This window comes from Sphingomonas sp. ERG5, assembly GCF_000803065.1.
In the GTDB taxonomy this organism is placed as follows: Bacteria; Pseudomonadota; Alphaproteobacteria; order Sphingomonadales; family Sphingomonadaceae; genus Sphingomonas.
This window is the reverse complement of sequence record NZ_JSXI01000074.1, coordinates 1-112,360: the sequence shown is the minus strand read 5'-3', so window position 1 is coordinate 112,360 and position 112,360 is coordinate 1. Positions and strand designations below refer to the sequence as shown.

Annotated in this window: 115 protein-coding genes and 2 pseudogenes (1 of these 117 cut by a window edge); 57 read left to right on the top strand and 60 right to left on the bottom strand. The window is 63.0% G+C overall.

Annotated features, from left to right (window positions below):
• From nuoN to OO12_RS23785, 6 genes and pseudogenes are all read left to right on the top strand, one after another.
• On the top strand, positions 1-1,136 hold the 3' portion of the coding sequence (nuoN, locus tag OO12_RS23810) for an NADH-quinone oxidoreductase subunit NuoN (protein WP_034161245.1). 310 nt of this gene lie to the left of the window's left edge; only the last 1,136 of its 1,446 coding nucleotides appear in the window; the start codon falls outside the window, past its left edge; it ends in the stop codon at positions 1,134-1,136.
• Positions 1,137-1,141: 5 nt separating this feature from the next.
• Positions 1,142-1,567: a DUF4844 domain-containing protein gene (locus OO12_RS23805; RefSeq protein WP_034161244.1), complete on the top strand. Its 426-nt coding sequence runs from the start codon at positions 1,142-1,144 to the stop codon at positions 1,565-1,567.
• Positions 1,568-1,608: 41 nt separating this feature from the next.
• Positions 1,609-2,364: a biotin--[acetyl-CoA-carboxylase] ligase gene (locus OO12_RS23800; RefSeq protein WP_052216242.1), complete on the top strand. Its 756-nt coding sequence runs from the start codon at positions 1,609-1,611 to the stop codon at positions 2,362-2,364.
• Between the two features lie 11 nt (positions 2,365-2,375).
• Positions 2,376-3,172 (top strand): annotated as a pseudogene (locus OO12_RS23795) (type III pantothenate kinase).
• A 188-nt stretch (positions 3,173-3,360) separates the two neighbouring features.
• Positions 3,361-4,941, top strand: coding sequence for a ribonuclease J (locus OO12_RS23790; RefSeq protein WP_052216241.1), 1,581 nt, complete (start codon positions 3,361-3,363; stop codon positions 4,939-4,941).
• 7 nt (positions 4,942-4,948) lie between these two features.
• Positions 4,949-5,230 (top strand): DUF1467 family protein, encoded by a 282-nt coding sequence (locus OO12_RS23785; RefSeq protein ID WP_034161242.1) that lies wholly within the window; start codon positions 4,949-4,951, stop codon positions 5,228-5,230.
• 143 nt (positions 5,231-5,373) lie between these two features.
• Here OO12_RS23785 and OO12_RS23780 read toward each other — a convergent pair whose 3' ends face one another.
• The 3 genes from OO12_RS23780 to OO12_RS23770 all read right to left on the bottom strand — a co-directional run bounded on the left by OO12_RS23780 (position 5,374) and on the right by OO12_RS23770 (position 6,435).
• The gene (locus OO12_RS23780) at positions 5,374-5,823 is read right to left on the bottom strand and encodes a hypothetical protein (RefSeq protein WP_152616631.1); all 450 of its coding nucleotides are present in this window, start codon (positions 5,821-5,823) and stop codon (positions 5,374-5,376) included.
• 17 nt (positions 5,824-5,840) lie between these two features.
• A complete protein-coding gene (locus OO12_RS28785) occupies positions 5,841-6,062 on the bottom strand; it encodes a hypothetical protein (protein WP_034161240.1) in 222 nt (73 codons plus the stop codon).
• Between the two features lie 139 nt (positions 6,063-6,201).
• On the bottom strand, positions 6,202-6,435 hold the full coding sequence (locus tag OO12_RS23770) for a hypothetical protein (protein ID WP_034161239.1): 234 nt from the start codon (positions 6,433-6,435) through the stop codon (positions 6,202-6,204).
• A 463-nt stretch (positions 6,436-6,898) separates the two neighbouring features.
• Between OO12_RS23770 and OO12_RS23765 the strand changes: the two genes are divergently transcribed.
• Both OO12_RS23765 and OO12_RS28315 read left to right on the top strand, forming a co-directional pair.
• The gene (locus tag OO12_RS23765; protein ID WP_034161238.1) at positions 6,899-7,531 is read left to right on the top strand and encodes a glyoxalase superfamily protein; all 633 of its coding nucleotides are present in this window, start codon (positions 6,899-6,901) and stop codon (positions 7,529-7,531) included.
• A gap of 96 nt (positions 7,532-7,627) precedes the next feature.
• On the top strand, positions 7,628-7,936 hold the full coding sequence (locus OO12_RS28315) for a hypothetical protein (RefSeq protein ID WP_152616630.1): 309 nt from the start codon (positions 7,628-7,630) through the stop codon (positions 7,934-7,936).
• On the opposite strand, the gene OO12_RS23760 is transcribed toward OO12_RS28315, so the two are convergent.
• On the bottom strand, positions 7,874-10,189 hold the full coding sequence (locus OO12_RS23760; protein ID WP_034161237.1) for a hypothetical protein: 2,316 nt from the start codon (positions 10,187-10,189) through the stop codon (positions 7,874-7,876). The two genes, OO12_RS28315 and OO12_RS23760, sit on opposite strands and share 63 nt — an antisense overlap.
• An 81-nt stretch (positions 10,190-10,270) precedes the next feature.
• On the opposite strand from OO12_RS23760, the gene OO12_RS23755 reads away from it, so the two are divergent.
• The 5 genes from OO12_RS23755 (at position 10,271) to OO12_RS23735 (ending at position 15,157) form a co-directional block, all read left to right on the top strand.
• On the top strand, positions 10,271-10,564 hold the full coding sequence (locus OO12_RS23755) for an Hpt domain-containing protein (protein ID WP_034161236.1): 294 nt from the start codon (positions 10,271-10,273) through the stop codon (positions 10,562-10,564).
• A gap of 127 nt (positions 10,565-10,691) precedes the next feature.
• Complete coding sequence (locus OO12_RS23750; RefSeq protein ID WP_034161323.1) at positions 10,692-11,873, top strand: hypothetical protein; 1,182 nt, start codon at positions 10,692-10,694, stop codon at positions 11,871-11,873.
• 35 nt (positions 11,874-11,908) lie between these two features.
• Positions 11,909-13,021, top strand: a complete 1,113-nt coding sequence (locus OO12_RS23745; RefSeq protein ID WP_034161235.1) for a DUF2336 domain-containing protein — start codon at positions 11,909-11,911, stop codon at positions 13,019-13,021.
• A complete protein-coding gene (locus OO12_RS23740) occupies positions 13,018-14,391 on the top strand; it encodes a PAS domain-containing sensor histidine kinase (RefSeq protein ID WP_034161234.1) in 1,374 nt (457 codons plus the stop codon). Before OO12_RS23745 ends, OO12_RS23740 begins: the two co-directional genes overlap by 4 nt.
• A gap of 79 nt (positions 14,392-14,470) precedes the next feature.
• Positions 14,471-15,157: a dioxygenase family protein gene (locus OO12_RS23735; protein WP_082006766.1), complete on the top strand. Its 687-nt coding sequence runs from the start codon at positions 14,471-14,473 to the stop codon at positions 15,155-15,157.
• A gap of 36 nt (positions 15,158-15,193) precedes the next feature.
• On the opposite strand, the gene OO12_RS28310 is transcribed toward OO12_RS23735, so the two are convergent.
• The 3 genes from OO12_RS28310 to gltX are packed head-to-tail and all read right to left on the bottom strand — an operon-like array spanning position 15,194 to position 18,150.
• Complete coding sequence (locus tag OO12_RS28310) at positions 15,194-15,385, bottom strand: hypothetical protein (protein ID WP_152616629.1); 192 nt, start codon at positions 15,383-15,385, stop codon at positions 15,194-15,196.
• Complete coding sequence (locus OO12_RS23725) at positions 15,382-16,665, bottom strand: citrate synthase (RefSeq protein WP_034161232.1); 1,284 nt, start codon at positions 16,663-16,665, stop codon at positions 15,382-15,384. Before OO12_RS23725 ends, OO12_RS28310 begins: the two co-directional genes overlap by 4 nt.
• A gap of 42 nt (positions 16,666-16,707) precedes the next feature.
• Positions 16,708-18,150 carry a glutamate--tRNA ligase gene (gltX, locus tag OO12_RS23720; RefSeq protein WP_235364997.1) on the bottom strand — a complete coding sequence of 481 codons (1,443 nt, stop codon included), beginning with the start codon at positions 18,148-18,150 and terminating at the stop codon, positions 16,708-16,710.
• A 36-nt stretch (positions 18,151-18,186) separates the two neighbouring features.
• On the opposite strand from gltX, the pseudogene OO12_RS23715 reads away from it, so the two are divergent.
• Positions 18,187-20,334: pseudogene (locus tag OO12_RS23715) on the top strand (ComEC/Rec2 family competence protein); the annotation flags it as partial.
• A 19-nt stretch (positions 20,335-20,353) separates the two neighbouring features.
• Here OO12_RS23715 and lexA read toward each other — a convergent pair.
• The 7 genes from lexA to OO12_RS23680 form a co-directional block, all read right to left on the bottom strand.
• Positions 20,354-21,019, bottom strand: a complete 666-nt coding sequence (lexA, locus tag OO12_RS23710) for a transcriptional repressor LexA (protein ID WP_034161231.1) — start codon at positions 21,017-21,019, stop codon at positions 20,354-20,356.
• Between the two features lie 57 nt (positions 21,020-21,076).
• A complete protein-coding gene (locus tag OO12_RS23705; RefSeq protein ID WP_034161319.1) occupies positions 21,077-22,273 on the bottom strand; it encodes a molybdopterin molybdotransferase MoeA in 1,197 nt (398 codons plus the stop codon).
• Between the two features lie 44 nt (positions 22,274-22,317).
• Positions 22,318-22,788 carry a cyclic pyranopterin monophosphate synthase MoaC gene (gene moaC / locus OO12_RS23700; protein WP_034161230.1) on the bottom strand — a complete coding sequence of 157 codons (471 nt, stop codon included), beginning with the start codon at positions 22,786-22,788 and terminating at the stop codon, positions 22,318-22,320.
• 112 nt (positions 22,789-22,900) lie between these two features.
• Positions 22,901-23,686 (bottom strand): indole-3-glycerol phosphate synthase TrpC, encoded by a 786-nt coding sequence (gene trpC / locus OO12_RS23695; protein WP_034161229.1) that lies wholly within the window; start codon positions 23,684-23,686, stop codon positions 22,901-22,903.
• Complete coding sequence (gene trpD, locus OO12_RS23690; protein ID WP_034161228.1) at positions 23,683-24,678, bottom strand: anthranilate phosphoribosyltransferase; 996 nt, start codon at positions 24,676-24,678, stop codon at positions 23,683-23,685. The genes trpC and trpD overlap by 4 nt, the downstream gene beginning before the upstream one ends.
• Positions 24,675-25,259, bottom strand: a complete 585-nt coding sequence (locus tag OO12_RS23685; RefSeq protein ID WP_034161227.1) for an anthranilate synthase component II — start codon at positions 25,257-25,259, stop codon at positions 24,675-24,677. Before OO12_RS23685 ends, trpD begins: the two co-directional genes overlap by 4 nt.
• A 10-nt stretch (positions 25,260-25,269) precedes the next feature.
• Positions 25,270-25,911 (bottom strand): phosphodiester glycosidase family protein, encoded by a 642-nt coding sequence (locus tag OO12_RS23680; protein WP_235364992.1) that lies wholly within the window; start codon positions 25,909-25,911, stop codon positions 25,270-25,272.
• A 292-nt stretch (positions 25,912-26,203) separates the two neighbouring features.
• On the opposite strand from OO12_RS23680, the gene OO12_RS23675 reads away from it, so the two are divergent.
• On the top strand, positions 26,204-26,614 hold the full coding sequence (locus OO12_RS23675; protein ID WP_034161225.1) for a hypothetical protein: 411 nt from the start codon (positions 26,204-26,206) through the stop codon (positions 26,612-26,614).
• Positions 26,615-26,650: 36 nt separating this feature from the next.
• Here OO12_RS23675 and trpE read toward each other — a convergent pair whose 3' ends face one another.
• Together trpE and OO12_RS23665 are read right to left on the bottom strand one after the other, a co-directional pair.
• Complete coding sequence (gene trpE / locus OO12_RS23670) at positions 26,651-28,168, bottom strand: anthranilate synthase component I (protein ID WP_034161224.1); 1,518 nt, start codon at positions 28,166-28,168, stop codon at positions 26,651-26,653.
• Positions 28,164-30,110: a peptidylprolyl isomerase gene (locus OO12_RS23665; protein WP_034161223.1), complete on the bottom strand. Its 1,947-nt coding sequence runs from the start codon at positions 30,108-30,110 to the stop codon at positions 28,164-28,166. The genes trpE and OO12_RS23665 overlap by 5 nt, the downstream gene beginning before the upstream one ends.
• A gap of 136 nt (positions 30,111-30,246) precedes the next feature.
• Here OO12_RS23665 and tpiA point away from each other — a divergent pair, with 136 nt between their 5' ends.
• Both tpiA and OO12_RS23655 read left to right on the top strand, forming a co-directional pair.
• Positions 30,247-30,990, top strand: coding sequence for a triose-phosphate isomerase (gene tpiA / locus OO12_RS23660; protein WP_034161222.1), 744 nt, complete (start codon positions 30,247-30,249; stop codon positions 30,988-30,990).
• A gap of 51 nt (positions 30,991-31,041) precedes the next feature.
• Positions 31,042-31,434 (top strand): cupredoxin domain-containing protein, encoded by a 393-nt coding sequence (locus OO12_RS23655; protein WP_235364990.1) that lies wholly within the window; start codon positions 31,042-31,044, stop codon positions 31,432-31,434.
• On the opposite strand, the gene OO12_RS23650 is transcribed toward OO12_RS23655, so the two are convergent.
• Both OO12_RS23650 and OO12_RS23645 read right to left on the bottom strand, forming a co-directional pair.
• Entirely contained in the window at positions 31,435-32,829 is a 1,395-nt protein-coding gene (locus OO12_RS23650; protein ID WP_034161221.1) for a leucyl aminopeptidase family protein, read from the bottom strand. It lies immediately after the preceding gene.
• Complete coding sequence (locus OO12_RS23645; RefSeq protein WP_235364989.1) at positions 32,826-34,274, bottom strand: serine hydrolase domain-containing protein; 1,449 nt, start codon at positions 34,272-34,274, stop codon at positions 32,826-32,828. The genes OO12_RS23650 and OO12_RS23645 overlap by 4 nt, the downstream gene beginning before the upstream one ends.
• A 549-nt stretch (positions 34,275-34,823) precedes the next feature.
• Between OO12_RS23645 and OO12_RS23640 the strand changes: the two genes are divergently transcribed.
• The 3 genes from OO12_RS23640 to OO12_RS23630 all read left to right on the top strand — a co-directional run bounded on the left by OO12_RS23640 (position 34,824) and on the right by OO12_RS23630 (position 38,583).
• Positions 34,824-35,624: a ceramidase domain-containing protein gene (locus OO12_RS23640; protein ID WP_152616628.1), complete on the top strand. Its 801-nt coding sequence runs from the start codon at positions 34,824-34,826 to the stop codon at positions 35,622-35,624.
• A 144-nt stretch (positions 35,625-35,768) separates the two neighbouring features.
• Positions 35,769-36,032 carry a hypothetical protein gene (locus OO12_RS23635; protein ID WP_034161219.1) on the top strand — a complete coding sequence of 88 codons (264 nt, stop codon included), beginning with the start codon at positions 35,769-35,771 and terminating at the stop codon, positions 36,030-36,032.
• Between the two features lie 169 nt (positions 36,033-36,201).
• On the top strand, positions 36,202-38,583 hold the full coding sequence (locus tag OO12_RS23630; protein WP_034161218.1) for a membrane-bound PQQ-dependent dehydrogenase, glucose/quinate/shikimate family: 2,382 nt from the start codon (positions 36,202-36,204) through the stop codon (positions 38,581-38,583).
• Between the two features lie 150 nt (positions 38,584-38,733).
• Here the strand turns inward: OO12_RS23630 and rimO are convergent, their stop codons facing one another.
• On the bottom strand, positions 38,734-40,059 hold the full coding sequence (rimO, locus tag OO12_RS23625; RefSeq protein ID WP_034161217.1) for a 30S ribosomal protein S12 methylthiotransferase RimO: 1,326 nt from the start codon (positions 40,057-40,059) through the stop codon (positions 38,734-38,736).
• A gap of 158 nt (positions 40,060-40,217) precedes the next feature.
• Here rimO and OO12_RS23620 point away from each other — a divergent pair, with 158 nt between their 5' ends.
• The 4 genes from OO12_RS23620 (at position 40,218) to OO12_RS28780 (ending at position 42,562) form a co-directional block, all read left to right on the top strand.
• Positions 40,218-40,514: a GIY-YIG nuclease family protein gene (locus OO12_RS23620; protein WP_034161216.1), complete on the top strand. Its 297-nt coding sequence runs from the start codon at positions 40,218-40,220 to the stop codon at positions 40,512-40,514.
• 50 nt (positions 40,515-40,564) lie between these two features.
• A complete protein-coding gene (locus OO12_RS23615) occupies positions 40,565-41,107 on the top strand; it encodes a DOMON-like domain-containing protein (RefSeq protein ID WP_152616627.1) in 543 nt (180 codons plus the stop codon).
• Positions 41,104-42,300 carry an exo-beta-N-acetylmuramidase NamZ family protein gene (locus OO12_RS23610; protein WP_034161215.1) on the top strand — a complete coding sequence of 399 codons (1,197 nt, stop codon included), beginning with the start codon at positions 41,104-41,106 and terminating at the stop codon, positions 42,298-42,300. Before OO12_RS23615 ends, OO12_RS23610 begins: the two co-directional genes overlap by 4 nt.
• A 118-nt stretch (positions 42,301-42,418) precedes the next feature.
• Positions 42,419-42,562 carry a hypothetical protein gene (locus OO12_RS28780; protein WP_160296898.1) on the top strand — a complete coding sequence of 48 codons (144 nt, stop codon included), beginning with the start codon at positions 42,419-42,421 and terminating at the stop codon, positions 42,560-42,562.
• A gap of 40 nt (positions 42,563-42,602) precedes the next feature.
• On the opposite strand, the gene OO12_RS23605 is transcribed toward OO12_RS28780, so the two are convergent.
• From OO12_RS23605 to OO12_RS23550, 12 genes are all read right to left on the bottom strand, one after another.
• On the bottom strand, positions 42,603-42,902 hold the full coding sequence (locus OO12_RS23605) for a hypothetical protein (RefSeq protein ID WP_082006764.1): 300 nt from the start codon (positions 42,900-42,902) through the stop codon (positions 42,603-42,605).
• Between the two features lie 12 nt (positions 42,903-42,914).
• On the bottom strand, positions 42,915-44,093 hold the full coding sequence (locus OO12_RS23600; protein WP_034161214.1) for a vWA domain-containing protein: 1,179 nt from the start codon (positions 44,091-44,093) through the stop codon (positions 42,915-42,917).
• A gap of 78 nt (positions 44,094-44,171) precedes the next feature.
• Positions 44,172-44,747: a CHAP domain-containing protein gene (locus tag OO12_RS23595; protein WP_034161213.1), complete on the bottom strand. Its 576-nt coding sequence runs from the start codon at positions 44,745-44,747 to the stop codon at positions 44,172-44,174.
• A 148-nt stretch (positions 44,748-44,895) separates the two neighbouring features.
• Positions 44,896-45,186, bottom strand: a complete 291-nt coding sequence (locus OO12_RS23590; protein ID WP_034161212.1) for a hypothetical protein — start codon at positions 45,184-45,186, stop codon at positions 44,896-44,898.
• 183 nt (positions 45,187-45,369) lie between these two features.
• Positions 45,370-46,227, bottom strand: a complete 858-nt coding sequence (locus OO12_RS23585) for a DUF817 domain-containing protein (RefSeq protein WP_034161211.1) — start codon at positions 46,225-46,227, stop codon at positions 45,370-45,372.
• Between the two features lie 38 nt (positions 46,228-46,265).
• Entirely contained in the window at positions 46,266-47,120 is an 855-nt protein-coding gene (locus OO12_RS23580; protein WP_034161210.1) for an AAA family ATPase, read from the bottom strand.
• 80 nt (positions 47,121-47,200) lie between these two features.
• Positions 47,201-47,866 carry a DUF6975 family protein gene (locus OO12_RS23575; RefSeq protein ID WP_034161209.1) on the bottom strand — a complete coding sequence of 222 codons (666 nt, stop codon included), beginning with the start codon at positions 47,864-47,866 and terminating at the stop codon, positions 47,201-47,203.
• Positions 47,867-47,981: 115 nt separating this feature from the next.
• A complete protein-coding gene (locus tag OO12_RS23570) occupies positions 47,982-48,890 on the bottom strand; it encodes a PAS domain-containing protein (RefSeq protein ID WP_034161208.1) in 909 nt (302 codons plus the stop codon).
• A 603-nt stretch (positions 48,891-49,493) separates the two neighbouring features.
• A complete protein-coding gene (gene rpoD / locus OO12_RS23565) occupies positions 49,494-51,503 on the bottom strand; it encodes an RNA polymerase sigma factor RpoD (protein WP_034161207.1) in 2,010 nt (669 codons plus the stop codon).
• Positions 51,500-53,398 carry a DNA primase gene (gene dnaG / locus OO12_RS23560; RefSeq protein WP_034161206.1) on the bottom strand — a complete coding sequence of 633 codons (1,899 nt, stop codon included), beginning with the start codon at positions 53,396-53,398 and terminating at the stop codon, positions 51,500-51,502. The genes rpoD and dnaG overlap by 4 nt, the downstream gene beginning before the upstream one ends.
• Positions 53,395-53,820 carry an endonuclease domain-containing protein gene (locus OO12_RS23555; protein ID WP_052216230.1) on the bottom strand — a complete coding sequence of 142 codons (426 nt, stop codon included), beginning with the start codon at positions 53,818-53,820 and terminating at the stop codon, positions 53,395-53,397. The genes dnaG and OO12_RS23555 overlap by 4 nt, the downstream gene beginning before the upstream one ends.
• A gap of 124 nt (positions 53,821-53,944) precedes the next feature.
• A complete protein-coding gene (locus OO12_RS23550; protein WP_034161205.1) occupies positions 53,945-54,397 on the bottom strand; it encodes a GatB/YqeY domain-containing protein in 453 nt (150 codons plus the stop codon).
• A 130-nt stretch (positions 54,398-54,527) separates the two neighbouring features.
• Between OO12_RS23550 and carA the strand changes: the two genes are divergently transcribed.
• The 6 genes from carA (at position 54,528) to OO12_RS23520 (ending at position 61,287) form a co-directional block, all read left to right on the top strand.
• Positions 54,528-55,691: a glutamine-hydrolyzing carbamoyl-phosphate synthase small subunit gene (gene carA, locus OO12_RS23545; RefSeq protein ID WP_034161204.1), complete on the top strand. Its 1,164-nt coding sequence runs from the start codon at positions 54,528-54,530 to the stop codon at positions 55,689-55,691.
• A complete protein-coding gene (locus tag OO12_RS23540; protein WP_034161203.1) occupies positions 55,688-55,996 on the top strand; it encodes a hypothetical protein in 309 nt (102 codons plus the stop codon). The genes carA and OO12_RS23540 overlap by 4 nt, the downstream gene beginning before the upstream one ends.
• Positions 55,996-56,496: a hypothetical protein gene (locus OO12_RS23535; protein ID WP_034161202.1), complete on the top strand. Its 501-nt coding sequence runs from the start codon at positions 55,996-55,998 to the stop codon at positions 56,494-56,496. The genes OO12_RS23540 and OO12_RS23535 overlap by 1 nt, the downstream gene beginning before the upstream one ends.
• A 262-nt stretch (positions 56,497-56,758) precedes the next feature.
• On the top strand, positions 56,759-60,094 hold the full coding sequence (gene carB, locus OO12_RS23530) for a carbamoyl-phosphate synthase large subunit (RefSeq protein WP_034161201.1): 3,336 nt from the start codon (positions 56,759-56,761) through the stop codon (positions 60,092-60,094).
• Positions 60,095-60,175: 81 nt separating this feature from the next.
• Positions 60,176-60,652 carry a transcription elongation factor GreA gene (gene greA, locus OO12_RS23525; RefSeq protein WP_034161200.1) on the top strand — a complete coding sequence of 159 codons (477 nt, stop codon included), beginning with the start codon at positions 60,176-60,178 and terminating at the stop codon, positions 60,650-60,652.
• A gap of 53 nt (positions 60,653-60,705) precedes the next feature.
• Positions 60,706-61,287 carry a rhomboid family intramembrane serine protease gene (locus OO12_RS23520; protein ID WP_034161199.1) on the top strand — a complete coding sequence of 194 codons (582 nt, stop codon included), beginning with the start codon at positions 60,706-60,708 and terminating at the stop codon, positions 61,285-61,287.
• Positions 61,288-61,448: 161 nt separating this feature from the next.
• Here the strand turns inward: OO12_RS23520 and OO12_RS23515 are convergent, their stop codons facing one another.
• From OO12_RS23515 to OO12_RS23495, 5 genes are all read right to left on the bottom strand, one after another.
• On the bottom strand, positions 61,449-61,679 hold the full coding sequence (locus tag OO12_RS23515) for a DUF4170 domain-containing protein (protein ID WP_034161198.1): 231 nt from the start codon (positions 61,677-61,679) through the stop codon (positions 61,449-61,451).
• Positions 61,680-61,744: 65 nt separating this feature from the next.
• Positions 61,745-62,185: a hypothetical protein gene (locus OO12_RS23510; RefSeq protein WP_034161197.1), complete on the bottom strand. Its 441-nt coding sequence runs from the start codon at positions 62,183-62,185 to the stop codon at positions 61,745-61,747.
• Entirely contained in the window at positions 62,182-62,565 is a 384-nt protein-coding gene (locus OO12_RS27230; protein ID WP_052216229.1) for a DUF3618 domain-containing protein, read from the bottom strand. Before OO12_RS27230 ends, OO12_RS23510 begins: the two co-directional genes overlap by 4 nt.
• Positions 62,562-62,915 (bottom strand): phage holin family protein, encoded by a 354-nt coding sequence (locus OO12_RS23500; RefSeq protein ID WP_034161196.1) that lies wholly within the window; start codon positions 62,913-62,915, stop codon positions 62,562-62,564. The genes OO12_RS27230 and OO12_RS23500 overlap by 4 nt, the downstream gene beginning before the upstream one ends.
• A gap of 54 nt (positions 62,916-62,969) precedes the next feature.
• A complete protein-coding gene (locus tag OO12_RS23495; RefSeq protein WP_235364988.1) occupies positions 62,970-63,602 on the bottom strand; it encodes a hypothetical protein in 633 nt (210 codons plus the stop codon).
• Between the two features lie 158 nt (positions 63,603-63,760).
• Between OO12_RS23495 and eno the strand changes: the two genes are divergently transcribed.
• A complete protein-coding gene (gene eno, locus OO12_RS23490; RefSeq protein ID WP_034161195.1) occupies positions 63,761-65,038 on the top strand; it encodes a phosphopyruvate hydratase in 1,278 nt (425 codons plus the stop codon).
• A gap of 120 nt (positions 65,039-65,158) precedes the next feature.
• Positions 65,159-65,404 (top strand): FtsB family cell division protein, encoded by a 246-nt coding sequence (locus OO12_RS23485; protein ID WP_235364987.1) that lies wholly within the window; start codon positions 65,159-65,161, stop codon positions 65,402-65,404.
• 318 nt (positions 65,405-65,722) lie between these two features.
• On the opposite strand, the gene OO12_RS23480 is transcribed toward OO12_RS23485, so the two are convergent.
• Positions 65,723-66,712, bottom strand: coding sequence for a hypothetical protein (locus OO12_RS23480; protein ID WP_200887553.1), 990 nt, complete (start codon positions 66,710-66,712; stop codon positions 65,723-65,725).
• Here OO12_RS23480 and OO12_RS23475 point away from each other — a divergent pair.
• The 4 genes from OO12_RS23475 to OO12_RS23460 all read left to right on the top strand — a co-directional run bounded on the left by OO12_RS23475 (position 66,603) and on the right by OO12_RS23460 (position 70,841).
• Positions 66,603-68,336 carry a DUF885 domain-containing protein gene (locus OO12_RS23475; protein ID WP_034161192.1) on the top strand — a complete coding sequence of 578 codons (1,734 nt, stop codon included), beginning with the start codon at positions 66,603-66,605 and terminating at the stop codon, positions 68,334-68,336. The genes OO12_RS23480 and OO12_RS23475 overlap by 110 nt on opposite strands.
• 178 nt (positions 68,337-68,514) lie before the next feature.
• Positions 68,515-69,303 (top strand): DeoR/GlpR family DNA-binding transcription regulator, encoded by a 789-nt coding sequence (locus OO12_RS23470; protein ID WP_034161191.1) that lies wholly within the window; start codon positions 68,515-68,517, stop codon positions 69,301-69,303.
• Complete coding sequence (locus OO12_RS23465; protein ID WP_052216228.1) at positions 69,296-70,456, top strand: MFS transporter; 1,161 nt, start codon at positions 69,296-69,298, stop codon at positions 70,454-70,456. Before OO12_RS23470 ends, OO12_RS23465 begins: the two co-directional genes overlap by 8 nt.
• 4 nt (positions 70,457-70,460) lie before the next feature.
• On the top strand, positions 70,461-70,841 hold the full coding sequence (locus OO12_RS23460) for a VOC family protein (RefSeq protein ID WP_034161190.1): 381 nt from the start codon (positions 70,461-70,463) through the stop codon (positions 70,839-70,841).
• Between the two features lie 5 nt (positions 70,842-70,846).
• On the opposite strand, the gene OO12_RS23455 is transcribed toward OO12_RS23460, so the two are convergent.
• Complete coding sequence (locus tag OO12_RS23455) at positions 70,847-72,238, bottom strand: MFS transporter (protein WP_034161189.1); 1,392 nt, start codon at positions 72,236-72,238, stop codon at positions 70,847-70,849.
• Positions 72,239-72,333: 95 nt separating this feature from the next.
• Here OO12_RS23455 and OO12_RS23450 point away from each other — a divergent pair, with 95 nt between their 5' ends.
• Positions 72,334-72,675 (top strand): hypothetical protein, encoded by a 342-nt coding sequence (locus OO12_RS23450; protein WP_034161188.1) that lies wholly within the window; start codon positions 72,334-72,336, stop codon positions 72,673-72,675.
• Positions 72,676-72,705: 30 nt separating this feature from the next.
• On the opposite strand, the gene OO12_RS23445 is transcribed toward OO12_RS23450, so the two are convergent.
• The 4 genes from OO12_RS23445 to OO12_RS29340 all read right to left on the bottom strand — a co-directional run bounded on the left by OO12_RS23445 (position 72,706) and on the right by OO12_RS29340 (position 78,699).
• Positions 72,706-74,103 (bottom strand): efflux transporter outer membrane subunit, encoded by a 1,398-nt coding sequence (locus tag OO12_RS23445; protein WP_034161187.1) that lies wholly within the window; start codon positions 74,101-74,103, stop codon positions 72,706-72,708.
• A 30-nt stretch (positions 74,104-74,133) separates the two neighbouring features.
• Positions 74,134-77,310 carry an efflux RND transporter permease subunit gene (locus OO12_RS23440; RefSeq protein WP_034161186.1) on the bottom strand — a complete coding sequence of 1,059 codons (3,177 nt, stop codon included), beginning with the start codon at positions 77,308-77,310 and terminating at the stop codon, positions 74,134-74,136.
• 6 nt (positions 77,311-77,316) lie between these two features.
• Positions 77,317-78,459 (bottom strand): efflux RND transporter periplasmic adaptor subunit, encoded by a 1,143-nt coding sequence (locus OO12_RS23435; protein WP_034161310.1) that lies wholly within the window; start codon positions 78,457-78,459, stop codon positions 77,317-77,319.
• Between the two features lie 108 nt (positions 78,460-78,567).
• Positions 78,568-78,699 carry a hypothetical protein gene (locus tag OO12_RS29340; protein WP_268747936.1) on the bottom strand — a complete coding sequence of 44 codons (132 nt, stop codon included), beginning with the start codon at positions 78,697-78,699 and terminating at the stop codon, positions 78,568-78,570.
• A 9-nt stretch (positions 78,700-78,708) separates the two neighbouring features.
• Between OO12_RS29340 and OO12_RS23430 the strand changes: the two genes are divergently transcribed.
• Positions 78,709-79,227, top strand: coding sequence for a TetR/AcrR family transcriptional regulator (locus OO12_RS23430; RefSeq protein ID WP_235364986.1), 519 nt, complete (start codon positions 78,709-78,711; stop codon positions 79,225-79,227).
• A 37-nt stretch (positions 79,228-79,264) separates the two neighbouring features.
• Here the strand turns inward: OO12_RS23430 and OO12_RS23425 are convergent, their stop codons facing one another.
• The 3 genes from OO12_RS23425 to OO12_RS29375 are packed head-to-tail and all read right to left on the bottom strand — an operon-like array spanning position 79,265 to position 80,789.
• Positions 79,265-79,666 (bottom strand): cupin domain-containing protein, encoded by a 402-nt coding sequence (locus tag OO12_RS23425; RefSeq protein ID WP_034161185.1) that lies wholly within the window; start codon positions 79,664-79,666, stop codon positions 79,265-79,267.
• Positions 79,663-80,586 (bottom strand): alpha/beta fold hydrolase, encoded by a 924-nt coding sequence (locus OO12_RS23420; RefSeq protein WP_034161184.1) that lies wholly within the window; start codon positions 80,584-80,586, stop codon positions 79,663-79,665. Before OO12_RS23420 ends, OO12_RS23425 begins: the two co-directional genes overlap by 4 nt.
• An 8-nt stretch (positions 80,587-80,594) precedes the next feature.
• Positions 80,595-80,789, bottom strand: a complete 195-nt coding sequence (locus OO12_RS29375; protein WP_034161183.1) for a hypothetical protein — start codon at positions 80,787-80,789, stop codon at positions 80,595-80,597.
• A gap of 179 nt (positions 80,790-80,968) precedes the next feature.
• Here OO12_RS29375 and OO12_RS28775 point away from each other — a divergent pair, with 179 nt between their 5' ends.
• Positions 80,969-81,253 carry a hypothetical protein gene (locus OO12_RS28775; RefSeq protein WP_160296893.1) on the top strand — a complete coding sequence of 95 codons (285 nt, stop codon included), beginning with the start codon at positions 80,969-80,971 and terminating at the stop codon, positions 81,251-81,253.
• Positions 81,254-81,294: 41 nt separating this feature from the next.
• On the opposite strand, the gene OO12_RS23410 is transcribed toward OO12_RS28775, so the two are convergent.
• From OO12_RS23410 to OO12_RS23375, 9 genes are all read right to left on the bottom strand, one after another.
• Positions 81,295-81,603: a hypothetical protein gene (locus OO12_RS23410; protein WP_082006769.1), complete on the bottom strand. Its 309-nt coding sequence runs from the start codon at positions 81,601-81,603 to the stop codon at positions 81,295-81,297.
• Between the two features lie 150 nt (positions 81,604-81,753).
• A complete protein-coding gene (gene speD, locus OO12_RS23405; RefSeq protein WP_034161181.1) occupies positions 81,754-82,116 on the bottom strand; it encodes an adenosylmethionine decarboxylase in 363 nt (120 codons plus the stop codon).
• 9 nt (positions 82,117-82,125) lie between these two features.
• The gene (locus tag OO12_RS23400; protein ID WP_034161180.1) at positions 82,126-83,769 is read right to left on the bottom strand and encodes a flavin monoamine oxidase family protein; all 1,644 of its coding nucleotides are present in this window, start codon (positions 83,767-83,769) and stop codon (positions 82,126-82,128) included.
• Positions 83,748-85,253, bottom strand: a complete 1,506-nt coding sequence (locus tag OO12_RS23395) for a polyamine aminopropyltransferase (protein WP_152616625.1) — start codon at positions 85,251-85,253, stop codon at positions 83,748-83,750. The genes OO12_RS23400 and OO12_RS23395 overlap by 22 nt, the downstream gene beginning before the upstream one ends.
• A 199-nt stretch (positions 85,254-85,452) precedes the next feature.
• Positions 85,453-85,662 carry a DUF350 domain-containing protein gene (locus OO12_RS23390; RefSeq protein WP_034161178.1) on the bottom strand — a complete coding sequence of 70 codons (210 nt, stop codon included), beginning with the start codon at positions 85,660-85,662 and terminating at the stop codon, positions 85,453-85,455.
• A gap of 56 nt (positions 85,663-85,718) precedes the next feature.
• Positions 85,719-85,880, bottom strand: coding sequence for a hypothetical protein (locus OO12_RS28960; protein WP_200887547.1), 162 nt, complete (start codon positions 85,878-85,880; stop codon positions 85,719-85,721).
• On the bottom strand, positions 85,877-87,205 hold the full coding sequence (locus OO12_RS23385; RefSeq protein WP_052216226.1) for a DUF4178 domain-containing protein: 1,329 nt from the start codon (positions 87,203-87,205) through the stop codon (positions 85,877-85,879). Before OO12_RS23385 ends, OO12_RS28960 begins: the two co-directional genes overlap by 4 nt.
• Complete coding sequence (locus OO12_RS23380) at positions 87,202-87,873, bottom strand: DUF4178 domain-containing protein (protein WP_034161177.1); 672 nt, start codon at positions 87,871-87,873, stop codon at positions 87,202-87,204. Before OO12_RS23380 ends, OO12_RS23385 begins: the two co-directional genes overlap by 4 nt.
• Before the next feature lie 3 nt (positions 87,874-87,876).
• Positions 87,877-88,866: an SPFH domain-containing protein gene (locus OO12_RS23375; RefSeq protein WP_034161176.1), complete on the bottom strand. Its 990-nt coding sequence runs from the start codon at positions 88,864-88,866 to the stop codon at positions 87,877-87,879.
• Positions 88,867-89,114: 248 nt separating this feature from the next.
• Between OO12_RS23375 and OO12_RS23370 the strand changes: the two genes are divergently transcribed.
• The 5 genes from OO12_RS23370 (at position 89,115) to OO12_RS23350 (ending at position 91,489) form a co-directional block, all read left to right on the top strand.
• The gene (locus OO12_RS23370; RefSeq protein ID WP_034161175.1) at positions 89,115-89,312 is read left to right on the top strand and encodes a hypothetical protein; all 198 of its coding nucleotides are present in this window, start codon (positions 89,115-89,117) and stop codon (positions 89,310-89,312) included.
• A 183-nt stretch (positions 89,313-89,495) separates the two neighbouring features.
• Positions 89,496-89,978 (top strand): helix-turn-helix domain-containing protein, encoded by a 483-nt coding sequence (locus tag OO12_RS23365; protein WP_034161174.1) that lies wholly within the window; start codon positions 89,496-89,498, stop codon positions 89,976-89,978.
• A gap of 66 nt (positions 89,979-90,044) precedes the next feature.
• On the top strand, positions 90,045-90,407 hold the full coding sequence (locus tag OO12_RS23360) for a hypothetical protein (RefSeq protein WP_152616624.1): 363 nt from the start codon (positions 90,045-90,047) through the stop codon (positions 90,405-90,407).
• Between the two features lie 61 nt (positions 90,408-90,468).
• On the top strand, positions 90,469-91,041 hold the full coding sequence (locus OO12_RS23355; RefSeq protein WP_152616623.1) for a hypothetical protein: 573 nt from the start codon (positions 90,469-90,471) through the stop codon (positions 91,039-91,041).
• Between the two features lie 85 nt (positions 91,042-91,126).
• The gene (locus tag OO12_RS23350) at positions 91,127-91,489 is read left to right on the top strand and encodes a MarR family winged helix-turn-helix transcriptional regulator (RefSeq protein WP_052216225.1); all 363 of its coding nucleotides are present in this window, start codon (positions 91,127-91,129) and stop codon (positions 91,487-91,489) included.
• 12 nt (positions 91,490-91,501) lie between these two features.
• On the opposite strand, the gene OO12_RS23345 is transcribed toward OO12_RS23350, so the two are convergent.
• Positions 91,502-92,377, bottom strand: a complete 876-nt coding sequence (locus OO12_RS23345; protein ID WP_082006760.1) for an alpha/beta hydrolase — start codon at positions 92,375-92,377, stop codon at positions 91,502-91,504.
• Positions 92,378-92,532: 155 nt separating this feature from the next.
• Here OO12_RS23345 and OO12_RS23340 point away from each other — a divergent pair, with 155 nt between their 5' ends.
• Together OO12_RS23340 and OO12_RS23335 are read left to right on the top strand one after the other, a co-directional pair.
• Positions 92,533-93,102, top strand: coding sequence for a septal ring lytic transglycosylase RlpA family protein (locus OO12_RS23340; RefSeq protein ID WP_052216223.1), 570 nt, complete (start codon positions 92,533-92,535; stop codon positions 93,100-93,102).
• Positions 93,103-93,139: 37 nt separating this feature from the next.
• On the top strand, positions 93,140-93,562 hold the full coding sequence (locus OO12_RS23335) for a VOC family protein (RefSeq protein WP_235364985.1): 423 nt from the start codon (positions 93,140-93,142) through the stop codon (positions 93,560-93,562).
• Between the two features lie 246 nt (positions 93,563-93,808).
• Here the strand turns inward: OO12_RS23335 and OO12_RS23330 are convergent, their stop codons facing one another.
• Positions 93,809-94,525: a L,D-transpeptidase family protein gene (locus tag OO12_RS23330; protein ID WP_052216222.1), complete on the bottom strand. Its 717-nt coding sequence runs from the start codon at positions 94,523-94,525 to the stop codon at positions 93,809-93,811.
• 151 nt (positions 94,526-94,676) lie between these two features.
• Here OO12_RS23330 and OO12_RS23325 point away from each other — a divergent pair, with 151 nt between their 5' ends.
• The gene (locus OO12_RS23325; protein WP_034161302.1) at positions 94,677-94,985 is read left to right on the top strand and encodes a hypothetical protein; all 309 of its coding nucleotides are present in this window, start codon (positions 94,677-94,679) and stop codon (positions 94,983-94,985) included.
• Positions 94,986-95,000: 15 nt separating this feature from the next.
• Here the strand turns inward: OO12_RS23325 and OO12_RS23320 are convergent, their stop codons facing one another.
• Positions 95,001-96,263, bottom strand: coding sequence for an acetyl-CoA C-acyltransferase (locus OO12_RS23320; protein ID WP_034161171.1), 1,263 nt, complete (start codon positions 96,261-96,263; stop codon positions 95,001-95,003).
• Between the two features lie 284 nt (positions 96,264-96,547).
• On the opposite strand from OO12_RS23320, the gene OO12_RS23315 reads away from it, so the two are divergent.
• The 3 genes from OO12_RS23315 (at position 96,548) to OO12_RS23305 (ending at position 99,121) form a co-directional block, all read left to right on the top strand.
• A complete protein-coding gene (locus tag OO12_RS23315) occupies positions 96,548-97,240 on the top strand; it encodes a hypothetical protein (RefSeq protein ID WP_200887551.1) in 693 nt (230 codons plus the stop codon).
• Between the two features lie 604 nt (positions 97,241-97,844).
• Positions 97,845-98,648: a phytanoyl-CoA dioxygenase family protein gene (locus OO12_RS23310; protein WP_034161169.1), complete on the top strand. Its 804-nt coding sequence runs from the start codon at positions 97,845-97,847 to the stop codon at positions 98,646-98,648.
• A gap of 188 nt (positions 98,649-98,836) precedes the next feature.
• Positions 98,837-99,121 carry a hypothetical protein gene (locus OO12_RS23305; RefSeq protein WP_052216220.1) on the top strand — a complete coding sequence of 95 codons (285 nt, stop codon included), beginning with the start codon at positions 98,837-98,839 and terminating at the stop codon, positions 99,119-99,121.
• A 68-nt stretch (positions 99,122-99,189) separates the two neighbouring features.
• Here OO12_RS23305 and OO12_RS23300 read toward each other — a convergent pair whose 3' ends face one another.
• Positions 99,190-99,675, bottom strand: a complete 486-nt coding sequence (locus OO12_RS23300; protein ID WP_034161168.1) for a cysteine hydrolase family protein — start codon at positions 99,673-99,675, stop codon at positions 99,190-99,192.
• Between the two features lie 254 nt (positions 99,676-99,929).
• Between OO12_RS23300 and OO12_RS23295 the strand changes: the two genes are divergently transcribed.
• The 5 genes from OO12_RS23295 (at position 99,930) to OO12_RS23275 (ending at position 103,663) form a co-directional block, all read left to right on the top strand.
• Positions 99,930-100,343 (top strand): hypothetical protein, encoded by a 414-nt coding sequence (locus tag OO12_RS23295; RefSeq protein WP_152616622.1) that lies wholly within the window; start codon positions 99,930-99,932, stop codon positions 100,341-100,343.
• 66 nt (positions 100,344-100,409) lie between these two features.
• Positions 100,410-100,943, top strand: coding sequence for a putative immunity protein (locus OO12_RS23290; protein ID WP_034161166.1), 534 nt, complete (start codon positions 100,410-100,412; stop codon positions 100,941-100,943).
• A gap of 89 nt (positions 100,944-101,032) precedes the next feature.
• Entirely contained in the window at positions 101,033-102,640 is a 1,608-nt protein-coding gene (locus OO12_RS23285) for a hypothetical protein (RefSeq protein ID WP_034161165.1), read from the top strand.
• A gap of 140 nt (positions 102,641-102,780) precedes the next feature.
• Positions 102,781-103,080 (top strand): hypothetical protein, encoded by a 300-nt coding sequence (locus OO12_RS28300; protein WP_235364984.1) that lies wholly within the window; start codon positions 102,781-102,783, stop codon positions 103,078-103,080.
• A 136-nt stretch (positions 103,081-103,216) separates the two neighbouring features.
• Complete coding sequence (locus tag OO12_RS23275; RefSeq protein WP_152616620.1) at positions 103,217-103,663, top strand: hypothetical protein; 447 nt, start codon at positions 103,217-103,219, stop codon at positions 103,661-103,663.
• Between the two features lie 71 nt (positions 103,664-103,734).
• On the opposite strand, the gene OO12_RS28295 is transcribed toward OO12_RS23275, so the two are convergent.
• Positions 103,735-105,504, bottom strand: coding sequence for an RNA-directed DNA polymerase (locus OO12_RS28295; protein WP_152616619.1), 1,770 nt, complete (start codon positions 105,502-105,504; stop codon positions 103,735-103,737).
• An 81-nt stretch (positions 105,505-105,585) separates the two neighbouring features.
• Entirely contained in the window at positions 105,586-107,886 is a 2,301-nt protein-coding gene (locus OO12_RS23270) for an ATP-dependent helicase (RefSeq protein ID WP_034161162.1), read from the bottom strand.
• 101 nt (positions 107,887-107,987) lie between these two features.
• Here OO12_RS23270 and OO12_RS23265 point away from each other — a divergent pair, with 101 nt between their 5' ends.
• Together OO12_RS23265 and OO12_RS23260 are read left to right on the top strand one after the other, a co-directional pair.
• Complete coding sequence (locus OO12_RS23265) at positions 107,988-108,386, top strand: GFA family protein (protein WP_034161300.1); 399 nt, start codon at positions 107,988-107,990, stop codon at positions 108,384-108,386.
• Between the two features lie 228 nt (positions 108,387-108,614).
• The gene (locus OO12_RS23260) at positions 108,615-111,488 is read left to right on the top strand and encodes a TonB-dependent receptor domain-containing protein (RefSeq protein WP_034161161.1); all 2,874 of its coding nucleotides are present in this window, start codon (positions 108,615-108,617) and stop codon (positions 111,486-111,488) included.
• Positions 111,489-112,360: the final 872 nt, after the last annotated feature.

The window sequence follows — 112,360 nt, the reverse complement described above, 5'->3', positions numbered from 1 at the left end:
TCCGCCCCGAATATCCGGTCCTGATCCTGCTCTCGGCAGTGGGCATGGGCATGATGGTCTCGGCGGGCGATTTGCTGACGCTATATGTCGGTCTAGAACTGCAGAGCCTCGCCGCTTATGTGCTGGCCAGCTTCATGCGCCGTGATACGCGCTCGGCCGAGGCGGGGCTCAAATATTTCGTGCTCGGCGCGCTCGCCAGCGGCATCCTGCTCTACGGTATTTCGCTGATCTACGGCTTTTCCGGCACGACCATGTTCGATCAGATCGCCACCGCTTATGGCGCTGGCCATTCGCTTGGTCTGACCTTCGGGCTGGTGTTCGTGTTCGCCGGGCTCGCCTTCAAGATCAGCGCGGTGCCGTTCCATATGTGGACGCCCGACGTTTATGAAGGCGCACCGACCCCGGTCACCGCCTTCTTCGCCAGCGCGCCCAAGGTTGCGGCCATGGCGATGGCAGTGCGCGTTGCGGTCGAGGCAATGGGTCCGGCAACCGATCAATGGCGCCAGATCGTGATCTTCGCTGCGCTTATGTCGATCATCCTCGGCGCGGTCGCGGCGATCGGGCAGAGCAATATCAAGCGGCTGCTCGCTTATTCGTCGATCAACAATGTCGGCTTCGCATTGGTGGGTCTCGCCGCCGGTACCGAAGCGGGCGTCGCATCGGTGCTGTTCTACCTGACGGTCTATATCGCCATGACATTGGGCACCTTCCTGATCGTGCTGCAGATGCGCGATCAGGATGGCCAGCCGGTCGAAACGATTTCCAGCCTGTCAGGCCTGTCGCAGACCCGGCCAGGTCTGGCGCTTGCAATGGCGACCTTCATGTTCTCGCTTGCCGGTATCCCGCCGCTGCTTGGTTTCAATGCCAAGCTGGCGGTGTTCAATGCGGCGATAGGTGCGGGACTTTACCCGCTGGCCGTGGTTGGTTTCGTCGCCTCGGTGATCGGCGCCTATTATTATCTGCGCGTCGTGAAGGTGATGTACATCGACGACCCCGCACCGGCATTCGAACGCAACGACAGCATGGTAGAGGGCGGGCTGATCGCGATTGCGGCAGTGTTCGTCTCGCCGGTTGGCTGGATCCTGCTCCCGACGCTCGGTGCGCTGACGCTGACCGCAGCACGGTCGCTGTTCTGAGGTTCTTGCTGAATTTTATCGGAGCATTTGCCGGAATTTTGCTGCTCGCGGCTTGTGGAAATGCCAGCGAAGTGCCCATGGTCCTGACCGAGATTCAGCGTGCGCAACTGGCGGCTTTTATCGCTCAATCGAAGTTCATGCCCGAGGGAGACTATGTCGGCTACGGCTCGGAGGATGTTCTGGCCTTGCCGAATGATCCGTTGAACGATGTGGCGCGCGAGGTCCTCGGGCGGGGATCGTTCACCAAGGACAAGTTCCTCGATCGGGCAATCGAGAAGCTCCATCTTTTCGACCTGGCGGATACCGAGGATCGTGAGCGCGCCTATGCCGCCGTCGAGCGGTTGATGGATATTCTTGGCATCGCATCGTCCGATGGCCGCCTCAACGAGGCGCTTTATGGTCGGAAGATTGAACCGGGTGGCGCGCCGTGATCATCCGCACCGTCGCCGAGACGGGATCGACCAACGCCGATATGCTCGCGCTCGCCAGGAGCGGCGTGGAAGAAGGCGTCTGGTTGCGGGCGGAGCGCCAATATGGCGGTCGCGGGCGGCAGGGCAGGGCCTGGGCCTCACCAGCGGGCAACCTCTACACTTCCACCCTGGTGCGGTTGCGCGCCAGCGACCCACAGGCGGCGACGCTGGCACTGGTCACTGCGGTGGCGCTTGAAGAGGTGGTTCGCGCCTATCTCCCTCCACGTCATTCCCGCGAACGCGGGAATCCCGCTTCTTCTTTTTCCGTGAGCGCCGAAAGGCAGCGGGACCCCCGCGTTCGCGGGGAGGACGGGACAGGAGATCAACTTCAGCTCAAATGGCCCAACGACCTGCTGCTCGACGGGGCGAAACTCTCCGGCATTCTGCTTGAAGGAGCAGGTGATGCCGTCGTGATCGGCATCGGCGTCAACCTGGCGCATCATCCGACCGATCTGGATCGCCTTGCCACCAGCCTCGCCGCGCACGGCATCACGCCCGACCCGGCCGATTTCCTCGACACTCTTGTCGCGGCCTTTGCGCTCTGGCTCGCGCGCTGGCGCGGCGAAGGTCTTGCGCCGATCCGCGCGCGTTGGCTGGATCGTGCGCATGCTCCCGGCACGGCGCTGACCGCACGGTTGCCCGATGGCAGCGCGACTGACGGCCTGTTCGTCGGCCTCGACAATGACGGCGCACTCATCCTGCGCTTGGCGGATGGTATGACCCGTGTCATTCACGCCGCCGATGTATTCCTGATCTGAAAGGCCGCCGCATGCTGCTTGCGATCGATGCCGGCAATACCAATGTCGTGTTCGCGCTGGTCGATACCGCGGACGAGGGCAAGGCGATCAGGGCGCGCTGGCGCATCGCCACTGACCCGCGCCGCACCGCCGACGAATATGTCGTCTGGCTCAGCCAGTTGCTCAGCCTCGAAGGTTATGACCGCAAGGACGTGACGGGCGTGATCATTGCCACCGTCGTGCCGCGCGCGCTGCACAATCTCCAAACCCTGGCGCGTAAATATTTCGGCGGCGAACCGCTGATCGCCGGCCAGCCGCCGGTCGAATGGGGCATGCACCTCGATGTCGAGGAACCGCGCACGGTCGGCGCCGATCGCGCCGTCAACATGATCGCGGCGCATGCGCTGTACCCAGGCGACCTGATCACGATCGATTTCGGCACCGCGACGACGTTCGATTTTTCCGATTATTCGGGCGCGTACAAGGGCGGGATCATTGCACCGGGTATCAACCTGTCGCTTGATGCACTGGTCACCGCCGCCGCCAAGTTGCCGCGCATCGCGATCGAGGCGCCGACCGGCAACCTGTCGGTGATCGGCCGCGACACGGTCAGCCAGATGCATATCGGCATCTATTGGGCTATATTTCGATGATCGAGGGGCTGGTCGCGCGAATGAAGGCGGAGGTCGGTCGCCCGATCAAGGTCATCGCCACGGGCGGTCTAGCGACGCTATTTGAGCAACACACCGATGTTTTCGACCATATCGAAGACGATCTGACCATTCAGGGGCTGGCGATGCTGTGGGATCGCGCCCATATAAAGGATTAGAGCTTTGCGAGAGCGCGCCCGGGAATGGCGCCCCGCTCCATCCTCAACCGAATTCATCGCGCTGAACGCGCACTCCTATGGCCGTCCGCGATCGCGGCACAGGCCGAACCAGAAAGACAATATTTTTAGTGACTAACCCAAAGAAAGAACTCCTGTTCGTGGCGCTTGGCGGCTCGGGCGAGATCGGCATGAACGTCAATCTCTATGGCTGTCAGGGCAAATGGCTGATGGTCGATTGCGGCATCACCTTTGCCGACCCGCAATATCCCGGCATCGATGTGATTCTGCCCGATCTGCAGTTCATCGAGGAACGCCTCGACGATCTGATCGGCATCGTGCTGACTCATGGCCATGAAGACCATATCGGTGCGCTGCCCTATCTCGCCGAAGACCTTGGCGTGCCGCTCTACGCGACACCATTCACCGCCGGCCTGATCCGCGGCAAGCTGGAAGAGGAAGGCAATGCCGACCGGGTGAAACTGCATGTGAAGCAGCCCGGCGAACCCTTTGATCTCGGCCCTTTCGGCGTACAGTTCGTGCCTATGTCGCACTCGATTCCCGAGGCGAGCGCACTGCTGATCGACACGCCCTATGGCCGTATCTTCCACACCGGCGACTGGAAGCTCGACGCGGCGCCGGTGATCGGCAAGCCCGCCACGACCGAACAGCTCGCCGCGATCGGCGATGCCGGTATCCTCGCGCTGGTTTGCGATTCGACCAACGTGTTCAATCCCGAAGCCTCTGGCTCGGAAAGCGACGTGCTGCTCGGCCTGATGGATACCATCGGCAAGGCGAAGGGCAGGGTGCTGGTCACCTCGTTCGCGTCCAATGCCGCCCGTCTCCACACGCTTGGTGAAGTCGCGCGCGAAACGGGTCGCGCATTATGCGTTCAGGGCCGCTCGCTCGACCGCATCCTGAAGGTCGCCCGCGCGACCGGCTATCTGAAGAACTTCCCCGAGACGATCGATGCCGAAGCCGCGATGCGCCTGCCGCGCAACAAGGTGCTGGTCGTCGCGACGGGTGGACAGGGCGAGGAACGCGCCGCATTGGCGCGCGTCGCCAATGGCCAGCATCCGATCAGCCTGGACGCCGGCGATACCGTCGTCTTCTCGTCGAAGCAGATCCCGGGCAATGAAGTCGCGATCGGCCGTATCCAGAACCAGCTCGCGGCCAAGGGCGTGGTGATGATCACTGATCGCCAGGCGCATGTCCATGTGTCGGGCCATCCCGGCCGCCCCGAACTGGCGCAAATGTATCGCTGGATGAAGCCGGATATATTGATGCCGGTGCATGGTGAGATGCGTCATTTGATGGAGCAGGCGCGTTTCGGCCTGGCCGAAGGCGTGCCGCAGGCGCTGGTGCAGACCAATGGCGATATCGTGCGGCTTGCGCCGGGCGATCCGCAGAAGATTGGCCACGCCGCGGTCGGCCGCCTCGTGCTCGACGGTGACGTGATCCTGCCCGGTGATGGTGCGACGATCAACGAACGGCGCAAGCTGTCACTGTTCGGCCAGATTTCGGTCGCGGTCGCGGTCGGCAAAAATGGTGCGCTGCTCGGCAAGCCGCAGGTTCAGCTTCAGGGTATTCCGGTTGAGGAAGATCGTGACCCGTTCGTCGCCGAGGCGATCGACGCGGCGGCCGAGGCGGTTCGTTCGGGCGGCCGTGATCGGTCGAAACTGCGCGAAGGTATCAGGCTCTCGGTTCGCCGCGTCGCGACGCGCTGGACCGGCAAGAAGCCGATCGTCGACGTGCTGCTGATCGAGGCCTGATCCAGCGATGCGGTGGACCTCGGCTCTCGCCATCTATTTCCTGTTCTGGGCCTTTTCGGTGTTCTTCGTGCTACCCTTCGGGGTGCGCACGTCGGACGAGGCCGGGGTGGCGCGTGTGCCGGGCCAGGCCGAGAGTGCGCCGCACACTTTTCAGGCGGGCAAGGTCGCGATCCGCGTGACGATCGTCGCGACGATCCTGTTCGGCCTGTTCATGCTCAACTATCATTTCGGCTGGGTGACGCCCGAGACCGTCGATCTGTTCGACAGGCTGGGCAACGAGGCGAGCTAGAGCAACGCGAGATTGAGTGGAATTCCCTCTCCCTGTCCGGGCTGGCCGCAAAAGAGAACAACGGCTCCTCGACAGTTCAGGGCGAACGGAAGTCGTGGATCAATTCAGGTCGAAATCGCTTCAGCCTGTTCCCGGCTGAGGCGCTATAACTGGTACCAGTAGACAAACAGGCGAACCTCGCCCTGACCCGCTGGCGCAATACCCAAATTCAACGATTCCGTCCCGTCGCGCCAGGACAGTTGGACCGTTTCCAGCCCCTTGGCCGTACCGGGTGTCCATTGGCCGTGATCCGCACCAAGATGAAAGTTCGCCTCCGCCTCGAATGGCGATTGGTCGGTTTCGGGCATGGGTAACCGCTTCAACAACGCCTTCCAGTCGCCGATGGGCATCACCGCCACCAGCCGGGCCGAATCATCCTGCCCGCTCTTCTCTTCGGCGAACTCGATCCTCGCGGCGGGCGGCAGTTCTAGCCCAATACGGTGCAGGATCGCGGTGGTGTTGCCCTGCGTTTTCTCGTTCGTCATCCGGGGTTTCTCCTGCGCGGGCGAAGCGCTGCATGCGGTAAAGGCGAAGGCCGTCACTATCGTCAGCATTGACAGCGCCCGCATCGCTATCGCCCTTGTCGTGTGAGAATGGATCGCTCGGACGGGAATGTCGCATCGCCCTCCCAGGTGATTGCCCGCTGCACAGATCCCACACAGTCGAACTCGCGGGCAAGTCCTTGGCGGTGGAATTCGCCCATGAATTCATCGGTGATGTGCAGGGGCCCGAAGTCCACCGCCTTGCCGCCATCCCAATTATACCGGTCGCGGAAGCAATAGGTGAAATCCACCTCATAACGTCTGCCGCGTTGGGTGGTGGTAATAACTGCCTCGCCCTTACCCCAATAGGCGTAGCCGCCGATCGCGAAGTACCACTCCGGGCACTCAAATTCTTCGTTATACCCGCCTTCGGCGCTCGTTGACGTGAACTCATGCCGGCCTGCCCTGGAGGAAATTCTGCGCCTGGCGAAATTCAGCCACCATCGCGCGCTTCGCGCTGGGCACACAGCGTATCATATCCTCCAGATCGATCGTATAGGTCTCGCCCGTATTGTTGAGATAATGCCGCAGGTGACGGGTCGCGTTGAGACCGGGATAGACCATGGTTGGTACCCCGACCGCTGTGTTGAGGGCGGCGTATTTCGCGGCCGTTTCGACCGTCACTGGCTTGGATCTCCAGGGCCCCGCACCTCGATCGGCGGGGGTCGGTGGATCGAAATTACCGGTGCGGTAGTGCCGGCCTATGCTGGAAAAGTTGGAGATGGGAATAGACGCGGAAGGGTAGCGGTTTGACCGTGACATGACTGCGGACCTCAGCGGCGTGTCGGTGTGCGACAGGGGCGGCCCGCCAAACGAAGAAACGACATTCGGTCTCCTGTGCCTGATCGTCGGTTCGGAGGATACCATCGATGAGCATGAGTTTATAGCCAATCCTGCGTCAATACAGCGCGTTGCCGCGCCATCCTGCCATGGTCGCGTGATGTTTTGCCGGTGTGCCTGGCAATCGGCCGGCGGCTTGACAGCCAAAGGCAGCCACTCATAGTCCGACTTGCCTGACGGGACGCATCAGCGCCGGCGCTGAAAGGGCCAGGCCCGCCCGCTGAACAGATCAGCAGGAGTCCGTTCGATGGCGACCATTGAAACCTATCGCAAGCAGGCCAGGCAATTGCAGGGCTGGCACCGCGCGGGCAATTATTCCGTCGGTGGGAAGCTTCGCCTGATTGAACGGTATCGCCATCTCACTGATCGCGAGGTGCTCGACCTGCCAATGCCCCTCGCGCTTGCACAGGAGATTGTTGCGGTCGAGGCGGGCTTTGCGAACTGGGCGGCATTGAAGGCTGTGGCGGCCGGCGCGCCCAAGACGCCACGCCCGGACCCCGGCGCACCATTGTTGAAAAGCGTCGTGCCTATCCTGTTCGTCCGTGATGTCGCAGCGGCGGTCGCTTTCTACCGGGAGAAGCTCGGCTTCGCAGTGGATTTCCTGCATGGGCAACCGGCCTTTTACGGCGCGGTTTCACGCGACGGAGCATGCCTGCATTTGCGGTTCGTGCACCGGACCAACTTCGCCGAACTGGCCGCGGCGGAAGGATCGCTGATCCTCGCCTCGTTCGAGGTCACCAACGTCAAGGCGCTCTTCGAGGAGTTCTTCGCGCGTGACGTTGAATTTGCGCAGCGCCTGACCAGGCAGGCCTGGGGTGGCACCGACTTCCATATCCGTGACCCCGACCAGAATGTGATTTCCTTTGTCCAGTTCGGGTGATGGCGATTCAAATCCGATATCGATCATGACAGCGTAGCACCGGACGGGGCTCTGCAGAGCCTCCGCCATGCTCTTTCTCATTGTCGTTAAAACAGAATGTTCGCGCGTGCTGATTCCGTCGAAAACAGCATGCTGTTCCATGCTGTTTTCATGCTGTTATTCAATAACAGCATATTTGATCGTAAAGATTTGGAAACGGGCGAGAAATTTAGCCGCAAAATCCAACTTAACAGCACGGAAAAAATTGGCGCCGAAATAACAGCAGAAACAGCATCATTCGGGCTTCGAATCGCTCCTGATCGGACGGTGCAGGCGAGTGGAGAGCAGAGCCGCCTGACGCGATCAGGCGCGCAGCCGCTCGATTGCCTGGGCGAGCGCGACGTACAGCTTGCCCATGTCGGATGACAACAACGTCACGCCCAACGGTGATCCGTCGCGCTGCGCCAGGATCGCCCGCAGCATCGCCTCGAAATCATGGATGTAGCGATTGACCTGTTCGCGGAAGGTCGGGTCCTCGTCATAATGCCGGAGGATCTCACGCGCCTCGCCGGCATCGAGCAGGCGCACCGCGCGGCGCGTGAAGACGCCGCGATCGCCCTTCAGATAAGCGGCCCAGGCACTGTCTGATACTTCGGCCGAGACGGATTTGGTGATGTCGATCGAGACCGAATTGAGCGATTCGATCAGCAGCGACACACGTCGGGCGAAGGTATCGCGATCGGCATTCTCGCCTTCCTCGCGCGCTTCCTCGATCCGGCTTTCGACCACCGCGGTCGAATCGGCGATCGATAGCATCTGGCGCGTCAGCCGTTCGGAGGCGCGCTGCGCGGCTTCCGCCGCCATCTCCGCAGCTTCGCCGATTGCGGCGATATGCTGCTGCACGGCATTGCCCGCCGCGCGCTGGATTGCGATCGTGCTGGCGGTTTCGAGCGCTTGTGCCGCCTCGGGGATGACCGTTGCCAGCGTCTCGCGCGCACGGTCTGCGGCGGCGCTGGCGGTGTCGCGAACGCGCAGCAACGCTTCGACCAGTCGCGGTGCCGCCTCTTCGGCGAAGCGATGCGTGCGGCCGATCGTGTCGTCGACCATCTGGCCGAGCGCATCGGCCTTGGTCTGGCCGTTGGTCAGTGTTTCGAGCAACGTGCCCGACAATTTGTCGACCGTATCGCGTTGATGCGAGATGACATGAGCGATCGCTTCAATCGCGTCATGCGTGCTCTCGGCCGCGGTGACCAGGGCAAGCAATTCGGGTTTCGCGTCGCCGATGACCTTGCGGCTGTCGAGGATTCGCGTGTCGAGCCGGGTAAGGGCGTCAGGCAGCGTCTCGTCGATCTCGCGCGCGGCGGCGTCGAGCGCGAGAAGCAGACGCTCGGTCGTGGTGATCGCGCTGGCCGCCATCTGGTCGCCGGTCTTGAGCGCCTCAGTCATCGCATCGGCTGATCCGCCAAGCGCGCTGATCGATGCGGCGAGCATCTGGGTGCGATCGACGCCCTGGACATGAAGCGTGTCGAGACGCCCGGAGACATGCGTGATGCCGTCATCGAGCTCAGTGATGATCGCATCGCTCGTCCCGCGCTGCTCGTCGAGGCGCGCGGCGATCCGGTCGATAAACGCCTCGATCGTGCTCATCCGCGCTGCCAGAGCTTCAGCCCCGTCCTGGCCGGCACGCTCGAGCGCCGCCTGGTTGGTGCCGATCATCGCCAGCATCGCCTCGCCCTGCGCGGTAATGCCCTTGCGCGCTTCGTCGACGGCGTCGGCGGTACGGCCAAGCAAGCCATCGACCGCTTCGGACATGGTGCCGGTGATCTGTTCGAGGCGCGTGCCGGCCGTCTCGCCGGTCACTTCCATCCGCGTGATGTGTGCGGCGAGCCGCTGCGCCGCACCACCGGCGACCGCATCCGCTTCGCGACCGCGTTCGGCGAGCGCGGTCAACTGGGCATCGAGCGCCATGGCATGCTCGGTCGCGCTCATTCCGGTGCGCTCCAGCGTCTTGGCCATATCGGCCGTTTCGCTATGGGCGCGCGGCAGCATCGCCATCAATATGTCAAGTTTGCCATGCGCTACGGCTGCGGCTTCGGCCAGCGTACGGGCATGCGTATCCGCTTCGGCCACTTGCTCGGTAAGACTGGTGCCGATCGTTGCCAGCTTGGTCGCCGCTCCGTCGCCCATCGCCATCAGCGCCGTCGTCTGTTCGGCCAGTTTGGCGCGATTGGCGTCGATTGTGCGCGACAGTACGGCAATGGTCCGCTCCAGGCTGGCGGCTTCGGCGCGCATTGCCTGAGCGGTCTCGCCGAAACGCTTGGCTTCGGTTCGGCTGGTGCGCAGCGCGAGGATCAGCAGGATGCCGATCAACGCCGGCGGCACGCACAGTGCGGCGATGAAGCCGGTCAGGGCCATCGGCTCGGCCCGGGCCAGGCTTGGCCAGGACAGCCACAGCATCGTGCCGACCCAGCCCGCCGACACCAGAACGCCGAGTGTCGGCAAGAGCCAGCCGAATCGCGCCCGCGGTGCGTCATCGGCATCGTCGAACTCTGGGTCGTCGAACCCGGGTGTCAGGCCGGGCGTTTCGATGGGCAATGGATCGGACAAGATGAGATCGTCCTTCGAGGCGGCTGTTCCCCGCCCCGGGCGGATATCGAAAATGCGCGAACCCCCATTCATATGCTTTGTTTACCACGATTTGCGTCGCCGGAAAGCGAATAGCGAAACCTCGTTTTAAGAGTTGCCTTGTACGAACGCGGCATGGCGTATGATCCTGGTGCAATCGATGCGACGCTGGCGGCCGCGGTGGGTGACGAACCCGCGCTGATCGCCGAGCTGCGCGAAGCGTTTCTCGACAGCGTTCAGCGCGGGCTGACCGGCCTCGAACGCGCGCGCGATGCCGAGGGCTGGCAAGCCGCGGCATGGCGGCTGAAAGGCCTGGCGGCAAGCTTCGGTGCAATCCGGCTGATGGCGATCGCGACCGAGGCGGCGACCGTTCCGCCACAGGATGTGGTCATGCTGCGCAAATTGCGTCGCGCGGTCGAGCGGCTCTGAAGAGCCCGCAGAACCGCTTCCTTCTGGCGCGCTGATGGGTGCATCCATCTCCTATCCCGTGTCTCGGGCCGATCCAACCGGGAGCTGGTCTTTGCCATTCGCGCCTTGACGTCCTAACAGCCGGATGATGCTGGCTGGATTGATTTTTGCGACTGAAGATGCCGACGACCGGCGCGGCACGCTGGCGGCGACCTTGCCGTTCGGCGGTCTGACGCTGATCGAGTTCCAGGCGCGGCTGGTGGTCGCGGCGGGCGCATCGCAGCTTATCGTCGTCGTTGCACGACTCACGCCCGAATTGCTTGGGGCGATCAGCCGGATCGGACGGCGCGGCGTTTCCGTCGATGTCGTGCGCAATGCGGTCGAAGCAAAACAGAAGATCCATCCGCTCGCTCGCGTCCTGGTCGTCGCCGATGGTCTGGTTACGACCGGCGATGTGGTGGGGATGATCAGCGCGGAGGCTGAGGATGCGATCCTGACCATGGCCGATCGCGACGCCATGCCGGGTTTCGAACGAGTCGGATCTGACGCCGCCTGGGCCGGGCTTGCGCTGCTTGATCCCAAGCGAATCGCCGAAGTCGCGGCGATGCCCCGGGATTATGACTTCCAATCGACATTGCTCCGCGTCGCGGCGCAGGCGCAGACCGCGCATCTCGCCATGCCGCCCGGCGCGGCTGGTGGCGCACATGGTATCGAGCGCGATTCGCGTACCCTGGCCGATCGCGGCAATGTCATCCTCGCTGCTTTGGTGTCCAAGCCGGTGGCCTGGGCGGACCGCTTCCTGCTCGCACCGCTTGCACGGCTGGTGCTGCCACGCCTGATGGCGCGGGGCATGCCGACCTGGGCGCTGATCGCCACGGGGTGTGTGATCGGGCTTGGCGCACTCGCGGCGATCTGGTTCGACTGGCCGGGCAGCGGAATCGTGCTGACCATGTTCAGTGCCCTGGCCTTTACCATTGGCGGCGCGCTCGCCTGGCTGCGGGACGAGGAAGCGCTGGCGCGCGCACAACGGGCGGCGATTCCCGGGTTCACGGCATTGGCCGTGCTCGAACTGGGGCACGTGACGAGCATGCTCACCGGCACCGCGACCGGATGGACCTTGTCGATCACGCTCATTGCCGTCGCTGCACTGGTTGAACGTGCGGCAGGCGACCAGACAAGGCGGATCTGGTGGAGCAGCCCGGTCGCTTATCTCATCACCATGCTGGTTCCGGTGGCCGCCGGATACCCGTTGATCGGGCTTGCGCTGGCGGCGATCTATGCGGGCGTGACGCTTTCCGCCGCGATTGAGGCGTTTCGCGAAAAGCCTTAGTGTCGTTTTAACGACATTTCCCTAAGCCTAGGCCCATGTCGATCAACGTTCGCGACATGGATGACGGCGCCCAGAGGGGGGCCAGCCCGCTGCTCATGCGCGCAGCTGGCGCAGACGCGCGTGCCGATCATCGGCTCGCGGTGGCGATCGACGACTTTTTTCTGCCTGACGATGCCCGGCTCGACGATCGATCGCGATCGGCGATGGCGACGGCGCTGGCCGCAATGGTGGTGTCGATCGACGGCGCACTGCGGCAGCACGCCGCGCGCCTGTTGACGGCGCGCGATGAAACCATTTTGGCTGAGATGTTGACGGCGCCGGGCACATCGGTGCTTGACCGGCTGGTGGTCGCGGGCTTGCTGCGCGATATGGATCTGATGCGCGAACTGGTGGCGCGGGTGCAGCAGGATACGCTGGGCGATGCTTTGCCGGCGGCTGCGCCCGATGAACCCGAACGGCCGAGCTTGCTCGCGCGCCTCGTCAATCAACCCGATTCGGTCGTGGCGGGCGGGGCGATGGCGCTACTGACAGCGGAAGGCCGACGGCGCGGTGCAGGCGATGGGGGTGTGGGGTCGCATACCGACTTGCCGGCTGATCTTCATCATCGGCTGGTCTGGTGGGTCGCGGCCGCGTTGCGTGAACGCTTTGCGACTGGTGCGGACGAAACGATGGCGGCACTGGATCGCGCACTGGCCGAAGCGGCGGTGCGCAGCCTTGCCGCGCATGATGAGGGCGACCGGCTGGAAGCGGCGGCGATGCGGTTGGCGGGGGCGATCGAGGCGACGCCGCGCGAACTGCCCGACTTGCTGGTTGAGACGCTTGGTAATCGGCGCATCGCGCTGTTCATCGCGCTGATCGCGCACGCAATGGGGCTGGACTTCAGCCAGGCGCGCGAGGTCGTGCTCGACCCGGATTCAGCCCGGCTGTGGCTGGTCCTGCGCGCGCTCGAGCTGGACCGCGAACCGATCGCCCGGATCGGCCTTGCGCTGTGCGACGCCGATCCGCGTCGCGATATCGAAGCCTTTGCCGATTCGATCGACACGATCGCCGGAACGCCGGCTGATATGGCACGCGCCGCGCTCGCGCCGCTCAGGCTTCACCCGGATTACCGCGCCGCGTTGCTTGCGCTGGCACGGAGGCGGGCGTGAACGTGCTCGATTCCAGCCTGCCGCCCGTGCGCGGTCTGCTTGATCCCGCGGGCCGCCTGGTCGAGGCCGATCAGCGGCTGCACGAACTCAACACCCGCGCTGGCGGCAGTCTGGGTCAACCGATCGCGATCCCGCAAGTCGCGACGCTGGCGCGGCTGGCGCAGCGTCTCGGCATTCTGATCTCGCGCGGTGTCGTCGCGGGCGATGGCGATGGCGATGTCGATCTCTGGGTTCGCGCCAGCCCCGATGCCAAGGGCGTCCGCCTGGAGATTACTGGCTGGCGGATGCGCTCGGCCTGGCGGCCCGGTGCCCCCGATGGCGAGCGCGAAGGCGATTTCCTGCGCAGCGGCGCGGATTGGTTGTGGGAAACCGACTCGGCGCTCAGGTTGAGCTTCCTGTCGATCACCGTGGGCACGAAATATGGCTTCGACGCAGGCGAGATGCTTGGCCAGCCGCTGACGCGCCTGTTCCTGCTCGGCGAGGACCGCGAAGGGGCATTTCCGATCCTGGGCGGACTGGCGATGCGGCAGCGCTTTGACGATCAGCGCGCGATCGTCCGTCCAACGGGCCAGGCGGTGCGGCTGGCGGCGACGCCGCGCACTGACAGCCAGGGCGTCTTCGCGGGCTTTATCGGCGCCGCGCATATGCTCGATCCCGAACCCGCCGCCGTTGCGCCATTTCCGGAGAATGAAGGCGTGTCGGGCGCCTTTGCCGCGCGGCTCGATGCCGCGCTGCGTACACCGCTCGGCCGGATTATCGCCAATGCCGACAGTATCAATGCGCAGTCCGAAGGTCCGCTGCGCCAGGACTATGCCGATTACGCCGCCGACATTGCCAGCGCGGGTCGGCACTTGATGGGGCTGGTCGACGATCTGGTCGATCTGCAGGCAATCGAACGTCCCGACTTCAAGGTCGCCGCCGAGGCGATCGACCTGGCCGATGTATCGCGCCGCGCGGCGGGGCTTCTCGGCGTCCGCGCGAGCGAAGCCAAGGTCCGTATCGACAAGCCCGCGCTCGAGGATGTGCTGCCCGCGACCGGCGAGTTCCGCCGCACGTTGCAGATATTGGTCAACCTGATCGGCAATGCGGTGCGCTATTCGCCCACCGATGGCATGGTATGGATCCGCGCCGAGCGGGAAGGTGACATCGCCGCGGTGATCGTCGCCGACCAGGGCAAGGGCATTGCGATCGAAGACCAGAAGCGCATCTTCGAGAAGTTCGAGCGTGTCGATCCACGTGAAGCGGGCGGCAGCGGATTGGGGCTGTACATCGCACGCCGCTTGGCGCGGGCGATGGGCGGCGACATCACGGTCGACAGCGCGCCGGGGCAGGGAGCACGGTTCGTCTTTACCTTGCCGTATCGCGGCTAGGCTGCGCGCAACATCATCCACGATCGGATCAATCGATCGCGCAGCAGCTGAGCATTTTCAAGCAAGCGGGAAATGCGCTATGTCCGCCCCATCACGCGTCCATCGCGAGGGCTTTATGCCGGGACTTGATCGCCGATCCGCAATCGTGGGACTTGGCCTTGCAGCGGGCGGGCTGGCCGTTTCGTCACGTGCCGGCTTGCTGCAGGGTGTTACGCAACCGCGCGTGCGCCCCAATCTGTACAATTGCGAGGGGTGCGAAGCAGTCGGGGAGCGTTCGCCGGAAAAGCTTCACGCGTCGCTAGTGCTGGCGAACAAGGCCGAACCGGGCGAACGCATGATCCTGAGCGGGCGCGTGCTCACCGCTGACGGCGCCAGGCCGGCGGCGAATGTCGTCATCTACGCGCATCACACCAATGCCGCTGGGCGCTACGCCAATGGCTCGAGCGAGTCCGAATGGAGCCGCCGGCATGGACGGTTGCGCGGCTGGGTCAGGACCGGCAGCGATGGGCGCTATGCATTCGATACGATCAAGCCGGCGCCCTATCCGAACGAAACCATGCCGGCGCATGTTCATCTGTTCATCGCTGAAGCGGGCCATCCGGCCTATTATATCGATGACGTGGTGTTCGATGGAGAGTTCGGCGTGACGCCCCGGTATCGCCGGGCACAGGAGTTGCGCGGCGGGTCGGGTATCATCCGGCTCGAACGGAGCGCGGCGGGGGTTTGGCTGGCCATGCGCGATATCCGGTTGGAGCGGCATGCCTGAACCCGAGCGCTATTTGATCGAAGAAGCCGGCTAAGGCTAGAGCCGCCGCGACCAGACGATCAAGCCAATCCCGAACACCGCGATGATCCCGCCGTAGATCACCCATTGCCCCTGCGCGAGCATGAAGCTCGACGCCGGCCACATGATGAGGCCGAGGCCCTGACCGCAGAAAAACAGGCCGAACAGCGTCACCAGGACGCCGGCGGCCTGCATTACGGTCTTGATCAACGCTTCTCGACCGAGATGTAATCGCGCTGCGTCGGGCCGGTGTAGAGCTGACGCGGGCGACCGATCTTCTGCTCCGGATCGGCGATCATCTCGTTCCACTGCGCGACCCAACCGACGGTGCGGGCAAGGGCGAACAAAGCGGTGAACATCGTCGTCGGGAAACCGATCGCCGACAGGATTACGCCGGAATAGAAATCGACGTTCGGGAACAGCTTCTTCTCGATGAAGTACGGATCGTTGAGCGCCATTTCCTCGAGCTTCAGCGCGACGTCGAACACGGGATCGGTGACGCCGAGTTCGCCAAGCACTTCACGCACGGTTTCCTGCATCACCGTCGCGCGCGGATCGTAATTCTTGTACACGCGGTGACCGAAGCCCATCAGGCGGAACGGATCGTTCTTGTCCTTGGCACGGGCGATATACTCCGGAATGCGATCGACCGTGCCGATCTCGCGCAGCATGTTGAGTGCGGCTTCGTTGGCGCCGCCATGCGCGGGCCCCCACAGACAAGCGATGCCGGCTGCGATGCAGGCGAACGGGTTGGCGCCCGAAGAGCCGGCGAGCCGCACGGTCGAGGTCGACGCGTTCTGCTCATGGTCGGCATGGAGAATGAAGATGCGATCGAGCGCGCGCTCGACCACCGGATTGACGACATATTCCTCGGCCGGAACGCCGAAGGTCATACGCAGGAAATTGCCGGTGTAGGACAAGGAATTGTCGGGGTAGAGGAAGGGCTGCCCGACGGTATATTTATACGCCATGGCGGCGATCGTCGGCATCTTCGCGATCAGCCGGTGGCTGGCGATCATGCGCTGGCGCGGATCGGTGATGTCGGCCGAATCGTGATAAAAGGCCGAAAGTGCGCCGACCACGCCGCACATCACCGCCATCGGATGCGCGTCACGACGGAAGCCGCGATAAAAGGTCGCCAACTGCTCGTGCACCATGGTGTGACGGCTGATCGTGTAGCTGAAATTGTCGAGCTCGTCCTTCGTAGGAAGCTCGCCATTGAGCAGCAGGTAGGAGACTTCCATGAAGCTCGACTGCTTTGACAGGTCGCCGATCGTATAGCCGCGATGCAGCAGCACGCCTTCGTCGCCATCGATATAGGTGATCGCGGAATCGCAGCTGGCGGTTGAGGTGAAGCCGGGATCGTAGGTGAACTTGCCGGTCTGGGCATAGAGCTTGCGGATATCGATCACGTCGGGACCGACGCTGCCCGGCATCACGGCAAAATCCAGATCCTTGCCGCCAACGCTCAGCTTTGCGGTGTCGCTCATCGAATTAGGTCCTTTACGTTCCCGCCCAACCTTTTTGACGGGTCAGGCGGCCATCTGGTCGGCGATCCGGCCGAGGCTCTCGTCGCGCCCGAGCAGGTCGAGCACTTCGAATATCCCGGGCGAGGTCTTCTTGCCCGTCAATGCCGCGCGCAATGGTTGCGCGACCTGACCCAGCTTCGTCCCCGCTTCGTCGGCAACCTGCCGAACCGCGTCTTCGAGTTTCTCCGTATCCCAGCCGTCGAGCGCGTCAAGCTTGCTATGTGCAAGTGCGAGAATTCTGCGTCCATCAGCAGTCAGGAGATCGGCGGCGGCATGGTCGATTTCAAGGGGACGAGCGCGGAACAGGAAGGCAGTGCCGCTGGTCAGCTCGATCAGATTGGCGGCGCGCGGTTTCAATGCTGCCATGCTGCGACGCAAAAGATCGCGCTGCCGGTCATCGACGTCGAAGTCGAGCCGGTCGGCGACCATATCGGCCAGTCGCGCATCGTCGGCGAGGCGGATATAATGACCGTTCAGGTTTTCCAGTTTCTTCAAATCGAACCGGCTTGGTGATTTTCCCACCCCATCAAGCGTGAACCATTCGATCGCCTGTTCGCGGCTGATGATTTCGTCATCGCCATGCCCCCAGCCGAGGCGGAGCAGATAATTGTTCAGCGCCTCAGGCAGAATACCCGCCTCGTCGCGATAGAATTCGACCCCGACCGCGCCGTGGCGCTTGGACAATTTGCCGCCGTCATGTCCGTGGATCATCGGCACATGAGCATAGATCGGCTCAGGCCAGCCCATACCGCGAATCACCGCAAGCTGGCGGAACGCGTTGTTGAGATGGTCGTCGCCGCGAATGACGTGCGTGACGCCCATATCATGGTCGTCGACCACCACGGCGAGCATATAGGTCGGCGTGCCGTCCGACCGGAGTAGGACGAAATCGTCAAGCTCGGCATTCTGGACGGTGATCGAACCCTGAACCTGATCATCGATCGTCGTGGCGCCGTCCTTCGGCGCCTTGATCCGCACCACGAAAGGCGCGCCCTCCGGCGCCTCGCTCTCGTCGCGGTCGCGCCAGCGGCCATCATAGCGCATCGGCAGCTTAGCTGTCTTCTGGCTTTCGCGGAGCGCGGTCAGCTCTTCGGCCGTTGCATAGCATTTATAGGCGTGGCCCGAAGCGAGCAACTGATGCGCGACTTCGGCATGGCGCGGGGCGCGCTCGAATTGAAAGATCGCATCGCCGTCCCAATTCAGGTCAAGCCAGGTCATCGAATCGAGAATCGCGTCAATCGCCGGCTGAGTCGAGCGCGCGCGATCTGTATCCTCAATGCGCAGCAGGAACTTGCCGCCATTCGCCTTGGCGAACAGCCAATTGAACAGCGCGGTGCGCGCGCCGCCGATATGCAGGAAGCCGGTTGGCGACGGTGCGAAACGAGTGACGACTTGCCCAGGTATCGGGGTAGCCGCCGAAACGCCCGGAGCGGCGGCATCAGTAATTGCGCTCAAGCGCGCATCCTTTCAGACTTGTATCAGATGGCCAGTTCAGCCGACCACGCCCCTAGCACGCGACCTTGGCCGCTTCAAATCGGCCTGGGCACTCGTGCATCGGCCGTGCGTGATGCGCTGGAGCACTGGTTGGAGGAGGAACGCGATCAGTTGATACTGTGGCTGCCGGTGGCGATCGGGGCCGGCATCACTGCCTGGCTGGTCCTGCCCGACCCGTTGGCATGGACCACGGCGTTGCTGGCGATGGCGGCCATGGCCTTGCTGGCGCTGGCGATCGGGCGCGGCGGCAGGGCTGAGCGCGCACTTGGCATTGGCGCGCTGGCCATGGCGATCGGCCTATCGCTGATCTGGTGGCGGGCGAGCGATGCAGCGGGGGGTGTGCTGACGCGACCGGTCATTACGACGTTCGAGGCACGGGTCGAATCGGTCGAGCCGTTGGCGGCGCGCGGTCTGGTGCGGTTGCGGCTCGCGACGATCCGTGTTGCCGATCAGTCGGCGGACCGGTTCGGTCGCACGACCGTGCTGCCCGGCCATGTACGGGTCAATCTGGCCGAAGCTGATGTTCCGGCGGCGTTGACGCGTGGCGCGACGATCAGATTGCAGGCCCGGCTGATGCCGCCGCCGCAACCCGCCGTACCGGGGGCGTATGATTATGCGCGCGTGGCCTGGTTTGATGAGATCGGCGGCACCGGGCGCGGATTTGCGCCGGTTACGATCATCGCATCTGGGGATGCGCAGGGAGGCGGCCTGCGCGACCGGCTGTCACGTCACATCCAGACGCGGGTCGCAGGGAGTGCCGGCGGTATCGCCAGCGCGCTTGCGACCGGTGATCAAGGCGCCATTGCGGAAGAAGATGCCGAGGCGATGCGGCGTTCGGGTCTGGCGCATCTCCTGTCGGTAAGCGGGCTGCACATCACCGCGGTGGTCGCGGCGATGATGCTGGTGGTGTTGCGTCTGCTGGCACTCAGCCCATGGCTGGCGCTGCGCTTTCGATTGCCGCTGATCGCGGCGGCGGCAGGTGCCGCGGCGGCGATCGGGTACACGCTGTTGACAGGATCGCAGGTGCCGACGATCCGATCCTGTGTCGCGGCGCTGCTCGTGCTGGTCGCGCTGGCGATGGGACGCGAGGCGATGACTTTGCGGCTGGTCGCGGCGGGCGCAGTGGTCGTGCTGCTGCTCTGGCCTGAATCGCTGGCGGGACCCAGTTTCCAACTCTCCTTCGCCGCGATCACAGCGATCATCGCGCTGCACGAACATCCTCGCATCAAGGCATGGTTCGCGCCGCGCGACGAGCGCTGGATCGCCAAGCTAGGCCGCAACCTTGGATCTTTGGTGCTGACCGGGCTGTTGGTCGAATTCTCGCTCATGCCGATCGCCTTGTTCCATTTCCACAAGGCGGGTTTCTACGGCGCGGCGGCGAACATCATCGCGATTCCCTGGACGACGTTCATTGTCATGCCGCTTGAGGCGCTGGCGCTGCTGCTCGATCTGGTTGGCCTTGGTGCGCCCCTGTGGTGGCTGACGGCAGGGGCGCTTAACCTGCTGCTATGGCTGGCTCGAACCACAGCGGGTTTGCCGGGATCGGTGGCCGCGCTGCCCGCGATGCCTGCCATCGCTTACGCGCTGATCGTGATTGGCGGCTTGTGGATCGCGTTATGGCGAACGCGGTGGCGGCGATTGGGGCTCGTGCCGCTGATCATCGGCAGCATCTGGTCGCTGATGACGCCCGCGCCCGACCTGTTGGTGACCGGAGACGGACGGCATGTGGCGATACGTACGGCGCGAGGTGGGTTGGCGCTGCTCCGCGACCGCGTCGGCGACTATACGTCGGACATGCTGGCGGAGAATGGCGGTGTGGACGGCACGCCCCTATTGCTGGCCGATCAACCCGAAGCGCGATGCAATCGCGACCTATGCCTGGCCGAGCGACGCGCAGGGGGACGAACCTGGCGCATCCTCGTCACGCGGAGCGTCTATCTTGTTCCGGCGGACGAATTGATCGCGGCATGCCGGGGTGCCGACATCGTGATCTCCGAGCGGCGGCTGCCGCCGGCATGTACGCCACGCTGGCTGAAGCTTGATCGCCCGACCCTGACGCGGACCGGCGGCGTGGCGATCACACTTTCCACTGGCAACGTCACCACAGTCTATCGTCCGGGCGATCACCACCCCTGGCGGACACCCGGTGTCGATATCAATCGTAGCGGCGGAGCAGGCCGGCAAGCTTACCCTGAACACGAACCTGGGCGGGGGAATAACGCTGCGCGTCATAAGCGCGGTTCGCCGGATCGAGCCGAACCATCGCGCCCTCGCGGCGGAAATATTTGAGCGTCGCTTCGCTGTCCTCGATCAACGCGACGACGATCTCCCCGTCGCGTGCCGTGTCGGCGCGACGGATGAGCGCATAATCGCCATCGAGAATGCCTGCCTCGACCATCGAATCGCCCGACACTTCAAGTGCATAATGTTCGCCATTGCCGAGCAAGGCGGCGGGCACCGCGAGCATCGAATGCCCTTCGAACGCTTCGATCGGCACACCAGCGGCGATACGGCCGTGCAGCGGAATCTCGATCACGTCATTGGCGGGTTCGGGCAAATTGCGGATATTGGGCGCAGTGGCGGGCGTCTTCCGCGCCGTGTCGCCGCGTTCCGGCATCTTCAGCACCTCAAGCGCGCGGGCGCGGTTGGGCAGGCGGCGGATGAACTGGCGTTCCTCAAGCGCACTGATCAGGCGGTGGACACCGGACTTCGACTTGAGGTCGAGAGCCTCTTTCATTTCCTCGAACGACGGCGACACGCCGCTTTCGGCGAGACGATCGTTGATGAAGCAGATCAGCTCATGCTGTTTGCGCGTTAGCATCCGTATATCCTTCGTCGGAACAGACTGGGAACGTTGTCGCAATGTTCCCTATGCTTGTCAAGTGACCCGCAACACCTCAACCAGATCCCCGGCTGCAACCGCAGCTGCATGAGGCGGACGGGCGATCAGGCAATCGGCGCGCGCGAGCGTGAGCAGCATCGACGAGTCCTGGATGGTCGAGGCGAAGACACGCCCGTCGCGCGTTTCGGCGCGCAAATAATCCTGCCGATGATCATTGGCAGGAAGGGCTTCGCCCAGAATTGCCGGCATGATGTGGGGCAGGGGATCGGCGGCACCGCCCATCGCAGCGATGAGCGGGCGGAGGAACAGAGTCGCGGTGACAAAGGCCGAAACCGGGTTGCCGGGCAGGCCAAGCATGACGGTGCCGCCGATCCTGCCCGCCATCATCGGTTTGCCCGGGCGCAGGGCGATACGCCAGAAATCGATGCTGCCGCCGGCCGCCTCCAGCGCCGGGCGAACGAGATCGTGATCGCCGACCGACGCACCGCCGGTGGTGACCAGAATATCAGCATCGACCTGACCGAACGCCGCGGTCATCACATCGAGCCGGTCGGGCAGGATGCCGAGATCGATCAATTCAACGGGCAAGTCGGCAAGCATTGCGGCGAGCATCGCGCCATTGCTTTCAGGCAGCTGCGCCCCGATGATCTCACTGCCGGAAGCGACGAGTTCGTCGCCGGTCGCGACGATCGCGACGCGGATCATCCGGTTGACCGGCAGCATGGCGTGTCCGCTGGTCGCGGCAAGCGCGATCCGGGCGGGGGTGAGGCGCTGTCCCGGTCGCAGCAGCAAATCGTCGGTCGTGAAATCCAGGCCTTTACGGCGCGTATTACCGCCCGATTTGCGCGGGCCTTCCCCGTTCAAGCTGACGATGGCCCCGTCGCGCACGGCTTCTTCCTGGATCATCACCGTGTCGGCGCCTTCGGGCATCGCAGCGCCAGTAAAGATGCGGACCGTTTCCGTCGGGCCGACCTTGCCGGCAAAGGGGCGACCAGCGGCGCTTTCCCCGATCAGCGTGAAGGGACCGGGCAGATCGGCGAAGCGAATCGCATAGCCGTCCATCGCCGAAAGGTCGGCGGCTGGCTGGGTACGACGTGCCAGAATATCGCCGGCGGCCCAGCGCCCGGCCGCGAGGCGCAGCGGCAGCGTTTCGCTCGCGACCCGGGGGGCAAGGTCGAAGAGCCGGGCCTGGGCTTCGGCAACGGGAATGAGCGGGCTGGGCGACTGAACCATGGCACCCATCGCTGTCATATTCGAGGCGCGGGGAACAGCGGGATTCAACCGGCGCTCCAGCCGCCCGATTTGCCGCCGGTCTTGCTCAACAGCCTGACGCCGTCGATCACCATGGCCTTATCCAACGCCTTTGCCATGTCATAGATGGTCAGCAATGCGACCGAGACCGCAGTCAGCGCTTCCATCTCCACGCCGGTCTTGCCGTCGGTGGTGGCGGTGGCGGTGGCGTCGATGCCGCTATCATCGATCCGCAGCTCGATCGCGACGCGCGACAGCGGCAAGGGATGGCAAAGTGGAATGAGGTCGCTGGTGCGCTTGGCCGCCATGATTCCAGCCACGCGCGCGACGGCAAGCACATCGCCCTTGGTCACGGCGCCGTCGCGGATCGCGCCGGCGGCGGCGTGCGACATGGTGATGCGACCTGTGGCGATCGCTTTGCGTGCGGTGACTTGCTTGCCTGAAACATCGACCATCTGCGCGGCACCGGCATCGTCGAGATGGGTGAGTTTCGTCATTTGATTGCCATTCTAACTGTTCGTTTCGGGCAAAGTCGAAAAACGGGACTTGGCGTTGCTCGGCGGTCTCTCGGCTTCGCTCGAAACGAACGGAGAGATTCACCGCTGCCCGTCATCCGATCAGCGCCCTGGTTGCCGCCTCGATATCGCGCTGGCGCATCAATGCTTCGCCGATCAGGAAGCATTTGACGCCCCGTTCGGCCATCGCGTCGAGATCGGCGCGCGTCGTCAGCCCGCTTTCGGCAACGAACGTGCAATCGGCGGGCGCCTTCGACACCAGTTCATAGGTGCGCGCGAAATCGACCGTGAAGTCGCGCAGGTTTCGGTTGTTGACGCCGATCAGCCGCGATTTGAGCTTCATCGCGCGGTCGAGTTCCTTCGCGTCATGCACTTCCACCAGTACATCCATGCCACACTCGATTGCCGCCGCCTCGATTTCAGCAAGCAATGTATCGTCGAGCGCGGCCATGATGAGCAGAATCGCATCGGCACCGATGGCACGCGCTTCAGGTACCTGCCAGGCATCGACCATGAAGTCCTTGCGCAACACCGGCAAGGAGCAGACCGCGCGCGCTGCGGTCAGGTAGGAATCGGCACCCTGAAACCAGCTCTCGTCGGTCAGCACCGACAGGCACGTCGCGCCGCCGGCCTGATAGGCGCGGGCATGGGCGGGCGGATCGAAATCTTCGCGGATCAGCCCCTTGGACGGGCTGGCCTTTTTGATCTCGGCGATCAGCGCATGGCCGGTCGCGGCTTTCGCATCGAGCGCGGCACGGAACCCGCGCGGCGGAGTCTGCCCGGCGATCCGCGCATCGAGATCGGCGAGCGGCGTGGTCGCTTTGCGTGCGGTCACTTCGGCGCGCTTGGTTTCGAGGATACGGTCGAGAATATCAGTCATGAATAGGCGATCCAGCGATCGAGCAATGCATTGGCCTGGCCGGAATCGATCGCCTCGCGGGCGGCGTCCACGCCATCGGTCAATGTCTCGCTATGGCCCGCGACCATCAGGGCCGCGGCGGAGTTGAGCAATACGGCGTCGCGATAACCACCGGTTTCGCCAGCGAGCAGGCGACGCAGCGCGGCGGCATTATAGGCTGGGTCGCCGCCATGGATCGCGGCGATCGGATGGCGCGGCAGGCCGGCATCCTCGGGGGCGATGCGCGCGGGCATCTTCAGGCTGCCGACGCTGACCGCGATGCTCGGCCCGGCGCCGGACAGCTCGTCGAGCCCTTCCTCACCCGAAATCACGAGCGCGGCCTCGGTGCCGAGTTGCTCAAGCGCTTCGGCATAGACGGCGGTATAATCGGGCCGTGCGATCCCAATCAGCTGGCGTCCGACACGTGCGGGGTTGGCGAGCGGGCCCATCAGGTTGAAGATGGTGCGGCGGCCGATCTTCTTGCGGATCGGGGTGATGCGCTTCATCGCCGGATGGTGGTTGCCGGCGAAGAGGAAGGCGATGCCGATGTCGCGCAAGCTCGCCTCGGCCAGGCGCCCGGCGCGTTCCATGTCGAGACCAAGCATTTCGAGTGTGTCGGCGGCGCCGGCCTTGCTTGAGGCGGCCCGGTTGCCATGCTTGGCGACCGGGATACCGCGCGCCGCGACCACCAGTGAGACAGCGGTCGAGACGTTGAGCGTATGATGCCCGTCGCCACCGGTGCCGCAGACATCCACCGAGCCGGCTGGTGCCGCGATGGGGATCAGGCGGGCGCGGAGCGCGCGGGCGGCTTCGGCGATCTCGATGCTGGTCTCGCCGCGCTCGGTGAGCGCGATGAGGAAGTCGGCCACTGCCTCCTCCGACGTTCGCGCATCGAGAATATCGGCAAACGCCTGCGCTGCGGATTCATGCGACAGCGGCGTGCTCGGATCAGGCAGCAAGCTGGTGACGGTCACGCCAGCGCCTTTACCGTGATGCCGGCGAGGCGCAGAAAATTGGCCAGCATCGCATGGCCATGTTCGGTGGCGATGCTTTCGGGGTGGAACTGCACGCCATGGATTGGCAGCGTCGCATGGCGGAAGCCCATCACCGATCCATCGCCAGCGGTCGCGTTGACGACCAGATCCCCGGGAATGTCCTCGACGATCAGCGAATGGTAGCGCGTCGCAGTGAACGGGCTGGGCAGACCTTCGAACAGGCCGGTGCCGTCATGGCTGACCGGGGAGGTCTTGCCGTGCATCAGGCCGCCGCGCACCACGTGCCCGCCGAAATGCTGGCCGATCGCCTGATGGCCCAGGCACACGCCAAGCAGCGGTTTGTGCGCCTCGGCACAGGCCGCGACCAGATCGAGACTGATTCCCGCCTCATTGGGTGTACAGGGGCCGGGGGAAATCAGGAATGCCTGCGCATTGCTGGCGATCGCATCACGCGCGGTCAGCGCGTCGTTGCGCACGACCTTCACCTCGGCGCCCAGCTCCATCAGATAATGGACCAGGTTCCAGGTGAAGCTGTCATAATTGTCGATGACCAGGATCATGCACGCGCCGCTAGCGCTTTTGCATCACCACCACAATCGGTCCGATAGGTGCCCCTGCATCGCGACGCCCCGCTTTGGTCTCCCATAGCGACGATACCGTGCCGTCGAGATACAGTGCATTCGGGCAGTTCAGGCGGTCGCGAAAGAGCCGGGCAAATTTCCCGAATGACACGGGCGCGTTGCTGATCGCGAAAAAGGCCCGTCCTTCGCCGTCGACGCAAACGCCGTTGCGGATGTAGCGCGATGGCCCATTTTCGTCGAACGCGGCATTGTAACGGCCATCCTTCACCAGCATCGGGCCCGATTGAGTCGCGAAATGGATTCCGCCAGTTCGCCGTGCTGCGAAGGCTGAGGCCGTCGCGATGTGCCAGCCGCTGTCGTCGCCATAGAAAACGCCATTGGGCTTCATGTAGAAATTGCCCGTGCCGCCGCGCTGGTTGAGCGACTGCAATTCCCGGCCCTGTTCGACGTACAGGCCGATCGGCAAGCCGCGATCGTCGAACATGCCGGCGTTCATCGCGAACACCAGCCGGTCCCGCCGACTTCCCAATGCCGGCTCGAGCCGGGCGAAGCCACGCAGCGGCTTTCCCTCGCGGTCCAACTCGGCGAGTTCGATGACGTGTTGGGTCGGGTCGGCCGTGCAAACGGTCATCGGTACATCGTCGAAGATGATCGGTTCGCAGCTATCGCGCTTCCCGGTCGGATACGGTCGAGAAGCTTCGGCCGCGTTGCCCGGGCCGTTGCTCGCGTCGCACCCGCCAGCGAACAACGATATAGCGCAGAAAATGGCCCTGATGCTCGCGACTCGGTTCATTGGGTTAAGGTATCAGCACCAAATTCGTTACGCCGCCCGTTTTTCGCCCCAATCGGGGTAGAGGGAGCATCGTTCAGGGTGGAGCAATTGGCGTTGGCGGACGTTGATACCGCCACAGGAGTCGTAATCGATGATCCGTTTTCCCATTGCAGTGATGTTGCTGGCCCTTCCTGCGGCGCTCATCGCCCAGGACAAGCCGGCAACCGACGGCAGCACGCCGTTGAAGCGCATTCGCAACGTCCAGATCCAGAAGGGCGAGAAATGCCCGCCGGCCGCAGGCGATGAGATCGTCGTGTGCGGGACGCTGGAGGAGCCTTATCGCATCCCGAAACAGTTCCGCGAATCGAAGCCTGACGCGGCGAATCAGAGCTGGGTCAACCGCGCCGCGACGATCGACGAAGTCGGCCGTGTCGCCGGCGGATTGCCCAACACCTGCTCGCCGGTCGGGACCGGCGGCCAGACCGGCTGCGTTACCAAGATGCTGCGCGAATACACAGCGGAGAAGGTCGAGAAGAAAAGGCTGGAATCGAGCGTTCCCTGAGGCAGGTCCGGCGGCAGTTCCCAGGAACTGCCGCAGTTACTGACCGAAACCAGCCTCGCCTGCGCGTGCGATCGCTTCGCGGGCGGCGGCGAGCAGGGCACCGGCCTTGGCCTCGCATTCCCGCTGCTCATAGGCTGGGTCGCTGTCGGCAACGATGCCCGCACCGGCCTGTACATGCATCATGCCGTCCTTCACGACTGCCGTTCTGAGCACGATGCAGCTGTCCATTGATCCGTCGGGCGAGAAATACCCCACGCCGCCGGCATAGGCGCCGCGCTTCTCCGATTCGAGTTCGGCAATGATTTCGCAGGCGCGAACTTTCGGCGCGCCACTGACCGTGCCGGCCGGGAAGCCCGCGAGGATCGCGTCGATCGCGTCATGATCCTTGCCCAGTCGGCCGACGACGTTCGACACGATGTGCATGACATGGCTGTAGAATTCGACGGTATAGCTGTCAGTGACGGTGACCGTCCCGGCATCCGCCACGCGCCCGACATCGTTGCGGCCGAGGTCGAGCAGCATGAGATGCTCGGCGCGTTCCTTGGGATCGGCGAGCAGGTCGGCGCGGTTGGTCTGGTCCTCCGTCGCGGTTTTTCCGCGTGGGCGCGTACCCGCGATCGGGCGAATGGTGACTTCGCCGTCGCGGACCCGAACGAGGATCTCGGGGCTTGATCCAGTCAGCGCGAAGCCGGGCAAGTCGAGATGATACAGGAAGGGTGACGGGTTGATGCGACGGAGCGCGCGGTAAAGCTCGATCGGCGGGAGTGCGAAGGGCAGGGTGAAACGCTGTGCCAGGACGACCTGAAAGATGTCGCCCGCGACGATATAATCCTTCGCCCGCGCGACCATCTCGCCATAGCGGCCGGGCGGCAGGACCGGATCGAGGGTGACATCGGCGAGGTCGGCGCGCACCGGTGGCGGTAGCCCGGCACTGGCCAGGCGCGCGGCCACCATGTCGATTCGTTCCTCGGCTTCGGCGACGATCGCTGCGGGCGTTCGGGTAGCGTCGGGCCAGACCGGCGCGACGAGGAACAGCGCGTCAGCCAGCCGGTCGAAGATCACGATGACGGTCGGGCGCACGAACATCATGTCGGGCAGGCCGAGCGGGTCGGCGTCGGGGCGGGGCAGCTTCTCTACCAGGCCGACGGTTTCATAGCCGAAATAACCGACCAGGCAGGCCAGCGCGCGCGGCAGTTCGGCGGGCACGTCCATGCGGCAATCGGCGACCAGCGTGCGCAAGGCATTCAGCGTTGGCGCTTCGCACGGCGCGAAGGCGTCGCGATCGGAAAGCCAGTGGCGGTTGATCTCCGCCCGGTTGCCCTCGGCGCGGAACACCAGGTCGGGTGCGAGGCCGATCAGGCTGTGCCGGCCGCGGATCGCGCCGCCTTCGACCGATTCGAGCAGGAAGTCGCCGCGCCCGGGTTCGATCAGTTTCAGCGCCGCGGCGACTGGCGTTTCGGTGTCGGCGATCTGCCGGCGCCACACCAGTGCCGGCCGGCCCGCTGCAAGCGCGCCAGCAGGATCGAAGCCGTTCCCGGCACTACCAGGATTAATTGCCGCCGCCCTGGCCGGTCAGCGCCGCCCGGACCGTGGCGATCGCCTTGTCGTTCTTCTTCACGCCAACCTGGCGGCGTACCGCCTCGATGAACTGCGCGGTATATTCATTGCCGATGACCTTGCCGAGATCGGTGCGGGTTGCCTGGACGATATTCGGCTGGTTGGCGGCATTACCGCGCTCGATATGGTTCAGATAGACGATAGCCCAGCCTTCGTTATTGCCCAGTTCGAGCCGCTTGCTGGTCTTTTCCGACATGCTGAACATCAGCGCGATCGGCGGCGGGATATTGCGGCCGGCACTGGCAAGCTGCGCGCGCGACGAATTGATCGGCTGGAGCGGCGGCGTCTTCACCCCGCTAGCCGCAAAGGCCTGCGCGATCGGGGTGCCCTTGTTGATCTTGGCGACAATATCGTCCGCAACCTTGCGCGCTGCGACGCGCGCGCGGTCGAGCGCAAAATCGCGTGCGACAACGGGACGGATCTGGGTCAGCGCCGATGCGGCGGCGGGGACGACCCGGTCCAGGCCGACCACGGCAAAGCCGCCTTCCTGGTCCATTGGCACCAGTTGCGGGCTGTCGCCCTGCTCCATGGCGAAAGCGGCGGCGACGACCGGGAGGAAGTCGGGAGCCGCCTTGACGGTCGCATCGTCGGGGTTGCGCCCATCGGAGAGCAAGGCCGGGGTGACCTGAGCGCTCAGCTTCTGATCGGCAATGACTTCCGCGAACGTGGCGTTTTTGGACGTCGCATCGTCGATTGCATCATGCATCGCGCCGAGCGCCTGGGTGGTCTTTTCCTTGGTCAGCGCGGCGATCAATTCCGGTTTGGCCTGTTCGAGCGTCTTGCCTGCGACTTGTTCGATCGCATCGACGCGAATGACCGTGAAGCCGAGCGCGGAGCGCAGCGGCCCGACCACCGCACCCTTGGCGGCGCCAAAGGCCGCGTCGGCGAGCGCGGAGGAGCTTTGACCGGCATAAGCGGCTTTCTCGACCCCGGTCAGCGTCGCCGGTTCAAGCCCGGCGGCACGCGCGGCGGTTTCGATCGGCGTGCCCGCCTTCACCTTGGTGGCGAGCGCATCGGCCGATGCCTTGTCGGCCAGGATGACCTGGACAAGCGTGCGTTTTTCGGTCGGCGCGTATTTGGCGCGCTGCGACTGATAAGCGTCGGCGATTTCCTTATCGGTCGGCGCGGTCGATCCCTTGAGCTGGTCATGGGTCACAACGGCGTAGCGGATCACGCGGCGCTCGGGGACCGTGTAGCGCGCGATGTTGCGCTTGTAGAAAGTGGCGACTTCGGCATCGGTCGGCGGCGCCCCCGCGCCCATCGCCTGGGTCGGAATGAAGCCGACCTGGCCCTCGCGCTTTTCGAGCAGCAGCGAGGCATAGGGCAGGGCGAGCTGCTGCGGCACCTGATTGGCGCCGCCGGTCGGCGCAACGAGCTGCTGTCCGATCATCGAGCGCGCGATGTCGGTGCGCACTTGCTGGTCGGTCAGTCGCTGTTGGGCGAGCAATTGCTGATAGAGTGTCTGGCTGAACTTGCCGTCCACGCCGTGCAACGACGGGATGCTCGCAATCTGGCCGTCAATGGCGCGCTTGCTGACGACCATGCCCTGATCCTTGCCGAACTGCTCAAGCGCCAGGCCGTCGATCGTCCGGTTCAGACTGCCTTCCAGGCCGCCATTGTTGACATAAGTGATCATGTCGAGCCCAGGCTGCTGCTGGCGGAAATTCTCCATCTCGCTCTGCACGCGGGTTCGGAGTTCGATCTCAGTCAGCTTTTGCTTGCCGACCGTCGCCACCGCATCGCCGGTCAGCTTTGCCCCCGATGAACCAAGTCCGTTGATATCGCCTGCCGCGAACGCCAGCCCGATGATCGCGAGAAAGGCGAAGGTGACGAGCAGGCCGACCTTCGAATTGATCAGGCGGCGGATAAGGCTGAGCATGGGGGACCAATCTGTTGAACGCGCGGAATCACCACCGCTTTACGGGCAGCGTCCCGCCGCTTCAAGCGTGCGGAGTCGGGCTTGTGCTGTCGGGGCGGGCGGCTCTATCGGGCAGCAGGAATTTTGGAGGGTGCAGATGATACGACGCAAGCTGATCGCGGGCAATTGGAAGATGAACGGCGATCTCGCCGCATTGGCCGAACTCGACGCGATCGCCGGAGCGGCGCTGGCTCATCCGGGTGTCGATGTCGCGATTGCCGTGCCGGCGACCCTGATCGCCGCGGCGGGACGTGGGCCCGATCTCGCGATCGGCGCGCAGGATGTTCATGCCGCCGACAAGGGCGCGCATACCGGCTGTGTCTCCGCGGCGATGATCCGCGAGGCGGGCGCAGGCTTCTCGATCGTCGGCCATAGCGAGCGCCGCGCCGACCAGCACGAAACCGACGCGGAGGTGAAGGCCAAGGCGGAGGCGCTGCACCGTCAGGGCCTGAATGCGATCCTGTGCATCGGCGAGACATTGGATGAGCGCGACGCGGGGCGGGCCGAGGCGGTAGTGACGGGGCAACTCGCCGGCTCCTTGCCGGACGGCGCCGGGGCGGCGTGGCTGTCGATCGCGTACGAACCGGTCTGGGCGATCGGCACCGGGCGGACGCCGACCGTTGCGGATGTGACGGCGATGCACGGCGCGATCCGGGCGAAGCTGCGCGCGCTGATCGGCGACGAAGCGGATGCGGTGCGGTTGCTCTATGGCGGGTCGGTGACGGGCGACAACGCCAGTCAGTTGCTTGGCGCCGGGGATGTCGATGGCGCACTGGTCGGCGGCGCAAGCCTGACCGCCGCGAAGTTCGTGCCGATCATCACGGCGGGAGCGGCACTGTAATTGCCGTTAGGATAGGCTATCTTCACGCGGGGGCTGATTTCGCGGAGTCGCATGATGAAGACGATCCTGACCCTTGCCGCATTTGCATTGATCGGCGCGGCGCCCGTGGCGGCGGCCGATCAACCCGCGACGCAAATCGATATCGCCCTGTCGAATTTCAAATTCACCCCGGCGACGGTGACGCTGGAGCATGGCCGCGCCTATACGCTGCACATCACCGATACCGCGAGCGGCAGCCATGACCTGGTCGCCAAGGCGTTCTTCGCCGGCGCAGCGATCGCACCGGCGGATCGCCGACAGATCTCGAAGGGAGCGATCTCGTTCGAGGGCGGGGAGACGATCGACATTCATCTGGTCGCGCCCGGCCCCGGCACTTATGAAATGCATTGCTCCCATTTCATGCACTCGGCCTTTGGCATGACCGGCAAGATCGTCGTGCGGTGATCAGCTATAACGTGTCTTGAGCACCGACCAGGTTGCCCTGAGCCCCAGCGCGTCACCGCCCTTGGGGCGTCCCGCTTTGGCCGAGGGCCGCCAGGCGAACGTGTCGAGATGCGCCCAGGCCGTTCCCGCCGGGATGAAGCGGCGCAGGAACAGGGCCGCCGTCGTCGCGCCGGCGAAACTGCTGTCGGCTGCATTGACCATGTCGGCGATGTCCGACTTGAGCAGCTCGTCATAACCGTCCCATAGCGGCATGCGCCAAAGCGGGTCGCCGACCTCGGCGGCCGCGGCGAACAGCGCCTCGGCCAGTGGCTCGTCATTGACGAACGTCGCGGGCAGATCAGGGCCAAGCGCGACCCGCGCCGCGCCGGTCAGCGTGGCGAAGTCGATGATCAGTTCGGGCCCGACCCCAGCCGCTCCTTCGGCCGCCTTGGTGATCGCATCGCCCAGCACCAGCCGGCCCTCGGCGTCGGTATTGGTGTTCTCGACCGTCAGGCCCTTGCGCGTCGCAAGCACGTCGCCGGGGCGAAAGGCGTTGCCGGCGACGCTGTTCTCGACTGCCGGGATGAGCAGATGGAGGCGGACCTTGAGCCGCGCGGCCATCACCAGCCCGGCCAGCGCCAGCGCATGTGCCGCGCCGCCCATGTCCTTCTTCATCAGCCGCATGCCGGCGCTGGGTTTGATGTCCAGGCCACCCGAATCGAAGCATACGCCCTTGCCGATCAGCGCGATGCGCGGATGCTTGGGATCGCCCCATTCGAGCTCGATCAGCCGCGGCTCGCGACCCTTGGCGGCGGCCTGGCCGACCGCCTGGATCATCGGATAGCCCTTGGCGAGGGGCTCCCCCCTTGTCACGGTCAGCGTGGCGCCATGCGCCTTGGCCAGGGTCGCCGCTTCGGCCTCGAGCTCGGCGGGGCCAAGATCGGCGGCGGCGGTATCGACCAGATCGCGAACTTGCGCCGTGGCGATGGCGAGGCGAACGGTTTCCTCGATCCTGGCAGGCTCGCCGGTAAGCAGGATGCGCGGGCCGATCGTCTCGCGCTGGCGATAACGATCGAAACGATGCTGCGCGAGCAGCCAGCCGAGCATCGCCGCGCCGGGTTCGCCCGACGCGAGGCGGTAAGTGCCCTCGGGCAGCGATTCGCCAAGCGACGCGATCCGCCACGGCGATCCCGCCGCCTCGTCGCACACCAGCAGCATCGACCAGTCCTCGACCCCGTCGCCAGGCAGGACGGCGCGGTTGCCGGCCTTGCCGGTCAGCCGATGCGCCGCGACCGCGGTCCGAACGCGCGGCGGCTGACCGGCCAGCCAGTCGGCGAACGCGGTGGGATGAACGACATGGATGGTACGGGCCGGCTGGCCGCGATCCGGCTGAAGCAAATTGGCGAAATCAGTCATTTCTGTACCTGGGCAACGAGGAATTGTTCGATCCGGCCGCCAGTGCCGGTGCTGTCGCCGAGCTCGGAATAGGTGCTGATTCCGACGGCCCGATCGGCAAAGGTGACGCGGTAATTGCGGTTGACGAAGCCGCCGCGCAACCGCGTCTTGCCCATTTGGGTAAAGTCGGTGATCTTGCCAAGAGGGGCAAGGCTGTTCCTGAAATCCGCCAGCACGTCCGGGGTGAAGTAGAAATCGGCATCCTCAGTCAGCAGGCCGCGGTCGAGCGTGCCGGCGCGCAGCTGATCGAACACCGCACGCATCTTTTTCGCTGCGGCGGTGTCGGCGGCATCGGCCGGGGGCGGGGGCAGGACCGTCTTGATGATGCCCTGGGCGATTTCCTGATAGGAATCCCCCGACCATGTGTTGACGAGAACTGTCACCGCCGCCTTCTCATCGGGAAAGACGATATTCTCGCTCAGAAAACCGACCGCTTCGCCGCTATGTTCGACATAGCGCCGGCCATTGAGGTTGCCGGTCGCCACGCCCAGGCCATAGCCATTGCTCGATCCGTCGGTCAGCTTCACGGCGGTTTCCTGTGCGGCCCAATCCTCGGGCGGCAGGATTGACCGGTTGAGCCGCGCGACATTCCATTTGGCGAGGTCGCGCGCGCTCATCGACAATTCGCCCGCCGCGAACAGCCAGCCATGCGCCGCGGGCGTCGCCACGCGCACCGGCCCCAATGCGGCGCGGCCATAGCCCTGCGGATAACCCTTGCCGACCGCCAGGTCCTGATCGATTGCCTTGATGCCGAGCGGTTTGAAGATCTTGCGGTCGAGATAGGCGAGCAGCGGTTCGCCCGCGAGTTTCTCCACGATCATGCCCGCGACGACATAACCGGTGTTGGAATATTGCCACTGCGTACCCGGTGCGAAATCGAGCGGCTTCTTGGCCCAGCGATCGACGATGCCCTGCGGTGTCACCGGGGTCGACATCGCCTTGAAACTGTAATCCTGCGGCCAGTAATCCTGCAGGCCCGAGGTATGGCTGAGCAACTGGCGCAACGAGATCTTGTCGCCATCGGTGATGTCCGGAATGTATTTCGAGACCTTGTCGTCAAGGCTGAGCTTGCCCTCATTCTCGAGCAGCAACAGCGCCGCGGCGGTGAATTGCTTGGAGACCGACGCGATCTGGTACGGCGCATCGGCATTCGCCACCGGCATCGTCTCCGATTGCTTGCCATAGGCCCTGGCGAAGACAATCTCACCGCCCCGCACGATCGCCACCGACGCCGAAGGGGCGCCGGTCTTCGCCAGTGTCGCGGTGACGAGCGTATCGACCTGTGCGGTTTCGGCCGGAGTCAGCGCCTGAGCCTGAGCCTGCGCGACGGGAATGGCGGTCAGCACCACGCCGATCAGAAGGCGGGCGAACAACGGAGCGAGTGAAGGACCAAGCGGCATCGGCATCCTCGGTAAAGTCAAAGCGGCATTGATGCACGAGCCGTGCCTTGCCTGCCAGCCCCCGTGAATTTGGTGAGGGGCGGCGGGTCGATCCGCTCGGTGCACAAGAAGGAACCGGATTCTCCCATGAACCGGGCCTGTTTCACCTGTTTTCGCAGCATGATTTTTCCCGGCCTGATAAGTTGGAGATCGGTGCGGAAATTACGATCGTATTTCAATGCGATGGGCCCCTTTTACCTGTTATGGAATAACAGGTGCGAAAACAGGTAATAACAGGTGACAAAACAGGTCCCGCGACAGTCGAAACAGGCTGCCGGTGAATTGGTTCTTTCACGGATAAGAAAGAGCGGGATTGCGGTCGGTCAGGGCCGCATTCGCGGGCGCGGATGGCATGGTTGCGACCGGGGTTGAATCGATGCCGCTTTTGGAATGGTCGCTCTTCCCGGAAATAATATCTCGGGCGGTCCTGCCGCTTGCTCATTTCGGAAGCAGTTGGCGAGGTCGCACAACGCGGCTAGCCTTGGAAGATAAGATAAAAGAACAGGGGGCAGGATATTGAGCCAGACCATCACGCCGCGCCACGTGCTGACGGCACTCGCGCTCGCCGCAATTGCCGCGCTGGGCATTCTCCTCCTGCTATCGCTGCTTGGCCCCGACTGGTTGGCCTACGCGCCCGCCACTTGCACCGCGACACGCTGCTTCTGTGAGTTTCCCCGCATCGGCACGCTGATCGTGCAGCCGGCCAATAGCTGGTCATCCATGGGCTATGTCTTTGTCGGCTTCATGATGATCGTGCTGGCGCGCGCGAAGGGCTGGTCGTCGGCGATGCCGCCGATCGCCGCGATCGTGTTCGGCGTCACCGCGATCTCGGTCGGCCTCGGGTCGGTGCTGCTGCATGCGACTTTGACGCTGTGGGGCCAGTTCTTCGACGTGCTCGGCATGTATCTGGTCGGGTCGTTCATGCTGGTCAGCGCACTGAGCCGGTGGCTGCGCATCCCCGATCGGTCCGCGATCATCTTTTATCTGCTGCTCTGTTCGGCGCTGGTCGCGGTGTTGATCGCGGTGCCGGAGGTCCGGCGCTGGCTGTTCGCCGTGCTGCTGATCGCCGCGATTATCGTCGAGCTGGTATTCGCCCGGCCACGCCGTCCGGGTGTGAAGGTCGGTTTCTATCTTGCCGGCATCCTGACCAAGGCGGTGGCGTTCACGATCTGGAATCTCGACCAGCATGGGGCGATCTGCACGCCGCACAGCCTGGTGCAGGGCCATGCGGCCTGGCATCTTCTCGGCGCCACCGCGCTATGGCTGACTTTCTGCTATTATCGCAGCGAGCCGCAATCGGTCGCCAGGACCGAATAGATCAGGCCGGCGACTGGCAAGTCGTCTGTAAATAAACACCAGATCGGCCCTAACTTTTGTTGAATCCATCTCAAATGAGAGGATGGTCAGTGTCGGGCAAGGCTTAATAAGTCGATGCCCGACGCAAAAGGAGGGAGGTTGTCCATGGAATATGCATTCTTCGCGATGATCGGCTGGTGCGGAACCAAATGGCCTGGATGGTGGCGCGGACCGCGGCCGCCGCAGCCAGACCCCTGGTGGTGGATCGTCAGCATTGCCGGTGCCGTCGGCGGTATTGTCGCGGCGACGGTGTTCCAGCCGGTGATCGGACAGGCGGGATTCTTTGCAACGACGATCACTGCACTGGCCGGCGGCGTGTTTGCCGGCAGCATCGTCGACGGCATTGGAGGGCTGAGCAACAAGGGTTGAGCCGCTTGTCGAAATGGGGGAGGCGGTGCCTGAGGCGCCGCCGCTCCTCGTCCTGGTCGCGCTCGAAGCAGCCGACCGACTTTCCGCCTCTCGAATAGGGAACTCACGCTGTCCCTTTTCGTTTGAGCTTGGCACGTTCGCCCGAGGATTTTCGCCCGAGGATTTCATCATGCAGAATCGCCGCAGCTGGGCCGCCATGATCCTGGGGTTCGTGATCGGGTTGATCGGGTTGATCCTGGCGATTGGTGGCGCATGGCTCGCGGTGCTGGGCGGATCGCTTTATTATATCGTGACGGGCGTCGCGATGATCGCAGCGGGTGTCCAACTCGCGCGTAGCCGCATGTTGGGCGTCTGGTTGTACGTCGCGATCTTCGTCCTCACCTTGCTGTGGGCATTCTGGGAAGTCGGGACCAATCCCTGGGCGCTGGTACCGCGCGTGATCGCGCCGCTGGTGCTTCTGCTTGCCGTATTGCTGGTGATGCCGACGCTGAGCCGCGCCGCCAATCGCTGGCGTGTCGGGCTGGGCGCGGTGGCCGGCGTGCTTGTTGTAACGTTGATCGGTGGCGTGGTGATCGCGCGTGGCGCGGAAGCGCCGGTGCTGGCCGGACTGCCCGCGCCCGCATCGCCAGGCATGGCCGACAGTTCGGGGCAGACGGTCGGTGCGGATTGGCCGGCCTATGGCGGGACCTATAGCGCACGTCGCTTCTCGCCATTGGCGCAGATCAACGTTTCCAATGTCGGCAAGCTGAAACGCGCATGGCTGGCTCATACCGGCGACATGCCGGCGACGCCCGATGCGGCCAAGATGTATGGCGCCGAGACGACGCCGTTAAAGGTCGGCGATACGCTGTATATGTGCTCGGCCAAGGGCATCATGCTGGCGCTCGATCCCGCCACGGGCGCGGAAAAATGGCGCTTCGATCCCAAGGTGCCGGACAAGTGGATCCCGTACACCGCCGCCTGTCGCGGGGTGAGCTATTATGCCGTGCCCAATGCGACCGTCGGCCAGGCCTGTGCGACGCGAGTCATTGAGGGCACGCTCGATGCGCGGCTGATCGCGGTCGATGCGGCGACGGGCAAGCCGTGCGCGGATTTCGGGGCCAATGGCCAGGTCGATACCAAGATCGGGATGGGAAATGTCTATCCCGGGCTGGTTTCGATCACCTCGGCGCCAACCATCGTGCGCGGCGTGGTGGTCACGGGGCATCAGATTCTCGACGGGCAGGAACGCTATGCGCCGTCGGGCGTGATCCAGGGCTATGACGCAGTCACCGGCGCACTGCGCTGGGGCTGGGACATGCTCAAGCCGGAATGGACCGGCGCGCCGCCGGCGGGCCAGCAATGGTCGCGCGGCACGCCCAATATGTGGACCACCGCCTCCGGCGATGAAGCTTTGGGCCTGGTTTACCTGCCGCTGGGCAATTCCGCAGTCGATTACTGGAGCTCGCTGCGCACACCGATCGAGAACAGCTTCGCCAATTCGCTGGTTGCGATCGATGTCGCGACGGGCAAGCCGCGATGGTCGTTCCAGACAGTGAAGAAAGATGTGTGGGACTATGACCTTGGCAGTCAGGCGACCCTGATCGATTATTCGGGCGTGCCCGCGCTGGTGCTGCCATCGAAACAGGGTGACATCTATGTGCTCGACCGGCGTACCGGCCGGCCATTGACGCCGATCGGGACGATCAAGGCCCCCGGCGGCGGGATCGAGCCGACCGAGCGTGCTCCGACGCAGATCGTCTCGCTCTGGCATACGCTGCGCAAGGACCGGCTGACCGAGCGCGACATGTGGGGCATGTCGCCGATCGATCAGATGATCTGTCGCATCCAGTTTCGCCAGGCGCGCTATGCCGGTTATTTCACCCCGCCGGAGACCGGCAGATATACCGTCGAATATCCCGGCTATAATGGCGGCAGCGACTGGGGTGGCATCGCGGTTGACCCGCAGCGCGGCGTGATCATCGCCAATTACAACGATATGCCCAACCATGTCCGGCTGGTGCCGCGCAAGATCGCCGACCAGCGCGGCTGGAAGACGCGCGAACAGGCCGGCGGTCCGACTCCCGGCGCGGAAGGGGCGGGCGATCCGCAGGCGGGCACGCCCTATGCCGTCGACGTCAATGCCGGCTGGCGGATGAAGTTCACTGGCCTGTTGTGCAAGCAGCCGCCCTATGGCGGAATCCGCGCGATCGATATCCGCACCGGCAAGACGATCTGGGACCGCCCGCTCGGCACCGCGCGGACCAATGGTCCGTTCGGCATCCCGTCGATGCTGCCGATCAACATCGGCACGCCCAATAATGGCGGATCGGTGGTGACGGCGGGCGGGCTGGTGTTCGTGGCGGCGGCGACCGACAATCTGATCCGCGCGATCGACCTGCGCACCGGCAAGGTCGTGTGGTCCGACGTGCTGCCGGCCGGCGGGCAGGCGACGCCGATGGTCTATGAACAGGGCGGCCGCGAATATCTCGTGATCATGGCCGGCGGCCATCACTTCATGGAGACACCGATCGGGGATTCCGTCGTGGCCTATGCCTTGCCGAAATCGTGAAATGCGACGTCGATAGCCAGCGTGCTTTCGAACAGGGTTGATCCACCTCCGCCCGTTCGCTTCGAGCGCAGTCGAGAAACAGGCCACAGGCGCTGCGCAGAGTTTCTCGACTGCGCTCGAAACGAACGGAAGGGGCGGGCTTCCAAGCCCCTAGACCGGCACCCCGAACAGGTCGTGTTCGTCGGCATCCTCGATCTCGACGCTGACGATATCGCCCTGCTTCAGGTGACCCGCATCGCGGAGATGCACTTCGCCGTCGATCTCCGGCGCATCGGCCTTTGATCTGCCTGTCGCGCCGTCTTCGTCCACCGCATCGATGATCACGTCGAGCGTGCGGCCGATCTTCGCCTGCAGCTTGTCGGCGGAAATTCGCGCGGTCAGTTCCATCAGCCGGGCGTAACGCTCTTCCTTGATCTCTTCGGGCACCTGGTCGGGCAGGGCGTTGGCTGCGGCGCCTTCGACCGGTTCGAAACGGAACGCGCCGACGCGGTCGAGCTGCGCTTCTTCCAGCCAGTCCATCAGATATTTGAAATCATCCTCGGTTTCGCCCGGGAAGCCGACCACGAAGGTCGAGCGGATCGCGATATCGGGCGCGATGGTGCGCCAGTTCTTGACGCGCTCAAGCACCTTGGCCTCGTTGGCCGGGCGCTTCATCAGCTTGAGCACATTGCGGCTGGCATGCTGGAACGGGATGTCGAGATAGGGAAGGATCAGCCCTTCCGCCATCAGCGGGATGACCTGATCGACGTGCGGATAGGGATAGACATAGTGCAACCGCACCCACGCGCCGAGCTTGCCCAGTTCGCGCGACAGGTCGGTCATGTGCGCGCGGACTTCCTCGCCCTTCCACTGGCGCGGCTGGTGGCGGATATCGACACCATACGCCGACGTGTCCTGGCTGATCACCAGCAATTCCCTGGTGCCCGCCTCGATCAGTTTTTCGGCTTCGCGCAGGATCGCGTCGGGGCGGCGGCTGACCAGGTCGCCGCGCAGCGACGGGATGATGCAAAAGGCGCAGCGATGGTTGCAGCCTTCGGAAATCTTCAGATAGCTGTAGTGGCGCGGGGTGAGCTTCAGGCCGCTTTCCGGTACCAGGTTGAGAAAGGCGCTGGGCGGCATCGGCGCTGCGTCATGCACCGCGCCGACGACTTCCTCATATTGGTGCGCGCCAGTGACGGCGAGGACATTGGGGAAGCGCAGGCGGATCATCTCCGCTTCCTTGCCCATGCACCCGGTGACGATGACCCGGCCATTCTCCGCGATCGCTTCGCCGATCGCCTCCAGACTCTCTTCCTTGGCGGAATCGAGAAAGCCGCAGGTGTTGACCAGCACCACGTCCGCGCCGGCATAGTCGGGCGACATGGCATAGCCGTCGGAACGGAGCTTGGTCAGGATGCGTTCGCTGTCGACCAGATTCTTGGGACAGCCGAGCGAAACCATGCCGATTTTCGGCGGGGTGGGGAGGATTGTTGCCATGGGAAGCGCGGCACATAGCGATTTCTCGCGCAATTTGCCAGTGCCCCACTTTTTACCTTCCCCGGCGAAGGAGCATGGGGTCGGATCGTCCCCCGGGCGATCCTTGAACATGCGGGGCATGTTCAACCCGATGCTGGCCCAGTCGGAAAGGCCGTGGTGTGGATGAACAAGCCTATGTTTACATCATGGCGAGTGCACGCAACGGTACGATCTATCTGGGCTCGACCAATGACCTTGTGCGAAGAGCATGGGAGCATCGGGAAGGTGTGATTGAAGGGTTTACGAAAAAATATGATTGCCGCTTGCTCGTTTGGTACGAGGTTCACGGTGATCTGGAATCGGCGCGTGTTCGGGAGTTCCGCATGAAAGACTGGAAACGCACATGGAAAGTGCGCGAGATCGAGGGACTCAACCCGGATTGGGACGATCTGTACGATCGGATCGCCCAATCATGAGTGACATCGCGACTGGACCCCGGCCTTCGCCGGGGAAGCAGGAGTGGGTGTTGATCCCGCATCCCGCCTTGCCTCGCGGCCCCCTGGACAGCGTAACGGTCACCGCCGATCGGCCGTCGCGCGATCTGCTGACTCTCCGCTACCGTGCCATCGGCGCGATCGATGCCGTCCTATGGCCCGCACCGGCCGACCCGGCCTTTGCCGATAATCTCTGGCAGCATAGCTGCTTCGAGGCATTCATCGCACCCGGCGAGGGCGACGACTATACCGAGCTCAACGCCTCGCCTTCGGGCAGATGGGCGATCTATGAATTCCATGGCTATCGCGCCGGGATGCGCAATTCGCAAACCGCGCATTACGAGAATGAAGGATGGCGCATGACGCCCGATACCGCCGAGCTGACAGTGTCGCTCACTTTGCCTTTGCTCGCCGACGGCGCTGTGTGGCAGGTCGGCCTGACCGCCGTGATCGAGGCGAAGGATGGCAGCAAATCCTTCTGGGCGCTCGCACATCCGACCGACACGTCCGAAGTACCCGATTTCCACAACCGGGATTGCTTTACCGCCGACCTCGCGGCACCGACGGCCGCATGAAATTCGGTCTCGATCGGCTCCTCGCCGACCCCGCACTGCGTAAACCCCTTGAGGGCAAGCGTGTCGCGCTGCTCGCGCATCCTGCCTCGGTCACCGCCGACCTGACGCATTCGATCGATGCGCTGGTCGCAAGCGGTCTCAACGTCTCCGCGGTGTTCGGGCCGCAGCATGGCGTGCGCGGCGACCTGCAGGACAATATGATGGAGTCGCCCGACTTCACTGACCCGACTTACGGCATGCCGGTGTTCAGCCTGTACGGCGAAGTGCGCCGGCCGACCGGGCAGTCGATGGGCACGTTCGACGTGATGCTGGTCGACCTGCAGGATGTCGGGTGCCGCATCTACACCTTCGTCACGACGTTGCTTTACGTGCTTGAGGCCGCGGCCGAGCATGGCAAGGCGGTCTGGGTGCTCGATCGCCCCAATCCGGCGGGGCGCCCGGTTGAGGGGCTGACCCTGCTTCCGGGTTGGGAGAGCTTTGTCGGGGCAGGGCCGATGCCGATGCGGCATGGCCTGACATTGGGCGAACTCGGGCACTGGTTCATCGATCACTTCAAGCTCGATGTGGACTATCGCGTGATCGCGATGGAGGGGTGGGAGCCCGATGCCGCGCCCGGCTTTGGCTGGCCGGCGGATCGCGTGTGGATCAACCCAAGCCCCAACGCCGCCAATATCAACATGGCGCGTGCCTATGCCGGTACGGTGATGCTTGAGGGGACGACCCTGTCAGAGGGGCGCGGCACGACGCGGCCACTCGAATTGTTCGGCGCACCCGATATCGACGCGCGGGCGGTAATCGCCGAAATGCGCCGTTTCGCACCGGCATGGCTGGCCGGTTGCACATTGCGCGACATCTGGTTCCAGCCGACCTTCCATAAACATGTCGGCCAATTGTGCAGCGGCGTGTTCATCCATGCCGAGGGACCGGGGTACGACCATCAGGCGTTCAGGCCCTGGCGGGTGCAGGCGCTGGGTTTCAAGGCGATCCGGCGGTTCTATCCGGCTTATGATCTGTGGCGCGATTTCCCGTACGAATATGAATTCGGCAAGCTCGCGATCGATGTGATCAATGCCGGGCCGGGGTTGCGCGACTGGGTCGATGATGCCGCTGCCGAGTCGCGCGATCTGGATACGCTTACCGGCCCGGATGAGGCCGCGTGGACCGCGGAACGGCAGCGATTCCTGCTTTATTGACCTGGCCCACAACCATTCGGCGTGGATTCACGACATTCCGGCCCAAAATATTATAATTGGTAATACATCTGTAGCATTACGCTGGCGACAGGGAAGTCGTTTGCGGGGACGAATTTCGATGGAATCCAATCTTCATTATTATGCGCGGCGGGCAATGCAGGAACATGCCGCGGCGCGGACGGCGGTGACCATTGAAGCACGCAATCGAAGGCTGGCGCTGGCGCAGATGTTTCAAGCCAAGCTCGAGGCGTTGAACGCCTGATCTGGCGTTGATTGGTTTCATTTACAGACAGCACAGACGGTCATTCTCCGTCGGTGGTGATTTGCGTGCGATATTGGCACCAGCTTTCCCAGACATTCTCCAAATCGACATCATCATAGCCGCGTTTTTCGGCCAGTTGTGCCGCCTTTGAAACCGGCAGCATTATACACACGGCCTGATCTCGAGCACTGACCACTTCGGCTTCGGTGAGAGGCGTGCCTTTGTCCTGCTCGAGGCGATGCAGAATCGTCACCAGTGCCGGGATGGGATGCGGCACAAGCGGCTCGTCCGATCCGCGTATTTCCGGCTTCTTGCCCAGCAGCTTGTCGAGCCAGCGCATCGTTGTCCTGACCTATCGCTTCCGCGTCAGCTCGCGCATCCCGTCGTCCAGCCCGGCCAGCGTCAGTGGATACATGCGGTCGTTCATCAACTCCCGGATGATGCGCACGCTTTGCGAATAGCCCCATTGCTGTTCCGGGATTGGATTGAGCCACACCGCGGCCGGGTAGGTGGTGGTCATGCGATGCATCCACACCGCGCCCGATTCCTCGTTGAAATGCTCGACCGAACCCCCGGGATGGGTGATCTCGTACAGGCTCATCGATGCGTCGCCGACAAAGACGAGCTTATAGTCATGGCCGAATTTGTGCAGCACGTCCCACATCGGCGTGCGCTCGGTGAAGCGGCGCTTATTGTCCTTCCACACGCCTTCGTACGGGCAATTGTGGAAGTAGAAGAATTCGAGATTCTTGAATTCGGTCGTGGCGGCCGAGAAGAGTTCCTCGCACAGCTTCACCCAGGGATCCATCGATCCGCCGACATCGAGGAACAGCAGCAATTTGACCGCATTGCGGCGTTCGGCGCGCATCACCACGTCAAGCCAGCCCTGGCGTGCGGTGCCGTCGATCGTCGCGTCGATATCGAGTTCGTCGGCGGCGCCTTCGCGCGCGAACTTGCGCAGGCGACGCAGCGCGATCTTGATGTTGCGTGTGCCGAGTTCGCGCGTGTTGTCGAGATTCTTGAAGTCGCGCTGGTCCCATACTTTCAGCGCGCGCTTGTGCTTGCTCTCGCCGCCGATGCGCACGCCCTCGGGGTTATAGCCGCTATTGCCATAGGGTGAGGTGCCACCCGTCCCGACCCATTTATTGCCGCCCTGATGCCGGCCCTGCTGCTCCTCGAGCCGTTTCTTGAGCGTCTCCATGATCTCGTCCCAGGAACCGAGCGACTTGATCGCCTCCATTTCCTCGGGGCTGAGATATTTCTCCGCGACGGCCTTGAGCCAATCAGCGGGAATATCGGTCGGCGCCTGGCCGAACGTCGTGGCGATGCCCTTGAACACCTTGGAGAAAACCTGATCGAAGCGATCGAGCAGGCCTTCGTCCTTCACGTACACGGCGCGTGAGAGATAATAGAAATCCTCCGGCGTACGGTCGATCACGTCCGCGTCGAGCGCCTCGAGCAGCAGGAGATGCTCCTTCATGCTGGCGGGGATGCCGGCGGCGCGGAGCTCGTCGAGGAAGTTCAGGAACATTATGCCTGCATGGCACAATGACGAGCACAATATCAAATGGCGAGCATTTGCCGGCCACGATTGTGGCGGGATATTGTGTCAGCGATAGGCGTCGATCAGTGCGCCGACATCGTCGGGATCATCGCCGGTGAGTTCCGGCGCGGCATGCGCTTTGGCCACGGCCCTGCCCAATGACTTGTCCGGCGCGCCGTAGATGAAGCCATAGACCGGATAGATGGTGCTCCCCAGGCCATCCATGTCGCGATACCACACTCTCACTTCGCTCCAGTCATTGTCCGGTGAGACGTCGGTCAGCGTCACATCCTGTTCGGCATGGCCGCGCTCGCCATTCTGGCGCGACCAATTGGCATGGGTGACCATGACGACGCGGGGGGTGACGACGCGGCTGATCACCGCGACATGGCCGAGACGCAGCCGCGCCGATTTGCGGAACACGATGACCGAGCCGGTCCTCGGCGTATCGCCTCGGCGATATTTGCCCTCGGCGCCGTCCCACCAGGTCCAGGCGTCGCCATAGATCTGAATGCCCGACGCGGCGCGGGCGAAGGGCACGCATTCCCCGACATAGTCGAGCAGCGATGCGGCGTAGGCAGGGGCGCCCGCAGTCGAAACCGCAACGGCGAGCCACAGAAAATGGGAAGATACGCGGACCATAGCGGCAAATATTTGCCGGTTTTCCATGGCGAAAGCGTTGGAGGGCTTGGTTTAGGTCCAGTTTACCCTGTTGCGGCGGCGAACTGCGCGACGTCGGACTTCGCTCGGATCCGGGGCGGCGCGAGCTAGGGCCGCTGGGCAATCTCGCTTATGGATTAGGCGGAAAGCCGTTGCGGCGGTCGAACTTCTCGATGCTGTTGAACTTTCGCTGTCGCACCGTTTCGGAATCCCGCTCGTTCCGCGCGGCCATTTCAGCCCATTCGGCCTTGGTGAGGCAAAAGGTGCGTGGCAGGATCGTCCCGGTTCCGACGATCGGGCGGCACATCTTCTTCGGCGTCGCCGTTTTGCTCGCCGCATCGCTGCCCGCCTGTTGCGCCATGGCGGGCACGGCAAGGGCAACGCCGGCCAACGCGACCAATGGTATGAGCAGGAACCGCATGACGAAACTCCCATGATCAGTGCGTTGATCAGGGGTTCCGCATAGGTCGAACGTCCAGTGCGGCAATCATATCGCGGGCGAGCGTCATCTTCATGCCGCTGAAGCGCGCAGCGACAAAAGGCAGTTGATCCGAACCGCTACCCCTTGTTCGATCCGTGGCCGTTGGATCAATCCCAAGGCCGATCACACCGGATCGGACGGCTTTTCCGGCCGATGCAGCAGCGACACCAGCACGAATGAGATGATCATCAGCAGGTACCAGGCGCCCAGCTTCTGCGGCGAGACGATCGACCATGTCGCGCCTTGCGAGGGATAGACCCAGGCGCGGGTATAGGTGCCGATATTCTCGGCGAACCAGATGAACAGGGCGACCAGGAACCAGCCAAGCAACAAGGGCATCGATCGTGCCTTGCGAAAGGGTGTGAACCACACCTGCGTGCGCCAGAACAGCATCGCGGTTATCGCGAAGAGCAACAGACGTGCGTCCGGCAGCCAGTGATGCGCGAAGAAATTGATGTAGATCGCGCTGGCCAGGCTGACCGCCATCCAGCGCGGTGGAAAATGATCATAGCGAAAATCAAAAATGCGCCAGACTCGCGCTATGTAACTGCCGACCGCCGCATACATGAACCCCGAAAAGAGCGGCACGCCGCCGATGCGAAGCAGGCTCGGCTCGGGATAGACCCAGGATCCGTGCGCCGTCTTGAAGAGCTCCATCACGGTGCCGACGAGGTGAAAGGCGAGGATAACCTTCGCCTCGCGCAGGCTCTCCAGGCGGAAAGCCAGCATCGCAACCTGGATCAGGATCGCCCCGATTGTCAGCACATCATAGCGTGCGATCGGCGCATTCACAGGATAGAAGAAATGGGTCGCGAACAGCATGCCGAGCATGAGCGCGCCGAACAGGCACGCCCAGCCTTGCTTGAATCCGAACAGCAGAAATTCGTAAAGCGCCGCGCTCCAGCCCCGCGTCGGTTGCGCTGCCTCAAGCCGGGCACGGACCCGGGCGAAACGGGTGGCGCCGGACCCGGGACCGCTCAGGGCAGGCCCCGATGCATCGCCTGCATCAGCATGCCGTATCAGCCCTTGTTCTGCTGCCGCTTCGCCATGAAGGCGAGCCGTTCGAACAGCATCACATCCTGTTCGTTCTTGAGCAGCGCACCGTGCAGCGGCGGTATCGCCTTGGTCGGGTCGCGATTCTGCAGCACGTCGAGCGGCATGTCCTCGTGCAGCAGCAGTTTGAGCCAGTCGAGTAATTCGCTGGTGCTCGGCTTCTTCTTCAGGCCCGGTACGTCGCGCACGTCGTAGAAGATATCCATCGCCTTGTTGACCAGGATCTTCTGGATGCCGGGGAAATGGACATCAATGATCGCCTGCATCGTGTCGCGGTCGGGGAATTTGATGTAATGGAAGAAGCACCGGCGCAGGAATGCGTCGGGCAGTTCCTTTTCATTGTTCGAGGTGATCACGACGATCGGGCGCTCCGCCGCCTTCACCGTCTCCTTGGTCTCGTAGACATGGAATTCCATGCGATCGAGTTCCTGCAACAGGTCGTTGGGGAATTCGATGTCCGCCTTGTCTATCTCGTCGATCAGCAGCACCGGCGGTTTGGGGCGCGTAAACGCCTCCCACAGCTTGCCGCGGCGGATATAGTTGGAAATGTCATGGACGCGCTCGTCGCCCAGCTGGCCGTCGCGCAAGCGAGCGACCGCATCATATTCATACAGGCCTTGCTGCGCCTTGGTGGTGGATTTGATGTTCCACTCGATCAGCTCGGCATCGATTGCCTTGGCGACTTCATAAGCGAGGACGGTCTTGCCGGTGCCGGGCTCGCCCTTGACCAGCAATGGGCGGCGCAAGGTCACGGCGGCATTGACTGCGACCTTCAGGTCGTCGGTCGCGACATAACTCTGGGTGCCCTCGAAGCGCTTCATACCGCAATCCCGTTTCATTTGAATACCGGGTTTGGCGATAGAGGGAATAAGTGTCACCGCGCAAGCGCGCGATTCAAGACTCAGAGATGGTTGCGCGCGCTTGCCCGGGCTTCGAGCAAATCCCACAGGCCGCGATGCTGTGCCAGCAGCTGTTGTGCGCCGAATGCCATGGCGCGCTCGACGCCGGGCGTATCGCCAAGCGAGGCGGCAACCGTGGCGATTTCCGCTTCGATCGGCAGTGCCGATGCCGGCGGCGTGACGCCAAAGCGATTGGCGGCGGCATCCAGCGTCAGCCGAATCGTCGTCCAGTCGAGCACCAGCGCGATCGCCGCGCCCGTCGCGCATCCCGCGCGGTCGGACTGGGCGAGCATTTCCAGTGCATGGCGCTGGCCGATAACCGCGGCCTCCGATTCGGCCTGGCCCGGCGTGGAGGGCAGGGGGCCTGCCGCGGCGGTCAGCGTCGCGAGATAGGAGCGCTCGACGGCAAAGCCTTCGGCCGCCTCGGCGAGCCAGTCCTGCGCCAGCGGCTGTACGTTGCGGGCCGCGGCAAGATCGATCACGCCGGGATGACTGCCATGCAAAGCGCAAAGGGTGTGAACGCAATCCGCGAAATCGCGCACCGCGACATGGCGATTGCCAAGCGTTCGCGGCATCGGGTGCGTTGCGCTGCCATCGGCATCAGCGAGCGAAGCGATGATGCCCCAGCCACTGTCCCGTCTTACGCTATGTGCCGAATCGAATGCCATGATTCCCCGAAGATTTTCCTGCGCAAGCCGGAGGATACCGGCTCGAGCTTCTCTGTCGGGTCAGGGGATATACCGAAGCACGTAAAGACCTGGTGTACTGGCGATTAATCCTGTCTCAACCAGACAGGCGCGAAACGATCATCGCCGACACCGCCTCGATCGCCGCACCACGCCGCAGCGCGGCCAGGCCGATCTGCACCGGTGTGGGCTCTCCCCGGTTGACCAGCAAGGTGGCGGCGATTGACCTGGATGGTCCGCCGGCAATGACCGCCTCGACCGCTTCCGCCACCCCGACGCGTGACGCGATGTCGAGCAAGGTGACGAAACGGACGCTCGACAAGGCATCGATCGACAGGCCGGAAAGCCGGGCAAGCGGTGCGTCGGGGCGATCGAGATAGCCGCGCAGATTGATTCGCGCGCTGGCAATGCCGGGGATGACGGCGATCGTCTCGCTGGTCGCGTGGCGCTCGGCCTCGGCTTCGCGCAGATCGCTGGCGATGGTGACATCGTGAACGAACAGCGCCACGCCACCGGGGTGCGGTTGGATCGCAATCGCCAGGCTGCGATTGTGATAGCGGATCGAGGGCAGGTCGAGCGTTTCGGCGAGCCCGGATGCCGCCACACGGTGGATGGCCTCGGCCAGAAACTGACGCGCGGCATCGGGGCCGACCGCGTCGATCGGGTGGCCAGGGTCCACTGCGGTGCCGAAATAACTGCGCGCGGATCGGCTTGCGGCGGTCACACGCAAATCCTGGTCGGCGAGGATGACCATGTCATCCACCGAATCGAGCAATGCGGTGCTGCCCATATCGTTGCCGCCCGCGCCCACGGCATGCGGTGCGCACAGTGCATCCATCACATCGATCGACGTCAGGATCAGCCGCGGGCGTCCGCGATGCAGGATATAGACCGGCGAGCGTATCGCGCGCTCCTGCCAGACACCAAAGTGACGCACGAGATCCGATGCCGTAACGATGTGGTCGCGGGGCGGATCGAGCGGAATGACTTGAGCTGGTGCGGTCATATCACGGTTGCTCCCTTTGTTGGGAATAGGAAGAGGCGCCCTTTTTGCCCCCCACTGCAAGGCAACGCATCCGAACCGGTTGCAGATTTTACGTGGTTACCGGGCAACACCTCCGAAACGGATGTAACTCACGGTAAATTTCCCGTGATTCCAATGCCGAATGGGCATGAATCACGGGATTCGGTGGGTCCATTTGGTGGCGCAATGGTAAATACGCATCGCTAAAACCTGAGTTACGGCAAGGGGAAAGCGGGACACGCCAAATATCTCCACCCAGTTTTAGAGTTTTCCGTCGGGATAGCAGGTCCCGCGCTCCCGGCGGAAAAGACGGCACGTTCTCCACCCTCCGGAGGCGGGCCAGGTCCCGGCGGAAGAATGGTCCCCTTCCGCCGGGGCTCACCACATCGCCGGGCGCGCCACGGAGCGTTCAGGCGAAAGGGCTGGGTTAGGCGACAGGGTCGCCAGCATCATCACCGCTTCGGCTGGTTCATCGACATCACCGCTCATGGCGGCACATGTTCACCGCGCGGCTCTTCGTCGCGGCGATCAGGCGGCAGCGGGCGTGCCTGTCGCCGGAGGGACAGGCACGCCGGTGCGACTCGCTTACTGGTCGAGGAAGCTGCGCATCTTGCGCGAGCGGCTCGGATGCTTGAGCTTGCGCAGCGCCTTGGCTTCGATCTGGCGAATACGCTCGCGCGTCACGCTGAACTGCTGGCCCACCTCTTCGAGAGTGTGATCGGTGTTCATGCCTATCCCGAAACGCATGCGCAGCACGCGTTCCTCGCGCGGGGTCAGGCTGGCCAGAACCCGCGTGACGGTTTCCTTGAGATTGGCCTGGATCGCCGCATCGACCGGAATGATCGCGTTCTTGTCTTCGATGAAATCGCCGAGATGCGAATCCTCCTCGTCGCCGATCGGCGTTTCGAGGGAGATCGGCTCCTTGGCGATCTTCATCACCTTGCGGACCTTTTCGAGCGGCATCGACAGGCGCTCGGCCATTTCCTCGGGCGTGGGCTCGCGGCCCTGCTCGTGGAGGAACTGGCGGCTGGTCCGCACCAGCTTGTTGATCGTTTCGATCATGTGCACCGGAATACGGATGGTGCGCGCCTGATCGGCGATCGACCGCGTGATCGCCTGGCGAATCCACCAGGTCGCATAGGTGCTGAACTTGTAGCCGCGGCGATATTCGAACTTATCCACCGCCTTCATCAGGCCGATATTGCCCTCCTGGATCAGATCCAGGAACTGCAGCCCGCGATTGGTGTATTTCTTCGCGATCGAGATCACGAGGCGCAGATTCGCTTCGACCATTTCCTTCTTGGCGATGCGCGCCTCGCGCTCGCCCTTCTGGACCATGTTGACGATGCGGCGGAACTCAGCGAGCGACATGCCGGTCGCCTGGCTGATCTCAGCGATCTCGATGCGGATACGGTCGACCGAATCGCTCTCATTCTCGACGAACGCGGTCCATTTCTTGTCGAGCTTGCCCAGGCCGGCGATCCACTGCTCGTCCAGTTCATGGCCGATATAGCGATCGAGGAAATCCTTGCGCGGCACCTTGTGACGCTCGGCGAGGCGCAGCATCTGCCCACCCAGCGCGGTCAGGCGCCGGTTGAAGGCATAGAGCTGATCGACCAGATATTCGATCTTGGCATTGTGGAACTGGACGCTTTCGACCTCGGCGGTCAGGTCTTCGCGCAGCTTGTGATATTTGCGCTCGTCCGCACTCGACAGCTCGCCGCCCGCGCCCATCGCTTCGAGGCGCTGTTGCTGGACCTTGGAAAATTTCTTGTACAGCGCGGTGATGCTCGCGAAGCGCTCCAGCGCCTGTGGCTTGAGCTGCTCTTCCATCTGGGCGAGCGAGAGGGTGTTGTCTTCCTCCTCATCGTCCGACGGACGCGGCGTGCGCCGCTCGGTCATCGAATCCTCGTCTTCGTCGGCAGGCGCCTCTTCGGGCTCCTCCTCTTCCTTGAACGAAGGGCCGGCGGTCTTTTCGGAAATCTCGCCCGATCCTTCACCGTCTTCGTCGTCGGTCAGCGATTCGGGGGCAGGGTCCTTGGACAGCATCGCGTCGAGATCGAGAATCTCGCGCAGCTGCATCGTGCCTTCGTTCAGCGCGTTCGACCAGTCGATGATCGCGTTGAAGGTGATCGGGCTTTCACACAGGCCGAGAATCATCGTGTCGCGGCCGGCTTCGATGCGCTTGGCGATGGCGATTTCGCCCTCGCGGCTGAGCAGTTCGACCGCGCCCATCTCGCGCAGGTACATGCGCACCGGATCGTCGGTACGATCGATGACTTCTTTCTTCTTCACGTCGAGCGAGGGGGCGCTTTCTTCGGCGGTGTCGACCGATTCGACCTCATCCTCGGCCTGCTCGTTATCCTCGCCGTCCTCGCCGGCTTCGTCATTCTCGACGATGTTGACGCCCATCTCGTTCAGCGCGGACATCACGTCCTCGAGCTGATCGGATGACATCTGATCCTGCGGCAGCGCTTCGTTGAGCTGCTCGTACGTGATGTACCCACGCTTCTTGGCGCGTGCGACCAGCTTCTTGATCGACGCGTCGTTAAGATCGATCAACGGCGCATCGGTCGTCTCGGTCGTATCAGTCATTCATTGCCCTCGGTACTAAAAGCTCTGGCGTCTTCGTTCGCTTGCACAAGATTTGCAAGCCGAGCGTCGAGCGCCTGCTGTTCTTTCACCAACGCGACCTGCTTTTCGAACGCTTCGTCCGAATAGTGGGTCTTCATCGTCGCCGTCGCTTCAGCCAATGCCGCGTCCACTTCGGGGCGAGACACAAGGATCGCGATCGCCTCGTCGAGGTCTTCGCGGGCACGTTGTGGCTCGGCATCCTTTTGCGTAAACGAACAGGATAATTGGTCGGCCCGCAGAAGATCGTGCGCGATTATATCAAATTCAGATGAGGCCAATATGGTGAGAAGGCCCTCGCTATCAAGCGCCCCGCCATTATTTGCGTCCTTGATCGCAAGATTCACCACCGCTTCGAACAATTTTGCCAGTGCGTCATCGGCCAGTTTCAGCGATCCCAGCACTTCCATATGCCGTGCAATCTCAGCCGGGTGGCGAATCAGGCCGGCCACGATCGCCTTGGCGAGGATGCGATCGATGCCCGTCGCGCCGACGCTTTTCGCATAGTCGGTCACCGGGCCGACCGGCGGTTTCCATTTATCTCTCGGTCCGCCGCGTTTGCCGGGAACGAAGGGCGCGCGCGGTGTCCATTCCTTGCGCTCCTTCTCGTACATCTTGTCGAAGCGGCGGCGGAATTCGGCGAGATATTCCGTGCGCACATCCTGGTCGGCGATCGCATTGGCCAGTTCGGTGAAGCGCCGCTTGAAACCGGCTTTCTGCTCGGGCGTGTCGAGCGGCTCAGCGTCACGCTCATGTTTCCACAGTCGATCGACCAGCGGTTCGGCCGCCTGGATCAGCGCTTCGAACGCGGCCGGCCCCTTGGCGCGAACCAGATCGTCAGGGTCCTGTCCTTGCGGCAAGGTGACAAAGGCAAGACTGCGCCCCGGCCCAAGCATCGGCATCGCGCGATTCGCGGCGCGGATCGCCGCCTTCTGCCCCGCCGAATCACCATCGAAACACAGGATGGGTATGTCCGACAGCCGCCAGAGCCGTTCGAGCTGCGCTTCGGTCAGCGCAGTGCCGAGCGGTGCGACGGCTTCGCCAAATCCTGCCTGGGCGAGAGCGATGACGTCCATATAGCCTTCGACCACCAGAATCCGGTTGGCCTTGCGGCTGGCCGCTGCCGCCTTGTCGAGATTGTAGAGCGTACGGCCTTTGTCGAAGAGCGGAGTCTCAGGTGAATTGAGATATTTCGGCTCGCCGTCACCGATGATCCGCCCGCCAAATGCGATGGTGCGTCCGCGCGGGTCGCGGATCGGGATCATCAACCGCCCGCGAAAGCGATCATAGGGTTCCTTACCCTCGACCGAAATCAGCAGGCCGGACTCGACCAGCAACGGGTCGCCATAGTCCTTGAGCGCGTCCTTCAGCTTTCCGCGCGAATCGGGGGCAAAGCCGAGTGCGAATTCTTTGGCGGTCGCCGCCTTGATGCCGCGCTTTTCCAGGACGGTGCGCGCTTCGGCGCCGGCAATCCCGTTCAACTGGCCGGTGAACCAGCTCGCGGCATCGGCACAGACTTCATGCAATCCCTTGGCGCGCTCGGCTTTCTCCGCCGATTGCCGGTCCATCGCCGGCAATTCCATCCCGGCAGCCTGGGCGAGCTCCTTGACGGCATCCATGAACGGCAGGCCGCGCTGGTCAGTCAGCCATTTGATTGCATCGCCATGCGCCGAGCAACCGAAGCAGTGATAAAAGCCCTTGTCGTCATTGACGTAGAAGCTGGGCGTCTTCTCATTGTGGAACGGGCAGCAGGCGCGATATTCCTTGCCGGCCTTTTGCAGCTTGGTGGTGCGGCCGATCAGCGCCGACAGCAATGTGCGGGCGCGCAGTTCGTCGAGGAATTGCGGCGTGAGGGTCACGTCTTATCCCCCGCGGCGGCGGAGCGCGCGCCAAAACTCCCCTCCCGCTTGCGGGAGGGGTCGGGGGAGGGCCTGTCCGCCAGTGCCTGCTCGATTTTAGCCACGACGCCTTCGATGCTCTCCATCACCTCATTGTTCCAGAAGCGAATGATGCGAAATCCCTGCGCTTCAAGATAACGGGTTCGCGCGCGATCGGTTTCGGCATTCCAGTTGTGCTGACCGCCATCGACCTCGATCACCAATTTCGCGCCGCGCGATACGAAATCACAGATGAAAGGGCCAATCGGGACCTGTCGGTTGAAACGAACGCCTGCCACTTGCCGCACGCTGAGGTGGGTCCAGAGCCGGCGTTCAGAATCGGTCGCGTTCGCGCGCAATTCGCGGGCTCGCATCGTTGGTCTGGCGTAGCCTTTGTCCGACATGCCCTCCCAATAACGTATCCATACCCGGCACGAAATGCGCCCCGCGCATTTCTCAATCATGCCGGAGGCCTGATTGACCGGGTATGGATAGGTTATTCCCTCCCGCAAGCGGGAGGGGAGATTTTTAGCTCAGCGCGGCCTTCACCGCCGCACTCGCCTTGCTCATGTCCAGCGTCGTCGCATGCCGCGCCTTCAGCTCGGCCATCACACGCCCCATATCCTTCATGCCGCTCGCACCCAGCTCGGCCTTGATCGCCTCGATCGCCGCGGCCGTATCCGCTTCGCTCATCTGCTGCGGCAGGAAAGCCTCGATCACCACGACTTCGGCCGCCTCGGCATCGGCGAGTTCCTGGCGATTGCCCTTCACGAACATGTCGATCGATTCGCGGCGTTGCTTGACCATTTTCTGCAGCACTTCGACCACCAGCGCGTCGTCGCTGTCGGGCGCCTTGCCGACCCGTGCCTCGATGTCGCGATTCTTGATTGCCGACTGAACCAGACGGAGCGTGGCGGTGCCGGCCTTGTCTCCGCCCTTCATGGCGGTGACGAGCGCGGTCTTGATGTCGTCGCGAATCATTTTAACGTCCTTCGAAGGCAATCTCGACGCCTAGCCGAACCGTCATGTCTTTAACAGATTGACGCATCGGGCTCGCGCCTCTAGCTCCCGCCCCTTAGCGACATTGAAACCCCATGGAGTGCCCGCCACGATGGCCGACGCCAAACCTATTGCTGCGCCTGAAGGAGCCACGGGGGTGTTGGTCCTCGCATCCGGAGACGTCGCATGGGGCCGAGGTTTCGGCGCGGAAGGCGCCGCCGTCGGTGAAGTATGCTTCCACACCGCGATGACCGGCTATCAGGAAGTGATGACTGATCCGTCCTTCGCCGGGCAGATCATCACCTTCACTTTCCCGCATATCGGCAATGTCGGCGCCAACCCCGAGGATATCGAGGCGAACGACCCGCATGCGCTGGGCATCATCGTGCGCGAGGATGTGACCGAGCCGTCCAATTTCCGTTCGGTCGATCGGCTCGACAGCTGGATGAAGACGCATGATCGGATCGGCCTGGCCGGGATCGATACCCGCGCACTGACCCGGCGCATTCGTGCGGGCGGTGCGCCCAACGGCGTGATCGCACACTCCGCGACGGGCGAGTTCGATATTCCGAAGCTGCTCGACATGGCGCGCGGCTGGCCTGGTCTTGAGGGCATGGATCTGGCGATCGAGGTCACCACCGAGACGCATTATGGCTGGGAAGGCGGCATCTGGCGGCTTGGCTTCGGCTATGACGACGCGTCCGGCGACGCCGCTCGCCCACATGTCGTGGCGATCGATTATGGCGCCAAGCGCAACATCTACCGCAATCTGGTTCAGGCCGGCGCCAAGGTCAGCGTCCTTCCCGCGACGGCGACCTTCGATCAGGTGATGGCGCTGAAACCCGATGGCATCTTCCTGTCGAACGGCCCGGGCGATCCCGCCGCGACTGGCGAATATGCCGTCCCTGTGATCCAGCAATTGCTCGAAACCCGCATCCCGCTGTTCGGCATCTGCCTCGGCCATCAACTGCTTGGCCTCGCGGTCGGCGCGGAGACGACCAAGATGTTCCAGGGCCATCGCGGCGCCAACCACCCGGTCAAGCGGCTCAGCGACGGCGCGGTCGAGATCACCTCGATGAACCACGGTTTCGCGGTGGTCAGCGAAACACTGCCGGCAACGGCGCGCGAGACGCATGTGTCGCTGTTCGATGGCAGCAATGCCGGCTTCGAACTGACCGACCGGCCGGCGTTCAGCGTTCAATATCACCCCGAGGCGAGCCCGGGGCCGCAGGATAGCCTGTATCTGTTCGAGAAGTTTGTTGGGTCGTTGAAATGAGGAAGGTCTGGCTCCTTGCGCTTTTCGGCCTGTCGTCCGGATGCGCTCCTGCCGCCACCAACGATAAACCCGTCTCCTTGCGGCAACAGAAAATCGCTTCGTTAAACGCCATTTCCGACAAATGCGGTTTGCCGCAATCGGCACTGAAGCTCGAAGGTGAGGATGATCTTCATTTTCAGCCGCCGGCAACCTCGTCATTCAAGTCGGTCGATTGTGCGCTGGCGGAACTGAAAAAGGCGAAGTTTCCCATGAAGATGGGCTTTATCGGCAACGAATCATATCGCGACGAAGGCAACAGCCAGTAATGCCAAAACGCATCGCCATCTCCTCCCTCCTGATCATCGGCGCGGGCATCGCTCTGGCAGCGAATGCGCCGGTAGAAGACAGCCTTACCCAGGTTGCAGGATGGAATCTGGCGGATGTCGGCCACAAGCCGGGCGACGACAGTGATCGGCTGGTGACGATCGAGAAAGTGATCCCGGAGGTCGACCTGATCTATCGTCCAAGCGAGAGCAATACGGGCGGCAGCATCCAGGCCGAGTTCAAGCCGCTCAAGGGCTGCAAGGCGCTGAGCTATAATAGCGGCTTCCAGTTCGACGATCCCCCGACCGACCGCGCGGCGGAGGTTCGCAAACAGGTCGACGAGGCATTTGCCGATTTCGCCAAGACCTGCCGGATCGATCCGAGCGCCAAGACGACGCTGATGACCGGCTTTGCCGAGGCCTTCGCGGCGGTCGACAAGCTGATGGTCGACAAACCCAATGTCTATCCGCCGCAGCCAGTCGATAACGGATCTGGGGAATGATACGACTGCGAAACAATTCTCTCCGGGCATTTTCTGGCACATTGTTGGATATGCAAGTCAAGATACTGAAATCATTCAATATAAATGCCGGTTTGCCGCTCGGATACGCAAAGGGATATGTTACATACCGGTGTAACATATCTCCTGCCGACGGTGCCCTCCGACGAGGCGACGGCATGATTCAGCTTGCGGTACTTCACGGCCATGCCGGAACATTCAATGACGTCGCCTTGCGGCGCAAAGCGAAGAAACAGACGCGATAATGCCAAAACGCACCGACATCTCCTCCATCCTCGTCATTGGCGCCGGCCCGATCGTGATCGGCCAGGCCTGCGAGTTCGATTATTCCGGCACGCAGGCGATCAAGGCGCTGCGCGAGGAGGGCTATCGCATCATCCTGGTCAATTCGAACCCGGCGACGATCATGACTGATCCGGAACTGGCCGATGCGACTTATGTCGAGCCGATCACGCCGGAGATCGTCGCCAAGATCATCGCCAAGGAACGCCCCGACGCGGTGCTGCCGACAATGGGTGGGCAGACCGCGCTCAACACCGCGCTGGCATTGTTCAATGACGGCACGCTGGAAAAATATGGCGTGCAGATGATCGGCGCTGATGCCGAGGCGATCGACAAGGCCGAGGACCGGCAGAAATTCCGCGAGGCGATGGACCGCATCGGCCTGGAAAGCGCGCGCTCGGCGATCGCGCATACGCTCGACGAGGCGCTGGCCGGGCTTGAACGGACTGGCCTGCCGGCGATCATCCGCCCCAGCTTCACCATGGGCGGGTCGGGCGGCGGCATCGCCTATAATCGCGAGGAATTCGAGGAGATCGTCCGCAAAGGCCTTGATGCCTCACCGACCACCGAGGTGCTGATCGAGGAATCGCTCCTCGGCTGGAAAGAATATGAGATGGAGGTCGTGCGCGACCGCCATGACAATTGCATCATCATCTGTTCGATCGAGAATATCGATCCGATGGGCGTCCATACCGGCGATTCCATCACGGTCGCGCCGGCGCTGACGCTGACCGACAAAGAATATCAGATCATGCGCAACGCGAGCATCGCGTGCCTGCGCGAGATCGGCGTCGAGACCGGCGGCTCGAACGTGCAGTTCGCGGTCAACCCGAAGGACGGGCGGCTGATCGTGATCGAGATGAACCCGCGCGTGTCGCGCTCCTCCGCGCTCGCCTCCAAGGCGACCGGCTTCCCGATCGCCAAGGTCGCGGCCAAGCTGGCGGTCGGTTACACGCTCGACGAGATCATGAACGACATCACCGGCGCGACCCCGGCCTCGTTCGAGCCGACGATCGATTATGTCGTGACCAAGATCCCGCGCTTCGCGTTCGAAAAGTTCAAGGGCGCCGAGCCGATCCTGTCGACCGCGATGAAGTCGGTCGGCGAAGTGATGGCGATTGGCCGCAACATCCATGAATCGATGCAGAAGGCATTGCGTGGCCTGGAGACGGGCCTCAGCGGCTTCAACATGGTCGAGGCGCTGCAAGGCGCGCCACGCGCCGATATCGAGGCCGCACTGGCCCGCGCCACGCCCGACCGGCTGCTCGTGGCGGCACAGGCGCTGCGCGAAGGCTTCAGCGTCGCCGAAATCCATGCCATCGCCAAATATGATCCCTGGTTCCTGGAACGCATTGCCGAGATCATCGCCGCCGAGGAGCAGGTCTGCTCGAACGGCTTGCCGCGCGATGCGGCTGGCTTGCGCAAGCTCAAGTCGATGGGCTTCAGCGACAAGCGCCTGGCCTATCTCGCGCTTAAATCGGCCAATCTGCGTGGCGGCAGCGAACGCGGCATCGCGCGCGGCTCGGGCCTGATCCACGAAGCGGTCAAGGCGATGACCGGCGGCGTGACCGAGGATGAGGTGCGCGCACTGCGCCACAAGCTGGGTGTGCGCCCGGTGTTCAAGCGCATCGACACCTGCGCCGCCGAGTTCGATGCCAAAACGCCCTATATGTATTCGTCCTATGAAGCGCCGAGCTTCGGCGAGCCCGAATGCGAAAGTCAGCCGAGCGACCGCAAAAAGGTCGTCATTCTTGGCGGCGGTCCGAACCGGATCGGGCAGGGGATCGAGTTCGATTATTGCTGCTGCCATGCCTGCTTCGCGCTGGAAGAGGCGGGCTATGAGACCATCATGGTCAACTGCAACCCGGAAACCGTCTCGACCGATTACGACACATCGGACCGGCTCTATTTCGAGCCGCTGACCGCTGAGGATGTGCTCGAAATTCTCCATGTCGAGCAGCAAAAGGGCACGCTGGTCGGCGTGATCGTCCAGTTCGGCGGCCAGACCCCGCTCAACCTGGCGCATGCGCTCGAACAGGCCGGTATCCCGATCCTCGGCACCAGCCCCGATGCGATCGACCTGGCCGAGGATCGCGAGCGTTTCTCCGCCCTGGTCACCAAGCTTGGCCTGCGCCAGCCCGCCAATGGCATCGCGCGCAGCCGTGACGAGGCGATCGCGGTCGCCGAGCGCATCGGCTATCCGGTGCTGATGCGGCCGTCTTACGTGCTCGGTGGTCGCGCGATGGAGATCGTCGATTCGCCGATCCAGCTCGACGACTATATCCAGACCGCGGTGCAGGTGTCGGGCGATTCGCCGGTGCTGATCGATCAATATCTGCGCGACGCGGTCGAGGTCGATGTCGATGCGATCTGCGACGGCACTGACGTGACGGTGGCCGGCATACTCCAGCATATCGAGGAAGCCGGGGTCCATTCGGGCGACAGCGCTTGCTCGATTCCGCCCTACAGCCTGTCCGAAGCGGTGATTGCCGAGATTGAGCGCCAGACCATTGCGCTGGCGCACGCGCTGTCGGTCGTCGGGTTGATGAACATCCAGTTCGCGGTCAAGAATGAGCTGGTCTACCTGATCGAAGTCAATCCGCGCGCCAGCCGCACCGTGCCGTTCGTCGCCAAGGCGATCGGAGCGCCGGTCGCCAAGATCGCTGCGCGGGTCATGGCGGGCGAGAAGCTTGCCGACTTGCCCAGGATCGATCGTCACATCGATTATTACGCGGTCAAGGAAGCCGTGTTCCCGTTCAATCGCTTTCCGGGGGTCGATCCAGTCCTCTCACCGGAAATGAAGTCTACCGGCGAAGTCATGGGGATTGATACCAGTTTCGCGATTGCTTTCGCCAAGGCGGAACTCGGTGCAGGCACGGTGTTGCCCAAGTCGGGCACCGTGTTCATCAGCGTCAAGCCGAGCGACAAGCCAGTCATTCTGCCTGCCGCGACGTTGCTCGTCGGGCAGGGTTTCCGGATCATCGCCACCGATGGCACCGCCGCCTTCCTCGAAGCGAACGGCGTGGCGGTCGAGCGGATCAACAAGGTGGCGCAGGGCCGGCCGCATATCGTCGACCGGATGAAGGATGGCGCGATCGACCTGGTGTTCAACACCACCGAGGGCTGGCAATCGCTCAAGGATTCGCAGCCGATCCGTGCTGCGGCGCTGGTGCAGAAGATTCCGCACTTCACCACGGCCCCTGCCAGTGTCGAGGCGGCACAGGCGATTGTGGCTCTTGCGACGCACGACCTTGAAGTACGGCCTTTGCAATCCTATTATTCGCACTCGCACAACTAATTCCCCACATGAGAGAAACGTGCGGGCGGGCCCAACCGGGTCGGCCAACGGGGGAATTTTTGAAGACGAAGGACTAGAGGGATGGCGACCGTCGAGAAGATGCCGATGCTGCAAGAGGGCTATGAGAAGCTCAATGCGGACCTGAAACGGCTTAAAGCGGAACGCCCCCAGATCGTGGACGCGATCGAGGAAGCGCGCGCGCATGGCGACCTTTCCGAAAACGCCGAATATCATGCCGCCAAGGAGCGGCAGGGCCAGATCGAAGCGTCGATCAGCGATATCGAGGACAAATTGTCCCGGGCGCAGGTCATCGATCCGAAGGAATTGTCGGGTGACAAGGTCGTGTTCGGCGCGACCGTGACTTTGCTCGACGAGGACGAAAAGCCGGTGAAATACCAGATCGTCGGTCAGACCGAGGCTGATGCCAAGGGCGGCCGCATCTCGTATAATTCGCCGCTCGGCCGCGGCCTGATCGGTCGCAAGGTCGATGAAGAGGTCGAAGTGACCGTGCCGTCGGGCGACCGCTGGTATGTCGTGTCGAAGATCGAATTCATCTGAACGGGATCGATCTTCCGCGCGGACGCTTCACTGATGCGCTGGTTGCGTTTTCGGTGTTCGTGTTGCTGTTGGCGCTCGCTGTGGTCGGTCTGGCCGCGGCGTCGGTCCAGTTCGGCTTCATTCCGCAGGATTTTCTTGCCAGCGGCTGGCGCGACGACCCTGTTCGTTCGTGGTTGTCGCCGCTTGCCTCGGTGTTCCTGGCGCGCGATTTCATCTCCGCGACCTTCAACCTGATCTTCCTGCTGATCGCGGGGCGCTTTGTCGAAAAGGCGCTGCGGCCGGTCGGGTTGGGCATCATCTTCGTTGCCGGCGCTTATGCCGGCGCGCTCGCGCGTCTTGTGCTGACGCCCGGCTCGATCTTGCCCAGCGCCGGGCTCGAACCCTCGGTCTTTGCCATCATCGGCGCGTATTTCATGCTTTACGGCGTGCCGAACGCCATTCCGATCGGCCATGGCAAGAGCCGCTGGATACAGATTGCGATGCTGGCCGGCGTCTGGCTTGCTATCCAGGTCGCCTTTTCGATTGTCGCGCAGAGCTTCGAACTGTCCGTCTCGATCATCGAGCCGCTCGGCGGTCTTGCCGCTGGTGTCGCCCTGGCCCGGCCGCTGCTCAAATGGCAATATCGCCGGGCTTGAAAATTGTCGCGGCGCGATGACGGACCGGGGAGATTACTCCCTCCGTTCGTTTCGAGCGAAGTCGAGAAACGGGCGACAAGCGCTGCGCGAAGTTTCTCGACTTCGCTCGAAACGAACGGAGAGTGGTGAATTGATCCCGATTTTGTTTCGGGAAAAAGCCGTTACGCCGCCGGCGGCGCCATCAGGTCGGGCTCGAGCAGCCGGTGCAGATGCACCACGACATATTTCATCTCGGCATCGTCGACGGTGCGCTGCGCCGCCGAACGCCACGCCTTTTCGGCGCTCATATAATCGGGAAAAACCCCCACGACCTCGATCGAGTCGAGATCGTTGAAGTCGAGCGTGCGCGGGTCGCTGACGCGGCCGCCGAAGACAAGGTGAAGTTTGCTCATGATATGCGTTTCCAGGGAGAGGAGTCGCGCATGTCCTTAGAGCGGCCTTCCCGGCTATTGAAGGGCTATTCCTTCGCTTTCGCCGTCTCGGCCGCTGCGGCGCCCGCCGTCGCCAGGGCCTTCACCACGCCGCCGAGCAGTTTGCCGACCTGATCCTGCGCGGTTGCCCTGTTCAACCCAAGCGAATCCAGTTCCGCCTTGCCGGCATCGCGCGCCGCCTTTGCCGCGGCGCCGGCGGTATCGGTGATGCGCTTGCCAACCGGCGCGAGCAATTTGCCCTCGCGCTCGCCGCGCGGGACCAACGCGCCAACCACCGCGCCCAGCGCGATGCCGCCCGCCAGCAGCGCCAGCGGATTGGCTTCCAGGCTGTCGGCGGTCGAGCGAGCGGTCTTCAGCGCGCTCTTGCGGCCCTTCTCGATCGCCTTGGCGGCCTTGTCATAGGTCTTTTCGATCTTGCTGCGCTTGGCGGCAGGACGATTGGCGGAATTGGGGTTCGCATCGGTCATGTCTTTGTCCTCTTGCCACGGGTGGGGGCCCGTTCATTGGTCAAACTCGTTGGCGGGGCAGGGGTTGCATCCTCGCTCGTCTCGCCCGTGTCGGAAAATTCGCTGATCAGCTTCGATAGCGGTTTGCGTGCCAGGAAGATGCCGACCGCAGTCGCCGCACCCGCCAGCGTCAGCGGATGGCGTTTCGCTGTCTCCAGGCCCTCACGTACCACTTCCTGCCCGGCTTCCTTCAACTCCTGGATCGCCTCGCGCGCCAGCGCCTTGGGGTTGAGGCGTGCTTGCAGTTCGACCAGCGTGCCGGCGAGCCGCTGGCGCGCTTCCGCCGATCGCATCCTGGCAAAGGCAAGGTCCGGTTCGTCGGTTTCGGTGTTCGCGCTCATTCCGCGTGATCCTTGATCGCGGTGACCTTGCGGATCTTGTCGATCGCGATCTTGACCAGCACTGCGGCAACGGCAAGCCCCGACCCGATGACGATGACGATCGCCCAGGCCGGTCCGATCGCGCGCGCCAGGATCAATACCAGCCCGACGAACAACGCGATGAAAGCGCTTTGCGCCAGCAGGAAAGCGGTCACGCCGAGCAGGATCGCGGTCTTGGCGTCACCGATCCGCTCGAACAATTGCGCACGGTACAGTCGGATTTCGGCTCGGACGAAGCGTTCAGCGTCGTCGATCAACCGCGAGAACAGCCCTGAGATGCTGTTCTCGTCGGGCGACGGTTGCTCGTCCATGCTACCCCCGAAACCCGGAATGTCCGGAATTATGCCCCAGAACTATGCCCAGAACTATGCTTTGTCGTCGGTGCGATCCGCCGCGTCGAGACCCGATTTGATCAGCCGGACGAGCACGAAACCGATCGCCGCTGCCGTGCCGATGGCGATCGCCGGGCTCTTCTTCACGAAGCCGCGCGCATCGGCGATCAGATCGTCGATTTCCTTCGATTTCAGCGAATCGGAGAAGCCGGACACCGCTTCAGCCGCGGTCCGGGCATATTGGCCATATTGCGCACCGATCTTCTCATCGACCGTGCCGGCGGCGTCGTTGATCATCTTCGACAATTCGTCGAGTGCGCCGCCGGCGCGCGCCTTGCCTTCCTCGGCATAGCTGCGCGCCTTGGTGCCGGCGTCCTTGGTGAATTTCGCCGCGCCGTCCTTCAGTGCCTGCGCCGAAATCGGGTTAGCGTCGTTTGCCGCCTTGCCAGCGGTTTTCGAACTGGCGGTTTTCGAGCTGGGGGTTTTCGGATTTTCGATGGTGCTGGGGTCCACGGTCGGGCCTTTCAGGGGTTTGGCGGGCTTGGGCTTGGGGCTCGGCTTGGCCGTGACGGCGCCGTTCAGTGCTTTCGCCCTGGGCGTCGCGGTGGTGGCTGCCTTCTTGACCGGCTTGGCCGGCTTCGGAGCTTTGGGAGCGTCTTCGGCCATGTGAACCCTTTCTCGAATACTCGTATCGATCAACCGGCCAGACTGGCATCCGGTTCCATCGACCCGCTGTGAATTGCCGCCTGCGCCGTTAGCCGATAGAGGCTCGGCCCGCATCCACCGCAACCCAGGCGCCCGCCCACGATTAGAAGGATCGTTCCGTGACCGCAATCATCGACATTCATGCCCGTCAGATCATCGACAGCCGGGGCAATCCCACGGTCGAGGTGGATGTGATGCTGGAAGACGGCAGCTTCGGCCGCGCGGCGGTCCCCTCGGGCGCGTCGACCGGCGCACATGAAGCGGTCGAGAAGCGCGATGGTGACAAGAGCCGCTGGCTCGGCAAGGGTGTTCAGGCAGCGGTCGATGCGGTCAATTCGGAAATCGCATCGGTCGTGCTCGGCATCGACGCTGAGGACCAGGCCGATGTCGATCGCGCGATGATCGAGTTGGACGGCACGCCGAACAAGGCGCGGCTCGGCGCGAATGCGATCCTCGGCGTCAGCCTGGCGACAGCCAAGGCGGCCGCCGATGCGCGCGGCCTGCCGCTCTACCGCTATGTTGGCGGGGTTGCGGCGCATGTCCTGCCGGTGCCGATGATGAATATCATCAATGGTGGCGAACATGCTGATAACCCGATCGATTTTCAGGAGTTCATGATCGTGCCAGTGGGCGCGGATTCGCTGTTCGAAGCGGTGCGCTGTGGTTCGGAGATTTTCCACACGCTGAAAAAAGGCCTGCACGACAAGGGCCTCGCCACCTCGGTCGGCGACGAGGGTGGTTTCGCGCCTAACATCGCCAGCACCAGCGACGCGCTCGATTTCATCATGAAGTCGATCGAACAGGCCGGCTACACCCCGGGTGACGACGTGATGATCGCGCTCGATTGCGCGGCGACCGAATTCTTCAAGAACGGCAAATACGACATCTCGGGCGAGAACCGGATCCTCTCGAGCCACGAGATGGCGGAGTATCTCGCCGATCTGACCCGCCGCTACCCGATCTTTTCGATCGAGGACGGTATGGCCGAGGATGATTTCGAGGGCTGGAAGGCACTCACCGACCTGGTCGGCAAGAAGGTCCAACTGGTCGGCGACGACCTCTTCGTGACCAATCCCAAGCGCCTGAAGCAAGGCATCGCCGATGGCCTGGCCAACTCGCTGCTGGTCAAGGTCAATCAGATCGGCACGCTGACCGAGACGCTGGAGGCAGTGTCGATGGCCAATCGCGCCGGCTATACCGCCGTCATGTCACACCGCTCGGGCGAGACCGAGGATTCCACCATCGCCGATCTCGCGGTCGCGACCAATTGCGGTCAGATCAAGACCGGCAGCCTCGCGCGCTCGGACCGGTTGGCCAAGTACAACCAGCTGATCCGCATCGAGGAAGAGCTGGGCGACGCCGGCCGTTATGCCGGTCGTGGCGTACTGCGCGGGTAGGATGGTAAATTAAAGCTTGATCCCCGAGTCGTGCTGGTTAAGAATCACGCAATGACAAAGCGTTCTCCCTTACGCCTCATGCTCCGCCGGGCCATTGGCCCGGCGGTTCTATTGATCGTGATGGCGGTATTCGGGACCTACGCTGTACTTGGCCCCAATGGGGCGCGTGCCTATGGCGACATCAAGCGCCAACTGACCAAGCGCGATGTCGAACTCACCGCGCTGAAACAGAAGCGTGCGGAATGGCAGAACCGCGTCAAACTGCTGGACCCGAACAAGGCCGACCCCGACATGGTCGATGAGCTGGTGCGCAAGAAACTTAACGTCGCGCACCCCGACGATGTCATCCTGCCGATGCAGCCTTAGAGCCAATCGACAGCCGGTCGAACGACGGCGGCTGAGACATTCTCTCGGCTTAGTATTTGATAAATAATGACATTGTTGAATCGTCTCGTCGAGGTGCCGGCCTGAGACGGGCGGGAGATATGTTACATTACCGGTGTAACATATCTCCCGCCGCTCGTTTCCTCAGCCCGATCGTCCCGCGGCCGGCGCCGGTAGCGATTCAACCATCATACAGGACCGGGCATGCCGTCGCTTGCCGGACTGGTACCGGCGCGCTCTTTCTCAGTGTCGGAAACAGGATAGCCATGGCGCCCGCCAGCGCACCTGCATTTCAACGTTTCAGCTTTTTGCAGGACAAAATTTGTCGAAATATGCCTTGAGTGACTCACCGCCCGCCGGCAGGTCAGTTTTCATCGATCCCGATTTGCCGTCCACCGTCGTCAGCGTCAAAGCGAGGTTCTTTCCGGCGACAAGGGCGTCACGGAACGCTTCGGCGCTCGCGGCGTCAACATTAAAGGTGCTTCTCGAGAATTGCACTGCCTTGAAGGGCTTGCCGTCGATGTCGATCACCATGGCCCCGCGATCCTTGCTGTTCGAATCATAGGCGACATCGAAGGGCAGGCCGACCGATGCCGCCCATTTCGCATTGCTCGGGCCGCCCCAGCCCGCCGGGCATTGCAGCGTGATGCGCGTGTTGCGGAACGCCATCGGCCCTTCATTTGCCAGGGCCGCCAGGGTCAGATTGGCGGTCCCCTGAAAACTGTCGCTGCCGCCCGGGCTGGGTGCCGTGATCTGCCAGCGCTTGCCGGCGAGAATGTCCATCCGGCCAGAGAGCGCCTCGACCTTCGCGACATCGCTGGAATCCTTGAACCCTAAAGCCCCGTAACAAGCGAGCTTCTGCTTGTCGTCGGCGATCGCGACACATTCGGCCAGTCGCCAGCCTTGCGCCGATAGCGTGCTGGCGGCGCTGTCGAATGCGGCCGGAATGGGTTGTGCGTTGCCCACCTTGCCATTCGAACCGCCTGGCGAACTGCCACAGCCGCTTAGTCCGGCGGCTGCTGTGATCATAATCGCCAAGCCATGTTTGCGAGCCATCAGAAACCTCCCCAATTCGTTGGAGCGGGTTGAACGAGCATCGCTTGCGCCGGTTCCCGCGGGACTGGCGCGCTCGATCCCAACCTGCCAGCATCGCTCGCAACGACGACTCGAGAGGATGTCTATGCGGATGAAGTTGCTGGCGGGGATTGCGATCCTCGCGCTTGCTGCATGCGCGCCGTCGACCACGACGGTGAGCAATACGACCATGGAATTGGCGCTGCCGACCGCCAATTGGGCGGGCTTCCGCGACGCCTTTATCGAGGGCTGGTTCAAGATCGATCCAGCCAATGCGGTCTATCAGGGGCGGCATGATTTCGACGGCGGTCTCGGCGACTGGAGTGCCGCTGGCTTGAAGCGGCAGGGCGATTTCCTGCGCGATGCGATCCTCAAGGCGCGCGCTTTCGATACCGCGAAGCTGAGCAAACAGGACGCGTTCGAGCGCGATTATCTGATCGGCGTGGCCGAAGGGAAATTATTCTGGCTCGAGGATGCCGATCAGCCACACACCAATCCCGCCTGGTATGTCGGGGGCGGACTCGACCCCAATGTCTATATCGCGCGCAATTATGCCGATGCGCCGACGCGGATGAAGGCGATGATCGCGTTCCTGCAAAAGGTCCCGGCGGCGGCGGCCAACATCCGCGCCAATCTGAAAACGCCGATGCCGCTCAGTTATATCAATTACGGCGTCGCCGGCTTTAACGGCTTTGCCGATTACTACACTGGCGATGCCAAAAAGGCCTTTGCCGGCGTGAAGGATGCCGCACTGCAGAAGCAGTTCGATGAGGCCGCCGGCCCCGCAGCGAAGTCGATGAAGGATCTCGGCAGTTGGCTGGACGGTCAGAAGGCAACCGCGACGCAGGATTTCGCGCTTGGCGCGGACAAATTCTCGCGCATGATCAAGATGACCGAAGGTGTCGATGTGCCGCTCGACGAACTGGAAGCAGCGGGCAAGGCCGACCTGAAGCGCAATCAGGATGCGCTGAATGCCGCTTGCGCCAAGTTCGCGCCGGGCGCGACGATCCCGGTGTGCATGGCGAAGATGAACGCCAACAAGCCCGAAGGTGGGCCGGTCGCGGAGGCGCGCAAGCAGATCCCGTTGCTGAAGGCGTTCGTGATCGCCAAGGATATCGTTTCGATCCCCGACAATGAGCAGGCGCTGGTCGAGGAAAGTCCGCCCTATAACCGGCAGAATTCCGCCTATATCGATCCGCCGGGACCGTTCGAGAAAGGCATCCCGTCAATCTATTATATCTCGCCGCCTGATCCTTCGTGGAGCAAGGCGGAGCAGGACGGCTTCATCCCGGGCAAGATGGATCTGCTGTTCACGTCGGTGCATGAAGTCATGCCGGGGCACTTTCTGCAGTTCCGTCATGCCAATGCCTCACCCTCGCTCTTCGGGCGGCTGTTCGTCGGCTATGCCTTTGCCGAGGGCTGGGCGCATTATTCCGAGGAAATGATGTGGGATGCCGGGCTGAATGACGGCGATCCGGAAACGCATATCGGCCAGCTGTCGAATGCGCTGCTGCGCAATTGCCGCTATCTCTCCGCGATCGGCCTGCACGCGCGCGGGATGACGCAGGAACAGTCGCGGAAGATGTTCGTCGATGAATGCTATCAGGACGAGGGTAGCGCTAAACAACAATCGGCACGTGGCACCTATGATCCGGCCTATCTCAACTACACCATGGGCAAGTTACTGATCCGCAAGTTGCGCGACGATTGGGTCGCGACGCGTGGTGGGCGCAAGGCATGGAAATCCTTCCATGACGAGTTCCTGAAATATGGTGGCCCGCCGATCCCGCTGGTGCGCCAGGTGATGATGGGAGAGCCGACGGCAAAAGCGGTGTTCTGAGCGAGCCGTCGGAGCAAGTGCATGACGGCGGCCGCTCTGCGGCACAGTGCCGGCTGGGTACGCCCCACACCGCCGCGGAAATGGAACGCCTCTAAGCGAGGTTCGCACTTTCGCGCCAGTAACGGGCAATTTCGTGTGGGTGATAGCTAAACTCGTTTGTGCGTGTTAATGCACGTTTATGCATGATTCGACAGCAACACTGCCGCTGGGCAGACGACAAGCGATCGCAGATCGGTTGATGAGAGGCGAGGCCGTCAACGCCACAGCCTTATCGAACGAGTTCGAGATTTCGGAAGACGCGATCCGGCGCGACCTTCGGGCACTGGCGGCGGAAGGTGTATGCCGGCGCGTCTATGGCGGTGCGCTGCCGATATCGCCGGCGTCCGCACCGATGCGGGTGCGCCAGGTCGAACAGGGCGATCGAAAGGCTGCACTGGCGCGCACCGGAGTCGATCTGATCGGTGCTTCCCGAACATTGTTCCTCGATACCGGCAGTACAATCCTGTCATTGGCAGGATTTTTGCCGCGCGATCTTGGCCTAACTGTTGTGACGAACTCGATCGCCGTGGCGGCGGTGCTGGCGGACCGAACCGATCTCGACCTGGTAATGATCGGCGGCGCGGTCGACCCGATCACCGGCGGTTGTGTCAGCGCACGCGCGCTTGGCGAGCTCCAGCGCTACCGGATCGATTTATGCTTCCTCGGCGCCTGCGCGCTTTCGGTCGATGACGGCCTGGCCGGGTTCGAGATGGCCGATGTCGATTTCAAACGCGCTTTGATCGAGGTCAGCGAGCAGACGATCCTGATGATGCTCAATCCGAAGCTCGAAACTACCGCCCCGCATCGCATCGGTCGTATCGATGCGATTGATCACCTGATCCTGGAAGCCGATGCTCCCACTCAGCTTTTCGATCGCTTGCAAGGCGTGGGGCCGTCAATTCACCGCGCGGAGACGGCGCATGACTGACACGCTCACGCGATCCGAGGCATCGCCTCGGTTGGCGGATTGTGCCGATACGCGCCTCGCGACGCGTTTGTCTTTCCTGGTCGCTGGTCTCACCATGGCGTGCTGGGCACCGCTGGTGCCGTTCGCAAAGGCGCGCGTGGCGGTCGATGACGGGGCGCTCGGCCTGCTGCTGCTCTGTATCGGCATTGGATCGATCGTCGCCATGCCGATAACCGCGGCGCTGGCCGCGCGCTGGGGCAGCAAGCCGATGATCCTGGGTGGCGGTCTGGGCCTTGTGCTGCTGCTGCCGACGCTGGCCGTCGCGGACAGCTTTGCGCTGCTTGCCCTCGCGCTGCTCGGTTTCGGCGCCGCTCTCGGAACGATCGACGTCGCCGTGAACGTCCACGCGGTCGAGGTGGAGCGCGCGGCCGGCCGGCCATTGATGTCGGGTTTCCACGCCATGTTCAGCATTGGCGGTTTCGCCGGTGCCGGCGGGATGACGCTGCTGCTTGCAAACGGCGTCGCACCACTGATCGCTACCTTGGCGGGCAGCGCGCTGGCGCTTCTCGCGCTTGCCTTTGCGGCGCCGCGCTTGTTGCAGGCGAAGGGCGATCCGACACCGTTCGTGACGCCCCGTGGCATCGTGCTCCTTCTGGCGTTGCTCGCGGCCGCGACCTTCCTCGTCGAAGGGGCGATCCTCGACTGGAGCGCGCTGCTGATCAGCGGCGCGGGTCTGGTCGAGGTGGCGCAGGGAGGTCTCGGTTATATGATCTTCGCGATCGCCATGACGATCGGGCGGTTGACCGGTGATCGCATCGTGGCGGCTCTGGGCAATGGCCGGGTGTTGTTCTGGGGCGGCCTCCTCACCGTGGCGGGCCTTTCCCTGCTCCTGATCGCGCCGATTGCGTGGGTTGCCATGGCCGGCTTCCTCCTGATCGGGCTGGGCGCATCGAACATCGTGCCGGTGCTGTTCAGTCTTGCCGGGCGGCAGACCGCCATGCCGGCAGCACTTGCCGTCGCCGCGCTGACCACCACCGGCTATGCCGGAATCCTGGCGGGCCCGGCCGGCATCGGCTTCCTTTCAAATCATATCGGCCTGCATGCCGCTTTCTGGTTGCTGGCGGTGCTGATGCTCCTCGTCCCGCTGGCCGCGCGCCGCGCCACCAGAGGTTGATCCGGTGAAGATCGCTCATGTCGCATTGTGGACGGCCGACCTCGATGGGAATGCCGATTTCTGGCGCGACCATTTCGATGCGGTAATCGGCGCACGCTATGAAAGCCGCCGGCAGCCGGGCTTCACATCGCGCATGGCCAGTTTACCCAGCGGGATCGTCATCGAATTAATGGCAGCGCCCTGGATCATCAGCGACGATCCCTCGCCTCGATCGGGATGGGCGCATATCGCGCTGTCGCTGGGCAGTGCGGACGCCGTGGATGCCGCCGCCGTGCGCTTCAACGGTGCCGGGTTGCTGGTCTCGGCGCCGCGCATGACGGGCGATGGTTTTTACGAAGCCGTCGTCCGGGCAGGCGACGGGACATTGGTCGAACTGACGGCCTGAGCGGCCTATTTCACCGAACTCGCCGGTTGGACGTCCTGCGTCTCCTCGCGCTGCGGGTTGCGGATCGAGGGGCGCAGGCGCGCGATGCTGCACAGTCCGGCGATCAGCGCGAGGCCGGCGGCGAACAACGGCGGCGCCATGCCGGCGCCGATGCCCATGGCGAGGAGCGCCGCGACCAAAGTCGCACCGGTTGTCTGCCCGACCAGGCGCACGGTGGAAACCAGTCCGCCCGCGGCAGCGGCGCGCTCGCGCGGGGCGCTGCCGATGATCAATCGGGCGTTGGGGGGCAGGAAGGTGCCGAAGCCTGAGCCGCACAGCGCCATGCGCCAGGCCACATCGAAATAGCTCGGATTATGCGGCATGAAAGCGATCAGCAGCAGCGCGGTGATCGAAATCGCCATGCCGATGCCGCCAAGGATGCCGGCGGGAATTCGGTCCGACAACCATCCGGCCAATGGCGCGACGATCATGTTGGTCAGCGGCCAGGGCGCGATTGCCGCGCCGATCGCAGCGGCGGTGAAGCCCAGATCATGCAGTCGGAACGGGGTCGAGATGAGCAAGGTCATCGATGCGATGAATGCAGTATAGGCGCCGATCACCGATAGCGCGAGAACCGGTCGCGACAGCAGGTCGATCGGCAGAATCGGCTGCGCTTCGCCGCGCTCGCGCCGCACGAACAGGAATCCGACCAATATGCCGACCAGCACGATCGCTGCCGAAACGATCGGGCTGTCGCCATGCACTCCCGTCTCGAGCCCGCCGATGATCAGACCGAACATGGCGGCGCACATCACACCGCCAAGCACATCAAATGGTTCGGGCCGTGGCTTGGGATCGGGCAAGGCGCGGCCCAGCGCGAGCGAAGCCAGTGCAAAGGGCACGGCGCTGGCGAACACCCAGGGCCAGGGCGCGATCGCCAGCACCAGCCCCCCAACGGTTGGTGCGGCCGCGGCGGCGCTCGAGACCACGACCGAGTTGATGCCGAGGCCGCGGCCGAGTTGCTTGGCGGGATAGATTGAGCGGATCAGTGCCGATGACACACTCAACGCTGCCGCCGCGCCCAGTGCCTGCGCCGCGCGCACAATCAGCAGGAAGGGCAGGCTCTTGGCGAAGAAGCACAGGATCGTCGCGACGGTGAAGATCAACTGGCCATATTGGTACATACGCTTCAGGCCGATGCGATCGCCGAGTCCGGCGAGCGGCAGCAACAGCATGACCAGGACGAGCTGGTAGACGGTAACCACGGTGACGATGGCGGAACTGTCGACCTTAAGATCGCGGGCGATGGATGGCAGGGCGACATTTGCGACGCCGCCATCGATGATCACCAGCGCCGTGCCGCAGGAAATCGCGGCAATGGCGGCGTAGCGGCGGGGCAGGGGGAGGCCGTCGATCACCCGATCCGAATAGTCCTTGTTGGCCGTGACGCAACCATTACCCGGTTGTCAGACATCTCTTGCTGCAACGCAGCATATTGTGCTATGGAGCATACATGAAGTATCCGGAACATGACGGCCCCGAGGCCGCGCCGCAGGGTCCCGTGCCGACCATTTTCGAAGCGATCGTGCGCAAGCGCTGCATCGGGCTGACCTATAATCGCGTCGGCATGACGATGGCGCCGCACGTCATCTACACCAAGCATGACGATCTGTTCGTCGATGGTGTGGTGGTCGACCGTGAAGGCAAGCCGCCCAAGGAATATAAGGTCGGCACCTTCAAGCTGGCCGGGTTGAGCCAGCTCGCATTGACCGACCGTCCTTTCGTGACCAGCGATCTGTTCGAGCCGGGCTCGTTCAAATATGCCGACGCGCTGATGGCGGTCGAGCCGGCCTGAGCCGGTCGCTGACGCGGGTTTGACGCCGCGTCAGAGCCCGCCGCCAAGCGACCGGTAGAGTTCGACCAGATTGGTCCCCCGGTTGAGCCGGGTCGTTACCAGTTGCTGTTGCGCGGCATAGGAAGTGCGCTGCGCATCGAGCGAGACCAGGAACGAATCGATCCCCGCCGTATAGCGTGCCTGGGACAGCCTGGCGGCGATTCGCGCGGCTTCCGCGCGCGCGGTTTGCGCCGAAACCTGTTCGTCGATCGTTCCGCGTTGCGCCAGAGCGTCGGCGACTTCGCGAAATGCGGTCTGAATGGTCTTCTCATAGGTCGCGACCGCACCCTGCTGCGCCGCTTTGGCTGCGCGCAGATTGTTTCGGTTGCGGCCGGCGTCGAACAACGGCAGCGAAAGGGCAGGGCTGGCATTGTACGTACCCGTACCGCTGCCGAAGAGCCCCGAGAGCGCGGGGCTGATCGTCCCCAGTGTCGCGGTGAGCGACAGTTTCGGGAAGAACGCCGCGCGCGCCACACCGATATTGGCGTTCTGCGCGATCAACTTATGCTCAGCCTCCAGCACGTCGGGGCGGCGCAGCAGCACGTCCGATGACAGATTGCCGGGCAATGCCTTGACCATCGCATCGCCCTCGTCGAGCCCGCTGGGGAGCAAGGTTGCATCGACGGTCGCGCCGACCAGCAGGTTGAGCGCATTCTGATCCTGTGCGATCCGGGTCGAGAGCAAAGCGATATCGTTGCGCGCGGACTGATAATTGGTTTCCGCCTGCCGTGCCTCGAGCTCCGACGCGACGCCGATGCGGAACTGCGCGCGAGTCAGCGACAGCGTCTGTTCGAACGCCTTCAACGTCTCGCGCGAGAGACGCAGCTGATCCTGATCCGACGCCATGGTCAACCAGGCCGATGCGATCTCGGCGATCAGGCTGATCCGCGCCGAGCGCTGGGCTTCCTCGCTGGCGAAAAAGGCTTCCTGCGCTGCCTTGGTCTGGTTGCGGATTCGTCCGAACAGGTCGATTTCGAACGACGAGAATCCGACATTGGCCGAATAGGTCGAGATATCGCTGGATGAACCACCGGCGATGCCGCCAAAACCTGCCGTCTGGGCAGCGGTGTTGGTATAGGTCGACGATCCATTCGCGTTGATCGTCGGCAACAGGTCGGCACGTTGCGCGCCATATTGCGCGCGTGCCTGGAGCACATTGGCGGCGGCGAGTCGCAAGTCGCGATTATTGTCGAGGCCAAGCGCGATGACTTGCCGCAGCCGGTCTTCGACGAAGAAGTCGCGCCAGCCGATCTTGGTCACGTCGGGGGCGTCAGTCGGCGCGGTGGGGTAGACCCCGCCTTGGGGCAGAGCAGCGGGTACCGCGCCGATCGGGCGGACATATTTCGGCGCCAGGTTACAACCGGTCAGCGCAACACTTGCGGTGAGCATGACGAGAATGGAGGAACGAAGGGTCACGGGTCAGGCTTCCTGCGGTGCCGGGGAGGGGGCGTTGGTGTCGGGTGCTGTGTCCTTGGGCTTTTCCTCGCCGCCATGGCCGAACAGGCGCAGGACGACGACGAAGAACATCGGCACGAAGAAGATGCCCAATATGGTGGCCGAGAGCATCCCGCCGACCACGGCGCGACCAATCGCATTCTGTCCGCCGGCACCGGCGCCGGTCGAGATCGCCAGTGGCATCACACCGAAGACGAAGGCCAGACTGGTCATCAGGATCGGCCGCAGGCGAAGCTTGGCCGCGGCGACAGCCGCGTCGAACGCGTTCATGCCTTCGCGCATGCGTTCCTCGGCGAATTCGACGATCAGGATCGCATTCTTCGCCGACACGCCGATCGTCGTGATCAGGCCAACCTGCAGGTAGATGTCGTTGTTGAGCCCGGTCATCGCCGCAGCGAGCAGCGCGCCGAGAACGCCGAGCGGCACCACCAGCATGACCGATACCGGCACCGACCAGCTTTCATACAGCGCGGCAAGGCACAGGAACACGATCAGCAGGGACAGGCCGTAAAGCGCGGGCGCCTGGCCGCCGGACAGCTGCTCTTCGTACGACAGTCCGGACCATTCATAGCTGGTGCCGGGGGGCAGTTTGGCGTGGATTTCCTCCATCGCCTTGATCGCGTCGCCCGACGAGTAGCCGGGTGCTGCGGTGCCGAGCAATTCCATCGCGGGCTGGCCGTTATAGCGCGTGAGCTGTGCCGGCGCCTGGACCCAGTTCAGCGTCGAGAAGGCCGAGAACGGCGCCATCTTGCCGCTCGCGCCGCGTATGAAGAACTTGTCGATATCCTCCGGCGCCATGCGATAGGGCTGGTCAGCTTGAACATAGACACGCTTGACCCGACCACGATCGATGAAGTCGTTGATATAGGCGCTGCCCCAGGCGGTCGCGATGGTGCTGTTGATCTCGGACAGATCAAGCCCGAGCGCACGCGCCTTGTTCTGGTCGACATCGACCTTGAGCTGCGGTGCGTCGTCGAGCGAATTGGGACGCACGCCGACCAGGCGCTTGTCCTGCATCGCCATGCCCATCATCATGTTGCGCGCAGCGACGAGCTTTTCATGGCCGATCCCACCAGTATCGATCAGCTGCATGTCAAACCCCGTCGCATTGCCCAGTTCCGGCACCGCTGGCGGCACGATCGTGAAGATCATCGCATCCTTGAACTGAGAGAGCGGCCCCATCGCACGCTGGGCGATCGCCTGCGCCTTGTTGGCAGCACCCGGGCGCTCGTCCCAGGGCTTCAACCGGACGAAGACGATGCCGCTATTCTGGCCGGATCCCGCAAAGCTGAATCCGTTGACCGTGAAGACGCCATCGACATTGGCCTTTTCCGCGGTCAGCAAATGATCGCGCACGGCATCCAGCGCCTTTTCGGTGCGGCTGCTGGTCGATCCGGACGGACCCTGGACCAGGGCCAGCATCATGCCCTGATCTTCATCCGGCAGAAAGCTCGTCGGCAAGCGCATGAACAGCACCGACATGCCGACCGCAATGAGCAGATAAACCAGCATCGAGCGCTTCCAGCCGCGCGCCATGCCCTTGACGCCGCCCTCATATCTATTCTGGCCACGCTCGAACTTGTCGTTGAACCAGCGGAAGAAGCGCGCGAGCAGGCCGTTGCCCTGACTCTTTTCAGGATCGTGCGGCTTCAGGATCGTCGCGCACAGCGCCGGCGTCAGGATCAGGGCGACCATGATCGACAGGACCATCGCGGCGACGATCGTGATCGAGAACTGGCGATAGATCACGCCGGTCGATCCGCCGAAGAACGCCATCGGCAGGAACACTGCCGACAACACCAGGGCGATCCCGACCAGCGCGCTGGTGATTTCGTCCATCGATTTGCGCGCCGCTTCCTTGGGCGACAAATGTTCGGTGGTGATCAGGCGCTCGACATTCTCGACCACGACGATCGCGTCATCGACCAATAGCCCGATCGCCAACACCATGCCGAACAGCGTGAGCGTGTTGATCGAATAGCCGGCGACCGCCATCACCGCGAAGGTGCCGAGCAGCACCACCGGCACCGCGATCGTCGGGATCAACGTCGCGCGGAAGTTCTGCAGGAACAGGAACATCACCAGGAAGACGAGCACCACCGCTTCGACCAGCGTCTCCACCACCTGCTTGACCGAGAGCCGGACGAATGGCGTCGTATCATAGGGATAGACCACTTTGACGTCAGCCGGGAATTGCTTGGCGACTTCGGCCACGCGCGCCTGCACGGCCGTAACGGTCGCAAGCGCATTGGCGCCCGGTGCCAATTTGACCCCGATGCCGGCTGCTGGCTTGCCATTATATTTGGCCGAGGCACCATAGTTTTCCGCGCCGATTTCGACCCGGGCGACATCGCCGAGCCGGACGATCGAACCATCGGCGTTGCTCTTCAGGTTGATCGCGGCGAACTGCTCCGGGGTGGTCAGCCGTGACTGGACCGATACCGTCGCGTTGAGCATCTGCTCCTTCGGCGCGGGCTGCGCGCCGATCTGGCCGGCAGATACCTGCGCGTTCTGCGCCCGCACCGCGGTCGTCACATCGCTCATGGTCAGCTGATAGGAATTGAGCTTCAGCGGATCGACCCAGATGCGCATGGCATATTGCGCACCGAATACCTGGGTATCGCCGACACCGTTCACACGGCTCATCGGATCCTGCAGCCGCGAAACGGCATAGTCAGCCAGGTCGATATCGCTGTGCGAGCCGTCCTCGGAATAGAGCCCGATGAACAGCAGGAAATTGGCGCTTGCCTTGGCGACCTGGATGCCCTGCAGCTGGACTTCCTGGGGCAGCAGCGGCGTTGCGGCCTGCAGTTTGTTCTGGACCTGCACCTGCGCGATGTCGGGATCCGTGCCCTGTTCGAACGTCAGCGTGATCGTGACATTGCCGGCCGAGCTGGACGATGACGAGAAGTAGCGAAGGTTGTCGATCCCCTTCATCTGCTGCTCGATGATCTGCGTCGTCGTGTTCTCGAGCGTCTGGGCATCGGCACCCGGATAGGTCGCGGTGATCGAGACGGCGGGCGGCGCGATGGTCGGGAACTGCGCGACCGGCAAGGTGCGGATTGCCAACAGGCCCGCAAGCATCAGGATGATGGCGATCACCCACGCGAAGATCGGGCGATCGATGAAAAAACGGGCCATGGGTGTTTACTTTGCCTGAGCTGCGGGGGCGCCTGGCGCGCCGGCGGGCTGCTTTGCGGGGGCGTTCGGGTTCCAGGGCGAGGGGTTCACCGGCATGCCGGGACGCAGCATCTGGCCACCCTCGACAATCACGCGGTCGCCGGATTTCAGCCCGGAGGTGACCAGCCAATTGTCACCGACGGTGCGCGCGGTCTTGAGCGAGCGCAACTCGGCCTTGTTGCCGGCGCCGACGACCATCACCGTCGGGTTGCCGCGCTCGTCGCGGCTGACCGCGCGCTGCGGCACCAGCATTGCCTGGGTCTGAGTGCCCTCGATCAGTTCCGCTCGCACATACATGCCGGGCAGCAACAGGCCGCGCGGATTGGGGAACACTGCGCGGATTGTCTGCGATCCCGTGGTGGGATCGACCGTCACGTCGGCGAACTTCAGCGTTCCTTCGATCGGATAGGTGGTGCCGTCCTCCAGCTTCAGCCGCACGCGAGCGTTGCCGCCGGCCGACACCTGTCCGGCCAACACTTGCTGGCGCAGTTTCAGCACATCCGCGCTGGCTTGCGTCACATCGACATGGATCGGGTCGAGCCGCTGGATCGTGGTCAGCGCATCCGCTTGCGCGGCGGTGACCAGCGCGCCGGTGGTGTAGATCGAGCGACCGATCCGGCCCGAGATTGGTGCGCTCACCGTGGTACGGCGAAGATCGATTTGCGCCGTGCGCAGCGCAGCTTTCTGCACAGCGACATCGGCCATGGCCTGGTCCGCAGTGGTAACGGCATTCTCATAGTCCTGCCGCGAGATGGCGTTGATCTTGACCAGTTCGGCATAACGGCGGGCAAATGCCTGGGTCGAAGCGATCGAAGCCTGTGCCCGGCGCAACCCGGCGCTCGCATTGGCGACCTGCGCGGCATAGGGCGCGGAATCGATACGATAAAGCGGTTGACCGGCGTGTACCTGATCGCCCTCCTGGAACAGCCGCGCCTGGATCAGGCCATTGACCTGCGGCCGCACGTCGGACGTTTCGAACGCAGCCGTCCGGCCCGGCAACTCAGTCGTCAACGTTGCTGCCTGCTCGCGAATCGTGACGACGCTGACCGCGGTCGGCCCGGGTTGCGGCTGTTGCGGCGCCTGGCCACAGGCGCTCAACGTCAAAACCATCACGGGTGCCGCGTAGCGAAAAAAAACCATGCCATTCCTACCGGAGTTGGGTATGTGAGTGATCGTTCACTCTCTGTCGGGGCCGCTACTGCAAAGGCTCGGACGGCGTCAAGGCTTTTGGAGCACGGCAAAGAAATGAATTTGGTCGACCTTGTAGTGAAAGAGCCGCGAGGCGCGGAAATCCGCCGTCGCAAAATACTCGATTGTGCCCGGGCTCTGTTTGTCGACCATGGTTTCCACGCAACGGGCGTGGCTCAGATATCGACCATGTCGGGCGTCGCGGTTGGCCAGATCTATCGCGACTTCGCCAGCAAGGAGGATATCGTCGTCTCGATCGTCGAGGACGATTGCGTCAGCTTCATGGATGCCGAAACGCTGAAGAGTGCGATCGACCGGCGCGACAAGGGGGCAGTACGCGAATGGCTACGCCATTTCGTTCATCCGCAGGACGGGCGCAGCGACGAGAAGAGCGCCCGCCTCTTTGCCGAAATCATTGCCGAATCCGCGCGCAACGAGCGGATTGCCAGCATCTTCACGACGATCCACGACGATGTCCGTGGCAAGACGCTCGACGCACTCGAGGTGCTGTCGGAAGGGAAGGATGATACCGCGGCGAGAGGGGTGGTCGCAGATCTGATCGCGACCATGTCGCTGGGCCTGATGCATCATCGCTTGATGCGTCACAATCTTGCGATCGACGACCTTGTCCCGGCGCTTGAGCGGATCATCGACCGCGAGATCGAAGCGCTGAGAACCGGGCATCAGTAATCTGGGATTGCGAGCCGAACGGGGGAGCAACTCGGCTCTAGCGTGGCGTCCAGCCGGGCGGGGCGAGTTCGAAGCCCGAAAAGTCGAATGCCGGCGTCACCACGCAACTGACCAGCGCCCAGCCGGCGCGCGCTTCGGCCGATTGCCAGGCATGTGGCGGGACCATTGCCTGCGGGGTTTCTCCGGTCAGCAAATGCTCGCTGGCGCTGCCGTCGTCGATCAGCAGGGTGAGCGGCGATCCGCTGTGCCACAGCCAGAGCTCGGCGGCATCGACGCGGTGCCAGTGCGATCGCTGCCCTCCTTCCAGCAGATAAAGGATCGCAGTGGCGAGCCCGCGGCGGCCGTCAGGTGCGGGCTGGCGCATCGTCTCGCGATACCAGCCGCCCTCGGGATGCCGCGTCAGCGCGAGGCGATCGATCAGGGCTGCCGAGTCGGTCATTTGGCGGCGCCGTCGAGGAACTTGCGTACCATCGCGACGGTGGCGGTCGGGTTCTCCTCCATGATCCAGTGGCCGGAGCCGGGAACAATGCCCTCGGTCACGTTGGTACCGGCCGCGCGCATCACGGTCGCCATCATCGGGCCGAACGACTTTTCACCACCCAAAGCGAGGATCGGCATGGTCAGCTTGCCCTTTGCGGCCAGCCAGGCGCGGTTATCGATCGCGTCCTGGTCGAAGGCGGCGAATTGAGCGAAGCCCGAATGCATCGCGCCGGGCATCGCATAAAGCGTGGCGTAATGCTCACGCGAGCCTTCGCTGAACTTCGCGGGCGTGGCAGAGAATTCATTCCAGAAACGGTCGAGATAGATGCGCTCGCGCCCCGCAACCAGTCGTTCCATATCGGGTCCGCCAAAGCGGAAGTGCCAGAGAAGCGGGCTTTTGAGGATTTCGTCCCACGGGCCGATACCCGGTACCGGCGCGTCGATCAGGACGAAGCGGTTGACCCGATCGGGATGGAGCACTGCAAAGGCATAGCCGACCATATTGCCAATATCATGCGTGACCAGATCGGCCTTACCGATCTTCAACTGGTCGAGCACGGTCGCGACGTCGCCAGCCTGCGTCTTCTTGTCGAACCCGCCGGCCGGCTTGGACGACAGGCCGAGGCCGCGCAGATCGGGGACGATCACCATATGGTCGCGCATCAGATCGGCGGCGAGCGGTGCCCACATGTCGCCGGTTTCGCCATAACCATGCAGCAACACCACCGCCGGCCCTTTTCCACCGACACGGACATGGATCGTCGCGCCGTTGCCGGTGATCTCCCGCGTCTGGAAGTCGGCGGGGAAGGGTGGCACCTGCGCCGCGGCAGGGACAGCGAGAGCCAGCGCGGCAAACGCCGCAAGCGCAGAGCGTAACATGCCGGGATTCAACCTTTTATAAAGGCGAGGAGATCGGGATTGATCACCTCCGGGTGCGTCGTGCACATGCCGTGCGGGAAGCCGGGATAGATTTTCAGCGTTGGCTGCTGCACCAGTGTGGCCGACAACACGCCGGTAGACTGGCAGGGTACGTCGATCTTCTTCGAATCCTCGGCGCCGTCTGCGGTGGTGACGTAAGGCATGCGGCCTCCTGGAATGGCGTCGGCCGTGGCAAGCGAGGGGCCGTTCGTGCCCGACTCCGGCTGCCTAGCCTATAGTTCGATCATGCCAGTCTGGGGGCCGCGCTACCAGCGGAGATCATTGTCTCTCCGTTATAAACCGCGCTGGAAGTATCGTGCGAAGCGCCCCTGTTTCCCCTGTTATGCTGGATCTTCTCGGCAAAAAATCTGTTTTAATTCTATTGATTTATGCATCGTTTCTGCTGTTGTTCATAGCAGCGGCGAAACCGCGATCAACAGGGGCGGAATATCGGATACCAATGCCCGCGCGGCAGGTGGATAGATCATTCGACACTTCGGTCATGAGAAAGGGCGTGCGGGCCCGGTTGGAAATCCCGTCGGGCGCAACGCTGCCATTGCTGATGACGGCATTGAATCATCAGGCGCGGGAGACGATCAGGCGCTCGAAGGAGAGGCCGCGCTCTTGAGTAAAGTAAGGGGCAGCGGCATCAGCCGCCGCCCCGATCGTTCAGCGGCAGATTTGCACGCGCCGGTGATGGCGCCATTCGGTGCGACAGTGCGGGCGATAACGGTTGTTCCAGCCATAGCGGCGATCGCGGCGATCGTGGCGATCATAGCGACGGTCATGACGATCATAGCGTCGGTCGCCGCGGTCATAGCGACGGTTGTCACCACGCGCTTCGCGGCGGTCATGATCGCGATATTGTTCGGACTGACGCGGCTGATCGCCGCGGTTGCCGCCATTATATTGAGCACTGGCGCCGGCCGACATGCCGAGCATCGCCAGCGCGAGGCCAGCTGCATATAATAGTTTCATGATCATCCTCTCGGGTCCGGGGTATCGGACTGTGACGATGATACAATCCGCCAACGGCATTGTTCCTGAACCGGCTGGTCAGCTCCTGTATTGGTTCCACGGTCTGCGCTGCAGTCGTCACCCCTCAATCGGCTCAATCACCCCCGGGGATCACGAGAGCGCTGCTTCCACGCCATATCCGCGCGCCAGGCGGTGCTGCTCGTAACGCGTGGCGCTCAGGCCTGTAGCGAGAACGGTCAGCGCCGCATCGAGATCATGCCGGCGGCCACACAGGAAGATGTCCGCGGCGGCATAATCGCGCTCGGGCCAAGTGTGGATCGAAATATGTGATTCCGCCAGCATTGCGACGCCGGTCACGCCCTGGCCGGTACCGAAGCTATGCAGGCGGAGATCAAGCAGCGTCGCACCCGCCGCCGCAACCGTGTCGCGCAGAACCATTTCGACCCGGTCGATATCGTCGAGCCCGGTACAGCCGAACAGATCGACCAGAAGATGAGTGCCGGTAAAATCCACGCGTTCGTCCTAGACCAGGAGATCGGTATGCGGAATGCCAAGATGCGCCATCGCATCCTGCGCCGCGACCGTGCCACGATAATGCGCTTCCTCAAACAGCGACAGGCCGCTGAGATCTGAATGCGCGAAGAACAAGGGCGGCTGTGGCGTGGCGGCGCTTTCGCGCGCGCCGCTCCAGAAAAAGCCCGTTGTGGGCCGGATCATCGCATGACCCCAGCGCCACACATCGATCCGCCGTATTGCCCCCTCGAGATCAGGATTTGTCTCGATCAAGTCAGTGCGAACGATGTCCTGCCAATGATCGAGCGGTCGATCGAGCAGTTCGCGCCGCGCCGCGGCCGGGGTCGTGTCGGACATCGCCATATACCAGGTCAGTACGGTCGCGCCCCTGATTGAAGCGAGCGATTGATGTGTGGCGACTACATAGCCGAGCGATTTGCTGGTCCAGGACACATTGTCCCAGGCCAGCTCGAATCCCGCGCCGGCGGGAGGGCGGTCGACCGTGACATTGGCGACGATCCATGGCGCGTAGCTGAAGCCGCTCGCATCCGCCGTACCTGTCGGCAGCACGCGCGCGGCGACGAAGTGCGGCATTGCCAGGATCGCCGCCTTTGCGTGAATGCGCTGCCCGACACCGGCGGCGACGTCGAAGCTATCGATCTCCACCCCTGCATCGGTCGGGCGGACGCGGTGGACGATCTGGCCACAGGTCAGATGGCTGCGTAACCGGGCCGCCATGCGCCCGGAGAGATGGGCATTGCCCTCCGGCCAGGTCAGCACGGTATCGGCACCGGCATTGGCCGAATGCTCGCGTCGCGCGGCAAAATAATGGATCCCTGCCCAGGCGGACGTTTGATCTGGTTCGGTGCCGTAATCATCGCGGCAAGCATAGCGAACATGGCCGCGCAGCACCGGCGAACGCCAGCCTTTCGCATCGAGCCAGGCCGCGAAGCTGAGCGTGTCGAGCGCAAGCAGGTCGGGGTCGCGCGAACTGAGCGCCATCGGGATCGCAAAGGCGGGGCGACCCTGTGCATCGCGCCGGTCGCGATAGGACGCCATTGCGGCGAAAAAGGCGTCGAGGTCATGTTTGTCGGCCGGGGTAAGGCCAATTGTCGGCACCAACCCCTCCTGCCATTTGCCGAGATGGAGCAGCCGCTCATCGGGATCGGAGACGAGTTGATAGGGATCGTAAAGCGGCTTGCTGTCCTGCCAGCCGGTGATGATGCCGAGCCGTTCGAGCAAGCGGACCACCCCTTTGGTCTCGGCATTGGGGATCGGCAGATAATGTGCGCCGAGCGGATAAGCCGATATGTCGTTGCGACCGCCGCGTGCATTGCCACCGGTGCGGTCTTCGAGTTCGAACAGGCGGAAATCGGTCATACCCGCCTCGGCCAGCGTCCAGGCGGCCGATAGCCCGGCGACGCCGCCGCCGAGGATCGCGATGCCGGTACGCGTTTCGGACGTCGGTGCGGGGAAGGTCGCACCGTCGCGCAAGCGGTGGCCGCGCGCGAAATCCGCCCCGCCGAGCGCGCCGGGCATTGCCGCATCCCGCTCCTGCCACGCAATGCCGCCCGCGCCGATCGCGGCGGCGCCGGCGACCGATCCGGCAATCAGGGTGCGGCGCGAAACGCTCACCCTTCGTACACGGACCATTCGGCCTCGAACTCGCGGACCAGCGCCTGGTTGTCGAGCCGGTTCACCGGCACCGCGCGCCGCGCCATGTCGGGCGGAAAGACGAACGCGAGCCGGTCGGTCTGCGGCGTGAGGAAACGCAGGCCGGCGGGCAACGGGCCGGCCGGCCCGATCGGCCGGTTGGAGGCAAGCACAAAGCCCCATTCGCCGAAGCTCGGCACATAGACATGATAGCCGCGCGTGATCAGCCCGGCTGCTTCCAGCGTCGCGGCGACGGTCCAGTAGGCGCGCGGCGCGACGAGCGGCGAGGTGCTTTGCACGCTGATGACCGCGCCTGGAGCGAGCGCACGGGTCAACTCCTTGTAGAAGCTGACGGTATAGAGTTTGCCGACCGAGAAGTTGGTCGGATCGGGGAAATCGACCAGCACCGCATCGAAGCGGCGCGTATTGGCACGCAGCCAGCGAAACGCATCGGCGTTTATCACATGCACCTTGGGCGAACGGAACGCGTGATTGTTGAGCGACGCGAGCATCTCGCTGTGCGTGAACAGCGTGGTCATCTCGGGGTCGAGATCGACCAGGGTGACCGACCGTATGCTGGGGTATTTCAGAATCTCGCGCACAGCGAGTCCGTCACCGCCGCCCAGCACCAGCACATCGCGGGGGCTGTTGCTGCGCGACATCACCGGATGGACCAGTGCCTCGTGATAGCGATATTCGTCGCGCGAAGAGAATTGCAGATTGCCGTTGAGGTAGAGCCGAAGATCGGCGCCGCGCTTGGTCAGCACGACGCGTTGGTAGGGCGTCGAGGCGGCATAGAGGATCGGCTCGCCATAGGCCGCAACTTCGGCCGCGCGCTGCAGCCGTTCCGATCCGATAAACCCGGCGGCGAGCGCCAGCGCGACAAGGATCGCGGCGGCCAGTTCGGTGCGCAAGCGGCGCTTGTCGGGCAGCATCAGGATCAGCACGATGGCGATGCCGACATTGGCGAGGCCGAACAGGAAACCGGTGCGCATCAGCCCGAGATGCGGCACGAGCAGCAGCGGAAAGAGCAGCGACGCGGCGAGCGCACCGACATAGTCAAAGGTCAGCACCTTCGAAACCAGGTCACCGAATTCGAGCCGGTCCTTCAGGATCCGCATCAGCAGCGGGATTTCCAAGCCGACCAGCGCACCGATCACCAGCACCAGACCGTAGAGCGGGATGCGGAAATCGGCGACGCGATCGAACAGCAGAAACAGCACCGCCGCCGACGCCCCGCCGATCGCCGCAATCAGAATCTCGACCCGCACGAACACTGCGAGTTCATTGTCGCGGACATAGCGCGAGCACCACGATCCGATGCCCATCGCGAACAGATAGGTGCCGATGACGATCGAGAATTGCGTGACGCTGTCGCCGAGCAGATAGCTGGCCAACGTCCCGGCAAGCAGTTCGTAGATCAGCCCGCAGGTGGCGACGACGAACGCCGAGACGAGCAGGGCGGCGCCGAGGCGGTTTGTCATGGGCGGCGGCGAGGGGCTCGCGCCCTCATCCATGGCTGGCATCATCCATCATTCTTGACCTTCCCCGGCGAAGGCCGGGGCCCAGTCGCGAGACAGACGGTAACTGCCGCTGCGTTCCATTGCTTCTTTCATTCCAGCTGGACCCCGGCCTTCGCCGGGGAAGCAACTCCTCTTCGGTTGGCGATAAAACCAATCGCCATCACCCATGAATCGCCGCCCCGATGATGATAGCGATGGCAATGGCGATGCCCGCGGCCAGATTGCCGAGCGCGACATTCTGGTTCTTGCAGATCTCACCCCACAGATCGACCGGAGTCAGCCGGTCCCACAGCCAGAAGCCGACGACGAAGATCACCAGGCCGAGTCCGGCATAGAGCAGGGTGGCGAGAATGACGGTGCTGGACAGCATAGGCTATTCCTTTGCGCGGGAGTGTTGAGGCGTCAGGCGGATGATGATCATGGGCGTCACTTGTGCGTTGGGCCGACAAAGCCGGAGCGGCCGCCGATGCCGCCAATGCCTCGCGCCCCGCCATCGGCGAAGGGCGAATAGCCATCGCGTGACGCAAGCACGAACAGGGCGACGATGCCAAGGCTGTAGAGTGCATAGAGCATCGATTGGCGGCTCATTCGTCATCCCCCGATACCGTGACCGGTGCCATGCGCCGGCGTTTGAAATTCCAGTGTTTGAACGTGGCGATGACGGGCCAGAGCAGCAGCAGGATCAGCGCCAGCACGACATTGCCGCCGAACACGCCGCCACGCTCGACCGTAATGCGGACCGGAATGCTCTCCGGCTGTGCGAAGATTGGCGTCGGCCCATTGTTGCTGCTGCTCGCCTGCCAGCGATGCCCGGTTGCCTCGACCACCAGTTCGTAGGAACCACCCGGAATGCTCGACAGTTGTGTGCCGGGCCGGTTGTTGCCCTCGCTCCACGGACCGTCGCTATCGCTACCCTGATAGCTTTCCGCTGTCGCATAGACATCGAAGCTCTGCTGCGTGCGCCGATCGACCAGCGAATAATCCAGGTCGATCCAGCTATTGTCGAGTTGCGGCACATCGGCCTTGATGCCGACTGCGCTGCGCTTTGCAGGCAGTTCGACCGGCCCGATCACCTTGGTGGTGGCCGCGCCATCGAGCTGAACCGAGATTTCAGCGCTGGTCACTGTGCTGGTCCAGCTCGCTCCGATCGCGATCACCAACAGCGTGCCGATCGCGATCAGGCCGATGATCAGCGCCTCGATCATCTGGTTGCGATATGGCGAAGGCTCGTGCGGTGCGGGCGTACCGCCATTGTCGACCGGACGACGGGGCAACCCGAACGCCCCCTCCGCCTCGCCACGATCGAGCAGATCAAGCCTCGTCCAGGTCCGCTCGCCCTCATTCTCCTCGCTCGACAGCATCGTGCCAGGGCGAACGAAATCGGTCACCAGCACATGTTCTTCGACCGCGACACGCCAGTAGAATTCGCCGACCACGAACTGCACCCAGGTGCCATAAGTCGAGCCGAAGCGGGTATAGAGCTGATCGTTGAGCGACACCGCCATGGTCCCGCCGCCGCGCCCGGGCAACCGGTCCAGCAGCACGCCGATACTGAAGCGCCGCCCGTCATCGACCAGAAAGGCGTAGCCGCGATAGGGATTGAACAGCAGATATTCGCCCCAGCCGGTCTCGCCGTCCCAGCGTTCGAGATAGCCGACCACTTCCCAGGTCGTCCCGCATAGTTCGCCGCGCGTGCCGAGCGGGATTTCCGGCCGCTTCATCGCCTCGGAGGCGCGGGTGATGATGCGCAGCGCCGGGTCGGTCGCATCGAGCGTGGTGCCGCAATGCTCGCACACCAGCGATACGGTGATGCCCGCCGCACGCAGCGCAATCGTGCCGCCGCAATTGGTGCAGGACAAGGCTCGCACGGTCTTGGCCGCGACCCACGGAGATTCGGGAGTGGCGTCGGTCATGCGGCGTATTGCGGCATTGGCCAGCCGTCGAACGCGCGCAGACCGGTTGCGCGCAGCTCGGCGAGCGAGACATAGCGTCCGGCATAGACGCTGACGTCGCCATCCTCCTTCTGCAGGCTCGCGCAGTGTCCATCGCCAGCCATCAGGTCGACGCTGACGATCTTGAGTCCGGCCGGCGCGCGGAATGGCAACTCGCCTTCGCTGGCGACGCAGGTCACGTCCTTGATATCGGTCACGCGGTACTCGATGCCGTCGATTATTGCCTTGGTGCCGAGGCTGACCTTCTGCCCCTCGCGCAGCCGTTTGACCGCTTCGGTCCTGGTGGCGCCATGTTCGACCGCACGCAGCAGCATGTAGCGGCCCATCGCCTCACTGAGCCAGGCCGAGGAGCCGTCGTCGAACAAAGCGAGCCATTCGTTCCAGCCGCCATCGCTCCAGCGCCAGCGTACCCGCCCGATCAGCTCGAAGCCCATCCCGCCGTCACTGCCGCGCGTGCCGATGCGCAACGGGCTGACATCCTCCGGCACCTCGGCGACCGTGCCGATCGCCTCGAGCTGGTCGCCGTTGCGCATCACCAGGCTGCGGCAATAGTCGCACACTTTGGCGGGCAGGTCGGCGGTCCGGAAATGGATCGCCGCGCCGCAACTGGGACAGGTCGCGTCGAGCACGCCTCAGCCGATCTTGGCCAGCAGCGCCGCCTTTTTGCCGTCGAACTCTTCCTGCGTGATTGCGCCTGCGACGAGCAGGCCGTGAAGCTTCTGGATCGTCGCATAGGGATCCTCGCCGGCGCTGGCCGCGCCGCCGCCACCCTGGCCCAGGCCACCTGCCATGCTCTGGCCGATCGCCAGGCCCGCCGCGGCGCCCGCGCCAATCCCGGCCACGCCGCCCGATTGTGCGGCGGCGATGCCGATCGCATCGGCGGTCTGGAACTTCACATAGCGGTCGAGGTCGCCGACCACGCGCATCGAGCTCGCCTTGTCGAGATATTCCTGCACATTGTCCGGCAGGGACAGGCTTTCGACGAAGAAGGTGCAGCAGGTCAGGCCCCAGGCCTCGAATGCCGGAGCGACGGCGGCCTTGAGGCGTTCCGACAGCGCTGCCTGATCAGCCGCAAGATCGATGAACGCCGTGCTCCCACCGCCCAGCCCGGAGGCGAGCGCCGTGGCGATCGCGCCGCGCAGTTGCGGCTCGACGTCGGTGACGGTCAGTTTCTCCAGCGTGCCCATCAGCTTTGCCGCGAACACCGCGATATTGTCGAGCCGGAAGGAATAGCTGCCAAAGGCGCGGATGCGCAGCGGCCCGAACTCCGCGTCGCGCACCGTGATGGGTTGCGCCGTGCCCCATTTCAGCCCGGCCTGTTCCCTGGTGGTGAAGAAATACAGGTCCGACTTGAACGGCGAGGCGAAGCCCTTGTCCCAGTTGAGCAGGGCGGTGAGGATTGGCAGGTTCGACGTGTCGAGCGTGTGCAGCCCGGGTTCGAACACATCCGCGATCTTGCCTTCGTTATAGAAGAACGCCTTCTGACCCTCGCGTACCGTAAGCTGCGCGCCGTTCTGAATCTCGCGATCCTGCGCGGGATAGCGGATTGCCAGATCGCCGGGTTGCTCGGTCCAGTCGATGACGTCGATGAACTGCTTAGACAGAAAATCCAGAATGCCCATGATTATCCTCCTGCTGGCTATTCTAAAGTGTTTCGGGGGCGGGTGAAGCGGAAAGCGACATGGGTGACGATATTGCGATCCGTTCGCATCGAGATGGATGTCAGGCAGGTCTCGGCTAAGCTGTCGGATCGATCGTTGCGGGGCCAGTGCATGATGCGTTTTCTGTCCCGATTGATGAACATAAATGTCGAAACCGAACCGGATCAAATAGTGATTGGACCACTAGGCCAACCGGATTATGCGGAGACATGACAAAGTTTTCCGGGGCAAGTCCCGATCATCTTAACCTGAAAGCGGAAATCGATCGCTTGTTGTCCATATGCGACACGTTGGATGTGGGTGTCGTGGCTTGCTATCTGCAAATGGCTGCCGATACGCTGGAGAGCGAGATTTCCGCGACGTTTGTTACGCCGACTCCGGATATCCAGCCTTATTATTCCAACTGACCTTGTTATGACGAGTGCTGATGGGCTCGCCAGCGCGGCGCGCGTCGAGCGCGCTGATCCGGCGATGTGAATCGAGTCGGGCAGCGGATCGCAATCCATACTCATTCTCTCCACCTTTGACCTTGCCTAACCGCGCCTTCCGCCTGATTAACGGCGCGTGGGGAAGGGGAGCATTAGCTGGGGATGCCGGAATCGCGTTTCGACAGGTTGACGCTGCGTCAGAAGGATTGCCTGCGGCTGGTGGCGCAAGGCTATACTTCGAAGGAAATCGGGCGGGAGCTCGGCATTTCCTATTCGACCGTCGACAATCATCTGCTGGCGGCGACGCAGGCGCTCGGTGCGGGAAGCCGTGCCGAGGCCGCGCGGCTGTTCATGCGGAACGCGCCCGTGACAATGGCCGCCGAGACGGACGATTCCTCTGGGCAGCAACTGCCTAGGCAGCCGCAAACCCTTGCCGTTCCGCCATTTGTTGTCGATCCATTGCCCCAGCAACATCGGGGCTGGCAGGGCATAATGTCGCGGCTGGTCCCTCCCATTGGGGGTAGAGACAATGACCTGACCAGTTCGCAACGGTTGTTGGCGGTCGCACGGATCGCTTTCTTTGCGGTGCTCGCCTTTGTTGCCTGCATCATGATCATCAGGATGAGCTTCGAAGCGCTTTCCTGATCATCGGATTACTCAATTCGTCCGCATTTTCATCAACGTGCCGTGTTCCGGCGCGAGGAGATACTCATGACCTTTTTAACCGAAGCCGCAGGCCGCGTCATTTCGAGCGACATGGTTGCCGTGTTCCACGCCACCGACGACGCGCTGCTGAGCAGCGCCCGGGTGGCTGCATCGATGCTGGAAGGAACGGCGACATCCGAGTTGCATCCTCGCGCCAAGCAGAAGCTGCTTGAATCGCTCAGTGCCGGTTTCGACAAGATGCTGGCGGGGCGTCGCGACATGGTGAATGCTCATGGTCAGATGATCGTGATCCAGCGCCAGAGCAATCTCGCCACGGTCGGCTTCGGCTGCTGGGGCGCGCCCAGCAAGCTGACCGGTCGCGACGGCTCCGCGCCAATGGCCGAGCTGGCATCGTCGACGGTCGCCTGACCCCAGGTCCGACGCCGCCGTCTTGACGCGTTCGTGACGGCGGTGTTGGGGCAAGGCGATGGTGAGCCAATTATTTACGATCCTGTTATTCGCCAGCTGCGGCTATGCCTGCATTGCCGGCGGGAAAGATGGACGATGGATTTCGCTGTTCATCATCGCGGCGGCGCTGCTCAGTATCCCCGCGTCGCAGCTCGAACGGGCCTGGTCGCACACGCAATTGCCGGTGCTGGGCGTCGACCTGTTGTTGCTTGGCGCACTGATCTTCGTGGCGTTGCGCAGCCGCTCCTTCTGGCCGCTCTGGATGACCGGGTTTCATCTCGGCAGCATCGCGACGCACCTGGCGACGATCGCGGCGCCGGTCCAGCTGAAGCCGATGCTGTATTTTGCCATGCAGTCCTTCTGGAGCCTGCCGATGCTGCTGGTGATGGTCGCCGGGGTCATGATCGACCGACGGGCTGCACGCATTGCGCGAGCAACGACAGGGCGAACAATGACCGGGCGAACAATGACCGGGCGAGTGGTAGAGGGGAGCGACGCCGATGAGTGCTTCCGACCCGCAGCCGCGGCACTACAATATGGGCAGCCCCATGGCCTGGCACGGGACGACGACCCGGGCCGTAACGCCCTGCGCTGATCTTCCTCTCCTGGCCGATACGACGCATCGACCCGGCGCCGAATTGTTCAACGCCAGGCTCCCGGATCATCTGGACCCCGATCCTATGGCTTCCGATCATCTGATCACCGTGCGCAATTATCTGCGCGCCAGACGCGGGCGTAGCGCGCTGCTGCCGGCGGAGCTTTTCGCTGAGCCCGCCTGGGATATGCTGCTCGATCTTTACGTGTCGCAGCTCGAAGGCCGGTGTGTCAGCGCGGTGGGTGCTTGCGATGCCGCCGCGGTGCCGCCGAGCACGGCGCTGCGCTGGCTCAATCGCCTTGTCGATCTTGGTCTGGTGCACCGCACGGGCAATCCCGCTGACCTGTTTCAGTCATTCGTTGGCCTCAGTCCGACCGCGCATGAAGCGATCGAGCGCTGGGTGGAAGACTTCCTGTCCGTGCGGCGCGGTGGTGCCGACGGGGAGTGAAGGTCGGCGACCTCACGCCGGGGGACCGATTGTCCGACGCATGAAAGTGGCGATACGGCCTCGATAGCGCGCGTCGGCAAGCGCGCAGATTTCGCCATGGTCGCCATGAGCGACGAGCCACAGCCAATGCTTACCGGGCGGAGCGGCGGCCATTGCCCGGCTCTCGTCAGGCGGTGTGGATCGGTCCTCGATACCGCCGATCACCAATACTGGACCGGGATAGCGCCTCAACGCCTCGAGCGGAGACAGGCGCGAGGGCCAGACACCATACCGTAAAGGTGCCTGAAAGCTGAGCAGGGGTTCGAGCAGATAGGCTGGCCCGCGCGTCAGCCGTGCCGCGATGCGGTTATGGATGGCATGGCGAATATCCGGATAGACGGCCTGAAGCACCAGCGCATCGGCCGGGATCGGGCCGGCGGTGCCGATCAGGCTCGCCGCACCGCCGAGCGAAATGCCGATGATACCGACCCGCGCGCCGTGTTGATGGCGTTTCAGCCAGATGAAAGCGGCCCGTGCGTCAAGCGCTTCGTTCAACCCGAAACTGCGTGGGGCCATACTGGATTGGCCATGGCCGCGAAAATCGATGGTCAGGGTGGCATAACCGAGCCGCGCCAGCCACGCGGCGTTCGCATCGGTCGCGGCACGCGAGGCGTTTACGCCGTGCAGCAGCAATATGCCCGGTGATTGCGCGGCCCGGCCCGGCCGGAAGGTCGCCGCGATCGACAAGCCATCCTGTGTCCTGATGGTCAGATCGGATGCAGGGTTGCTGGCGGGAGTGACCGGGGATGAGTGTCCGCGCGACAGGGTCGATCCGGCCAGCCAGCACAGCACCAGACCGGCCAGCAGGGCGCAGATCATCAGCATCCACGGCTTTCTGCTTCGCTTCATGGTCCCGCCTCACGGCGGTGTGCCGTCCTGGCCATAAGTGGATGAACGGCGCCGATCGTCAATGCGGCGCGGATCGGCCGAACGGGTGCTTTGAGCGGGCCGAATGCCGATATCGAGACTTTATGCCTTCGTGCCCCGCCTCTAGGGTAGCGGGCATGCGGGGATTTCAGACGACGCGGATCGGGTGCGGGCTGGTGGTCGTTCTGCTGTTGTCGGCCTGCGGTGGCGGCAACTTCCGCCCGGTGAGCGACATGCCGGTCAAGATCGGACAGCCCTATCAGGTACGCGGTACGACTTATGTGCCCGCGGCGGATCCGCGTTATGACATGCTCGGTTATGCGAGCTGGTACGGATCGGAGTCGGGCAACCGCACCGCCAATGGCGAGCGTTTCCAGCCTGGCTGGGTGACTGCCGCGCACACGACCCTGCCGTTGCCCAGCTATGTCGAGGTGACCGCGCTCGACACCGGGCGGCGGATCATCGTGCGAGTCAATGATCGTGGGCCGTTCGTGCGCGGGCCACGCATCATCGACCTGTCACGCGGCGCCGCGGAATCGCTGGGGATGAAGGTCCAGGGGCAGGCGCCGGTGCGCGTGCGCCTGGTCGAGCCATCGGACAAGGATCGCGAACGCTTGCGCAAGGGTAAACCCGCGCGCGATTTGCCGCCGGTGCGGGAGCGCGAGTTGCAGAACTTGCGGGCGCAACTATCGCAGGCGGGGTTCTAGGGAGCGCCGGCACCGCAGCTGGGATCGGAGACCGAGGATGGCCGATATGGACGACTGGCGCATTGATCATACCGGCATCGGGGTGGCCGATATCGGACGCTCGGCGGCATTTTACGATGCGGCGCTCGGCGCGTTGGGGATCCGGCCGATCATTCGCATCACGACCATGGGTGAGCTGGCCGATGGCGACAGCGCCGAGATTGGCGGCGTTGGGTATGGCGCCACCTATCCGATCTTCTGGATCGACGTCTTTCACCCGCATGGCGTGAAGCAGCATATGGCCTTTCGAGCCTTGAGCCAGGACGAAGTGCACGCGTTCCACGCCGCCGCGATCGAGGCGGGTGGTCAGGACAATGGCGCGCCCGGGCTTCGTGCCGGCGGGTATCCGGCGGGCTATTATGCCGGCTTCGTCCTCGATCCGGACGGCAATAATATCGAGGCGGTATTTCGCGGGGAATGAAGCGGCATATTCGGTTCGCGAATTGACTTGCGTTTCGCTGTCGGGCCAGCGGTGCTTCACCCTGCCCAGTTCGTCATAGCCCGGTTCCCGTTCCACCCTTCCATCGTCGGCGAATTCGGCGACCGGGTGCTCCATTCCTCACCTCTTTCGAAGATCCGCAATATCTGACTCTCGCAGCCCCTTGAATCGAAGTGATGGCGATGCTCGTCCATTGCTCGCAACAAGTCGGATTGCCCGGAGCGGGGCTTAGGCAGCAGTGATCGCGTCGCCCAGGTTGAGCATTTCCCCGCGTGTGACGATGACCTTGTCGCCAAGCTTGACCACGCCGAACAGCTTCTTGGCGAAAGCGATCGGGATGCCGACACAGCCATGCGTGACATAGCCGTCGCCGACCTTGCTGCCATGGATCGAGATGCCGTCATTGGTCATGCGCAGCATGTACGGCATCGGCGCGTCATACAGGTTGGACACATGGTCGGCGTCCTTCTGCGTGATCGGGAAGATACCGAGTGGGGTCGGCGTTCCCTCATCGCCATAGATGATCACCGCAGTGCCGATCTCATAGCCGGCGCGGAACACCGACAGGGTCTGTGCCGCGAGGTCGATGGTGACGACCATCTGGCCATCCGACGGCGCGCCGCTCTCGTCCCAATAGGAATCGCCCTGGTGCATTGGGCCGGGCACCGACAGGATGCGCTTCACGACGAAGTGGGTGTCGATCGGCGCAGGGGCTGGCGCAGGGGCCGGCATCGACGCCTTGATGAGAGACGGTGCCTGCGACGGCGCCTGGACGGGCGAGGGTGGTATCGCGGCGATGGTCCGCGGCGCGGCATTGGTCGTTGGCGGCTGCGCGGCGATCAGTCCGAACCCGCCGACAAACAGCGCGGCGCCGAACAGCAAGGGCGCGATCAACTGGATGCCCAGGGCTTTGCGGCGCGCGGTCAGGGGGATTCGCCAGTTCATCCGCCACTCTGTCCTGCAAAGTGGCGCGCGTCGCTACCCCCTGATTTCGAACGTGCCGGGGCGGGACGACTTAACCTTGTGTTTACCATGTGTTGCGCGCATCCAATGCTTTGTGTCGACGCGGTTCGTCACGCTGGTTCAGGAGGATGTCATGGTCTTGATCAGAAGCTTTTCGAGAATGTCCGTCGCCCTGTTGTTCATGATCCCCATCGCGGCGCAGGCTGCGCTTCCGCCTTACTGGCAGCGGGCGCGGGAGATTGGTGCGATACTGGAAAGCCAGGACGTCGCGCGCGAGCTTCGAGACGCCCCGATCGACAGCGTCAAATATGTTGCCGACGACAGCTATCAGGCGAGCAGCGGCCGGTGTTCGGTCAATGTCCGCGTGGTCGGGAAGGCCCGGGACTTTCCCGGGCCTCGCCTGTTCGACCTGAAGGTCGGCAAGAGGCGTTGTACGCGATAGCCTGGTACAAGCCGTTCAGGGCCGACGCAGCAACGCGATCGTGCCGTGACCGCCATCGGCGCAGACGCTGACCACGGCGAACGACCCTGACGGCTTCGCCCACAATTCCTTCACGGCCTGGCTGAGATCGCGCGCGCCGGTCGCGGCGAAGGGATGGCCGATCGCAACCGACCCGCCATTGGGATTGACCCGGTCCCAGGGGAAAGGACCGAAATCGAAATCCACCCCGGCCCGGTCGCGCGTCCAGCCCGGCTTTTCGAGCGCGGCGACGTTCGCCAGCACTTGCGCGGCAAAGGCCTCATGGATTTCCCACAGCGCGATGTCGGCATATTTGAGCCCGTGGCGCGCCAGCAGGCGCGGAATGGCGAAGCTCGGCGCCATCAGCAGCCCGTCAACGCCATGATCCACAGCGGCAATCTCATGATCCACCAGCTCGGCATGGAAGCTTCCGGCCGGGAGCTTCGCCAGCCCCGCCTCGGTCGCCACCCAGCAGGCCGCGGCGCCATCGGTGATCGGTGAGCTGTTGCCTGCGCTGAGCGAGCCCTTGCCCGACTTGTCAAACGCCGCCGGCAGCGAGGCGAGTTTTTCCGCCGAAGTGTCGGCGCGTGGATTGGCGTCGCGGGCAAGCTCCGGCAATGCGATCACCAGATCGTCGAAAAAGCCGCTTTCCCAGCCGGCCACCGCGCGCTGATGGCTCTTCAATGCCCAATCATCCTGCGCGGCGCGGCCGATATTCCAGATCTGCGCGGTCTCCTCCATATGATCGCCCATCGTGCGCCCAGTGATGCGGTTGGCCCAGCCCTTGACCGGCAGAACGAGATCGTCGGGCGTGAGCGCCTGCAGCGCGGCAAGGGCTTCAGCGGGATTGGTCCGGAACAGCTTGACGATCCGCCTCGACGCATCGAGCTTCAACCCGATCGGCGGATTGCTCATCACCTCCGCGCCGCCGACCATGACGAGATCGGTGCCGCCACCGAGCAGGCCCGCCGCCGCGAACGCCGCGACCATGCTGGTCGAACAGGCCAGCACGGCGGAAAAGGCCGGTACGGTCGGGTCGAGCTTCGCATCGAGCCAGATCTCGCGGCCGATATTGCTCCAGCCGAGACTGGGGATCACCGTGCCCCAGATGAACAGGTCGGGCCGCGCCTGTTGCGCCATCGCCTGGACGAGCGGCACCGACAGGCTGATCGCATCATGATCGGCCAGCGCGCCGCCGCCGCGACCGAACGGCGTCCGCAAGCCCGAGGCGATGAAGGTCTTTTGAGCGAAACGCTGCATGCTGTGTCTCCCGGGGCTGGTTGCCGACGCTGTCACTGACGAAGAGATTGTGGGCCGCCGATGAAATGCAAGGCGTTGGTTTCGATGCAGTTGCGCGGCGGATTCCAGATGCTCGCAAGCCCCTTCCGCACCCCGGTCAGGACGGGCAATCGGGTCGAGTGGGGCGACGGATGAGCAAATTGTCCCCGATGGAGACCGGGCTGTGCTAGTTCGTTGGTTTCGATTGCCGAAAGCGTCCCGCACCCGGACGATTTCGGCCGCAGGAGTTCAACGTGCCGATCACCATGTCTATCCGCTACCCGATGCTTGCCTGCATGGCGGCGATGGCCGCCATCGCCCCGACCAGCGCCATGGCGACGACGCCGCGCGAATTGCTGACCATCGCTGCCTTCCAGGCCACCGACAAGGCCCGGGCGCTGGCGCTGATCGGCCAGGCGATCGCGGAATCGGACCGGATCCTGGCCAGCCAGGCCGGCGATCGCGAGGCCACGCTCCAACGCAGCATCGCCATCGGCTACCGCGCGAAGCTGACGCGCAACCGGGCGGATGCCGGTACCTCGCTGCGCATGTTCGAGGCGCTGGCGGCGCGCGACCCGCGCGATGCGGAGGCGCAAATGGTCATTGCCGGCTGGCATCTCGACGCGATCGACCAGCTCGGCGGTTTCATTGCCCGCACGGTATTGGGTGCGAAGACGCAGGCGGGTGAAGCGGCGCTTGCCCGCGCCACCGCGCTGGGCAGCCAGCGGGCATTTTTCCCTGGCCTTGCGGCAATGATGCAGATCCGGCTGAACACCGGCGATGTGGTCAAGGCGCGGCAATGGGCGGAGGCCGCCGCGCTGGCGCCGACCCCCACACCGCTCGATGCGCTGATGCAGCGTAACGCGATTGCCATCCTCCCGGCCTTGCGCGCCAATAACGGCAAGGCGGCCGCCGCACTGGCGCGCAAGCTGCTGCCGTTCGGGAGATTGGCGGGTTAGAGTCGGACCGGTCGATCGCGGCGGACGCCTGGCGATCGTCGAGTGATGACGGCGTGCGGCCGGGATCAAGCGGGGCGCGACCCTCTTTTTCGAATTCGCGCATCCCGAATTCCCGCAGCTGCGCGAATTGCTGCGGGAAAATGCTTTTTTGAGCGTTCTGCGGGAATCTGCGGGAAATTCTGCGGGAATTTTGTTGGAGCGGCACGGGAATTTTGCGGGCGTGCTGCGGGAATATCGGGAAATGGCGGGGGGAGTCATGGCGGATCGGTTCCGGTCTGCTTGAGTCAAATGGCCCGAAGGAGGGTTTTCACCCGCGATGTGCAACGGTGCGCCGGGAGCATGATGCCGCTGCGCGAATGTCTCTTGAATCGAGCTGGGCCTCTGACGACCGCGCGAGTGCCGGGCGTCGTACAATAATCTGCGGCATCACTTCATTCGGCGACCATGTGTCGCTAAGATCCAGGCCATGACGTTCATCATTTTCAACCGCGCGGCCGCGTTTTCGCTGATCTGAGCAGGCCGATTGCGGCTTGCTTCGTGCGGCGCGTGCGCGCTGCCGTTCCTTTGGGCCGATCCTTTGGTTTGATATGATTGCGAGACACTCATGGACCTCGATCCTGCGCGAGCGCTCAGCGCCGCCGACATAAATTCGTTCATCCGCGACGGCTTTGTTCGTCTCGACCAGGCCTTCACCCGACAGACCGCCGAACGGGCACGTGCCATTCTCTGGCAGGCGACGGGGTGCGATCCCGATGAGCCCGCCACCTGGACCCGCCCGGTCATCCGCCTCGATCAGTTCGGCCAGCAGCCGTTCCGCGAGGCCGCCAATACACCGGTGCTGCGCCGTGCGTTCGACCAGCTGGTCGGGTCGGGGCGCTGGATTCCGCGCGTCACGCTGGGGACGTTTCCGGTCCGCTTTCCTTCGCCCGATGCGCCGGGCGACACCGGCTGGCATGTCGATGTGAGCTTCGGGACCGATCATCCGGACTTCATGGAATGGCGCGCCAATGCGAGCAGCCGGGGCCGCGCATTGCTGATGCTGTTCCTGTTCTCCGATGTCGGCCCGGATGATGCACCGACCCGCATCCGTATCGGGTCGCACCGCGACATCGCCCGGCAGCTGGCACGGGCGGGGGAGGCGGGGCTGACCTTACGTGAACTGGCGGCCGATGGGTTCGCGACATCGGCGCACCGGCCGGAACTGCTGGCGACCGGGGAGGCCGGCACGGTCTATCTGTGCCATCCGTTCCTGGTGCATGCCGCTCAACCGCATCGTGGCAGCGTTCCGCGCTTCATGGCGCAGCCGCCGCTGCTGCCGCGCGAGCCGCTGTGCCTCGATCGGCCCGGTGGCGGGTATTCGCCGGTCGAGCAGGCGATCCGGGAGGCGATCGAAGCGCCGGGCGGATAGTCTTCCGTTTGCAATGGGCTGTCCGTTTGCCATCCTTTTTTGGGCGGGCGCTGGTCGTGTGGAGGCGAATCCCGCCGGCGCTGCGAAGCCAAGCTGCCAAAATAATGCCGCTGGCGGTCGGCACCAGAATCGTGAATCTGACCGACCCGATTATGAATATCTGGCCTTGCACAAAGTTATGAGCCGGGGTGAAGTGGGACATCATGGACGACCCCACAATTTCACTTACGCTCGACAAGGATCGGGCGATCGTGCTCTTCGACTTACTGGCGCGCTGGGAGGGAGAAAATAATGCGCCATTCCCGGCTGCCGATTGCTTTGAGAGCGGTGCCGAAGTGAGGGTCCTGGTCGATATGCTTCGCGATCTGGAGGCGATGCTCGTTGGGCCCTTCAGTCCCGATTATAGCGATCTGGTTGGGCGTGCGCGGGCTCATTTGGCGGATGGCTCTGAGGACATGTCGCTGCGGATCTAGCTCGATGCCCGCAAGCCAATCTTGGCCATGCCGCAACGGTCCCGTTTCAGTCAAAGACAGATGAGCGATCAGCCGTCGAGTTGAAGCTCATCGGCGCTGTGCAACACGCTGCCGAAATGGTGCCGCCAGAGATTGGCGCCGAGATCGGCCGAGCGGTCGAGCGACGATCCGACGCTCAGCCATTTGAGCAGGGTGGGCTGCAACCCCGCATCGAACAGCATGAAGCCGGCGGCGAGGCAGCATGTGTCGGCCTGCACGCCGCACACCAGCACCCGGTCGACCCCAAGTGATTTGAGATGATCGATCGCTTCGGGCGGCGGCAGATAGCCATGCTTGATGAACACCCGGTCGGCCGGGACCAGGCTGTCGTCATCGGGGCCGGGCTTCCAGCCGAGTTGCCGTTCGAACGGGGTTATTCCCTCGTCATGACGTTCGACGGTCGCGATGGTGTAGAGCCTTTGGCTCAGCGCGGTGATGTCGCTGATCATGCCCTCTGGCACCGCGAAGCTCGGCTGTACGTCGACGACCAGCAGGGCCTGTTTCCGGAAGATCATATACCGCACCGCACCACATCAGAGTTGGCCCGGGCGCTTAGCAGGCTGCGTTCCGAAACACAGTATCTCGACATGCGAACGAGACGGCAAGCTTCAAGGGAATCGCCGTTTTGTTGACGGGGGCCGGTGAACGCAGGGCCGTGCCGACATACAGAAATATCGCGCTCACTCCGGCGCGACGATCGTCCGAGTATTGGCGCGCTGCCGCGTTCTGATTATCCCGTCATCGGACGGAAAAGGGGGGCGGATTTGAAATGAGCGACCGGGATTTTTCTCGAACGATGGGCGGCCTTCCCGATGAAGGCCTGATTAGGATTGCCTATGCTCAGCAAGACGATGGTTATCTTCCCGAAGCCATATCGGCCGCCAAGGCCGAGCTCGATCGAAGAAATGTCTCAAGTGATGAAATAACTCAGACGATGGATGTCGTTGAGATTGAGAGAATGTCCGAGAACGACAGGGACAAAATGCCATTGAGCAATGGCCAATGGCTTTGCTTTGTTATTTTTGGTCCGTTGACCGTTACCATGTTTGTTACGCCGGTGTTTTTGTTCCGAGGCGAAACTCGGAAATTCAAAGAAGCCTGGTTGGCCATTTTTACGGGGTATATTGCTTGGGCGATGCTCGTCGCGATCATTGCTTTGGTCGCGATCGGAATCTTTGGGTGAGAGCGGAGTATGCGCGGATTTTGACCCAATGAACGTTTCCTGTTCGAGGAGGGCGCAATTCAGGCAATGGACCCCGATACCGACGCGCCATTGCTGACCATCGAAGATCTGCGCCCGATCGCGCGCTGGGCGGCCGATTGCGCCGAACGCGCGTTGCCGATCTTCACGGCGAAAGCACCGGACGACACCCGCCCGTGCGATGCCATCTCGGCGAGCCGGGCCTTTGCCGATAGCGGGATACGCACCGCGGCGCTGCGCACGATCGCCTGGGCGGCGCATGCCGCCGCGCGAGACGTCGGTGACCCGGCTGCGGCAGCTGCTGCGCGGGCGGCCTCCGCCGCCGCTGCGGCTGCCTACACTCATCCGATCGCGACCCGGCATCAGTTGAACCATATCCTTGGCCCGGCGGCTTATGCCGCGCACGCCATCGCACTCCGGGCGGGCGACACCACCGGCCCGGGGGAAGCGGAAATTCGCCGGGCGATCGCGCAGTCTCCGCCGGAAGTCCGGCAAATCGTGCAACGGATGCCGGGGCGTGCGCCAGGCAAGGGCCAATTGGGTGGGCTGTTCCTTCAGCTGGAGATGGGCTTGCGCCGCTGATCGGGCACTGGCGCCGTTGCGCTCATACCGGCGGCGCGCTTGACTTTGGCCGTCCGGTCAAATCTCTTTGCGGCAACGGGGGACGATCGATGAACAGATATTGGGGCAGCGCTGTCCTTGCGACGGCGATTTCCGTGACCGGGGGCATGGCGGAGGCGAAAGAGCCAGCCAAACCTGCCAGCCCCTGGGCGGGCTGCGGTGAAAACCAGGTCTCCGGAACGACCAAGTTCATGATGGGCCCGACCGCGGCCCGCGCGCTGACGCCCAGGACGGTGCCGTCGGTCGGCATCGAACGCTGCACCGCGGCGCTCGATGCGCTGGATCCGCAGGCCGGTTGGGAGCGGCGGGCGGCGCTGCTGCGGTCACGCGCCAAATTCCGGGTTGCGGCCAAGCAGCATCGTGAGGCGCTGGCCGATCTCGATGCGATTGCCGCGATCGAGCGCCCCGATACAGCCTATACGCGCAGCTTCGGCGTTTCCCTGCACATGCTCCGGGCGATCGCCTATCTCGAGGCGGGGCGGCGCGATGATGCGGCCGACGAGGCGGTTCGCGCAATGCAGGCGCGACCGTGGAACGCCAGGATTGCGGGGCTCGCCTTCTCCCTGTCCGGCTTGCGAACGACAATTCCGCCGCGGGAAAAGGCGCGCTGGGACAATCTCGTTCGGCTGGACGGCGACTATATCGAACGGCGCGCCGTCGCGCTGGCGCGGGCGGGCGAATGGACCGAGGCGCTGACCGACTGGCAGAATGCCCCGCTGGTTCCCGGCGGTATCGGCCAGACCTTCATCAACCTGCCCAATGTGCGGGTGATCGGCATGCCCGGCATCGCGGTGACCGGAGTGAATGCCGGGCGCACGGCGCAGGCGGTGATCACCGCCGCTATGGCCGGGCGGTCAGACCTTGCCGAGCTGTGGCTGGCGGAGGCGCGCAAGAACATTGCCGCGCCACGCGAGCCGACCGCGATGGAGCGCAGTTTCAAGATCAACGACAGCTCGACCGAGCAGCGCGCCGCGCTCGACACATGGTCGCCGCTGATCGAGGCCGCGGTCCTGCTCGGCAAGGGCGATGCGGAGGGCGCCGCGACACGGCTGGAGGGCATGAAGGCAATGCCGGTGGGCCAGATCACCCTCGCGCTGATCCATGCCGCGACCGCCAGGCTGCCGGCGGACAGCCGTCCCGGCCTCAGGGTGGTGCTGGCGCAGATGGAGGAAGACTATCGGCTGAATGGCAATGAGCGCTTTGCCGCCGGATTCGATCCGGCGCCGCTGATGGATGGGATGCCCGATCATGAAGAGGTCATGCTTGCCAATCCTTACCGCTCGGCCGTCAAATTCCTGCGCGCGAACGGTTTTTCGGTGAAGCTGGCAAAGGACGGAAAGAGCGCGGTGGTCAGCTTTTTCGGCAACAAGTCGCACCCCTTCGCGCTGGGCGAAATGGCGTTGTTGCGGGCCGCCGACCTCACCGTGGAACAGGGCAAGCCCGCTTTTCGGGTGACCAACAATGACGAATATACCCAGACGTCGACGATGACCCTGAACGGCACCGCCATCGGACCTTCGACCGTGTCGGGGCATAGCGTCAATCTGACCGTCGCATTCGTCGATGCCGGGGCGTCGGAGCGGCCGGAGGGCATCATCCAGGCGAGCGAGGTGCAGGCGGCGCTGGCGCCGATTTATGTGAAGGCTGAGGTGAAATAGCCCGGCGCGCGCATATGCTTTGCGTAAGCCGGGGGCAACTCGCGATTGATTTGAACAGGATGAAAAGCGGTTATGGTGAGCAAGAAGTCCTTAGCTTGTGTCGCGGCTCTCGTCGTTTGTACGGTCGTTATCCTCGACATATGGGTGCTGGACGAGGATCAGTCATGGCCTGCCTATGTCTGGTTCCGCTCATAGTGCTTGCTGGCTGGGCAGCCTGGACGTTTCGCGATCCGCCTGACCCTCGGGCAAAGGCGTTCGATTTCAACCCGAGGCGTGGATTGTTCTATTTCCTGTCGGGTTTTGTCATCTTCCCGATAACCGCCATCATCAACGCCGTATTCGGCGCGGAATTGTCACTCAGTTCGATGCTGATCTTCACAGTCGCCGGATCGGTGTTCGCTGGCATTGTCGGGGTTTTTACCGAGCATGTTGGTATTTAGAGGCGTATCGTACTCGATGCGGGCTTGCGTGGCTGAGCAAAGGTCTTTGCGGCCATGGTCAATGGCCACCAAAACTGCTGCATAAATCCTCTGAAAATTCATGCCGGAGAAAAACTCTCTCTGCTATGAGGGAGGCATGTTCTGGACCGTGTTCTTTGTGTTGCTACTGTTCTATGCGGTTTGCTTTGCGCTATTGGCTTTTTTGCCAGACTGGTGGTGGTTACTGCCTTTCTCGATTGTCGCGCTGATATTCTGTTTCCTGTCGTTTCGCGATGCCGCCAGCTCCGATGGACCGGGCTCCATGTTGGCAACCCCGACGGCCATCGTGATCTCAGGCGGTTTTGCTTTGGGCTTCGTTGCGCGCGCCATCATTCTCGGCGCACGGATCGAGCGCAAGATTCTGCAGGCATTGGTTCTGTTCGTGGTTTTCATCACCGGTCCGGCACTGGCCTATGGCGCGCTGGCGCTGGAGGAGTCGCGAAACAAGGCGAAAGAGGCGCGTTGGGCACGCCCCTCTGCTGCGTGTCTCTCGCGCACGGTCAGATGCGGGCACCGAACGGTCGTGGGGAAGCTCATAAGTTAAGGAGTTAAGTAAGCTGTCACCGAAATGGGTGTCACCGTAATGGGGTGAGTGCATTTTGGAGTCTTTCAGAGCTATACTAAGATATCTTCGTCATCGTAGTCATCGTCGTCAAAATCGAAATTACCACCCCATGGAAATATGATATCACCTTCGCTATAGTCTGAGCCAAGTTTTTCGTAGAACGAATCGTTAGAGTACTCTGATCGTTTAATAAATATTAGGCCCGGTAAAACTCCGGATTTACGGCCCTTGAGGGCGGCGAGGAGTTTTGGGCGTATGCCGGGTAAATCGAGAGGCTTGTTCCTAGCTAAGGTATCAAAGAAAGAGACATTTCTGTTTTTTAGAGCAGTAAAATAAGGGTTTGACCCAACTGCAGTAGAAGCATCACGAATACGCCAAGATGCCCTGATGCCTGCCTCATAAGTGAGCAGCCAATTCTCTCCATGAAGTGACTCGGTATCCAATGAATTCAGCCAGCTAGAAGTCAGGGTACGGCCTGATAGTAAACCACGCGTTCTAAGTAGTAAAATCAGGCATCCGCAAACTGAATTCTCTACAGCAGATGCCATGGCAGTGGCCTCATCATTAAGCTTGATGTTCAAGCTCCGCGCCAGCCACAAGGTCCAGGCTACCTCAAAATGATGGTTGTACGGAGCATGATCTGTAATCATTATTTCGATAAATTTATTAATTCTATCGTCGATCTGATAACCAATCGCCGCATAAGTGCATATAATTTTAACTATAACGTCCAAGCAGTTTGGACTTTGTCGGCCAATTCTGAAAAGAAATGACTGATATATATCCCAATTATCCTTCTCAATTAATGATCTAGCCGACATTTTTACAGCGAATGAAAGAATACTCTCACTGGAATGATTCAGCGATAAACCAAGCGCATACGTGAAGAAGTGTATGATAGAGCGTCTTTGTTTTCGCCCTGATCGAGATATTCTGTTTTCAGATACATCGTTGGGCCAGGATTCCTCCAAATGCGTAAGGGCGGAAAATATCGATGTTTTATCCGCATTCAATTGAAGGTCAAAATATAAGACTGAAGCTCTTAGGGCAGCTAGAGCCGCTTCTGCATCTCCATGTGAAGAAAAGCATAAAAAGAAATCATCAACGTATCTGTATCCATCGATTATCTTGTCGTGAATTGAGGGAGGAAGGTGACTCTCGACGGCCGATAATATTATTTCGGAGATGATTCTAGATGTATCTGGCCCAACGGGTATGCCCATCGTTTGGCCATCTTGGCATGAGCGAACTAGCTCATCAATTCTGTTGCCGAACACATTCGGGTCTGACGAATTTCGATTTAACTTGGCAACTGATTTACCGTGTAGTGCCCATGGAATCGAATGCGTATAAATCGAGTGATAGAAGCTGAGGACATCGGTTTGTAGTACCGCTCGGCTAGTAGTGAGCATCAAAGTTCGCTTATCGCTCAAATCTGATAGTGGCGGTAGAACTACAGATCGACCGTCTGCGGTATTAATATTGACATTCGTAATGCTGATTTTTGATGAGCTGCATAACTCATCGATTTTTGTCCAATTTTCTGCAATGAAGTCCGACAAGTAGTATTGGTTTAAGGGGTTGGGAATGCTAAGCATTCTGCGAGCATGCCCTTTTCTTGCAACATCGAAGCGAGTTGGTTTTGATAATTTTGGATGAAACTTGCGTTCCTTGGTAGGTAGGGCTGCAACGATCGCAGCCCAATCTAATGCCATTTGTCCGATTTTCTGGGACATCAAAACGGTGGAAAAGGGAGGGGGTAGTTCTTTTGGAAAGTAGCCGCTCGATATCAGCTTTTCGGTTATAACGTTAACCGGCATACCCTTCTCCAAACAATACTTTTCGAGTCGTTCTACTAATCAGTGAGGGCTTTATTGCTTGTTATAAGAGCAGGCGACAACTCACCCCACCGTAACAAAACTATCCATCACCCGCTTCCGCCCGGCCGCCTCGAAATCGATCTCCAGCTTGTTCCCTTCGATTTCCGCGATTTCGCCGTAACCGAACTTCTGGTGGAATACCCGCATTCCTACAGCCACATCGGATCGACCTTTATTCCCGATGCTCACCGCGCTCGCACGGCTCTCCACCACCCGCGACGGTTCGCGGGTGAAGGTGCGGCTGGTGAAGCTGCCGCCCGGATTCACGCCCGCCGCGCGCTGCCAGCCCGGGCCTCTCCCGGTACCGCGCGCGACATCGGCGAAGGGATCGGCGCGTTCGGACCAGTTGGCGCGCCACAGGCTTTCGCCGCCGGACATGCTGCTTTCGCTCTCGGTGTGGGCGTCGGGCAGTTCGGCGACGAAGCGCGATGGGATGCTGCTGGTCCATTGGCCATAGATGCGGCGATTGGCGGCGTGGATGATCACCGCGCGGCGCCGTGCGCGGGTGATCGCGACATAGGCGAGGCGGCGTTCCTCCTCCAGGCTGGCGAGGCCGCCTTCATCGAGTGAGCGCTGCGAGGGGAACAGCCCTTCTTCCCAGCCGACCAGGAAGACGGTGTCATATTCCAGGCCCTTGGCGGCGTGGATCGTCATGATCGTCACCTTGGCCTCTTCCGCCGCAGCCTCGTTATCCATCACCAGGCTGACATGTTCGAGGAACGCGGTCAGGCTGTCATATTCCTCCATCGCGCGGACCAGTTCGGTGAGGTTTTCGAGCCGGCCGGCGGCCTCGGCGGATTTTTCCGCCTGCCACATCGCGGTATAGCCGCTTTCGTCGAGGATCTGGCGCGCCAGTTCGGGGTGCGGCGTGTCATTGGCGAGGGCACGCCAGCGCGCCATGTCGCCGACCAGATTGGCAAAGGCGCGGCGCGCCTGCGGGGTCAGCTCGTCGGTGTCGAGGATGCGCGCCGCGGCGGTGGCGAGCGGGATATTCTCGGCGCGGGCAAGCTGGTGCACTTTCTGCACCGCCTTGTCGCCAAGCCCGCGCTTGGGCACGTTGACGATGCGTTCAAAGGCGAGGTCGTCGGCCGGCTGCGCGACGACGCGCAGATAGGCGAGCGCATCGCGGATCTCGGCGCGTTCGTAGAAGCGGAAACCGCCGACTATGCGGTAGGGCATGCCGATCGAGATGAAGCGGTCCTCGAACTCGCGCGTCTGGTGCTGCGCGCGGACCAGGATGGCGATGTCGTCGATGCTCTTGCCCGCGCGCTGGCAGCTTTCGATTTCTTCGCCGACGCGGCGTGCCTCTTCGGGGCCGTCCCATACACCGATCACCTTGACCTTCTCGCCGTCGGGCTCGTCGGTCCACAAGGTCTTGCCGAGGCGGCCGCTATTATTGGCGATCACGCCACTTGCGGCGGCGAGGATGTGCGGGGTGGAGCGGTAATTCTGTTCCAGCCGGATGATCGCCGCGCCGGGAAAGTCCTTCTCGAACTTCAGGATATTCTCCACCTGCGCGCCGCGCCACGAATAGATCGACTGGTCGTCATCGCCGACGCAGCAGATATTCTTGCGCTCCTGCGCGAGCAGGCGGAGCCAGAGATACTGGACGCTGTTGGTGTCCTGATACTCGTCGACCATGATATATTTGAAGCGGCGCTGATAGTCGGCCAGCACCTCGCGGTCGCGCTTCAATATGACCAGCATGTGCAGCAGCAGGTCGCCGAAATCGCACGCGTTGAGCGCGATGAGCCGCGCCTGATAGGCGGCATAGAGTTCCTTGCCGCGGCCATTGGCGTAGAGCTCGCTTTCGCCGGCATCGAGGTCGGCGGGCGTGAGGCCCTTGTTCTTCCAGCCGTCGATCAGCCCGCCCAGCGCGCGCGCGGGCCAGCGTTTCTCATCAAGATCGGCGGCGGTGATCAATTGCTTGAGCAGGCGCAGCTGATCGTCGGTGTCGAGGATGGTGAAATTGGAGTGCAGCCCGACCAGTTCGGCATGGCGGCGCAGCATCTTCGCGCCGATCGCGTGGAACGTGCCGAGCCACGGCATGCCCTCGACCACATCGCCGACCAGCCGCCCGACGCGGTGGCGCATCTCGCGCGCCGCCTTGTTGGTGAAAGTGACGCTGAGGATCTCGCTTGGCCAGGCGCGCTTGGTGAAGAGCAGATGCGCGAGCCGTGCGGTGAGCGCGGCGGTCTTGCCGGTGCCCGCGCCGGCGAGGACGAGGACCGGGCCTTCGGTGGTCAGCACGGCTTCTCGCTGCGGCGCGTTGAGGCCCGAGAGATAGGGCGGATCAGACGGGGAGGGCGCGGGAAGACTCATCGGTGAACAGTTAGGGAACGGCGCGCCCCGGGGCAAGCGCGAAGGGGTTGCGCGGGGGCGGCGATTGTGGAACAAAACGGGAAACAACAAAGGAATCGATGATGCCGACGGGACGATGCCATTGCGGGGCGGTGACATATGCGACCGAGGGTGAGCCGGTCTATCATGGGCTGTGCCATTGCGACGATTGTCGTCGTGCGGCTGGTGCGCCGATGGTTGGATGGATGGCGTTCCCGGCTGGGCAAGTGACGATCACGGGGGAGACCGTGACCTATGCTTCGTCGGAACATGGTCGGCGGCAATTCTGCGGCACATGTGGAACGGGGCTGTTCTATACCAATGCCGAAGGGCTGCCGGGGATCATAGATGTGCAATCGTCGACGCTCGACGATGCGGCGAACCATCCGCCAGCGGTGCATGTACAGGTGGCGGAAAAGCTTGGCTGGATGGACGGGATTGCTGATTTGCCGAAGTTCGAGCGCTATCCGGAGCCGGCATGACATCGATATCAGATATAATATCACAGATAACCCGGCGCTGTCGCCAATTGTCCTATCATTGTGCGTAAAGTCATTTCGAGGCGACAAACTTAACGTTGCTGCATTGTTACAATATTGCCACGATCTTTAACAATCGTGCGCCCGAACCGGACCCAATCTCTATTACGATTGCACCCCGGCCACGCCGCGATAGGTTCTCCAAATTCGAAATATCGAAAAGGGGTTCCTATGCAGCTCAAGTCGATTTTGCGGTGCGGCACGCTGATGCCGCTGATGTTGGTGCTCGATATGGGCGTCGCCCATGCCCAGGCCATCACACCAAGTTCCGAACAACCCGACGCGGCGCAGCCGAGCGTCGGCGAGGATATCGTCGTGACCGGGTCGCGCATCCGCCGCGATCCGCTCGACCAGGATACGCCGACCGTCGTCCTCGACCAGAGCGCGCTGGCGCAGACCGGGCTGACCTCGGTCGCCGACATCCTGCAGCGGCTGCCCAGTGCCGGCGGCGGACTGAACAGCAAAGTCAACAATAGCGGCAATATCGGCAACCCGCCCGATGGCGGCGGCGTCGGCGCCGGGTCGTCGGAAATCGACCTGCGCTATCTTGGGGCGAAGCGCACCCTCGTGCTGGTCGATGGGCTGCGCTATGTCGCCGGCTCCTCGGGCAGCGGCATTCCCTCGACGGTCGACATCAACACCATCCCGGCGAGCCAGATCGAGCGGATCGAAGTGCTGCAATCGGGCGCCTCGCCGCTCTATGGGTCGGACGCGATCGCCGGTGTGGTCAACATCATCACCAAGTCGCAGCAACGCGGCCTGCAGGTCTCGGCGCAGATCGGCAGCTACCGCCAGGGCGACGGCCATACCCAGGACTATAATGCCAGCTATGGCATCAAGGGGCCGACCACCTCGATCGTATTCGGCGCCAGCTATGTGAAGACCGAAGCGGTGCGGGCGGGCGACCGCAAAATCTCGCTGTTCCCCAATCCGGGCCAGACCAGCTGCACCGATCCGGTCGGCGGGTGCAGCAGCGGCGCGGTCAATGGCCGTTTCCTGGGCTTTTTCGGTAATCTCGCGCTGACACATGCGCCGATCAACGGCCGTCCGCGCTATGATCCGGTCAATCCCGCGAACAGCGATTTCCGCGCCTTCACCGCCGCCGACCGTTTCAACTTCGCGCCGTTCAACTACATCCTGACGCCGTCGGATCGCTATGGCGGGTTCATCAGCGCCAAGCAGGAGCTGACCTCCAGCATCAACCTGCGCGTCAAGGCAGTGTATCAGCGGCGCAATTCGCAGAACCAGGCGGCGTTCCTGCCGCTGTTCGTCGGCCCCGATGGCGGCAACGGCAATCTGCTCGACACGATTTCGATCGATGCGACCAACCCGTACAATCCCTTTGGCGTGACCTTGTCGGCGGGTGGCCCGGGTAACCCACCGGCGAACTATTCGTTCGTCGCGCGCCGCCTGGTCGAGGCCGGGCAGCGCACCTACACGCAGAAGGTCGACACCATGTCGCTGACCGGAACGCTCGACGGATCGTTCGATGTCGGCGGGCATAAATGGTATTGGGACGTCAATGCGGTGCTCGGCCTGAACGATGCGCACCAATTGTTCACCGGCAACGTCAATTCCGCGAACCTGGCGCGCGCGCTGGGGCCGGTGGCGAATTGCACCGGACCGTGCGTGCCGTTCAACATCTTCGGCGGGGCCGGGTCAGTCACACCGGCGATGCTGGCTTATGTCGGGTTCGACGAGCGCGACAAGAGCAGCCAGTTGCTCAACGACTACACCGCCAACCTCAGCGGTGAATTGTTCGACTTGCCGGCGGGGCCGGTCGGCTTCGCGATCGGTTATGAGCATCGCTACCAGAAGGCCGATTTCATTCCCGATCCGGTGATCGTCGCCGGGCTGGGATCGGACATCCCGTCCGATCCGGCGCGTGGCAGCTATAATGCGGACGAAATCTTCGCCGAAGTGCGCGTACCCTTGCTCAAGGACAAGCCCTTCTTCCATTCGCTCGAGATCGATGGCGCGGTGCGCCATTCGAACTATTCGATCAGCGGCAGCAACACGAGCTATACCGGCAGCGTGGCATGGAAACCGATGGAGGATTTCCTGCTCCGTGGTTCCTATGCGACGGGCTTCCGCGCACCGGGGCTGGGTGAATTGTTCGGTGGGCGGACGCGGTTCGACCAGCCGACCACTGATCCGTGCTCCAATATTCCGGGATCGCCCTATGCGGGGTCGGCGACGGTACGGGCCAATTGCGCCGCCAATGGCGTGCCGACCGACGGCAGCTATGCCGAACCGCCGGGGCAGTTGCCGGTCATCACCAGCGGCAATGTCAATCTGAAGCCCGAAAAGTCGCGCTCGATGCTGTTCGGTGCAGTGTACAGTCCGCGTTGGGCGCGTAATTCGGGCGGCAATCTGTCGCTGGAGGCGAACTATTACGACATCCGGGTCAGCAACGCGATCTCCGCGATCGACGCCAATATCACGCTCAACAATTGTGCGTTGAGCGGCAACGCGGCGAGCTGTGCGCTGGTGAAGCGTACGGCCAATGGGTTCGTATCGCAGATCAATGGCGTGCTGCAGAATATCGACACGATCCGTACCCGCGGCATCGATCTGGCGATCAACTATCGCACGCCGCCGACCGGCTTCGGCACGTTCGGCCTGTCGGCAAATGGCAGCTATATGCTGGAATATAAGCTGATCGCGTCGAACGGCTTCCTGACCATCGACCGCCGCGGCACCGAGCGTGGCAGCCCTGATCAGGCCTATCCGAAGATCAAGGGCAATGCGACGATCGACTGGTCGCTGTCGGACTTCAACGTGTCCTTCACCGGCCGTTATGTCGATGGCGTGATCGAAAGCCAGAACGCCAATCCGCTGGCCAGCCGTTTCTATGGCGATGTCCAGTTGAGCTATGCGCCGTCCTGGATCCTCGATGGCAAGGTGTCGCTCACCGCGGGCGTCAACAATGTCTTCAACCAGGACCCGCCGGGATGCATCAGCTGCGGCCTGAACAATTTCGACCCGACGACCTATGATGTGCCGGGTCAGTTCGGCTATCTGCGGCTGTCCTACAAGATGTAACGGCGACGCGTTCGTTCATACCCGCCGTGCTTGGATGTAAGGCGCGGCGGGAAGACGTGGCTCTATTCTCTTCTGTTATTTCTCGATATTTTTCGCTGCCGTGAGTTGGATTTGAGGCGCGAGTTTTCTACTTTTCTCAATTTATCAGCAGCAATTGTCGCTCCTATCGATGACGGCGGTTTAACCGTGGAATAACAAGAAGTGTTGTGATCGAAACAGAGGCGATGGATCATCCCGAATGCGGTGGGTCCCGCCGGAGGTGGGGGAGGTGGAGGTGGAGGTGGTCAACCTGCTCCTGGCCTGCGGGCTCAGCCGCAGCGTGACTGCACAGAGTCTCGGAAAGCTGCGGAAGATGCCGCTAAGAAGGCGGAGCAGGTTGCTGGTTTGTCCGCTAAAGTTGCGGGCGGTGCAGCCGCGACAGGGCTGGTAGCGGTTGCACTAACCCGAAGGTTTCCAGCAATAGCTCCAATTACGGTTCGAGCCGTTGCTCCGCTGGCTCAGATTGCTGCGGGGAGCTCTGCAATAGCTGGGCTCGTCTCAGGTGCAGGAATACTGTTCAGAGTTCTTTTTGGCGACCCTGTGGGTGCCGCAGTTTCTCGTCAGGTTAGCAATTTAACAAAGAGTGCGGCGGGACCGTTGTCGAGGATTAATCAGCTTTCATAGGATATTGGGCTTGGCGATATCGGGGGGATTTGGCGGCAGATGCTTTAAATGGGCTATCAAAAGACCTTTGTCGAATGGATCATGCGTAAGGTAGATTCGATGACAAATGATGGTAAATATAGCGATGCTTTGGTTTTGATTTTAGGATTTATTCTATTAATATTTTTTTTACGGCGAATTATATTTCTCGTTAATGTTAAATATAGTTC

What these genes read in the sequence shown, in the direction of transcription:
- OO12_RS23465 (WP_052216228.1), top strand. Translation starts at nt 69,296, where the DNA reads ATGACTGACACGCTCACGCGATCCGAGGCATCGCCTCGGTTGGCGGAT.
- OO12_RS23595 (WP_034161213.1), bottom strand. Translation starts at nt 44,747, where the DNA reads ATGGTCCGCGTATCTTCCCATTTTCTGTGGCTCGCCGTTGCGGTTTCG.
- OO12_RS23330 (WP_052216222.1), bottom strand. Translation starts at nt 94,525, where the DNA reads ATGAACTGGCGAATCCCCCTGACCGCGCGCCGCAAAGCCCTGGGCATC.
- OO12_RS23285 (WP_034161165.1), top strand. Translation starts at nt 101,033, where the DNA reads ATGAACAGATATTGGGGCAGCGCTGTCCTTGCGACGGCGATTTCCGTG.
- OO12_RS23410 (WP_082006769.1), bottom strand. Translation starts at nt 81,603, where the DNA reads ATGAAACTATTATATGCAGCTGGCCTCGCGCTGGCGATGCTCGGCATG.
- OO12_RS23765 (WP_034161238.1), top strand. Translation starts at nt 6,899, where the DNA reads ATGGCGACCATTGAAACCTATCGCAAGCAGGCCAGGCAATTGCAGGGC.
- OO12_RS23800 (WP_052216242.1), top strand. Translation starts at nt 1,609, where the DNA reads ATGCTCGCGCTCGCCAGGAGCGGCGTGGAAGAAGGCGTCTGGTTGCGG.
- OO12_RS23515 (WP_034161198.1), bottom strand. Translation starts at nt 61,679, where the DNA reads ATGAGCAAACTTCACCTTGTCTTCGGCGGCCGCGTCAGCGACCCGCGC.
- OO12_RS28775 (WP_160296893.1), top strand. Translation starts at nt 80,969, where the DNA reads ATGCTGGATCTTCTCGGCAAAAAATCTGTTTTAATTCTATTGATTTAT.
- OO12_RS23550 (WP_034161205.1), bottom strand. Translation starts at nt 54,397, where the DNA reads ATGATTCGCGACGACATCAAGACCGCGCTCGTCACCGCCATGAAGGGC.
- OO12_RS23580 (WP_034161210.1), bottom strand. Translation starts at nt 47,120, where the DNA reads ATGAAGCGCTTCGAGGGCACCCAGAGTTATGTCGCGACCGACGACCTG.
- OO12_RS23420 (WP_034161184.1), bottom strand. Translation starts at nt 80,586, where the DNA reads ATGTTACGCTCTGCGCTTGCGGCGTTTGCCGCGCTGGCTCTCGCTGTC.
- OO12_RS23450 (WP_034161188.1), top strand. Translation starts at nt 72,334, where the DNA reads ATGAAGTATCCGGAACATGACGGCCCCGAGGCCGCGCCGCAGGGTCCC.
- OO12_RS23725 (WP_034161232.1), bottom strand. Translation starts at nt 16,665, where the DNA reads ATGAGCGACACCGCAAAGCTGAGCGTTGGCGGCAAGGATCTGGATTTT.
- OO12_RS23735 (WP_082006766.1), top strand. Translation starts at nt 14,471, where the DNA reads ATGTCCGCCCCATCACGCGTCCATCGCGAGGGCTTTATGCCGGGACTT.
- OO12_RS23785 (WP_034161242.1), top strand. Translation starts at nt 4,949, where the DNA reads ATGCGGTGGACCTCGGCTCTCGCCATCTATTTCCTGTTCTGGGCCTTT.
- OO12_RS23755 (WP_034161236.1), top strand. Translation starts at nt 10,271, where the DNA reads ATGGCGTATGATCCTGGTGCAATCGATGCGACGCTGGCGGCCGCGGTG.
- OO12_RS23335 (WP_235364985.1), top strand. Translation starts at nt 93,140, where the DNA reads ATGGCCGATATGGACGACTGGCGCATTGATCATACCGGCATCGGGGTG.
- OO12_RS23270 (WP_034161162.1), bottom strand. Translation starts at nt 107,886, where the DNA reads ATGAGTCTTCCCGCGCCCTCCCCGTCTGATCCGCCCTATCTCTCGGGC.
- OO12_RS23495 (WP_235364988.1), bottom strand. Translation starts at nt 63,602, where the DNA reads ATGGCCGAAGACGCTCCCAAAGCTCCGAAGCCGGCCAAGCCGGTCAAG.
- OO12_RS28315 (WP_152616630.1), top strand. Translation starts at nt 7,628, where the DNA reads ATGTTCGCGCGTGCTGATTCCGTCGAAAACAGCATGCTGTTCCATGCT.
- OO12_RS23370 (WP_034161175.1), top strand. Translation starts at nt 89,115, where the DNA reads ATGACAAAGTTTTCCGGGGCAAGTCCCGATCATCTTAACCTGAAAGCG.
- OO12_RS23540 (WP_034161203.1), top strand. Translation starts at nt 55,688, where the DNA reads ATGAGGAAGGTCTGGCTCCTTGCGCTTTTCGGCCTGTCGTCCGGATGC.
- OO12_RS23650 (WP_034161221.1), bottom strand. Translation starts at nt 32,829, where the DNA reads ATGACTGATTTCGCCAATTTGCTTCAGCCGGATCGCGGCCAGCCGGCC.
- OO12_RS23360 (WP_152616624.1), top strand. Translation starts at nt 90,045, where the DNA reads ATGACCTTTTTAACCGAAGCCGCAGGCCGCGTCATTTCGAGCGACATG.
- OO12_RS23345 (WP_082006760.1), bottom strand. Translation starts at nt 92,377, where the DNA reads ATGAAGCGAAGCAGAAAGCCGTGGATGCTGATGATCTGCGCCCTGCTG.
- OO12_RS23365 (WP_034161174.1), top strand. Translation starts at nt 89,496, where the DNA reads ATGCCGGAATCGCGTTTCGACAGGTTGACGCTGCGTCAGAAGGATTGC.
- OO12_RS23780 (WP_152616631.1), bottom strand. Translation starts at nt 5,823, where the DNA reads ATGCTGACGATAGTGACGGCCTTCGCCTTTACCGCATGCAGCGCTTCG.
- OO12_RS23570 (WP_034161208.1), bottom strand. Translation starts at nt 48,890, where the DNA reads ATGACCGCACCAGCTCAAGTCATTCCGCTCGATCCGCCCCGCGACCAC.
- OO12_RS23590 (WP_034161212.1), bottom strand. Translation starts at nt 45,186, where the DNA reads ATGCGGTTCCTGCTCATACCATTGGTCGCGTTGGCCGGCGTTGCCCTT.
- OO12_RS28960 (WP_200887547.1), bottom strand. Translation starts at nt 85,880, where the DNA reads ATGAGCCGCCAATCGATGCTCTATGCACTCTACAGCCTTGGCATCGTC.
- OO12_RS23265 (WP_034161300.1), top strand. Translation starts at nt 107,988, where the DNA reads ATGCCGACGGGACGATGCCATTGCGGGGCGGTGACATATGCGACCGAG.
- OO12_RS23375 (WP_034161176.1), bottom strand. Translation starts at nt 88,866, where the DNA reads ATGGGCATTCTGGATTTTCTGTCTAAGCAGTTCATCGACGTCATCGAC.
- moaC (WP_034161230.1), bottom strand. Translation starts at nt 22,788, where the DNA reads ATGACGAAACTCACCCATCTCGACGATGCCGGTGCCGCGCAGATGGTC.
- OO12_RS23385 (WP_052216226.1), bottom strand. Translation starts at nt 87,205, where the DNA reads ATGACCGACGCCACTCCCGAATCTCCGTGGGTCGCGGCCAAGACCGTG.
- OO12_RS23750 (WP_034161323.1), top strand. Translation starts at nt 10,692, where the DNA reads ATGCTGGCTGGATTGATTTTTGCGACTGAAGATGCCGACGACCGGCGC.
- OO12_RS23635 (WP_034161219.1), top strand. Translation starts at nt 35,769, where the DNA reads ATGGAATATGCATTCTTCGCGATGATCGGCTGGTGCGGAACCAAATGG.
- OO12_RS28295 (WP_152616619.1), bottom strand. Translation starts at nt 105,504, where the DNA reads ATGCCGGTTAACGTTATAACCGAAAAGCTGATATCGAGCGGCTACTTT.
- OO12_RS23655 (WP_235364990.1), top strand. Translation starts at nt 31,042, where the DNA reads ATGATGAAGACGATCCTGACCCTTGCCGCATTTGCATTGATCGGCGCG.
- OO12_RS23475 (WP_034161192.1), top strand. Translation starts at nt 66,603, where the DNA reads ATGCGGATGAAGTTGCTGGCGGGGATTGCGATCCTCGCGCTTGCTGCA.
- OO12_RS23425 (WP_034161185.1), bottom strand. Translation starts at nt 79,666, where the DNA reads ATGACCGACTCGGCAGCCCTGATCGATCGCCTCGCGCTGACGCGGCAT.
- OO12_RS23350 (WP_052216225.1), top strand. Translation starts at nt 91,127, where the DNA reads ATGGCTTCCGATCATCTGATCACCGTGCGCAATTATCTGCGCGCCAGA.
- OO12_RS23325 (WP_034161302.1), top strand. Translation starts at nt 94,677, where the DNA reads ATGGTCTTGATCAGAAGCTTTTCGAGAATGTCCGTCGCCCTGTTGTTC.
- OO12_RS23555 (WP_052216230.1), bottom strand. Translation starts at nt 53,820, where the DNA reads ATGTCGGACAAAGGCTACGCCAGACCAACGATGCGAGCCCGCGAATTG.
- OO12_RS23760 (WP_034161237.1), bottom strand. Translation starts at nt 10,189, where the DNA reads ATGAATGGGGGTTCGCGCATTTTCGATATCCGCCCGGGGCGGGGAACA.
- OO12_RS23680 (WP_235364992.1), bottom strand. Translation starts at nt 25,911, where the DNA reads ATGACCGTTTGCACGGCCGACCCGACCCAACACGTCATCGAACTCGCC.
- OO12_RS23315 (WP_200887551.1), top strand. Translation starts at nt 96,548, where the DNA reads ATGTCTATCCGCTACCCGATGCTTGCCTGCATGGCGGCGATGGCCGCC.
- OO12_RS23320 (WP_034161171.1), bottom strand. Translation starts at nt 96,263, where the DNA reads ATGCAGCGTTTCGCTCAAAAGACCTTCATCGCCTCGGGCTTGCGGACG.
- OO12_RS23340 (WP_052216223.1), top strand. Translation starts at nt 92,533, where the DNA reads ATGCGGGGATTTCAGACGACGCGGATCGGGTGCGGGCTGGTGGTCGTT.
- OO12_RS23685 (WP_034161227.1), bottom strand. Translation starts at nt 25,259, where the DNA reads ATGATCCTGGTCATCGACAATTATGACAGCTTCACCTGGAACCTGGTC.
- OO12_RS23290 (WP_034161166.1), top strand. Translation starts at nt 100,410, where the DNA reads ATGGACCCCGATACCGACGCGCCATTGCTGACCATCGAAGATCTGCGC.
- OO12_RS23445 (WP_034161187.1), bottom strand. Translation starts at nt 74,103, where the DNA reads ATGCTCACCGCAAGTGTTGCGCTGACCGGTTGTAACCTGGCGCCGAAA.
- OO12_RS23745 (WP_034161235.1), top strand. Translation starts at nt 11,909, where the DNA reads ATGTCGATCAACGTTCGCGACATGGATGACGGCGCCCAGAGGGGGGCC.
- carB (WP_034161201.1), top strand. Translation starts at nt 56,759, where the DNA reads ATGCCAAAACGCACCGACATCTCCTCCATCCTCGTCATTGGCGCCGGC.
- OO12_RS23675 (WP_034161225.1), top strand. Translation starts at nt 26,204, where the DNA reads ATGATCCGTTTTCCCATTGCAGTGATGTTGCTGGCCCTTCCTGCGGCG.
- OO12_RS23470 (WP_034161191.1), top strand. Translation starts at nt 68,515, where the DNA reads ATGCATGATTCGACAGCAACACTGCCGCTGGGCAGACGACAAGCGATC.
- OO12_RS23300 (WP_034161168.1), bottom strand. Translation starts at nt 99,675, where the DNA reads ATGATCTTCCGGAAACAGGCCCTGCTGGTCGTCGACGTACAGCCGAGC.
- rimO (WP_034161217.1), bottom strand. Translation starts at nt 40,059, where the DNA reads ATGGCAACAATCCTCCCCACCCCGCCGAAAATCGGCATGGTTTCGCTC.
- OO12_RS23610 (WP_034161215.1), top strand. Translation starts at nt 41,104, where the DNA reads ATGAAATTCGGTCTCGATCGGCTCCTCGCCGACCCCGCACTGCGTAAA.
- OO12_RS23295 (WP_152616622.1), top strand. Translation starts at nt 99,930, where the DNA reads ATGAGCGACCGGGATTTTTCTCGAACGATGGGCGGCCTTCCCGATGAA.
- OO12_RS23400 (WP_034161180.1), bottom strand. Translation starts at nt 83,769, where the DNA reads ATGGTCCGTGTACGAAGGGTGAGCGTTTCGCGCCGCACCCTGATTGCC.
- OO12_RS23390 (WP_034161178.1), bottom strand. Translation starts at nt 85,662, where the DNA reads ATGCTGTCCAGCACCGTCATTCTCGCCACCCTGCTCTATGCCGGACTC.
- OO12_RS23395 (WP_152616625.1), bottom strand. Translation starts at nt 85,253, where the DNA reads ATGACAAACCGCCTCGGCGCCGCCCTGCTCGTCTCGGCGTTCGTCGTC.
- OO12_RS27230 (WP_052216229.1), bottom strand. Translation starts at nt 62,565, where the DNA reads ATGAGCGCGAACACCGAAACCGACGAACCGGACCTTGCCTTTGCCAGG.
- OO12_RS23630 (WP_034161218.1), top strand. Translation starts at nt 36,202, where the DNA reads ATGCAGAATCGCCGCAGCTGGGCCGCCATGATCCTGGGGTTCGTGATC.
- OO12_RS23535 (WP_034161202.1), top strand. Translation starts at nt 55,996, where the DNA reads ATGCCAAAACGCATCGCCATCTCCTCCCTCCTGATCATCGGCGCGGGC.
- OO12_RS29375 (WP_034161183.1), bottom strand. Translation starts at nt 80,789, where the DNA reads ATGCCTTACGTCACCACCGCAGACGGCGCCGAGGATTCGAAGAAGATC.
- OO12_RS23275 (WP_152616620.1), top strand. Translation starts at nt 103,217, where the DNA reads ATGTTCTGGACCGTGTTCTTTGTGTTGCTACTGTTCTATGCGGTTTGC.
- carA (WP_034161204.1), top strand. Translation starts at nt 54,528, where the DNA reads ATGGCCGACGCCAAACCTATTGCTGCGCCTGAAGGAGCCACGGGGGTG.
- OO12_RS23605 (WP_082006764.1), bottom strand. Translation starts at nt 42,902, where the DNA reads ATGCGCTGGCTCGACAAGCTGCTGGGCAAGAAGCCGGAAATACGCGGA.
- OO12_RS23260 (WP_034161161.1), top strand. Translation starts at nt 108,615, where the DNA reads ATGCAGCTCAAGTCGATTTTGCGGTGCGGCACGCTGATGCCGCTGATG.
- OO12_RS28300 (WP_235364984.1), top strand. Translation starts at nt 102,781, where the DNA reads ATGGGTGCTGGACGAGGATCAGTCATGGCCTGCCTATGTCTGGTTCCG.
- OO12_RS23705 (WP_034161319.1), bottom strand. Translation starts at nt 22,273, where the DNA reads ATGGTTCAGTCGCCCAGCCCGCTCATTCCCGTTGCCGAAGCCCAGGCC.
- OO12_RS23500 (WP_034161196.1), bottom strand. Translation starts at nt 62,915, where the DNA reads ATGGACGAGCAACCGTCGCCCGACGAGAACAGCATCTCAGGGCTGTTC.
- rpoD (WP_034161207.1), bottom strand. Translation starts at nt 51,503, where the DNA reads ATGACTGATACGACCGAGACGACCGATGCGCCGTTGATCGATCTTAAC.
- OO12_RS23440 (WP_034161186.1), bottom strand. Translation starts at nt 77,310, where the DNA reads ATGGCCCGTTTTTTCATCGATCGCCCGATCTTCGCGTGGGTGATCGCC.
- OO12_RS23575 (WP_034161209.1), bottom strand. Translation starts at nt 47,866, where the DNA reads ATGGCATTCGATTCGGCACATAGCGTAAGACGGGACAGTGGCTGGGGC.
- lexA (WP_034161231.1), bottom strand. Translation starts at nt 21,019, where the DNA reads ATGCTAACGCGCAAACAGCATGAGCTGATCTGCTTCATCAACGATCGT.
- OO12_RS23510 (WP_034161197.1), bottom strand. Translation starts at nt 62,185, where the DNA reads ATGACCGATGCGAACCCCAATTCCGCCAATCGTCCTGCCGCCAAGCGC.
- OO12_RS23435 (WP_034161310.1), bottom strand. Translation starts at nt 78,459, where the DNA reads ATGGTTTTGACGTTGAGCGCCTGTGGCCAGGCGCCGCAACAGCCGCAA.
- trpC (WP_034161229.1), bottom strand. Translation starts at nt 23,686, where the DNA reads ATGACTGATATTCTCGACCGTATCCTCGAAACCAAGCGCGCCGAAGTG.
- OO12_RS23645 (WP_235364989.1), bottom strand. Translation starts at nt 34,274, where the DNA reads ATGCCGATGCCGCTTGGTCCTTCACTCGCTCCGTTGTTCGCCCGCCTT.
- OO12_RS23485 (WP_235364987.1), top strand. Translation starts at nt 65,159, where the DNA reads ATGGCGGTATTCGGGACCTACGCTGTACTTGGCCCCAATGGGGCGCGT.
- greA (WP_034161200.1), top strand. Translation starts at nt 60,176, where the DNA reads ATGGCGACCGTCGAGAAGATGCCGATGCTGCAAGAGGGCTATGAGAAG.
- OO12_RS28780 (WP_160296898.1), top strand. Translation starts at nt 42,419, where the DNA reads ATGGAATCCAATCTTCATTATTATGCGCGGCGGGCAATGCAGGAACAT.
- OO12_RS23600 (WP_034161214.1), bottom strand. Translation starts at nt 44,093, where the DNA reads ATGTTCCTGAACTTCCTCGACGAGCTCCGCGCCGCCGGCATCCCCGCC.
- tpiA (WP_034161222.1), top strand. Translation starts at nt 30,247, where the DNA reads ATGATACGACGCAAGCTGATCGCGGGCAATTGGAAGATGAACGGCGAT.
- OO12_RS23790 (WP_052216241.1), top strand. Translation starts at nt 3,361, where the DNA reads ATGAACGTCAATCTCTATGGCTGTCAGGGCAAATGGCTGATGGTCGAT.
- OO12_RS23310 (WP_034161169.1), top strand. Translation starts at nt 97,845, where the DNA reads ATGGACCTCGATCCTGCGCGAGCGCTCAGCGCCGCCGACATAAATTCG.
- OO12_RS23665 (WP_034161223.1), bottom strand. Translation starts at nt 30,110, where the DNA reads ATGCTCAGCCTTATCCGCCGCCTGATCAATTCGAAGGTCGGCCTGCTC.